The organism is Pseudoalteromonas luteoviolacea, from assembly GCF_021654285.1.
Classification (GTDB): domain Bacteria; phylum Pseudomonadota; class Gammaproteobacteria; order Enterobacterales; family Alteromonadaceae; genus Pseudoalteromonas; species Pseudoalteromonas luteoviolacea_J.
This window is the reverse complement of the sequence record NZ_JAKFZS010000008.1, coordinates 173015-265126: the sequence shown is the minus strand read 5'-3', so window position 1 is coordinate 265126 and position 92112 is coordinate 173015. Positions and strand designations below refer to the sequence as shown.

The window sequence follows — 92112 nt, the reverse complement described above, 5'->3', positions numbered from 1 at the left end:
CCTATATTATTTCTATAAAGCTTTCTATGAAAGCTCTAAAGAATTTTTCATCAAATACTTGCTCAATAGGCATCACTCTACCATCTCGCAACACCCGATAATTCAATGAGTGTTGTACTGTTAAACAGTAGTCTTCCGCCAAGTCAAAATCACTAATTTTCCGCCATACCTTTGCAAGGCAACCATCATAAATACCGTACTGAATTTGTGGTACACTCCCTACTTTATGATTAGATATTATTACCCCAATAGAGTATCGTTCATCGATACCATAAAAATATATAAGAGAGCTATCAACCGACGGGCCTTTATTAAACCCATAACTTTCAACAATTTTTTTCAGTTCTGTCTTTTTCATAAAATAAATCTTGATTTTGATAACGGATTCGGAACAGCTCGACATTTTCCCCCTCTATTGATGCTAATTGCTTTGTTTTACCATCAAGAAGAGTTAAATGTATATAGCACTCCACTTGGACCACAAAGCCGATAGATGCGACCACACAGGTCAAATAGGCGCGACCAAAAAATCGGCGAAGCGCGACCAGAAACAGAAAAGCCCCAGCAGTTGCTGGGGCTCTCGGGTAATTGTAAAAATGACCTTCTATAAATAATTTAGGAACAAAAATGTGTATGTCCTATGTAATTACTTTATTTGATTTTTAGTTAGATTCGCTTTAATGCCGCGTACTAACTCTGAGAGATTGCCATAATACATTTTACAATTAGATACCCCTTTTTTCATGGATAAAAGTTTTTCAAATATTACTGGCTTAGAAAAGCAAGCTTTCGTATTAACCTTTTCTACTTTGGTCGAGTCACTTGCTATTTCATAAACACCTATCGAATAGCCAGTTGTTATAAAAAAATTATTAGTGCCAAATTTTCCAATACTACAACTTGAGCCCATGGATTTAGGGGGGTTATCCAAGAATATAAGCTGCTTTTGCCCTGCTTTAGCGTTTATTGAATAAACATTTAGACCTATAGTGACTACTTTGTCTTTTATTAAGGTTCCTTTTAAAGATTCTTCCACTTTGAGCTTGTATACAAAGCTAAAGCAACTACCTTCGCTAGGCTTCTGCAAAACTTCAAGAACCGTACCTATTACAATATTCTCCACTTCAGTTACCGACATTCTGTCTGTCAAACTAAAGTTGTTATAACTGTCTGCAAATGAACAAACGGGGAACAAGGTTAAAATTAATAATATAATTTGCTGCTTCATTTACTAGTCTCCACACATACTAAAAGATTTACAACGTTTAATGCCTTCTAGATTAGCATTTACGTGGGCCCTAAGGTTATTCCCAGTGTCAATACCATGGCGATGAGCAATTTCATGACCCAACAATACATGGCCATTTTCTAGAGGGGTAAAATTTCGCGTAAAGCTTTCCCCATTCGGCAAGTATCGTGAACCAGAGAAACCCATAACAGCTGTACGGTATAATATAATTTTATCTGTAATAAAGTAATTTATATGTTCCGCATTTAGATACCCCCTTTTGGATCCAGCTGGTGAACTCCTGAGCCATGTCTTGAACTTTGTCGCATTCTCAAATTCAGTCAATACAATTTTACCTTTTTCAGTAACCTCCCTTCCAACATAAATATCCTTGAACACAACGCGTTTCTCATCTCCTTTTATTTCTTTAAACCTTTGCAGCCTCTCTTCTTCGGTGCCCTCAGTCTCAAAATCTAGATTACCTTTACCTGAAGCATGGCTATGCTCACCCCAATCAGCCCTCAACACCGTAGCAAAAGCAGCTGTCATAGCGCCATTCGCAAACTTGCCACCTGTAATCGTAGACACTGTACCGCCAACAATAGCAGATCCAATAATTCGATTCAGAGGGCCTTTCCCAAACATGCCACCAGTGGCCGAGCCTATACCTGCACTGATAAAACCATGACCAAATTTACCATCCTGCATCACAGACATCATTCCTCCAGCGAGACCACTAATTGCAAAGCCTTCAAAACCACCAAGGCCAGCGCCACCAATTGCGCCAAATATGGCTCCACTAGCCGCCCCTGTCAGCGCGCCTTTAAGTGTTCCCGTTGAGATAGCACCATTAACAGCACCAGCAGCAGCTCCACCTAGCACCAATTCTGTCGCAGCCAGTTTAGCCATCTCCCCAAATGTCCAAGCTCCAGTCGTCAGTCCAAATGTCACATATGCGCCGCCTATCGCCGCTATCGTCCGCCAGTTTTTCTTCAAGAACTTCCCAAGCTTCTTAAACAAATACCCACTCGGATCTGTATAACTCAGTGGATTATTCAGCACATAACTATACGCGTTATAGTTCTGCAAATTACTCGGCGCCTGAACAAACGGATCCGCCTGCATAAATCGGCCAGTATCTGCATCAAAGATCCGACCATTCATATGAGCGAATGTGATCTTGGGATACAAATTAAATTAGTTGTATGGGGAGCAACATACATTGAAGCTCCCTTTACCCCCATTAAAAAATGTGGAGATCAGTTGCCAGATATAAAATCTTGGCCATATTGGTGGAAGAGAAAAATAGGGAATGCGCTGAGAACAAAAACAATATTCCTCTGTTCAAGTGCTTGGCATTGAGAAACGGCAATATCTAATTGCTCTGGAAGGGCTAACTGCTCTAGATCATTTTCAAGTAGATCACTCACTACTCTGCAAGCTTTTTTAACATTAAGCTCGACCAATGTGAACCACATATTCTTAGAAACTTTACGGGGATCGCTTAATTCTTTGACTCCTCGAGCTGAGAGTTTTTTGTAATTCACACATTCTTGAAGAGTCACTACCTTGTCCATAAACTCGTCAATACTCTCTAGGTCTCTTATAGCTTCAATCATAGGGTAACTAATGAATAGCTTCCCCATATCTGTTTCATCTGAGAAGTAGTCAACCATATCTGTAAGTTTTTGCTCAGAGTATTGCCCGTCATGACAGTCCATATCGAAAAACAAATAGATTTGGTTAATGTCATCTACTTCGTAACCGGCAAGCAGCTCTCTATTTTTTGGAACATCTTTTGACTCCTTAATAACTTCTAATGTATCTACAGCATACTCCTCTTTTACTAACGCTTTATAAAGTTCGTAAATGTCATTGCCAAAGCTACATTTAACAATATTACTCCCATCAAGAAAGTGTTTTTGTAAATTGTTAAAATATTGATGTTCTCGCTTTTCACCTTCAAAAACGCATAGAATGACACTTTGCATTTTAAGACAGCCCTTTATAAATCTTTTCTAGGTTGTGCGCTTTACGTAGCTCTTTATCAACCAGTGAGTAGAAAGGTTTCTGCACATCATCAAGTAAAAAATAACAGTCTGGTCGCAATAGTTCATTAGACATCAGGCTAATATTATGCGTAGTTAACACTGTTTGACACTGAAGCTCTGACAACTTCCGAACAATGTTTTTTGATAGTGAAAAATGATAGTAAGCGTCAAACTCGTCTATGAAAGCAAAGCTAATTTCATTGCTTAATAACTTAAGATACCAATAGTAGAAAACCCCCAAAGACATAGTTCCTGTTGAAGCAACAAGTGAGAATTCAATATTTTTACTACCGAAAACAAACTCAATAACTTCATCATACTTTGGGCCATTAATTTGGAGCTTACATTCAACTCCAGACGCATTTAAAAACTCTTCAAAGTCTTTTACTTTGCCTTTTTCAATAATTGCTTGTGACAACCTTTTTGAGTCAATCACCTGCCCATGAAATTCTTTGTTTCTATTAAGTGTTCTGAAAAATACCATTCCAGCAACAAACTCAATAAATTTAAAGAATGTACTGTTAACTGTATTGTCGGCCAACAGTGCAGAAGAGCTTATAAATTTTACAGCAGAAATTGCACGTGAGGAAAAGTCATTTCGGAGTGATTCAGCTCCAATAAATCCAAACTTTGCAATATCACTATCTCGCCTATCTAGCTGAAGAACAAGCTCAGAATCAATTGTTAGCTTTTCATAAACCGTAGTTTTGAAATCGGATTTCCCATACTCATAAACAACCTCTATACCATCGAAATCGAACTGATATTTGAATTCAGCTAATTCACTTTCTGAATCAGCATTTAAATAATTAGAACTCAATGAAGGTAGGACGTTTACATCATTAAGGTGACAAGTAATATCTAGGATCGCTAGCCCTAGATTAGACTTACCCTTACCATTTTTACCGTAAACCATCGAGTGCTTGATTAGGTCACCACGCAAAACATTGCTGTTAAACTCATATGCTTTACGAGATCTAAAATCAAACTCAAACCAATTGTTAAAGTTTCTAAAACCTTTAACTGCTACTTTTACCAACATAGTAGGTCTTCCGAACAAAACGTTTTAGTAACTCTAACATAAGAACGATATTTGCCGTAAAAAAATTACGGCAAATATCGTCAAGAATGCATCGTTTCTTGCTTTAACCTAAATTAGAACTTTAAAATACTCCTTCAGCTTGCATCAATGTGATTAAAAAAGTCGACTGCATTGCTGCAGTCGGCTATGTATTTGCCTAAAGTTAGCGCAATCAATTCAAATAACCTTTTACTGCAAGCCCTTTAGGTGCCTCACTCAGTGCTGCGGGGTGACACCTACTTAACGTCTTCCTTAATTGCAGTTGCGTCACTGTCAAATATACTTGCGTTGTAGAGATATCTGAGTGTCCTAGGTATTCCTGTATGTCTCTTACATTTGCGCCATGTTCCATCAGGTGTGTTGCCGCAGAGTGGCGCAGTGCATTGCATGCTGCACCAACATCCAAGCCAGCCATTAACAGGTACTTACGTACAAGCCTGCTTAATTGTGCGCCGTTAAACTTTTTTCCTCTGCTGTCTAAAAACACATGTAAACTCGAGCAAAGTGATGCTAACTTGGGTCGAACATGCTTTAAGTACTGACTCAACCAAAATGCAGTCCTAGGATAAAGTGGAATATATCGACCTTTTCCACCTTTACCTTTTTCAACAAGCACAAAACACTTTTCACCTTCAAGTTGTATATCTTTCAAAGTGAGCTCTGCCAGCTCCATTCTTCGCGCCGCCACACCATAGTAGCACTCTAAAATAGCTCTATCCCTAAGCCCATACATGCCAAAATCCACTGTTTGGCTCATCAACCACTCAACCTGCTCTTGAGTGAGTAAAGCCCTTACAACCGGCTTGGGGGCCTTCGGGCTTTTGGCATTCTGTAAAGGGTTACTCTTTAAAATGCCCATAAACATGAGCTCTTTATAAAATGTTCGAACATCCGTGGCCCGTTTACGGCAAGTCGTAGGGTTAAGCTTTGCATGAGTTTTAGGGCTTACATAGCGGCAAAGATAAACCTTATATTGGTCGAAGTGCTTTTGGTTTACACCTGTTAGGCACTGTTGTGTTTGCGTATGCAACCAGATCAAAAAAAACTGTAAATTATTACTTTGCTTTTCAACAGTATTAACTGAGTAGCCATCTGCAAGGCGGCGCTCTCCGTAGCTCTCTAGTATAGATTGCTCAAACACAGTAATAGACTTATGCATGATTAGCCTCCTCATACTTAGATTGAAGGGTGATAGCCATCAGATAGGCTGTTTTTAAGTCCGAAGGTGGCTTATATATCTCTAATTCACTTTGAAATACAAGCCACTGCTGCCTGCTACAGTGACCAGAGCATCGACCTATGCGCTCACCGTAAATAGCGTGAAGTGCTGAGCCGCAATGCAATAAAACGAGCGCTGAGCCACTAAGCCTTTCATGACCACTTGGCTTCAATATTCCTAAACGCTTAAGCGCACCGCGTAAGAGCTGCCCTTCTTTACTGCGCGGTGACAAAAGCTGGTTTCCCAACGTCCTATTTGCATATCCAAGTAAAGGCAGACAGAGCTTTTTGGTCTCCAGCCGCTCGTTGAACCACTGAATAGTTTCACTCGACGATAAAAGTGACTGACGATAATAATGGCTGATCTGTGGTAATGTCTGCTCAAAAACGTTCTGGTCAAACTGTGCCACATTCGAGGGTTTTGACTTATTCATTGTCTTCTCCCTCGCGTGCAATACACCTAGCTGAGTCGCCTTCCAATTTTATGACATGTGCATAAGATACAATTCTATCAAGAACTGAATCAGCTAAAGTATGATCTTGAAACGCACCATACCAATCTTTAGTATCATACTGTGATGTGATGATCAGTGATGCTTTACACTCTCGTGACTCTATGAACTCAAACAGTAAATGACGCTCTCTATCACACAAGGGGGCAAGGCCCCAATCATCCAATATCACTATATTCGTACGATTCAATTTGTTTCTAAAGCGCTTTAGATTCATTTCATTTTCCGCAGCGACTAACTCCAACAAAAGATTGTAAAAACGTTTAAATAGTACTGTGATACCCTTATTCATCGCCGCATTGGCAATTGCACAAGCTAGATGAGTTTTACCGACCCCCGTTTTACCTGTGATCACAATGTTTTCGTTTCTGCCTACCCAATCGAATTCCATTAAAATGTCCGCGAGAAGTCGTCGATGCTCGATATGGCGTTTAAAACAGTCTTCAATGGTCGCATCTGGCCACCTGAGGTGCGCTTGTTGCCCCATTCTAGCTCTGCGCTTTACATTGTCAGCATCATATTGAACTTGAAGTAACTCACGTAAACGGTCCTCAAAAACCATGTTTTTGTATGCACTTTCTCGATACTGTTCTTCAAATGCAATTGACAGCTCACTTAAACGTAAATTGGCACACAACTGCTTAATTGTTAGTTTATCCATGAGAAGAGCCTCCATAGTATTCAGGTCCACGAATGTTATCGTGTTTGAACCCAGGTTTTGTTTCGGCTAAAAACTCCCATGGTCTCGCCCTTGCGACCATATCGACGTAAGTAGGATGATATTGTTGCTTTTTCAGTGCGTAAGCGCAGGCCATTTCAAAAACAGCTGCACCAACTTTGTTACAGCATTTCTGAAGCGCTATGCACCGCTTACCAATATGTCGAGAGCGCGTGTTTCTGGTAAAGTCATATTGCTTTAGCGTCATCTGTTGAGCAGCAACACCTATCTCATGCCCCCAAGCGACAAAAAACTCTTTTGTTTTTTCAGCATCCTTTTGATGGGCAATAGGCATATGTTCTCGAACAATCGTCGCGCCACTTGTGCGCTTGCTAACATGATGTTGAGTAACGAGTTCATGTCGGTTGAGTATATCCATTACACCATTTTCATACACGCGTATTTCCACCCGCTTTCCAATATATTTATGGGGTACAGAATAAAGATGCCCTTCATATGAAATCAGGTATGTTTTTGGAACCGTTAATAACTTCTGATAAATGATGTGCTGATATTCATGTTTAGGTAAATCGGCCAGTGTGCCTTTTTCACTTTTGTAAAATAAGTCATCCCGACTGAATGATTCAGATTGAAACTTAGCAGCATTTATCTTGTTCACTTCACGAAGAATATATGCATTCGCATCATCCACACTGGTAAACATCATGTCTTGCATATAATTGAGAATGCGATACGTCACTATACTGACACCATTTTCGGCCAAAGCATTATCCTGCGATTTTGCTACACGCGATGTATCTGCTAAACAGTTATAAAATCTAAAAAAATGTTTTGCTTCATCCGTATATAAAGGGAGTAACCCCGACTTTTTAACCAACGCTACTGTATTATCACTATGGACCACTTCAGTAACGCCGGCAAAAAAATTAAATGCCTTTTTAAGCGCTAAAAGCCAATCCCTGGTGGTCATACCCCGAGTAGCAAAAGCAAACAACCTTTTTGAAAACCCCAACACAGCGACAAATACAAATAAGCGAGTTACTCGGCCATTTTCTTTCACTGAAACAGTTAGCCCTGCATAGTCGATAAATAGGCACTCTCCAGGCTCATAAAACTGTTTCATTGACGCTTGATATTCTAATATCATTTGTCTGGCTAGAAATTTAAACTGTGTTAGCCGATAAGCCGTTTTTTCATCTACTGATTCGTATTCTAAGAACAGTTTTGCCCAAGTAAGCCTTCTTTTCCCCTTCCTTTTTACTCTGGTTTCGATGATCCGTTCTTTGCTGGGCAAGCGTTTACCTTTGCGTACTCGCTTAATTAAATTAGGATAAAAAATCTTAGCGATAGCGTCATCGCTAATAGAGTCAACATACGCAAAAGACAGCTGCGATTTTTGGACGATTTTCTTCATTTTCCCAAATACTTGATGGGAACAATTAGTAAGTTTTCCTCCCTCTCGGTTACTACAATCAGGCCTAAGTTCACAGACCCGTGTGATTTCTCTGAGTTTATCGAAAGTTAGCATAAATACCTCCAAAAAAGGCACACACCCACTGACCAGTCACATTGTATGAGTTGACAGGTTATCGATTTCAAGCTTTACTCAAATAGTCGGACGCAAGAAATTCGACTATTTTAGAGAGAGCCAAAGCTACAACTTTGGCTTTTTCGCTTTATGTGCCGTAACAATATTTAGGTTCATGTGTTTTTTGTCACTTTTTCCTCCCATATGCGATTCATCCAATTAGCCACGTCTATAGAAAACGCAAACCTGCCTTTTCTATTATTAATCTGGAATACTGGAATACTGGAATAGGTAACTCTTTCTTTTGAATTGCTTTCCTGTATGCATTGTGACTTGGGTAGCCCAACACTCGCCATACTTCTGCCGGAGGGATCAATACACCGTATTTGGCTACCAAGACCTTTTCAAAGTCAGGCTTACCTGAATCTGAGTGTGTGGACCCACTTGGCAAATTGCCTGAAACCGCTGACATAGACCCTCCCATTCACCTCATTGACACAATCAATATTGCAAAAATAGCACTAAACTTAAAAAGTGCTACCGTCACTTTTTTTAAAAAAGTGACAGAAATAAACTCAGAATTCGTGAGGTAACTCAATGATAGATATAGACCCACTCACGACTCCTTGGCCACAACATGTAATTTTTGCGTTTAAATTAAGCCCAAATACAGCATATTTACGTGGACAATGTTGGCGTGACCTAGTCGCATATAAGAGAGGCGCAATCCCCAGTGCACAATATTTTGATCAACTGCTAAAAAAGAAATGGATAAATAAGCAGTCAGATAAACCGTCGAGTACAGCAAACAGGATCCAATCCGGGAAATATGGTGTTAGCTTGCGTACTAGAAAAACCGTGTGTAAAGAGTCTTCTTTTTATCTGTGTGAAGAATTTTACCAAAGCCCTTTATGGCGCCTTTTAGATCCTTTGAAATTTAGCCGCGAAAACATCAAAAAATTATTAACCGGGCTTCCTATACACATACCTTACAAACTCCTACTTCCATACTCATCAACTGATATGCCGTATTTTAAGCCTATAAAGAAACGTCTTTTACAGCCCGGCCGTGACTTATTTCTGATACACCGCTTAATATATCTACTTATATTGTTCAGATTTCACAAAATCAGTTCAAAAATAAAAGTACACATGGCACTCATGGAAAAAATAAAATTACAATTAGCTGTGTTAGCATTTGAACCCTATGTTTTCCCACATATTGAAAAGATTTTATATGCAACTTCTCAACTTAAAAATGACGTGTTATTTTTCAATTCAGATGGTGAAGATTATTTTAGAGGAATAGAACTTTATCACTTCATTACAAAGCTAAAATTTTTATATCACCTTTATTACAAGGCATTTAGCTTAGGGCGAGATAGGAGCTTTTTCAAATTTATAGAATTGTATATAGAAGCTGATGAGGACCAAATCATCGGCGAGCTAGAAAATGTTCACGCTAATATTGAATACAGCATACCAACAACAGGAAGAGGATTATATTGGCTAACAAAGAATCTGAACCAGATCAGACATAAATCATACAGAGAACCACTTCCTTTAAGTCATAGATTTAAAACTGACTTGGCAGAATACTTACAACTTTTTCCAAACCGTCAGTTGTACCCTAAATTATCACTTCCTCACAACTGACCAACCCGTTTTGGTTAAATTTGATTGACCAAAGTGGTCACGGACAATCGACCATGTGGCAACAGTAAAGTGACACCGCTGGTCACATACACCGCTATATACAATTGTATATAGCACTCCACTTGGACCAGAAAGTCGATAGATGCGACCACACAGGTCAGATAGGCGTGACCAAAAAATCGGCGAAACGCGACCAAACATGAAAAAGCCCCAGCTAATTCTGGGGCCTTAGATTGCGTATCTTGTATAATTAATTTGAAGTTCAGTAATTATCCAAAGGCAACTCAATTACATTCGATCTAAAATAATTTCCATAGCTAGAACCTATTATTTCAGCGCATAAAGTATCTTGCACCTTAATTTGTTTTTTTAAAACAGCGTAGTTTATATAAAGTTGATATTTAAAGTCAGCTTTGCCTTCGACGCTAGGTTCATGGTCATTAATCAAATAGTATTCTATTGTTTTCCCATCTAAAAAAACCGAATTGAAAGCTAACTCCGGCATGTCCTTTCCATCTTCACACAAACCAATACTCGCTCTCAAAGTTGTTGACTTGTTTAAACTTAATGCAAAAAGTTCAACATCAGATGAAATCGTTAGCTCTATTAGCTCTCTGACTTCTGACTTTTTCTTGTAATCTGGAAAAAGTTTAACCATTTTTCGCTTTACTTTTTCATATTTTTGAAACTCAATTTTTGGGCTGCTACCAACTCCATGCGTAGTGCATGAAGCCAGTAACGATAGGTAAATTATCATCAAGTATCTTTTCATAATCTTACTCTTAATATTTACAGAAAACCTGGCATATTTGGACATGATCTAGTTGTTTGTACCTTTGGTGAGATGTTGCATAATTTGCTGGTGCCGAATTCCAAGCTCCACCTACAGTTGCAACAACATTGTTAAAGCTCTTCAAAGAATCTCCAGCGTCGTAGTTTTGCCACACTCCTGAATTTGCTGCAACCTTAGAAAAGTTAGGCTTCGACCAACCTACGGGATCTACCGTAACCAATCTAGCTACAGAGTGACCATCAGCAATAACTTGAGCGGCCATATCTGCACCATAACTATGAGCAATAACAGTTCCATTACCATTCCTTTGGTCTATCCATAACGCCAGTTCTTTATGTTGAGTATTCTCAAAATACACTGCTGAATCTTTTCCATATTTGTCGATGTGTTCATCGTATGCACTTCTCACAACTTTGTTAAATGGATTTGTGTCGTCTGTAGCACCGCCAACAAATGCCACGTTAGAGTTTTCAGGAATTGGATCCGATTTCCAATCAGCTCTCATAGCAGCAGCAAAGGCCGCAGAAATTGCTCCATTTGAAAATTTACCGCCTGTCAATTTAGATATCGTTCCACCGACTACTGCAGAACCGATTACTTGGGTGTAGGGATTTTTACCAAACCTTCCTCCCATAGCTGCCCCAATGCCAGCGCTGAAAAACCCTGAACTAAACTTTCCACCTTCCAAGTCAGTAATGATGCCGCCAGCCAAACCGCTAGCCACAAATGCTTCAACACCACTCAATGAACCTCCAATGCCTCCCATTATAGCGCCACTTAAAGCCCCTCTAAGTGCTCCTTTAAGCGAGCCTGATGTAATTGCTCCGCCAACTAAACCCGCAGCGGCGCCACCAGCAGTATATCCAATAGCAGCCGCCGCTGTTGCACTAAACCCTCCAGTCCCAGCTGCCCATGCAGAAGCCCATCCAGACGCAGCGCCAAACGTGTAATACGAAGCTACAGCCGCCACAGCTACTTTCCAATACTTCTTAATTCCTTTCAACAACTTCTTAAACAAATACCCACTCGGATCCGTATAAGACAGCGGATTATTAAGCACGTATGTGTAAGCATTATAATTCTGCAAATTATTCGGCGCTTGCACAAACGGATCCGCTTGCATAAACCGCCCTGTATCTGCATCGTAGATCCGACCATTCATATGAATGATGCGGTTCTCTCCGCCCAGCGACACAGGCTCATGCCCTGTATATGCTTTAAAGTTACTCGAAACACTATCAAATATCGGTAACTTGGCTTCCAATGCAAAGTGAGCTTGCACGTCCGACTCATCTAGCTTAACCTCAATTTGCTTGCCAAAGATGTCATAAGCAAAGCGCTTCAGTAACTTATATTCACTGTTTGTTATGGCAATGGTAGAGCCTTGATGGTCGGTAAACATCCATTTGGTCCTACTTTGGCCCGTTCCATAGTAAGTTTGTTGTGCATCATTACCAATATAACGATTAATGAATGACTCTTGCTCTGCACTACGCGGGATAGTCAGCTGTAATGCACCCACATAATATATCGTCTGGTTGGCTTCACTCCGCTTAAAGCGTCGGTTATTCACATCATAGCTAAACGTAACAAGCTCACCTTTGCTTTGAATTTCAACGGCTTTGTTACGTGCACTATATTTGATGCTCCGAATTGACACCGAGCCCTCTTTCACACTCGTTTCATTGCCGTTCGCATCGTATGAAAAGGTTTCACTATTTACAGTGCTCATTGCAGCGCTGCTCTGTGCACATGCGTTACCCACTTCTTTTGTTCGGCTAGTAATCGCATGCAGTGGCTTTGCGTCTTCGCCGTAGTTTTGCGTCCACTTTGCAATGATTTCAACGTTCGAGCCATCACACTTTGGCGTATCATGTACCCGATACTCTGCTTTAGTTTCCAAGTTACCAGATGCGGAGTACGCAAATAAGTCAACGCCATTCACGCCAAGAACACGGTTTAAATCATCATAATGATAATCCCTTTTTTCCATACCCAACTGTGCGCGTGACACCAAATTGCCTATGCTATCAAACTGGTAGCTATCTGATTGAATGGCAGCGTGACTCGTACTGACAATAGAGCTCAACATGCCCTTGGCATCATAGCCCACAGACATAGTTACGTTACCTTTTTGGTAGCTGATCACCTGTCCACGTTCGTTGGTATCTAGGATGCGGTAATAATTTTGACCTTGGCTACCCTCACGCGCTTCTGTTTTTGCACGCACTTGATTGTATGCATATTCAAACGCCACACCACGCGCCTCAATATACTCCTGACTCCCCCTGTGTAAGCGGCGGTAATCATCAAACTGCAGTGCAACACGACTGTATTCGTCATAGGCCGTTTGTTGGATCACACATTTACTGGTTAACGGATCTTTAAGCGCCGGATCAAGAATCTGTAAGTCATTACTGGCTGTATTAAAGGCCACTTTTGATGCGCAATGGCTTACCCCATCAAGGCTTGTTAATACTGCCGCAGTTCGACCAAAGGTGTCGTAATAATAATTTTGCTGCCAATCATCGCTTTGATTTGCAGACAACAACAGGTGCACATCTTCCGTGCTTGTACCATAGTGCCATTCACTGCTGCCTTCATTGATTACTTCTCCCTCTGGCGTCGTTTGTGTTTGCTTAATCTTACGACCAAAGCCATCGTAACTCATTGTTAGCACCACACCTCGGGGATCTGTCTGAGTCACTAGCTCTCCAAAGGCATTATAGGTGTACGACCAATCTCCACGATCTGCATCTGTTTGAGTCAGTTTACGACCCAGCGCATCATAAGACAGCGACATCAGCAACTGCTTGCCAACGGCTTCAGCATCAGAACGCGTGTCTTTCTTACTGCCGTCATCATAATAAGTGAAGTTAACCGCAGCCCCCCTGTTTTGACTTGAAGACACCACCTGACCCAGTATATTGGTGGTTGACGTCTTCACTTGATCAACCATGTCCGAGCCTGAAATTGTCGTACTCGAGACAAGGCCTGTCACTGTGTGGGTCGTGAGCGTATTCGTATTCGGGTCATCGACTGACGTCACTCTGTCTAACACGTCATATTTCGATGACACCGCATCAGAGCCTGCCGATTTAACCGTGATATTTCGACCATACTCATCAAACTTGGCGGTACTGATCAGCCACTGCCCTGTGGCATCGACTTTACTCGAATGATAGGGTCGGCCCATTTTATCGATGAACTCAACAGCAACCAATTCGCCGTTCACCTCTGTATTCAATTGCGCACCGCAATCTGCACCATCAGAACAATAAGTCATATATTTATATGACTGAGCACCTGTGCTGGTATATTGCCCGACTTTGCCTCCAAATTGGTCATACTGCGTGTCTGTTTCCACGTCATGCACATCTTGGACTTTAACCGCAGAGCCAAATGCATTACGGCTTAACACTTTAGGGCTGGTCATGACGAGCCCTGTATTGTCACTACTCCATTGCTCGGTGTAATTTATATAACGGCCCTCATTATCAAATATATACTTGGTGAAGCGCGTTTCTTGCTCACCTTCAGGGCAGCCCGAGTTGCTGGTTGCCGTTTGCGTTTTATTGCCAAGGTGGTCGTAACTATATTCTGTTGTCAGCTCCATGTTACAACCTAGGCCTAACCCAACAATTTCCTTTTGCAGCATATAGCTGTGTGCATGCCCGCCTGGGTAATAAGTGAAGTCACTGCTTCTGACAATGTTGCTACCGGTGTCACTCGCTGGCACAGACGTCGTCACCTTCGTGTTAGTCAACCTGCCGTATTTTTTCTCAACGGGGCTTGACCCATAGGTATTTTCTGTGAGTACTGTCTTCGCTAACGCCGCCAAGTTGCCATTTTCCCCAGCTGCGCCACCATCAATAAAGGCAGACACTCCGCCAACATCCACCTGGTATGTGGCTGTATCTAATTCAGTTACATTGGCATAACTGTCTTGCACTGTGCGCGTGTCCGTACAGGTATGTAAACCAATCGTAAAATCAGAATCAACAACAGCACTACATTCGCGAGATCGTGAGTTATACACTTGATAAGAAAGCGCGCCACCTTGTTGTGTCGTCGACACCTTTTCATACCCGTTTTTGGCAATGCTTAATAAGGTACCTTCTCCCATACGCTTTTCTGTTGAATAAGGCATACCAGTTAACGGAAAGGCTTGATGATAGCGTGTCGTGGTCGTAAATACTGTACCTTGCGCATCACCTGTGCCTTTCTTTAATACTTTGGTTGTCAAGGCTTTAAAGCCCAGCATACCGCGGCCACCAAATTGCACCCTTGCGCCTTGGTAATGGTACTCAACTTTGCTGCGTGTGATCGCACTATCAGTACTTGGGCTATCTGTTAGAACGCGACGAACCAGCGTGCTTGGCCCAATGACTTTTCTTACCTTTAGGCCATCTTGAGCAAACTGTGCCGTATCGGTTGCTAACTCTTCATCCAGATCACTATATACTTCTGGGTCAGTCATTAGCCCATAATGTACGGTGGTGTTAATACCAAACCCCTGTGTAATACCAGTGAGCAGCCCTTCGGTTGGTGATTGGGCGATATTATATTTAACTGTAATTCCCCACTCATCCTTAATGAGCATATCCGACACACCATCATTATTGTAATCAGCAAAAAACGCATAGTGGCCATTTTCATGGTTTATTGGAGCGTTAAAGGCCGAGTGAGTGACTTCTTCAAAGGTCTGTTGCTCTGGTGACCACTCATATTGCGTCCATGCGCTACCCGATCCGTTTTTGAAGTACAGCTCCACTTTGCCATCTTTATCCAGATCACTCAGCATCGGGGGGATATGTTCGGACACAGTGCCTGAGCGGTGCGTATCTGAATATGCAGTTAAATACATGGCCTGCCTAAATGCTGTTTCACTACTCGATTTATTCAGCAGCACTTTCCAGCGTTTAATATCATTATTTATAAAGTCAGACCCTAGATAGATAATATCAACAAGCCCATCGCCATTGACATCCGCAGGCGTGAGCTGCTCAATTTTGCCTTCGTATGCGATATTTAACCCACTAAAACGATTAAAGGTACCGTCTTTATCTCCCCCTTGGTTATAATGAACCGAAATACGTTTAGCCTCATAATCATCACATTTTTGGTGGTTATCACAACGTAAAGAGACAATATCCGCTAATCCATCAAAGTTGAGATCCATCACCTGCCAATCTGTGCCTTTTTGGGTAAAGCTGCCACGCGAATCAAACCCAACTTCTGAGTTCGTTGTTGTCAATCTGATTGAATCAGCGTAGCTGTTATCACTAGGCTGCCAAATTTTGACATAGAGGTTTGCATCATCTTTCTTTTGCTTGAAGAATAGATCAGCATAGCCATCGCCGTTCATATCAGCTGGCTTTATTTCTCTCATGTATTGCTTTGGATCCCAGCCTTTCGGTAAAGCATGGCTTCGTAAGGCACCCGACCCATCTAAACTGTACATCTCCCAGTATTGATCGTGGGCATTATCAGAGTGCTCCGCACGCAAATTAACAACCAAGGCGTGCTTGCCATCTTGATCTGGGTCCATCGCAAACAACACGACACTCTCATGGTCATCACCGCGTCCGATCAATTTGCAAGATAGTTCTTCTGGACGTTGATAAGTGTTCCCTTGATACACACATAGTCGATAAAACTTGCGGCCTTGATCGACGCGTACCAAGGTCACCAGCTCTGGTTTGCCATCACCTTGTAAGTCCGCCAGCGTGACAGCAGCCATTTTCTGCGGTTCATGATCCCAATCGACGGAACTCGCTATCATGACTTGGCTTTCAGCCTCAAAATTGAGTGCTGTCGCAAACGCGTCATAGTCAAATTTGATGGGCTTGCGGCAAACGCTATTGCGACACTGCTGCACTTGCTCTAACAGACGGACACCGTTATTTGCTGTCTTAAAGCTTAATGCGTACGTGCTGAGCTCGTCACCTAAGTGGTTTTTAACCACAATTTCTGATAAGCGCGCGCGCTGCTGCACCTCAGCTTGATCGACATAGCTGGTGCTACGAATTTCCCCCACGGAGTAATTAAATTCGACGCGATGACCGCTGTATTCGATGTAGCTCAGTACTCTTTCTGAGGCCCCGAGTGCACTAGAGCCCACAGCATCGGTATAGTGATATTTAATGGTTGTGGCATCTTGTCGTTTATTGTCTTGAACCTCACTTATCAGCCATGAAAGCGTCGACTCATTACCCTCACTATTGGTGATACTCACGCGACTGAGCGCCGTTTCACCATACTGTGAAGTCGACCCATCTTTGCCTTTTACCACAAACCAGGTGTTACCACCGCGCGACACACGCAATACAGACACTTGGCTGTCAATCTCTGTGACGTACTCCTGTTCAATCGTTGCACCATCAACAGAGCTCCCCGCAGAGCCCTCCGTGCTGATCAATCGCTGACCATTCAAACAGTAGCGGTCTTCGTCTGTGAGCGTCAGGCCTTTAAACTGACCGTCTTGTGCTTTTGTTTGACGACAGCGACTAATGCTTGACCCTGCAGCGAGGCTCCACCCCAACGCGACGGTGCTATCAGGGCTTTGAGAGTGATAATTGAGGCTGACCTCGGGTTGCACCCCCGTTATCCCCGCTGGCAGTGCAATGGGAATGCTATATGCCGCGGCACCTGACTCAGTGACTCTAAAATGACCAGTCGTTGGCTGTAACTCTGCGTGGTTACTCAACGCACTGTGGCTCAAGGTATGCTGACTGGCTTGGGTATTCGGTAAGACAACACTGATCGGAGACTCAATCGCACTGCTTTCAATTTTAAGCTGTACTTGATTAGAATAATCATTACTACACTGTAACCGCGTGCCATTATATTCAGTAGACACCTCAATACAGGCTTTGGCTTTAAAGTGATAAAGACCATTACCAAATTGCTTATACAAGGTTGTTAAGTTATCTTGGGCCCCCTTATCCGCGGAAAACTGTTGACCTAATTTATACGCTTCAGGGTCATGCTCCTCAAATAACTGGTATTCACTGACATGGCCGGTCGTTGAGACTTCAATACGTACATTGCCATTGCCGTTATGAGTCACTTTCAGCGTAGGTGCCACCAGTCCATCTCCAGGGTCGACAGGGTTAGAGCCCAGCTCATCTTCCGCGCGGTCGCTTAGCCCGTCACCATCAGTATCAAAGTCATAGTCGCAGTACAGCGTTTCCAAGCAATGACTGTATAAGTAGTAAAGTAGGCTCTTTACAGCACTTTCATATTGCGTGCGTGCATGCCCTAACAGTGCCATTGTCACATCTGCGCGGGTGACCCCCTGATTCAAGTACAGATACCCAATATGCTTGATTGCCCGACCCTAACTCGCCACCACTGAGCACAACTGTCGATGAGGCTTCGCCCAGTAAATAGTAAAATAGACGCTCAATAAATTGTGCATTACTTGCATTGGCCAAGTCAGGATTAGCGTTTATCAGCACGCTAATGATTTCGTTATAAGGGTGTTCATTGGCCAGCAAATAGGCCAAAAAACTTAATTCATTTTTTGTTGGTGCGCGCTGTAGCAACACATACATGGCTTTGGCAAGACCGATTACATCCGTATGGGATTGGTCCGGTTGCCACTGTGCGAGTTCCCAGGCTTTTAATTCCTGTGCATAGGCACTGGCCAAGCTACTCACATCTTGCCATTTAATTGCATTGGCACCAATCATACGATTATCAATCACATGTAACTCACCGTCTTGGGTTGTTACATAGATATGCCCTGACCCCGAAACGGTGGGTTGTAAAACTATCCCGCCACTTTTAGGGAACGCATAATGCCACTGAACATGGCCAGTTTCAGTACTGACTGAATAAAGTGCTTCATCCATGGAGCCCACATACAGGTTTTGCTGTGTATCTATGCCAGCCTGTGCTCTGATAGGGCCTTGGGTTTGTAAAACCCAGTTTAAAACCTTCCGCTTATTTAGCTCAGCTTGTAACGGATCATGGGTTAGTTTATAAAAGCGATGATTTAAACTGCCCACATAAATTTCATCGACCGCGTTGTTACTCATCACTAAAGGTTTGGCGACAATGGCATTAGATAAAGCGGCTTCAAATTGATGCTTCCAAACATCAACCAAACCGGTCGATGTATTTAATTTATATGCTCGCAAACCGTCAGTTTCACCAACATACAAATAATGATTTTCACTGACTGTGAACGCTTCACTCGACAGTTCTGGCCGTACTTCAGACCCCGTATTGTCAATGACTAAGGTGTCTTTTAATCCTTTTGACGCATTCTTTACGCCATTAAATAAGGTTAACGCCAACCCGCCATTTAAATAACCACGACAAGCACGCTCATTGACTTCTGCTGATATCGTATTGCCCAGCACTGTCGCGGGAAAACTGAATGTTTCGCCCGTTTTTCTCACTCGAACATACAACGTCTTATTCGGCGTAAAGCCAACGCCTTGTGCAGTTAACTGAAACGAGGTTTGGCCACTATCTAGCGCGTCTATTGTACAGGGTTGTATTTCACCCGCACTAAAAAAGGGCGCGATATGCTCTATCGTCACCTGCTGCCCGATTGTGCACTTATTTTGGCTGTTACAGGCTGTAATTTGATATGTATAACGACCTAAACTCGGGGCATTAACCTGAAATGATGTGGACAACAGAGCGGGTAATGCATGCTGTGTAAGCTCAGAATTAGGCTTGTCACTCGGTAATCCCGGCCATGAATGCAGCTTGTATTGCGTGGTAACACCGTCTGTATTTGCCTGCCACTGCACAGCATATGCCCCGCCAACTTGACTTGGCAAATCATCAAATACGGGCGAATGCGGTGCCATTTCAAAGTTTTCGATGTTGACGCTATTAGAATATTTTGTCTGGCTAGAGACAACATCATTGGGATTAGAGTTATTGTAATTCTCAGCAAAGGCTTCAACAAATAACGCTTTACCATGGTGTGGTACTTGGGTATGAATTGAGAAAGAATAGCTTGTCTGAGTCACATTAACATTGGTCTGATTTGTCACTACTTGGCCGTCAATAAACACCTTATAATGAATGCGCCTAGTATTACTCAACCCTGAAATAGTCGCGAGGTATTGACCATTGTCTGCCGACTCTTTTGTTACTGAGATCTGCGCAATACTCGGGGTATTTGGCACCGGGCTCTCAATACTCACTCCGGTCAACGATGTACGCGCTTTATTATTTTTGTTATCTGTGGCAACCAATGTATAGGTTTTGTTATAGCCCACATCAGCTGAAGTGGTCGTCCACTGCACAATGATGTTTTTTGCCTTAGACTCCCCTTTTTCAAGGGCAATGGGTAACGCAGGGCTAACGCTGACACCACTGAGCTTTCTGCCTGTCGCGTCACTGCCTTCAAATAACTCTAGCTTTGTGATGTGCGTGGACTGAGCACCCAGTGAAGATGCTTTGGCACGAAACACGACTTTATCACCAACATCATAATTTTTCTGTCGTGGATTGGTAAACACAACGCCATAATGGTTTTGAAAGTTAACCGTAACAGCATGCCCCTTGGGGTCACCGAGTATTTTTTTCGCATACACAGTGTAGATACGAGTACCCGCACTTGTACTACTCACGCTTTTAGTGCAGGGCTTATCTGAATGCGCACATTGTGCAAGGGCCGATGAACACCCGTTATCAGCATTTATACCGGTTACATTAAACGCACACAGGTGATAATCAGCTAAATCTGCCGCGCTATCAACTGTTGCGGTGAGTGTGATTACATCCCCTACAAATGGCGCAGTATTACTCGCGCTAATATGCGGCACAGGCGGTACCACACCATTGACTTTCACCGCTTTAATTGTAGATACAGCATCAGCTTTATCCCGCGCACGCGCTTGTATTGTCGTATCTGAGTATATGGTCAACGGGATTGTGCAATTAGCAGAATTTCCTCCGATTTGGCACGCATTGTTGTATGCATGTGTATTATTGCCAAAGAAGGTTTTTGCGCTCTCCCAGCCATTGCCGGCATTCAGCTCAAGGTCGGATAACTGATTGCCTGAAGCATCATTGATATCTGATGCGGTTATCACCGCCGCCACCTGGTCACCATACTTTACATTCACAGTGGGTGCTGAGCTGACCGATAACGCTCCTTTCGTATTGTTTACGCTCAAGGTAACGGTTGGGGGGGTATTCGCCTCCTGCATAGTGACTTTAAAGGACCCGGACACTTCATCACCCAGATTATCAATCGCTTTTACTGAAAACGTATACTGCTTGGCGGTCATGTCACTTTTTGACAGCGTATATGAGCAGGTATTGACCTTTGAGCTATTTGAAATAGCACAGGTTTTAGCACTTGTGCCGTTATATATTTTAAAAGACGTTAAATCTTTACCTGAGTCCGTAATTTCAAAGGTCGTTGTAAAGTCATGGTCCATCGAATGGGTATTGGAGTTACCCGAGTGAGTGCGAGAGCTAATGCTCGGTTTAGTGCGATTAACTACATTGATTGTTCTACGGCAATAAACCTGTGACACACAAAAATGAGGTTCAGAGTAGCAATATTCATGCTCATAAGTTGCTAGGTATGTACCTGCCTCACTAAATTTATAGTCAAATGGAGCTTCATGACCGTCATGTACTGTTTTATTTATTAAATATAAATTACCTTTTATTAACCTTACCTGACCGTCCTTCCAGCCGCTCCAAGGGTAAATATATGGTAAAACGTCACTCCCCTTGAGAAACTTTATATGGTTGTCTTTGCCAACTACTGTATTAATATCCGAACGCTCACAATGATCTTCAATGAAAATATTTGCGTAAATGTTTGCACTAAAACATACGGAAGTTACAAATAATAGCTTGATGAATGACTTCATATCCCTTCCCTCCAAACAACTTTAAGCTCCTCTGGAGTTGACTGTGTTTGCTGCCCAGCCATTTCACTCCTCACGACTGGCTCTGAACTTGAACTAAACCACTGGCTAAAGGACTCCATCACTGATGGCTGAGGGGCTTCTATAACCGCTGGTACATTGACCCCCATTAATTCGTTTGCTTGCTGGATAATGAACTGAGGCTGATATACATCAACATCTTGGTCCATCACCAATGCTGGCGTATTCACTATGCCTTTTGCTTGACTGATGCTCTCACGTAAGGACAACTTACGTATAAGCGTCAAATTATTATCTGGGTCTAGCACATCAATGGTGCCGTCTCGATGAAAGATATAAAGCCCTGTTTGCACCTGGGCTGGCTGTGGGTTACTTTGAGAAAATGACATGGCAAAGCGCTTCGCACTTGCAAAAAAGCCTAAATTTTCTTCTGGCGCCTGTCGAACTAAAACTGGGCTAGCCAGTAAATTGCTCTGTGTTGTATTTGTGCACACTTTGGCTGAACCATCTAACCAGCGCACATGGCACACTCGACCGGTATTATCAAAATGACTTTCGGTAAAGTATAAAAAGTCATTCTCTACTATCGGTGCGTTGTTAACCACACCGTCTAACTGTATATTCCAACCGTGACGCCATTGCACTTCCCCGTCACTGCTTCTAAGCCCTTGGTAAAAAAATAACAAACCGTCATGGGTTGCAAAAAAGAGGTTATCATCGTGCTCTACGATGCTGTTCTCAACAATATCAAGAGATGACTCATACAGCGGCTGCCTGTAGTGACCTTTATGTCCTTGCAGCTGAATTGGGAATTTGGGTTTAGAGGTTGCTAAAAGACTTTTACGTATTACCTCTCCATCAAAGCCGTAAACATTCAATGTAAACTCCGTCAGGCCATGAATCGGGGTTGTGGTCATGCCTTGAACCGGATGAAGCCCTGATTTACTTGACACCACTGAGCCGGCCACTTTTTGAGTGAGCGTGACACTTGACGCGCCTTTTACGGACCACCCTATGGATAATTGACCGCTTTCATTTGAGCGCGCACTGTTACTGAAAAATGCTTGAATATTAAGCGGCTCTTGAACACTTCTAATTTGAGACTGCCAATCTCCACAATCATATTGATGGCATGCCCTGACTCTAAATTGACCGGATGAAGCCCCAGCTAAATAATGCGTTTTAGTATAATTTTCACTGATAAACACCCACTGACCATTTATGGAGTGTTGAATTTGGTAATACTGTGCATCATCTACTTTCGACCAAGCTAAACTAACATCATTAGAACGATGATTAACTGACAGATAAGCAACCTTATCGGGCACTAATTCTATTGGTACAAATATAGTTATATTGCCAACACGAATAGGCGTATATGCTTGTTCAAATGAAGCGTTAACTGATATTGACAGTAACGCTAAAAAGGCTCCCAAAATACTTTTCACTTTTTCTCCTTAAAAGCGCAAAATAAACAAAATAACAAAAAAGATAATTATAATAAAATAACAAAACAAAAATCAAACATATATAACAATAAATAAACAATAAATAAACAATAAATTGGAGGGTGGAATTCGAAATATTAAGAGGGATATCAAGTCCAAGCTAAAGATGAGGCGTTTAGATTAATAAAAAAGACAAAGTGTGGGCTTTCATTGGTTAAATGTATTCGTCTCAATGTGTAATTTGAGGAGTAAATCCGCCACGCTCATTTATAAATAAATTACTATTTTAATATTAAGTTATGAATTTAACCTTTTACCTTATTAAAAAATTGCAATATCTAGTTTTTTTGATTAAACCCACACTTCTCAGAAATACATAAACAAGGATCCCCAGAAAGTACCCATGTTTTCTTGAAATTGATGACGCTGAAAAATTGGAAAGGTACACAGTTATCTACTGTACTATTATTTGGGGCATGTCATTTTATTTATTTTTAATCTCATCGTTGTACTCAATACAGCAAACAATAAAGACGAACAAAATACAAGCAATGGATATATCACTTTTTGAGTGACAGTTTAAGAAGGGATAAAAGCTGCCCTAGCAGCCTTTGAGGAATAACTTTAAATCGAACGCAGATGCTTCAGTCAAATTGCAAAAAAGATTTACTATACAAAAGTGACTTAGACATCCGCTTCTATTACCTATCAATTATTTATTATACCGTTCAAACCATTCTAGTATATGTTCAATTCGCGCTACTAAATTTGTAGGCTTTCCTGAACGAGATAAAGAATGTGTTTCGCCCTTGAACACAACCATTTCAACTGGTACTTCGTTCACTTTAAGCGCGTAAAACCACTCTTGTGCTTGGCCTATGGGTGTGATCATGTCTGCATCACTATGGATAATAAGCGTGGGCGTAGAGACTTTATCAGCATACTTTAATGGCGACCTATCCCAGTATGCATCAAAATTATTCCACAAGTGACCACCAAACTCTTTCGTCATTTGGCTAGGCGTATACTCTTGCGTACCCGCTTCTGATATCCAAGAGCTCACGCTGCGCTGAGTGACTGCGGCTTTGAACCTATCTGTTTTTGTCGTTATCCAATTCGTTAAAAAACCACCATGACTTCCACCGGTAATGAATAGCTTGTCTTTATCCATCCAAGTATTTTTAGCTAATACATTATCTAAAAACTGAATATTATCTTGATAGTCAGCACCGCCATAGTCTTTACGTACTGCTTGACTGTGTTTAATGCCATAGCCGCTACTACCGCGATAGTTCACATACACTACTGCATACCCTTGTGCCACATACATTTGATTTTCAAAGAACCATTGATGACCCCACATACCACCAGGACCGCCTTTGATATTTAAAATCACTGGATATGACTTATTTTTATCAAAATTAAGTGGTTTATGAACAAAACCCTGAACCTTCATGCCTTTATCATTTATAAACCACACTGCTTGTGCAGCAGACAGAGCTTTCTCAGAGCGCAACTTATCATTAAATGTAGTTAGCTGGTTTAACTTGTTATTATTTAAGTCTAAGCGGTATAACTCGGGTAATTCAGTTGAGCTCTCCGCGGTAAATACCAAATATCGACCGTCTTGTGACACAGCTAAATTATCAATTTTTTGGTTTTTATCTAGCAACTTGGTGACTTTACCGCTGTTAACTGACACAGAAAACAGTCGCTTTGCGCCATGATCATTTGCTGTAAAATAAAGTTGCGTGTTATCTGGCGACCAAATTGCAGATGTGGCGTTTCTGTCAAAGTTTTTAGTCAGATTGAATGGCTTTTTACCTTTACCGGCCAACAACAAGAGATCAGTTTGCTCGTAGGTGTCTTCAGAATGTAAATAAACTAGTGCCTCACTATTTGGCGCCAACGCCGCACTATATTGCGAATGAGGATGGTGAGTTATTTGCGTAGTGTTTTTAGACGCCAGCTCTAAACGATAAACATCACTGTTTTCATTGCCTTCATAAGCTTGCCCGGTTTTATTTGCATGATAGTAAATGTGCGCACCATCATTGGAGATCACTGGGCCTTGTGCATTCCAGCTAATGCCAGATGTTAGCTGACTAAGCGCTTGAGTTTTTATGTCATATTCGAATAAATGCGTTCGTTTATCACTTAAATAGCCCGAACCGTTCGAAATATACTTGGCATTTTTAATGATAACAGTGTCTGGCTCAGCACGCTTTTTAGCTGACTTGTCTTCAGCCTCTTTATCTTCATCTGCATCTTGTGAGTCCTCAACGCGCAGTGATAAGAGTAGCTTGTCACCAGATGGAAACCATTCAAAAGATGAAAGGCTTTGCGTCAATGAAGTAACTTGTTTAGCTTCACCACCATTAGCTGGCATAACAAATACTTGTGACTTACCATCCACTGAGCGTATAAAAGCAACTTGGCTGCCATCTTTTGACCATTTAGGAGACCAATCGTCCTTGCCTTGGGTAAACTCTGAGACTACACCCTGCTTATTTATTTTATAAATTTGATTATCTCTGCCACTGGCATCATCGTTAACCGTTTGCTTTACAAACAAAATGACATCGTTATTTGGCGATATTTGCGGACTGTTCATGTACACAAAATCAAAGTAATCTTCTGGTACTAATCCTGTTTTGAGTTCTTCTTGTGCTGCGCTATGCCATGAGCCAAGCGCAGTTGAAAGTAATAGTAAGCTAGGTAAGCTAACAGACTTTAATTTTCGTATCATAATATTGTTCCGAATTACGTATTTCATTATGTTACTAAATATAATGTTTCCTTAACATTTATTAGAGATAGGACGCAATTTTGTGCTTTGAATTGACTAGTAACGGCCTAAAGTTGCTTAGCCTGATAAACATGTATGGTTAGAAAGCGCAATCATTGGGACAATGATGTACTGATGGGGTCATAAAGTTAGAGTGTATGCAAAAGATAAGCTCAAACCTAACTGGGAATTCGATAAGGCATGATAGCTTGTTATACGCTCACAACTCTTATTTAAGATACTGGCCAGGTGTGATGCCAATAATCTCTTTAAAGTCACGGATCAAATGAGCTTGGTCAGTATAACCGAGTAATTCAACAACACCTAAAATGTCTATACTGCCTATTTCTAGCTGCTTTAATACTTGGTGCAAACGATATTTGCGAATAAGCCACTTCGGTTTTAATCCAACATGCTTATTAAATACTCGCTGGATAGCCCTTTTTGAAAGGTTGGTTTTTAAAGAGAGAGCCTCAACGGAAAAAATATTAGTATCATTCTTTATCAGTGTACAAAGCGCCAAGGCTTGGCGCTGGGTTACACAAGAGTCCGCTGTGTAATTTAATAAAAATGCACTGAGTGTATTAAATATATCTTTGTCTGATTCAACATCGAGCAAAGGTAACAGTCTGCTTTCAACTTGGTCGGAAAATATTTCTCTCGCAAAAAACTCCTTATCCACATATTGACTGAGCGGTTTGTCTAATAAATGTGATAACGCTCCGATATTAAACTTAACGCCAAGTATTCTACCTTTGTCCTTCATAGTATAAGTATATAATTTACTCACTGGACCTATCAGTTTAACTTGATGTGCTTCTACCACTAAGTGAAAGTTCGGATCAGGTAAATTGTTTTGAATATGGGGTTTATCTCCACTCAATTGCCAGTCTACAAACCAAAATTGCTCAATTAAACCCTCAAGTTGAACTTGTGGAAAATATCTACGTAAATCATAATTTTTGTTGCCTGCTTTATGATGCAAGACACCCGCCACACTCGTATTATTCTCTTGCAAAACTTCCAATCCATTTGTTTGTCGCGTTTTTACAATACCAGATGTCAATTCAAATGCTAAGCTGCAAAAAAACACTCACACGAGAGAAACTAACAATGAAACTTACAGGTATATTTCAAGTAAACGATTGGCAAGAATCAGATGTCGCTTTGCTCGCCGATGGCAAAAAAATAAGCAATGCCACTGTACAACAGGCATATGAAGGCGACCTCATTGGCACTAGTACGGTGCATTATCAGCTGTACTATGACCGTAAAGGCAACGCTGTATTTAATGGCTTTGAAGTATTTAAATACGCTAACAACGAAGAAAACATGCTGGTTATTCGTCATAAAGGACAATTTATCAATGGTATAGCATCAAGCGCTTTTACCATCATAGACTGTAAATATGATCAGGGTATGATAGGAAAAACAGGTAACTTCAAGTCAATAGGAGACCAAAAATCCGTCTACTCATTTGAGTAGTGCAGTATCCAGTATGTACTGAATACGTCCATCTAAAATCATATTTTATGAGCTGTGTATCTAATCGCATAAATATACAGCCCACTAACAAATAACACACATTTTATATGAGTATAATTATTTATATAAAACAAACAATTAAGTTGTTATTTCCTATTCAAAAAAACGCCTTTATTCGATACTATTCGCACTACAATAATAGAAAATATCTCAAGACAAACAATAAGGATGACTATGTTTAAACTTCTTGGTATTTGCTCTTTGGCTTTTGCCGCCGCCGCTAGTGCTCAACCATTTACCCTCATCGAAGACGTCAAAATATCAGACCAAAAAATCACTATACCGATCAATGGATTTAACGATCCGGTTGTATTTGCTTCCATACCCACTTTTAATGATCCGCAAGCGGGTGTTGTGTCAATTTCAAACGTGACCGATTCAAGTTTTGATGTTCAATTTAAAGAATGGCCGTATTTAGATGGCCAACATGGCGAAGAGCGTGTTGCCTTTTTAGTTGCAGAAAAAGGACGCCACCAGCTTCAAGATGGGAGTTTTTGGGAAATTGGTGAATTCACCATGAATGGTGGTTCCACGCATCAATTTTTTAACGAAAGCTTTGCCCATACACCGCATATTTTACTCAGTGGTCAAACACAAAATGACCCCGATGCCTATTCATTGCGTGTATCAAGCGCATCAGCACTAACCTTCGGTGTTGCACTCGATGAGCAAGAGGCGGGAAATAATCATGCTGAAGAGTCGATTGGTTACCTTGCCGTTTATAGTCCTACCAATGCAGGGATCACACACAATAATGAAGCTTATGAGTTGACGCACCAAGCCATTAACCAAGAAGGGTTTCAAACCGTCAATGGAAAGCTGCTCGTACAAGAGGAGCAATCACGTGACACCGAAACCGACCATTTACTTGAAATCATAAATATCCTAACCGTTAAGAATAAGCTGTTTGCTCAGGATATTACTCACTATGGCAAAGATACGATGGCCCTTCGTCTAGATACTGGTAGTCAATTTGCCATTGACCCTGGTGAAGCAACTGGACAATATGGCAACATTGCACTGCTAGGCAGCAATGGGCTAACTGAGGCCTCTTACACCGCTAGTAACACTTATTCAAAAGATAGCCCTTCAGGCGCATTTGATGGCTTTAACAACGGTCTACGAGTAAACATTGACTCTCCAAAGCGCATCAGGCGTGGGATATGGGTCTCTCTACTCGAGCAAGAACACTGGCTACAAGTCGCGTTTGAGCGCAATGCGCACATCACTTCTTTTAGAGTCATGCTTTATAAAGAAGCTGAAGCCATGGGGCCAAAAGAAGTTACCCTGCAAGTTTCGCAAGATAATGTGCACTTTAGAGACCACGAGACTTTCACAGTGCCAATGGGCCTTAACCAGCTTGTTACTTTAACAGAGCCTGCTATCGGGAAGTACATCAGGCTAAAAATTCACTCTACACATAATAGTGCTAGCTCCATGCGTGTAATAGGCGAATTAGAGTATTATGGCGGCTTCGTCACACATGATACCGTCATAGAACCTGAAGACCCAACACCGATTGAAGGCACCACATGCGCTTCAATAAAACAGCAAACACCAAATGCAACCACCGGGATTTATCAGATAGACCCAGATGGAAATGGCGGTGAGCCTGCATTCTATGCGCATTGTGAAATGACTCTTAATGGAGGTGGCTGGACACTGGTAGCAAACCACTCGGATGGGCTAAATGAATTGGTTGTTACTTCACCGGTCACGGAGGTGACTAACGGCGTATTACCAGCAGCACAATGGCAGAATATTCAAAAGCAGATGACTTCAGGTATGATGTTTGTAGATGAGTACAATCAGGTTTCACAAATCAGTAAAGCTAAATTAACCAACGCTAACTGTGTTTCCGTGCAACAAAATGCCGATTTAAGCCAGCCCAAAGTCCCGTATGATACAGCTGTCCTATGGCAACACGAAGGAACTGGATGTAGCCTATCCGGTCTTGATTACTCATTTATCAGTTTAAGTACAAAGCCAACAAGCCGTGGTGATGGTTACACGCGCAATGGCGCTTCGCTATATCAGCATAATGTTAAGTTTGACCTCTGGCCATATAACAACGGCGTATACAGTGGTGCGGAACAAAACACTTTACTGTACTACGTTAAATAAATATTGCGCCGACTCGCTAATGGAGTCGGCCTTCTATTTCTGTATCAATAGGCGATGGGTAAGATTGTGCAATCTTGTATATAAGTGCAGGCCTCGGCTCGCTATTCAAATACATATTATGTAAAAAGCAAGATTGGGTATAAAACACTGGAAGACAAACCTGATTATCATGCACATTAGCTAGCTGAAACTGGCGTTTATCGTTTCAAATAACCTACGAAAAGATAATTAGTTAAAAAGTCATGATAAAAACTAAAGGAATTAATACGATAAACAAACTAAGTATGCTTGTATATCAGTAAAAACAAACTCATTATTTTTTATTAGTTCCCAAATAAACCTTTGCTTCGACTTTACCCGCCTCTTTAACAACAAGTTTTAGGTTTGTATCTTTTCTAAGTCCCTCATCTTTCGGGTAGAGGTTGTAATCATTCCAATGCAGCGCGGTATTTACTCTCGAAGCATCGAAAGCATCTCTTTTTTGCAATCTCAATAGTGTTTTTTCTAGCGCTTCAAGCTTTTTCTGCCCACTCCCAACCATTAATTCAAAGCCAATGTAAGTTTCAACCTGCTCATTGATCTCAATCTGGATCCCTATTAAAGGCCATTCATCTCCAGCAAGTGTGAAGAGAGTTTCTACATCTGACATAGCGCCGCTCCAACCGACTTTTCGAAGCCATGGAATAATCTTTGGTGGGGGTAAATATAATGTCAACCTAATACCACTCTCCCCTCTTGGAGCAAGAGGTGCTATATGGCTAATGTTGTACCCAAATGGAAGAGCATCAGCACACCGTTTAAAACTAGACTCTAGATTTGCCGTAATTGGCATATCACTAATAAGATCCATTGTTTTCACAAAGTCTTGCCAAGCCTGTTGAGTACTGACATTCTTTTTTAAAAAGTTATTCCTTAGATTGGGATCTATTGACGCTGTAACCAAAGTAGTTTGCGTCACATCATCAATCATGTCACATTCAAACCAAATAACAGCATCTTCAATGCAGTCTTTCTTGGTATATAACCGCTCAGAGATCTTTTTAATATCTTTTATAGTCGTATTATCAGAGTTTTTATACTTTAAACATTGCGCATAAAACTTTTCTATATCACTACTATGTATCTCTACCAAAAAATCTGTTCTTGTATCGTTTTCTGCCAAACGAACTTCAAAAATAGTCGATAACCATACCGCTTCAAAAAGTGATGTAATCTCAGTTGTCATCTCATATATACGAGATGACAACTGTACTGTAGATTCTTGTTCAACTATATCTGCAACGGCTTCTTGTAAGCTATAGTCCACGCGAATAGCCTGCTTAGTTCACTACATAAATGGCAGTATCTGCAACCTGACCATCTTCTGACATTATCTGAAGAGAAGCTTGTTTTACCCCCTCGGTAAGATTTGCATCTGTAGGAATACACATAGTTACTACGACATTACACTCATCATTATTCAGAATAGCTTTACTCTCTTTCTTCTGCACTTTAATGGGTGAAGGCGCGAGATTGTGAATATAAATAGTACTTTCTTCTATTTCCAACGCATTGATATTATCCACTTCTTTTTGCTCAATGGGACTACCACTCACTTTTTCAAGCGGCAATGTAAGCGTCACTTCCTCTCCCAGGATCACTGGATTATTTTCACTCCCACCTAAACCCGTTGGATTTTGCAGTACTATTTGGTCAAAGTGCCAGCCCATAAAGATTCTCCTTTGTTATTAATTTAGATAAATATCGCGTCTTTCATTTTAGCTTGATAAAAGCAATTTGCTTATCTATAGACTACAGATAAAACTATATTTATCAGATGAATAGACGACTTTTTTGAAGCTTTTTAATTTTATACACAGCATTAGTGCCAATCAATAAAAAACGAAAGATAAGCAATTTAATCAATGATTTATCATTACTCACTTGACATACTCAAGTCATTAAAACCTAGTTCTTTTGCAACCAAATACTTAATTACACAAGCCACAGTTTAGCGAGTCCATGTCAACCATTATGAATAATGACTAAAAGACAGGATTATATTATTCATATCATTATTTCTACTCTCTATTAGTTGTGTAAATAGTACTTAGTTGTAATTCGTAGCATTTAGGTTGCTGTTAAATACGCATTGCCATACTATTTTAGGCCCTTACTAACAATAAATACTCGATCTTTTAGGTAAGCTAATTCAATGCAGACCTTTAAGGTCTATATAAGCAAATAAACGGTAGGACCATTATGCACAAGTTTTTTGGACTATTTGGGGCCGTACTAGGCCTGAGCACATCATTGTCTGCACAAGAATTTACACAAGGGCGCGAAGTAACAGAGCTGCCCGATATCCTCAGTTTTAAAGAGCGTGTAGAGCCGATAAATCAAATGGTCACAGATAGGCTCGACAATCTATTACCAAAGCTCATGGATGAAGCCGATTTAGACATGTGGCTCGTCATTAATCGTGAATATGGTGAAGATAAATTGTTTTATACACTTGTGCCACAGCCCACTTTTGCAGCAAGACGCACAACCTTATTAGTGTTCTCTAAAAAGCCGGATGGCAGCGTAGAGCGATTCAGTGTTAGCCGCTATCCAATTGGGGATCTATACCCTACTGTCTGGAAAGGCGGCAGCAATGAAGAGCAATGGCAGCGTTTAGCTGAAGTGATTGCTGAGAAAGACCCAAAACGCATTGGTATAAACATCAGTGAAGATTGGGCATTAGCTGATGGCTTAAGTGTTGGCCTGCATAATCAACTGAAAAAGTATTTACCTAGAAAATATGAAAAACGCTTGGTCAGTGCAGAAAACTTGGTAATTAGATGGCTAGAAACAAGAAGTGAAAAAGAGCTTAACGTCTATCCACAAGCTGTTACTATTGCAAGACGCGTGATAGCGGAAGCATTCTCAAACAAAGTGATCACTCCGGGCGTCACCACAACAACAGATGTTGAGTGGTATCTTCGTGAACGTTTTGAAGAGTTGCAGTTACGACCTTGGTTCCAACCTTATGTGAATATTCAGCGCCGTGGTGATAATCCGCCAAAAGATGAAGTGTTTATGGGCAAATACAATCGCGTTATTTTACCTGGAGACATTATTCATACTGATGTTGGCATATGCTACTTAAACCAATGTACTGATACACAAGAGATGGGTTACGTTTTAAAGCTCAATGAAACAGATGTGCCAAAAGGACTGAAAAATGCGATGTCAGTAGGCAATCGCTGGCAAGATATTCTCACAGAGAACTTTAAAACTGGACTAACGGGCAATCAAATTTTAGCCGAGACCATCAAAGATAGCCAAGCTGCTAATATTATCAGTAGTACCTACACGCACCCTCTCGGTTTTGTAGGCCATGCTCCGGGCCCAACGATAGGCATGTGGGATAACCAAGGCCCGACACCTATCCAAGGTGACTGGAAACTATATCCAAATACAGTTTACGCAATTGAAGGCAACATTAAGGTGCAATTGCCAGAATGGGATAACCAATGGATCCAAGTCAAACTAGAACAAGACGCAGTGTTTGATGGTAAACAAGTTTGGTATTTGGCTGGTAGACAAACCAAGTGGCATTTAATTAGATAAAGGCTTAACTCAGTCTTTTTAACGAAAAACATAGAGCCACTTTGAGTGGCTTTATGTTTTATTCATAAACCTCAACGAGATAAACTTTCTAACCGCGCTAATAATTGATGCTGTTGAGACAAGGCACGTTCGTGCGGCGCAAATTGACTTCCCACTTTTTTTAAACAGCTTACTGCTCGCGACAAAAGCGCTTGCTCTGTGACAGATAAAGATGTTTTATCCAGTAAAGTACGGATGGTTGTCACCGCCAGTTCTTTACTTAAAATATCAAACGGTGAGCCCCTTTTCGTACACACACCATAGGTGCCTGCTAAAAAGTGCGGCCACTGCTGCGCAATAAATTCATCAAATGCAGTCATTATTTTAGTATCATCCAACCAAAACACATTTTCTGATAGTCTGTCTTTTGCTTGATAGAATAACCGAGCAAATTCAGTCAATGCTTCTTGCGGTGTATCATATCTAACGCACTTTTTTAGCCAGCCTGCGTATGCTTTGGGGTAAAAATACACCAGCTGTTGGCTAGCATGGCTACCAAAATAAGAATGACACGTGAGTGACATATCAAGCTTGTAAGACGCTTTTGGCATGATAGAACGCATTTGTAGTTGAATGAACTCAGACTCTGACACATTACTGCGATTCAATAATTCTGAGCCTGTATAAAAATACTCCGTTAAATACTTAATCAGTGCCAAATTGCAGGCTGTGCTCTGCATTTTAGACCTCATTTGGAGCCTGCGTCTTACTCATATCATAATCTCTGATGATATTGGCAACACGTAATCTAAAATCCAAAAACAGCTCAGATTTGCCGATATATTGAGCTCGTCTGTGCTCAAATTGGTCTCGCCAGCCCAAAACCGACGCTTTGTCATCCCAAAACGATAGAGATAAATAGCGGTCTGAATCAGAAACATTGACAAAACGCTCAATTAAAATAAAACCAGGTTGCTTAACAAGCACGTTTTTAAGCTCAGCCGCAATATCAAAATAGGCCTCTTTTCCTTCTGGTTTGAGATTGACTTCAAATATAACTGCAATCATCTTACATGGCTCCAATTTGCTTTAATGTGCTCTCTACGCCTCTGAGAAAGTAGCGCCTTTCGTGCAAAATAAAACTTTCTCGTAGCGCAAATTCAAAGTTTGCTTGAGCGTGTTCATCAGCGCTTAATCTGAGGCGGTATGCCTCGTATTCTGCAAGGCTGGAAAATGCAATCAGACCATAAGCTCGCTTATGGTCCCCTTCGTAAGGCATAAAGTAGCCAATCAACTCGCCCCCCAATCTAGGAATAATTTCACCCCAATTTTTCGAGTATTGGTTAAACTGCGCTAATTTACTTGGGTCAATTTCGTATTCTATAAAACAGGTCATATACATTGGATTTGCTTCCTTTATTGTTTTGAGGCAGTCTAACGCTTTGAAAATGTTATGCTTCGATGCACATCGAACTATTAAGAAGTTATGGAACCAAATATATCTCTCGTCGCTGGGTTAATTGCAGATCCTGCTCGTTCAAAAATGTTAATGGCCCTAATGGGTGGGAAAGCCTTAACTGCAACCGAGCTATCAATTGAAGCAGAGATCACTGCGCAAACAGCCAGTAGTCACCTCGGGAAATTAGTCGACGGCGAGCTATTGCAAGTTCGAAAGCAAGGTCGTCACAAGTATTTTCAATTAAAAGGGCAACACATTGCTGTGATGCTAGAGCAGCTATTGGTTATTACCTCCCTATCCAAGCCACAAACAGCCACAGGTCCAAGTGATCCAAGGCTGCAATTTGCAAGAGTATGTTACGACCACTTAGCTGGTGAGTTAGGCGTTAAGCTTTATGACGCATTAGTATCTGAGGATATGCTTCAAGATATGGGAGAGCAGTCTGTACTCACTGAAAAAGGTAAAAAGCATTTTACTAGCTTAGGCGTTGATGTCGCAGCCCTTGAAAAAGCGAAACGACCTATGTGTAAATCCTGCCTAGATTGGAGTGAAAGAAGAAACCACTTAGCTGGCAGTTTAGGAAAGTGGATATTGGATTTCACATTTGAAAAGAAATGGGCAGAAAGAGACTTAGATAGTCGTGCTATTGCATTTTCGGCCAAAGGGCTGAAATCTTTCCGTGAAACATTTTTAATAAATCCTGATGTCCAGAATTAACCCGTGTTTACTCAGCAACGTGTAAATAGATAGATACATATACAAACTGCCTACGCTTTGCCCTGAGCCACATGAAAAAATACTTAATCGCCATAAAAAGTTTAAATTAACTAATTTTTTATTCGTTTTGTGATGCAAACTTAACGTTACCCGCGTATATTCCTCGGTTCTATTTCATTTGTTGATAAAACATTATGCGCAATTATTTATTCTTGGCCTTGTTCGCCCCCTTTTTTACTTACTCAAACACGATTGAACTTTCCTATTTAGATGAGTTCATTGTACCTGCTGACTTAAAGGTCGATGGAGACTCTGTAGGTGGCTTATCAAGTATCGAATACGCCAATGGCAAATATCTGATGATAGCGGATGATGCTGACAAACCAAGGTACTTCACTGCAAGTATTCAAATCAAAGACAACAAATTTAAAAGTGTAAAGGTTGAAAAGTCTGTCCAACTCATTGATAAAAATAATCCATCCGTTGTTGCAGATCCCGAAAGCCTGAGAGCACTGCCAAATAAAGGCGGTATCGCTTGGAGTAGTGAGGGCAGTATAAAATACAACAAAGCACCGGCTGTGTTTTTGCAAACAAGCACTGGTTTGACTCAGTTTGAGCTACCAAGCATGTTTGATATCAATAAATCATCGGGCCCTAGACATAACGCCGTATTCGAAGGGCTAACAATTGCACCTTCAGGAAAAGGGATGTGGGTATCAATGGAAGGCCCGCTTAAACAAGATGGTAAAAAAGCAACAATCAAGCATGGCAGTATGATCCGTATTTCTTATTTTGATTTTGCTTCAAAGCAAATGCAAAAACAATTTGCTTACTTCCTAGAGCCTATGGTTAATCGACCTGAAGCAAAACCTGATGCATTTCGCACAACTGGCCTTGTCGAAATTTTACAAATCAATGAGTATCAATTCCTGACTATGGAGCGCTCTTACACCGCAGGTATTCCAGATGGCGGAAATAGCGTCAGTATTTTCCTCATTGATATCAAAGGCGTAACCGATACATCGCAGCTAGCATCATTAAAAACAGGTCAATATCAAGCTGCTAAAAAAACCTTGGTATTGGATATGGAGTCAATCAAACATCAACTGGGCTCAAAACATATCGATAATATAGAAGGCATGACATTTGGCCCTCAGCTTTCAAATGGAAATCCAAGCTTATTAATGGTGTCTGACAATAATTTCAATATCCACGGTAAGCAGCTTAGTCAGATTTTATTGTTTGATGTGAATATTAAATAAACCGAATGAACAAATGATTTGTCAGGCAAGAATGAGCAACATAACTTTTCTGGCAAATCATAAGCTCTCTGACAAAACGATTATGTCTTTAGGCTATGCTATTACCTTACTCTTTATCGCTGCTATTAAGTAACCTCTTTTGACTTAAAAAGTCATAGAGTATGCTCAACCCGAGCAACACAAAGCCAGCTATAAAGCACACTCCGCCAAAATCTAAATATCTAAAGTTGCCATGCATTTCATACTGTTGATTAAAGTCAGCACCTTTAAGTGTCGGAATTAGAATATCAATTATCCACAGCCCAAAGAACAGACTTGCACCAGCAAATGCCAAGAGCCATGCGTATTTACATATAAATCTAAAAGTAGTGTTTTCGACTCGATTTGAGGCCTGAAGTGCGACCGGTGAAACCCCAAAAACAGACGCCAGTGCTTTTGTGGTTTCTAACGATGAAGCACCCGTTTTTTCCACTCGCTGAATCGTCCTTACACTCAACCCGCTCGCAGCAGCGAGTTCATCTTGACTCCAACATTTGGCCATACGCAACTTATAGATTTTTTCTTTACTCAGCTTCACATCCTGACTCATTTTTGACCATCCTTTTAACATGATAATAAAAGGTTATGATACTAACTGTAAGCAAAATTTGTTCTGACAGAAGCCTGTCGCCATCATGACATTGCCCTGACACAAAAGCGACAACCCAGTGGAATAGAATGTTTTAAATGACAATACCAATTAGTGGCTCTTAAGAAGAACCACTAGAGATTTTCAATCATTTTTGGAGCAGTAAAAGCTGAGCATTTAAGCTTACAAAGTACTGTTCGCTTCAGTGGACTCCCCGTCAATAAACTTCAAATTGACCGTTTGTTCGGATGTAAAAAATGGCATCTTCGTTACCACGGTTCTTGATAACATGCTTAAACTCAGTAGTAGACCCAACGTAACTCCCTTTGCTAAGCGTAACTTTCATTTGTTCGTCAGACTGATATACAACTCTGCCAGCAATCAATACAGCCCTAAACTCATTGGCTTTACTCGCTATCACGCCACTAAATTTTGCAGGTAGCTTAATCATTACCCCTCTCGTGGCTGAATAACTGCCCCACAGGAAAGTCTGCTCCACCCCTGTCGCTTTAATGTGCTTTAACGTTTGTTTTTCCGACCAAACAATATTGTTTTTATGCAGGTTCAGAGGCAGTTCACCACTATTAAACGCTTGTTTAGACGGTTTTACCAAGTAAGGACCTGAATCAATTTCAAGATAAATCATATTGGTTTGACCGTTTGCAGCGGTTATGTGTGACTCGCCTGCTGGCTGAGTCCAAAACGACCCTTTGGGCATCCACATTTTTTCAGCACTCGGATCATCATTGTGCAATAACCCATCAATGACCACGCCACGATACAGGATATTGTGAATATGCGGCGGGGACTGAAACCCTTTGTTAAAACGCACCAACATACCTGTCGCAGTATCTTGTGTTCTATCCCCCCATAAATTCACTGCACCAGGACTCAACTTACCCCGAAGCGGATTAAGATACCCCCACTCTAAGTTGTATGTAGTAACAACCTCTGACACGTGCGCACTCGCTGAAAGTCCAAGAGGCAGCAATATAAATGAAAAACTGAATAAAACTGAAAAAACTGATCGCATAAAAGTATCTGACATTGACTTTAGTGCCGCTATCTTATGGTAAACCCCAGTCTAGGATAAGCGCATAAACACTATAAACACTTTCAAAAAAAGTTAGATAATAACCACACGCATAGCAAATCAATGCTGAGCGCCATGCTAGCGAATATTTAACTAGCTCTATTTTGTGTTTTTAATTTTGATTGAAGCCAAACTGAAGGAATTAATAAGTTAAGCTGCACAAGAGCTGATGAACAAGATAACTGTCTAATGCCTGTATGAAACAGATATTAGACAGTACTAATCAGCTGTTTATAGCTTGAAAGGAAGTGAAGAGTGGTGAAGGTTAATCTTTACATTACCCTCTTTATCTTTGATATAACCAAATGAATATTCTACTTTGATTTCTTCACCATTTTTCTTTGTAAAGTAATAATTACCCATCGACATAGCGGAATCACCATCTGTGATGATCCCTTCATTTTCCCAACGAACTTTAACATAAGGGGCCAATGCAAAGCCTTTATCTTCCGCCAAATCTTGACCTACAAAGTAAGACAATGCCTCTTTTTGAGTGCCTCTAAATTGATCAACTGACGCCAAAGTTGGCTTAAATAATACCTGACCGTCATTAAATGCATAAAACTGCTCTAAATGCTTAACTGCCGCTTTTTTCGGGTTTTTCGCTTGGCCAATTTTTACGATCCCTTCACCCCAGCCTTTTTGCGCAGCTTCTACTTCTACGGTTGTAATTGGCGCGGCTTGCGCACCCACAGACACCAATGACGCAATTGCTAGAGATAATGCAGCTAACTTAATCATGAAACTCTCCTTTTGAATGTTCTTTATTTTTTATCGCTAGTTAAACCTGATCACAATATGTGCAATCAATTTTAAGGGCTCGTTAAACCTATTACCCTAATGCGAGTACCAGTTCCTCGCTCAAAAGGACTACAGTAAAAGGCCCACCCATTGTCGTTAAAAATAAGTTATATAACAATTAACTTTGTGTAATATTACAAAGTTTCACGATTAGTGGATTCGAATAAAGAAATGGAGAAAAAACTCTACAAAATTATATAAAAAAGATTCATCTTGGTTGATCCGTTATGGCAGGTAGCGGCAAGTAAGCTCATTACAGATTAACACCTTAGGCTATTAAGCTATGAGGTTAACCACCTATCATAAAAACAATGGAGCAAGAGTTGGACAACTAATAATACGCTTACTTGCTTTAGCTCCATCTATTGGAAATCATAAAGCCCAAATTCATTCAATGCGGTAGCTGGTTAAGTATCTTTACGAAAGAATTGTGCGACTTTACAATCTTGTGGGACTCGCTCAACTCGCTGCGCAATATTATTAGACACAGTCACTAACTCAGCGCGTACAGGTAACTGCTTAGGTAATTTGATGTTTTTTACGACGCCAAGGTTATGCAAAGCGTTTAGCACCCACCAACCGGGATCCGGCTCATCCTTGTAAAGTCCTAACATGGCAGATCCTGGGTAAGCATGGTGATTGTTATGCCACGCTTCCCCCATCGACAAAAGCCCTGCCATTCTGATGTTATGCCCTTGCACTGCGGCTCCCTTAACTTCCCAAGTTTTGTCACCTTGGTTGTGCGCAAAATACCCAATCAACCAATGGCCTCCAACAGATATGACAATCCTTACTGATACACCCCATACCAGCCAAGCTAATCCACCATAAATATATAAAGGCACAGCTAAAATTAACTGCTGAAACATCCAAGTTTTTTCGAGCAATTGATAAAACCGACTTTGAGATACGCGCTCTTCTATTTCAAATGTAGGCGGGTTATTTAAGACAAGGTCACAATTAAGTTGCCACCAAGCGTCTTTTATTAACGTTGCACCATGCAATAAGTAATCATGGCATGCCTTTTGTCTTTGCGCCCAATCTCTAAGATCATGTTGGATCATCATACCTATGGGACCTGCCATACCGACTAACACCCCCAAATAGACAAATAGATACTCCATCCATTTAGGGCATTCGTATGCACGATGAATAAGCAATCGATGCATGCCTAGAGAATGTCCAAAGCATAAAGTGATCGCTGTAAGAATTATAAAGATAAGTACTGAAGAAAATGAGATAACAAAAGGAGCAATAAACAGGGTTAATACTAAGTGCGTTAAAAACCAAATAGACTTTGCAGGCTTCCACTTTACAGAGCCAGCATATGCACTTGTGACATTTTGGGAGCTAACCCTTTGCGTATTCAACATAACACCCTGTAATTTCATCATTGTAATACTGCCCTAGCTTTATTTATAACAGCATCTTAAATTTAAGCTCAATGCAAAATTAAACAGTTCGCTACTCCTCTACAGGCTCGCCTTTATCTTTTGCTGTATTGTCGGTGTCGACTGAGTCACCTTTGGTCATATACAAATAAATGGCTTCTTCCACTGGCATGGCTTTGAAGTATAAAAATCCCTGCACACACTCAATATGAGACTGCTTTACAACCTTTTCTTCATCAGTAGTTTCGACCCCTTCGGCCACCAGCTTAAAGCCTAACTTAGAGATCATCTCAGACAAGTTGGTATATAGCGAAATCGATTTACTGTTTAATTGTTCAGGTAACAAGCTACGATCTAGTTTGATGGTTTCAATATTTAACTTAGACAAAACGGACAGACAAGAATATCCGGTGCCGAAATCATCCATCGCACAATCAATTTTATTCTTTTTCAAAGCATCAACTATGGTCACAGTTTTATTAAAGTCTTCAATATAGCTGGACTCGAGCAACTCCACTTCAACCTGACCTGGAAACTTAGCAAACGCCTTAATAATGCGACGATATCCTCCAGTTAATAGGTTTTGTGGTGAGATATTAAAACTGATTTTTGGTTTTAGTCCATGCTTTGCAAACTGCTCTAAGTCTATTTCTAATTGGTCAATGACGTAGTTATCAATGATGTGTAGTAGGTTATGCTGATCTAGAGTTTCTAAAAACCATGGGCCTGATACAGTTCCATCTTTATTGGTTAGTCTTAAAAGCGCCTCAAAGCCAACAACTTGCTTGTTATAAGGGTTAATTTTAGGTTGATAAAATAACGTTAAAGCGCCTTGATTTAGTGCCTCGGTCACTTCTTTTAGACTATGTGCGTTAATTTGCTCTTTTCTTTGTGTTGCGCTGAATGAGCCTTCCGCGCCTTCTTCAATCAAGCGCCCCGCCGTGTAACGCTTCATCAAAACATCAAGCGCTTTACCCGATAAGTTATTATCTCTATTGGCTTTTAAAAATGGAAAATAGATCAATGCATTAATTAACACTAAGCCCACTTGCAACACAATACCTTTCACGCTTTCAGTGAGCAGCCAACCATTGACAAAGATAGGTGTAAACCATGGGATTTCATCAGCATATTCCACCGTTACAAAACCACTGTAAAATGCAAAGTATGCAATAGAAGCATTCACCAATGGGCATAGTAAGAAGGGTAATAAAATATAGGGGTTAAATACAATCGGCAATGCGTAGATCATGACCTCACTGATGTTAAATAACGCGAGTGGGGAAGAAATAGCAGCAATGCGCTTTTCATGTTGGCCATTTTTTAAAAACATGGCAGCAACAATCAATCCCCAAAGACACCCAGTACCACCTAAAATCACAAAGCCGGTAAAAAAGTTATAACTGATCAAGTCCGGTAAGACGAAGTAGCCCGTAAGCTCACTCGATACAAGTAGCTGGTACGTGTTATCACCATGAACACCAATAAACCACAACAAATGAGAAATAATAAGTTGCATCGACAGCTTTTCAAATACATTCCAATGCGGGTTAAGGGTTTTCAGTACTTCTACAATGGCTTCGGCGGCTAAATCAATGTAAGGAAAAAGCAGTAACACCACGCTTGTGACAATTAGATAAGGTAAGATTAAATTTAAATGCTTACGTAAAAATAAACTGATTGAACTCACACCAACTAGGCGAAAAACCCGTAAGCTTTCCAAATAGGACAGAAAATAACAACAAACAACAGGCATCAGTAAGGAATATAAAGCCCCCATGCGGTGGTTGATGGCCAAATCTCCATCAGAAATGGTGATGTAACCCGTTGTCGCTGTGAAACAAGTAAAAACTAATATTGGACTAGCGATTGAGTGGACTTTTAAGTTTTTAGATAAGTAGTAGCTAAAGGACATCAAGGTCAATACAGGGAATATCCCCCATACCAATACATTAAAATCTTCTAAAAACTGATGCTCAACCCCCTTCATGGAAATGTTAAGCCATTGATTGATGAGTGTTATAAGTGAAGCAACGATGAAAAATGGAATTAACGCAATATAGCCTTCACGCAGTGAAAGTATCACTGTGTTTGAAGAGATTTTAAATGCATATTGGTTAAATTTATTAAGCAACGTTCTTGTCACAACTATGTTTTTCTTTTTACATTACCCCAATAAATTTAGATTACAATCGGTTCTTGCATTTTTTTACTGAAAATAATTCAACCTGATCAAGCGTATATATCAACACCAATGAGAGATTGAATTTCGGACCGTCTATTTTCGTTTTGTACGGAGGAATAAGCTTGAACAGCTTTGTTTGAATTGAAGGTAGGTTGGTCATAGATGACCGAGCGCTTATCTTGTTGAAACTGCTCGGCCAACTTGATGCCTTGAGGGCTGAATTTTATATCGCTAACTGGACTAGCAATATCATTAGAGCGCGCATTCTCCTGAGTTTTAACTACTTTGGAGTTAAATTGATAAGTGTCCTGATTTTGAACAACTTGATTAATCCGCATTACACGCGCCTATATTTGTGCCTAATATAAGGATAGTGCTTTATTCTCTACCTGGCAACTTCTTCCAAGTAACGGTATCCCTCACATAGTGCGGCTGTGCATCCTGCGCCGCAACTGTATCACCATTGGTGAACCCAATATCACCAATTGCAAGCATAAATTGCGCATTAGGCAGCGAAACTGAATCAATGACAGAGACATTTAAGCGCTTTGCATCGTCAGCATAAGTCTGCCATCCAGTACCAACACCTTTTACCCCATTAAAATCATCATTGATGATTTCAGGCTTAATCACAATTTCGTCTTGTTTAGCAACCGCATTACCATGCTCGTCAGCCCCAAAGTGACCAAGGTAAATCTCCCCCATACGCGCATCTATGGCACTGACGACTTCTTTACAATCTTGTGTTTGCAGGGCTTCTTGCGCCATAGCTTGTAAAGTAGACACACCATGTAATTTCAACCCTGCAGAATACGCAAGGCCTTGTGCTACTGCCACACCTATTCGAACACCAGTAAAACTACCCGGACCTCGGCCATAAACAATGCCGTCTAAGTCTTTTAATGAGCAATTTGCTTCAGATAATAACGCATCTACAAGTGGCAGAATTTTCTGACTGTGTTGCTGTGGACACACTTCAAAGTGAGTAAAAGTTTTACCTTTAAAGTGAAGGGCGAGGCTCAAAGCTTCAGTAGAAGCATCTATTGCTAGCAAATTATGTTTCATGTTTATCGATGTTCTCTAAAAAATTCAATGCCTTCTCCAAATCTCGCGTACGCGTCATAGGAGGAAGACTTTTAATAAACGTTTCGCCGTATTTTCTCGTAACTAAACGATTATCGCAAATAATAAGCACCCCTTTATCAGATCTATCTCGGATCAAGCGACCTACACCTTGCTTGAGTGCAATGACGGCCTGAGGTAATTGAATGTCCTCAAAAGGCTCTTTACCACTCAGCTCAGCGTCTTTCATTTTAGCTTGTAATAGTGGATCATCAGGAGAAGTGAAAGGCAGCTTATCGATGACAACACAACTTAATGCATCTCCACGTACATCCACCCCTTCCCAAAACGAGGCGGTACCAAGCAAAACCGCGTTACCATGACGAATAAACTGCTCAAGTATAATGCGCTTTGACGACTGGCCTTGCATAAAGACGGGGTACTCAGTCGCAGTACTGATCCCCTCGTATACCAGATGCATAACACGATAACTAGTAAAGAGTAAAAATGTACGCCCCTCAGCTGCATTAATAACCGACTTTGCTATTTTAACCAAGGAGTGCGGCATGAGTTCATCTTTGGTCTCAGGTAAATACCTAGGTAAACACAATAATGCTTGCTTTTGATAATCAAACGGACTGTCTACAATTTTGTGAAAATCCGGTTTTAAACCAAGACTTGCATTAAAATGGTCAAGCTTATTGTCAACCGACAGCGTCGCTGAGGTAAAGACAAAACCAGCCTCTGTTTTTTTAACTAATTCCTGAAAACGGTTTGATACATCCAGTGGGGTAATGTGAATGGTTACAAATCGACGCGTGGTTTCAAACCAGTAACTGTACCCAGTTTGAGCAACATCAAACGCCCGTTCCATTTGGCCTTTAAACGCCAATACGCGCTCAAATGGGTGCTCAATTTTGTCACTGCGGTCAAGGCACAGTTTGAGCACTTTATACAAAAAATCTAAATTACCAATGACTCGGTGCAGCGCTTCACAAATTACTTTATCTTTAAGCGCCTCCCGCCAATCTCCACGGGCGCCATCACCGCCAAATACCAGTCTTAAATCAGCAATACTGGTGGTTAACTTATTGAGCGTTTTACCCAATTGCAGCATATCTGGCATATCACTCAGATAAATAACACGAATATCATTGACTAAATCATTGAGCTGCTTAGTACTGATTGACTCACCGAAATAATCGCTCGCAATCTCATTGACCTGATGCGCTTCATCAAAAACATAGGTATCGGCAGTTGGCATCAACTCGGCAAAGCCAGAATCCTTAACCGCCATATCAGCAAAGAATAAATGATGATTTATCACCACTAAGTCGGCTTCCATGGCTTTTAGGCGAGCTTTACGTATATAGCACTCAGCAAAATCTGGGCACTCTTTCCCTAGACAGTTATCTGCGGTGGAACTGACATAAGGTAAGACTTTGGCATCTTCCTCTATACCAACGCAATCAGCCAGATCACCACTTTGCGTTTCTGTTGCAAACTTGGCAACCATTGCAAGTTGATGCATGACGTCAGGATCGTCTGTTGGGACATGAGCAACATGCTGATTTAAACGGTATGTACACAAATAGTTTGCACGACCTTTAAGCAGTGCCGTTTTTCGCCCTTTGCCCAGCGCCTTTAAGAGATTTGGTAAATCTCTGTGATAGAGCTGCTCTTGAAGGGCCTTAGATCCAGTTGAAATGACAATTTTTTTGGTATTTATTAGTGCAGGAACAAGGTACGCGAATGTTTTACCAGTACCGGTACCAGCTTCTACCACGCATTGACCACCGTTTTTGACTATATCGTCAATCGCAATAGCCATTTCGATTTGAGGTTGTCTTGGTTGGTACCCACTAAAATGATTAGCAAGTGGACCGGTCTTTGAGAAGTACTGTTCTATGGACAAAGAGAAATATTACCTGACTAAATAACTCAGGCAATTCTAATTTTAAATCAAAGCGAGAGCAAGGCGCCCTTTCAACTCAGCCCTTGTTTTTATGCTAGATTAATAGATTAACGCACGCTTTTTTTGCTTAAACTAGGCCCAAGTATCCAGATGTTTTTCATCATCTGAGCTGTTAGTATTTTCATCATCGTCATCAGGAGGCAACTCCCGCTGGTGTTTTAATTCACTGTCTACACTATTAGCTTGAGATTTCCCTTTGATCTTTTCAGCTTTGTTATCAAGCACACCGACTATTTTAAACGGCCCATTATGTGCAACTTTTAATCGAACAATAGGTGCCATGTAAGGCTTAAAAACATCCATAAGCTTATCCTCCAACGAAATAAACTATTGACCTACATACTTATTATCGGCAGATATAACGTATTCTTTATTTATTTTTAAAAAGTACTTGCATGCTTTGGTAATTTCATGATTATCTATAAAAAGTTAATCGAATTACAGAAATTTTTACAAACAGGTAAGAACATGCTTTTAAATCTGACAGCAGTACATCATCACCATCATACATCGGGATAGCCTGTCAGGTATTTCGCTGGTGGGTTATTCCTAAAAGGAACCTCCGGCGAATCATTCAACGTATTTAAAATTTATTTCGCCCTGAGGTTCCCTCGGGGTTTTTCGTTTTTGAATATTAGGAAATAAATTATGAATACATCTAATCGCTTACGTATCGCAATCCAAAAGTCAGGCAGATTATCCAAAGACTGCCAATCCTTGTTAAAACAACTCGGCGTTAAGTTGAACTTACGTGAACAACGCTTAATCGCACACTCGACCAATATGCCAATCGATGTACTTCGTGTTCGTGATGACGACATTCCTGGCTTGGTCATGGACGGCGTTTGTGACTTAGGCATTGTTGGTGAAAACGTACTGGTAGAAACGCAAGCAGAGCGAGCGCGCGCAGGCCAATCTAACGCGGTTAAAAAACTATCGAAACTTGATTTTGGTTATTGCAGACTGGCACTTGCTTGGCCACAAGAGCTAGGTGCGCAGTCAAGAGATTGGTTTAACGGCAAACGCATTGCCACCACCTACCCTGAAATTCTTAAGCAATATCTTGTTAAAGAAAATATCGATGCCAGCGTGGTCATGCTGACGGGTTCAGTTGAAGTTGCGCCTCGTGCAGGCCTTGCAGATGCAATTTGCGACCTCGTCTCAACAGGTGCAACGCTCGAAGCAAACGGCTTAATGCAAGGTGATACCATTTTAGAATCAAACGCATGCTTAATCCAAAATGCAAACCTGAATGACGACAGTAAGCTTTCCCTAATCAACAAGTTACTACCGCGTTTAAAAGGCGTGCGCCAAGCCAAGGAAAGCAAATACATCATGCTACACGCACCAAAAGCAAAGCTTGAAGAAGTGTGCGAATTGCTACCAGGCACAGGTCAACCAACGCTGTTATCACTTGCGGGCAGTGACGACTATGTTGCCCTACACATGGTAAGTAGTGAAACATTATTTTGGGAAACCATGGAAGAGCTAAAAGCACTTGGTGCGAACTCTATCCTCGTCATGCCAATCGAAAAAATGATGGAGTAACTTATGCTAGTTTGGGATCAACTTGACCAACAAGCACAGCAAGCAATACTCACTCGCCCTGCCGTTAGTGCAGGAGCGGGAGTGCAAGCAGCAGTCGAAGACATCATTGACTGCGTGCGTCAAAAAGGCGATCAGGCATTATTGGAAATGGCCAAACAGTTTGATAACCGCCAATCAGATAGACTAAGAGTACCTGAAGATGAAATCACACAAAGTGAATTTCAACTCAGCAATGAGCTAAAAAGCGCCATCGATCAAGCTTACAACAATGTACGCGCATTTCACGAGCTGCAGCTACCAGAGCCTAAACAGCTTGAAACGCAGCCCGGCGTGGTATGCGAGCTAAAATATCAGGCCATTGAAGCTGTCGGGATTTACGTACCGGGCGGGAGCGCACCTTTGCCCTCTTCCGTATTAATGCAAGGTGTCTGCGCACAACTAAGCGGTGCAAAAACTGTGGTGCTCGCGACCCCAGTAAAAGGTGAAGAGCCGATCCACCCTGCTATTTTATATGCAGCAAAAAAATGCGGTATAAACATCATCATAGAAAGCGGTGGTGCAGGTGTGATAGCAGCCATGGCGCTGGGTACTGAGACGGTACCAAAAGTAGATAAGGTGTTTGGCCCAGGCAATGCATATGTCACCATGGCAAAGCAACTGTTATCCCAGTCTGTCCCTGGCTTTGCTATCGACATGCCTGCAGGTCCATCAGAAGTACTGGTCATCGCAGATGAACACGCTAACCCTGCTTTTGCGGCAGCTGATTTACTATCACAAGCTGAGCACGGCGCTGACTCTCAAGTATTACTACTCAGTGATAGTGAAGCCTTTATCACTGAAGTAGAAGCTGAAATCACAAGGCAACTGACTGAGCTATCTAGAGCTGAAATCGCAAAACAAGCCATGAACAACAGTGCGCTGGTCTTAGTTGAATCAATAGATAAGGCCTTTGAATTGTCAGCTGAATATGGTCCAGAGCACTTAATACTGCAATTAAGAGATGCGCAGTCTCGTGTTGATTTGGTGAAAAACGCAGGCTCTGTTTTTGTCGGCGACTACACACCAGAGTCAGCTGGCGACTATGCATCAGGAACCAATCATGTACTACCAACGTATGGTTACTCTAAAACTTATTCCAGTTTAAATTTAATGGACTTTTTTAGAACCTATACCGTTCAGTCAATTACTAAACAGGGCTTGTCTAATTTAAGTAAGGCTATCTTGCCATTAGCAGAAGCCGAAGGACTTGATGCACACGCCAATGCCGTTGCAATTAGATTAAATGGTGGAACACAATAATGGCTACTTCATTGCTACCAAAAAATATCGAGAGCTTGAAAGCATATAGCTCAGCAAAGAGTGAAAAGATCACAGGAAATACATGGCTAAATGCCAACGAAAGTCCATTTAGTAAAAGCATTGAGGTTTCTATTGATGATTTAAATCGCTACCCGGAGCCTCAACCAGAATCCGTAATTAATGCATATAGTGAGTATGCACAATTGTCGGCAAATCAGGTATTGATGACCCGAGGTGCCGATGAAGGCATTGAGCTATTAATGCGCACATTTTGTGAACCAGCCAGAGACAGTATCGCCATTTTCACACCGACTTACGGTATGTACAAAGTCTCAGCTGATACGCAAAACATTGCCATTAACGCCCTTTCACAAGATCAATTGAAAGAAGAACAAATCAGCGAACTAAGCGCACTTATCGGCGACGCTAAACTGGTGTTTATTTGTAATCCAAATAACCCAACTGGCAGCCTGACACCAATTGACAAGATTGCAGCGCTCGCCAAAGCACTTGAGAACTCTGCACTTGTCGTCGTAGACGAAGCATATATTGAGTTTGCCCCAGAGCAAAGTGCGGTATCTTTGCTGCAAGATTTCAATAATGTCGTGGTGCTGAGAACCCTTTCTAAAGCTTTTGCGTTAGCAGGGCTTAGAACAGGCTTCTTGTTGGCCAATGATGCGGTATTAAACCCTATACGCAAAGTCATCGCGCCCTACCCGGTATCTACCGCGGTAGCAAAAATAGCAGAGCAGGCGCTGTCTGTAGATGCAATCACGCAAATGCGCAGACAAGTTAACATTTTAAATAGTAATAAAGCCAAACTAAAAATATGGCTGAGTAACTCACCTAAAGTCACTCAGGTTCTTTGCGGTGAGGGCAATTTCGTGACGCTGCAATTAAGCGACAAAGCACTTATAGAACAAGCAATGAAAGCCGGCACCATTATGCGCCCGTTTACACTATTTGGTGAAGACAACTGGCTAAGAATATCTATTGGTAGCGAGCAAGAACTAGAACAAGTCAAACTTTGGCTAGAGCAAAGTAAGTAAGGAAGTAAAATGAGTACGCCATATCTATTCATCGACCGTGATGGCACATTAATCGAAGAACCTGTAACAGACAAGCAGGTAGATAGCCTAGAAAAATTAGCGCTTCTACCTAATGTAATTCCAGCCATGCTGGCTTTGCAAAGCGCAGGATACCGTCTTGTCATGGTGTCTAACCAAGACGGGTTGGGCACTGACAGTTTTCCTGAAGAAGACTTTGCCGCACCACACAACAAAATGATGGAAATCTTCTCATCACAAGGCATTAAATTTGACGAAGTGCTGATTTGTCCGCACTTTGACGAAGACAACTGTGATTGCCGCAAACCAAAAACCGGTCTACTCACTTCTATTATGCGCTCAGGTAAAGTCGACCTCGCTCGCTCTTATGTGATTGGAGATCGCCAAACAGATATCCAACTTGCTCAAAACCTATGTATTCAAGGTATTTTGTACGACGGGGATTGGAACAAAATTGTTACCGAACTGACTACGCAAAACCGTCAAGCCAGTGTGATCAGAAATACTAAAGAGACGCAGATCTCCGTTGCAGCAAACCTAGACCAAACCGCCAATGGCGAAATAAATACAGGCCTTGGCTTTTTCGACCACATGCTTGATCAGATCCGTACCCACGCCAATATTGGTCTTGAAATAAAGGCAAAGGGCGATCTACACATAGATGAGCACCACTTAGTCGAAGATGTCGGTATCGCGCTTGGTCAGGTATTACGAGAAGCACTTGGTACTAAATCACAAATCGCACGATACGGTTTTGCCTTGCCGATGGATGAATGTAAAGCCGAGTGCCAATTAGATTTATCAGGCCGCGCATCATTTGTACTTAATGCCAACTTTAGTCGTGAAAATGTTGGTGACTTAGATGTGCAAATGGTGGAGCACTTTTTTAAATCGCTATCGGATAATGCCCAAGTAAGCCTGATATTAAGTGTTTCAGACGGTAACTGCCACCACCAAGTTGAAGGCTTATTCAAGGCATTTTCCCGCGCTTTAAGAATGGCCATAGCCAAAGATGTGTCTCAACTTACTGCTAGCTCAAAGGGGTGTTTATGATAGCCATAATTAATACCGGGTGCGCCAATATCAACTCTGTACGCTTTGCTTTCGAGCGTTTGGGCGTGATACCTGAAGTGTTATCTGATCCAAACCAGTTAGCTAAGTTTGACCGCGCTGTCCTCCCAGGTGTTGGCCATGCCAATGTGGCCATCAAACGCTTGAACGAACAAGGTTGGAAAGAAGCCATTAACGCTTACCAAAAGCCCCTCATGGGCATTTGTTTAGGTATGCAAATGCTTTGTGATTACAGCGAAGAAGGTGATGTCACGGGGCTTGGGATCATTGATGGCAGCATTAAGGCTCTGCAAACCGGTGATTTAACGAGTCCACACATGGGTTGGAACAATATCAACGTCACTAAGCCACACCCTTTAACACAAGGGATCAGTAATGATGACCAGGTTTATTTTGTGCACAGTTTTGCCCATGAGCTCAATGACACAACCCTAGCAAGCTGCGAGTACGGGCAAGCATTTTCTGCCATCATCGCCAAAGATAACTACGCAGGCATGCAATTTCACCCGGAAAAAAGCGCCAAAGTGGGCGCACAGCTTTTAACTAATTTTATGCAATGGCAAGTTTAATAAGGAACGAACATGATAATTCCAGCACTCGATGTTTTAGATAGCCAAATTGTTCGCCTCTATCAGGGCAAATACGATACAGCGCAATTTTACCCGTTTGACTTGCAAACTCGCCTACATGAATACCAAGATGCAGGGGCAATCAAATTACACCTTGTTGATTTAGAGGGCGCGCGTGACCCGAGTAAAAAGCAGTGGCAACAAATTCAAGCTGCTACGAGCAAACTTGATACACCATACCAAGTAGGTGGTGGGATCCGCGCTTATGAAGATATAAAACAATGGCTTAAAGCAGGTGCAAACCAAGTGGTTATTGGGTCATTAGCCGTCGACCAAAAAGAGCAGCTGGCTCAGTGGATCCAAGAGTTTGGCGCTGAACGTTTTGTCATTGCATTAGATGTAAATAAAACCACAGATGGCTGGTCTGTGGCTACGCACGGCTGGCAAAGCGACTCTAGCGTGTCATTATTTGAGTTAATCGACTTTTATTTGGCATTAGGCGTGTACGACTTCTTGTGTACGGATATAAGTAAAGACGGCACAATGACAGGTCCTTCATTTGAACTATATCAGCAAATTGTGCAATACAGTCCTGCAGCAAAAGTACAAGCATCTGGTGGTGTAAGCTCATTAGACGACATCAAACAGCTAATTGAAATTGGCGTCACAGGCATCATCTTAGGTAAATCCTTATTAGATGGCGCATTTACTGTTGAGGAGGCAATTGCATGTTATCGAAACGCATAATCCCCTGCCTTGATGTGAAGAATGGCCAAGTCGTTAAAGGGGTCAAATTTAAACAGCACGAAGTAGTTGGCGATATCATTGAACTTGCCAAACTATACAGTGAGCAAGGTGCTGACGAGCTGGTTTTTTATGAGATCAGTGCCAGTGTAGAAAAGCGTTTGCTTGATTTAAATTGGGTCAGAGACATCGCCAAAAATATCGACATTCCTTTTTGTGTTGCCGGTGGTATTAAATCCGTGGCAGATGCCGCAAAAGTGTTAGAGCAAGGGGCTGACAAAATTTCAATCAATAGCCCTGCTATTGCCAGGCCTGAACTTATCAAAGAGCTACATGACGAGTTCGGCAAACAATGCGTGGTTGTGGGCGTTGATAGTTTTTACGATGATAAAAGTGGCGAGTATTTAGTGTATCAGCTGACTGGTGATCCAAACGCAGCCAGTCAAACACGCTATAAAACCCAAGAATGGATCCAGCGAGTGCAGGATTTAGGCGCTGGTGAAATTGTACTAAATTGTATGAACCAAGATGGTGTACGCAAAGGCTATGATTTATCTCAACTAAGCGAGATGAGAGCACTTTGTGACATTCCTCTTATTGCATCAGGTGGTGCAGGTAAAGAACAAGATTTTGTGGACGTATTTAAACAAGCCAATGTGGATGGTGCATTGGCAGCCAGTGTTTTCCACAAACAAGTTATTGAAATACCAAAGTTAAAACAATATTTAAAAGAGAATAAGGTAGCAACAAGATTATGAGATTATCGCCGGACAACATCAGCAAAGTTGACTTTGGTAAATCAGAGTTAATTCCTGCCATCGTACAAGATTACGCAACTGGCGTTATCTTGATGCAGGGCTTCATGAACTTGGAAGCGCTACAAGTGACTTTTGAGAAAAAGCTTGTCACTTTTTACTCACGATCTAAATCTCGATTGTGGACTAAAGGTGAGTCATCAAATAATGTGCTTAAACTTGTTGAAGCGCACACTGACTGCGACAAAGACAGCATTTTAATTCTTGCAAATCCAGCCGGGCCAACTTGCCATTTAGGTACTGAAAGCTGCTTTGAAGATGCCAAACCAGATCTTGCCTTTTTAGGTACTTTAGAAAAAGTCATCAAAGAGCGCAAAAACGCCGACCCTGAATCGAGCTACACAGCATCACTCTTCGCAAAAGACTTAAGTCGTAGCTGTCAAAAAGTTGGGGAAGAAGGTGTAGAAGTGGCCCTCGCTGCCATGAAGCAAGATAAAGAAGAATTGCTTAACGAATCTGCAGATTTAATTTACCACTTGTTAGTACTTTTACAACGAACTGATCTCAACTTTTCTCAAGTTGTCGAGACATTAGCCAAAAGGCACCAATAACCTACCTCATCCTAAATGACCATGGTATGCTTAGGGAAAATTTGAAAAGGAAGCTGCCATGGTTTTTCGCAACCTATTTTACTCTATTGGTTTTATCACGTTAGTTGGCTGTAATACATTGCCAAATGACGTAGAAAAAAAAGTTGAAAACATGACTGACTGTGAAAAAGTCAATGCACTTATCACAGGTGCTGGTGATGGCTTTTCTATATTGAAAGGCAGCGAAATAAACGGCAAATTAATGAAGAGCTGGCGACCTAAAGCGCACTTAATTGAAGATAGTTGCCAAATTAACTTGTATACAAGCGGCAATACTGCCTATGAATGTAATAAAGCGTTTGTGGGTAAAACGCAAGCGTTAGTTAGATTTGAACAAGTGAACGAAAAGCTTAAAACCTGCTTAAGTCCAGACTGGGAAGAGAAGCAGCACTTTGGTAAAGAAAGTAGCCGCTCGACATTTACCAGTGAGCTATCAGAGACAAAAGTCGCTGTCAATTTTGGTACTACTTTAGACAAGCAAAAGCCTTGGGCTGTTAGCTTAGAAATTGTCAAATAATCTGTTGGGTAATCATCTTTATGGTTGATAACATTTACCATTGAACGCTCAAACAGCCAAACACATTTCAACCAGTTAGCTGGCGTATTCAAAACGCCCGCTAACTCAAGCATATTAAATTTGGTAAAGAAGTAGACGCATATTTAAAGTCAAAAACCTATACCGCTTTCATAGGCATAGTTCCAACATCCTACCGCTTTTCACTATTGATTGCTTTCACACTAAACCGACTGATTTCAAAGCGCTCAACATGTCAACGCAAAGTATAAAAACCATTCAACATTTTTCTGCTTATACGAATTAAATCATAAAGATAGGAATACAGTTCGCTTATTGATCGATAGCGACCTTTCGAACTAATAATTTACAACTAATAACGTTTAATGACGCTCGATTATGGTATCATCCGATTTTGCTATCTTCGAAATAAATAAAGCGAGGCTAATTCGAATGAAAGACACTCAATACGACTATCTTATAGTCGGTGCTGGTTTGTTTGGTGCAGTGTTTGCCCGAGAAGCTACGGATCAAGGAAAAAAAGTATTGGTGATTGACAAGCGCAATCATACTGGTGGCAATATTTATTGCGAGAATATAGAAGGCGTCAACGTACATAAGTACGGCGCGCATATTTTTCACACTAGTAATCAAGAGGTTTGGGATTACGTAAACCGCTTTGTTTCATTCAACCACTATGTAAACTCTCCTGTCGCACGTTATGAAGATAAGCTATATAACTTGCCTTTTAACATGAATACTTTCTATCAATTGTGGGGAGTAACAACACCGCAAGAAGCAAAAGATAAAATTGCCGAAGAGCGCGCGCCTTATGCAGACTTAGATCCTCAAAACCTTGAGGAACAAGCTTTATTCTTAGGCGGTAAAGACTTATATGAAAAACTAATTAAAGGCTATACAGAAAAGCAATGGGGACGCCCTGCCACTCAGATCCCTTCGTTCATCATTAAGCGTTTGCCTTTTAGGTTTACTTTCGACAATAACTACTTTAATGACTTATACCAGGGCATTCCTATCGGGGGCTACAATGCACTCACTGACGCACTACTTGAAGGTGTCGAAGTGAGAACTGGCGTAAACTATTTTGAAAACGCTGAACAATACAATGAATTAGCTGACAAAGTACTCTACACAGGTAAGATCGATGAGTTTTTTGATTGTCAATTCGGTCAGCTAGAATATCGAAGTCTACACTTTGAAACTGAAGTGTTAGATCAAGAAAATTATCAAGGTAATGCCGTGATTAACTACACCGAGCGTGATGTACCTTATACTCGTATTCTTGAACATAAGCATTTTGAATTTGGCACACAAGAAAAAACGGTAGTGACTAAAGAATACCCGCATGAATTTAGTAAAGACAACGAGCCTTACTACCCAATCAATGACGAAACAAATAATGCACTTTTAGCACGCTATCAAGAGCTAGCTAAGACCGAACCGTACGTCAATAAGTTTATCTTTGGTGGAAGACTAGCAAATTACAAATACTATGACATGGATGACACAATTGAAGCAGCATTAGCACTTACTGCTCAGGAGCTTGTGTAAATTATGACTAAGAAGGTATACATAGCTCGAAACTACCGCTCTAAGTTTGATGCAGCAGGCAAAGCCAAAATGGACTGTGAAACCATCTTGGAGAATAACGGCTGGCAGAATATTGGATTTAAGCAAACTTGGATAGCTAACTCTATTTTAGGCACATTAATTAGTGCTTTGGGTGTGACTTGGGCTATCTTAAGGCTCAAGTCTGGCAGTACCGTCTGTTTACAGTATCCATTCAATAAGTTTTACGGATATTGCTTATGGGGCGCAAAACTTAAAAAGAGTAAAGTCATTACCTTAGTCCACGACCTTAAAAGTTTAAAAGGTAAATACGGACACTCAGACAAAGAAGTTAATTTACTAAAGCAATCAGATCAGCTGATTGTTCATAATGACAAAATGGCTGCTTGGTTTGCAGAGCAAAACTTTAATGCTGAAATAGCGAATATCGAAGCATTTGATTATTTGCACACTGACAATCCAAACGCAAAAAGAACTGAGACTGACTACAATGCAATACGCATTGTGTTTGCTGGTAATATGGGGCCGTTTATATACGAACTCGATGGCTTAGATCGCGGTAATTTCAAATTCGATTTATACGGTGTTGGTTATGATGAGAAAAAAATTAAAAACATCAACGATACCGTACTGGACTACAAAGGTTGCTTCCCTTCAAATGAAGTTATCGACCATATTGATGGCGATTTTGGCCTTGTTTGGTATGGCAACACGCTAGATTCATGCGATGGTGTTACAGGTAAATATTTAATGTACAACAATCCGCATAAGCTCTCATTATATTTATTATGTGATATGCCAATCATCATTTGGGACAAAGCTGCAATGGCTGACTTTGTTGAAAAAGAAGGTATTGGTTTTAGCATAAGCTCGTTACGTGATATCAAGCAACGCCTTGCAGAGCTCACTCCTGAACAAATTGAACAGATGAAACAAAATGTTCAGCGCGTAAAAGCCGATGTTCAATCAGGTCAGTACCTTTCTCGAGCATTAAACAAACTGTCGTAAATTTTTACATAAAAGCTCTTAATGACTCTTTCTAAGCTGAAAGAGTCATTAATAATAAATGACAAACATACTCTACAGCTCCCTTTATATTAAAGCCACTCAGCTGTAACTTTCCGTATCACAAAAATAACACCATGAGATAGCCCCGCAATATTGCTGATCAAATATATGTTTATTTTATTCCTAAGCATATACCCAACTAGAATAAACAAAATATTGATTAACCAAACAATCATGTTAACTTTAAATTTACACTGATGTAGTAGTTGTTTCACTGTGAGGCTTGTTTGTATTCGCTGTAGCTCACGCTAACTTCGTTGCAGGTGTGCAGATAACTCTATCAATACTGTACTGCAAGCCTATACGTGCATACTTTTAAGTGTATTTTTTATTTATTAAATTAGGAAAGGAAATAATCATGTTAAAACTAAATAAAAGAAAACTAAAAAATTTGTCGGATGATAAGCAATTAGTAGATAAAAAAATGACACCATTCATTGCCGGTGGTGTTACGACTAGTCGTTCTTGGTGTTGGACAACAGGGCTATGTACTGACACTAAATTGTGCTAAACCGAAGCTCCTAATATATAGATAATTATATCTAAATAATTCCCCAATGCTGAGGAGGCAAAGCCTCCTCATTTAAAAAGGTTTCCCTTGATTTATGTCACGCCACGACAAGCTACCACCTGCAGTCCAATACATCACACTGGCTTGCACCGCATGTGTTAAACATGAATCCGACGACCAAGTTAATTTGGCAGTACCCCAATGCGTCTGACCACCCCTTGAAATAGTAATTTGACCTGTGTTGCCAGCTGGCAATATAGCGGCACCATCAACTGGGCTGCTTCGAAATTGCGAGGCAACTAATATTTGCTGCCCAGGCTCTCTCGATTCAGTATACTGCCTACCCACAGAATCAAATAAATGTATTAGGATACTAATATCCGAAGTCGATACATTACTGACATAAAACCGATAACTTTCATTATCACTCTTAGTCCATTGTGGCAATTGAAAAGTTTTCTGCGTCGAGCTCTCTACTGCCTGCACATTAGTCGAGGCAGCAAAACCAATGAGTAAAAATAACGTGTGAATGTTCATTTTTCTATCCTTAATTCAATAATTAACATTTATTTCTTCCCCTAGATACATGGTTCAATTCACCGGAGAAACTATGCTAATACACCAAGACCGGACTATTAAATTTTACATTTCACTCAATCCAGGATTAAAAAACACGACTTTTTCTCCCAAATTGGTTTTTATTTACTAAGATATTTATATAGTTGCACACTACTCAACCATCTTTTGACTTTTTTTCAATTATTGTTAATTTGAGCTTAAATTAGTGATGATTTAATGGCATAGTGTCGTTACTAAAGTAGGTAATTACATACCTTGTAATACCTGACGGATATAAAAATAATTTTAAAGTGCGTAAGGGAGAAATAATGTCCATCCAAGTAAATTTTGAACTCACAGATATCGATTTAGAACATTTTCGTTCAATGATGCAATCAGCAATCGAGCGCAGTACTCACCTCAGTGAAGAAGAAATTATCACCAAAGCACGCGAACTTGTTGAACAAATGGAAGGCACTAACGTACCTGAGTTCGTTAGAACAAGAATGATGTCTTTATCAGCTCTTATAGACGCAGTTCAAGATGAAGAATGGCAGATGCCTGAAGATGAGAAGAAAGAAATCATGCTATCTTTAGCGTACTTTGGCGAACCAGAAGATATCGTACCAGATAATGTGCCTGTGCTAGGTTACATCGATGACGCAATTATGATTGAGCTTGTTCTTCAAGATTTATCTTTAGACCTTAAAGCCTACCGTGAATTCTGTGGCTTTAGAGCAACGGAAGAAGCAAGACGAGGCGACCACGCAAAAGTGAACCGTGAAAGCTGGTTGGCGAGCACTCGTGCACAAATACGCTCTTCAATGAGAAGAAACCGCTCAGGTTCAAAAGGCTCACGCTTTTTCTCTCGTATCATGTAAAACATAGAGCTAACAGCATAAAGGGGAACAAATTTGTTCCCCTATTTTTTATCTAGCATTGGGATGGGTCACGCCTAACCAAGCTTTGTAAAGTTTAGCCTGTCTCGGTGTTGGAGAATATAAGGCCCTCACAACTTTACTCCTACTCCCCTGTTCACCTAGCTTGAGCTTTGTAGTCATTAACTTATCTCGACGAATAAAGTCAACTTCAACTGTTTGGTTAGGTTCAAACAGTGCGAGTGTATGCGGTAAGTCTTTTCGAACATGATGTTTATTCACTGCAACAATCTTATCACCAGATGTTAAGCCGGCCTGCCACGCACTTCCGCCACGCGCTACATGTGTCAACTCTAACAGTTGCCCAGTATTTTTTGCTGTACCATCAAAACTTGCAACAATCACTGTATCAGCTGGATAAACATGCTCTAGTCCCACTTTTGAAAACAACGCATCAAAATCAATAAGTGCAGGACTATCTATATGTACACTCCACCACTGGCTGTAGTCATGTCCACTAATCTCTTTTAAGATCCGCTTAACATCGCCACTATTATACGAGTTAGGCAGCTTGTGTTGCTTATATAGCTCACTATGTACATCTCTATAGCTCACTTTACCATCGGTTTTATCAATTAAATCAATATCCAGCGCCATAGAGACTAAAGCACCCTCAAGATAAATATTGGTGCTAAAGTTCTTGCCATGGTCGCCAGATTGATTAATCCATTTATCATAACTGGTGTGTGCTACCGACTGCACCTCTCTACCAGGTGTTTTAAGGTGCCGATTAAGCGTGCTCGTAAGTGATTTATAAAACTCTTGGTTGGTTGTGATGCCCGCACTAAGCAGTAAGTAGTTCTCTAAATAACTGGTTGAGCCTTCGACTAACCATAATAAATCACTGTAATTAATATCTACATAGTCGTACGGTACTAGTCCATCTGGTCGATAATTTTTAACATTCCAAATATGGATAAACTCATGCGCAGCCGTAGAGATGAAGCCAATATAATCATCTCTAGACGCAAATTTATCTCTGTGCCGCTGAATAATCGTCGAGTTTAAATGTTCTGTTGCCCCCCTTGCACCGCTAGTTGCGTGAACCATAAATACATATCGCTCATAAGGGTAATCATGCCAAATTAAGCTTCCTGTTTTAACGAGCTTTTTTAAGTCCCTGATCATTAGTTCTACGTCGTAATTCCCTTCCCCCCAAATGACCAATTCATAATCACGACCATCAACCGTATACTTATAAAGTTGATTTATCCCTGTTTCAATTGGCGAGTCGAGTAATACATCATAATTACTCGCTTTGAAACTATGTTTAGAGTCCGCAAAATCCATTCCGGATACTGAGCGCCATTCGCTAGGAACTTCTAGGTTTACTTTTATAGGCTCTTGCCTAAATGAATCACTGAACATAAAAAATCCCGATGCATCAATGAATGCATGCGTGTCATCTATGTGCCGAGACCTGAGCCCTAATTCATTCGCATATACCTGATAAGACACAACCACCTCCGTTGGCTTGTTGAGGTGTATACGCCAAGTGTTTTTGTCAATTTTATGCCAGTTTAATACTTGACCGGATAGATTATTTGCTGAAAAAAAGCGAATTCCATTGGCCATATTCAATATTTCGTACCGTCCAGTTCGCCAATCGGGTAATTGAACGTCGATATAAGACTGTGCCGTTTTGGGAAAACTTACTTCTACCTGCCCAAGGTGGTGTTCAGGCTCAGTAATCGATAATGTGTATTCCACATTTGCATGTGATAGGTGGCTGGCTAAAGCCAAAGTTATCAGGGATAGGTTTCTTATCATATTAGAAAAAAATAAATAGTTTTCTTAAAATTAGCAAAAATCTTTATACTTGAGTTAATAAATTCGTTGAAGTGACAAGATAAAAAACCAAGTTGCGCCTCAAATTCTCCCACATTTTTCAGTAATTTGATGTAAACTTGCAATTGATATAGTAAATAAAGACGTTGGATTTTTGTGACTGATAAAACTGTACTATTGGAAAAAAAACTTTCTCAGGCTATCTCTGCAAGAAAAGCGCTTGAAGAAGCGAAAAAGACGCAGGTTTCGATGTTATCGGACTTTGCGACGCGTTTATCTTTCAGTTGTAGAGGCCAAGATGTCGCACTAGATAATCAACTCGCCAAGTTCAGAAGTGCGTTGAACAAGGGCATGGAAATTGAGCAGATCACCCCACTCATTGAAACAGCCATAGTACAACTAAAACAACAAGAAGCTGTTTACGAAACCAATGAGCGCGCGCTCACAACACACATTCAGTCCGCAGGTAAACAATTACAAAAACTCAAAGGTCTACCTGATGACACCCGCCGCAAACTTCGTCATGTTCTCGACCATGAGCTTGCTGATGTTAAATCTGTTGCGGAATTTGTACCATTACTTGAAAAGATTTTGCAATTTTATATGCAAACCCTTCAAGCAAAAGCAGCCCCAGAATTTAATGCTTCACAAAGCAATCCCGAACTAGCGATTGAACTTCTCTCTTTGACCAATGAGTTGGTATTCGAAGAAGATGTCTCTGAGCAAATCAAACAAATAAAGCAAAGCCTCTCATCCGATGATACGGTGGACTCTTTGTTAGAGAACGCCGTCAGTATTATTCGCATATTTGCCAAGTCAATTGCTCGTGAGCGGCAATCTGCACAAGGCTTTTTAGTTTCTTTAAACCAAACTCTCGAAGAGCTCCACAAGTCTATTGTTGAGACAACGAGTCAATCAAAGTCAGTAAACCAAGAAGTCTCTGCATTAAATAAACGTATCGAAGAGAAAATCGCTACGTTAAATACTCAAACTCAGCAAGCAACATCAATCACAGAGCTAAAACAACTTGTTGATAACGAGCTTAAGGAACTAAGTAAAGACTTAATTGAGCGAGAGAGTATCGAGCGCCGTGACAAAGAAGTACTACTGCAAAGCTTTGATAAGATTAATGACCGCATAAACTTGCTTGAAACCAAGGTCACTAATTATAAAAAGCGTCTCAACGAGCAGAAGTTTAAAAGTTTACTCGATGGGCTTACTAAGTTACCTAATCGCACCGCATTTGATGATAGATATAATCAAGAATTTCATTTGTTCGAAGTTCACAGTAGTGACGTGACGCTCGTCGTCATAGATGTAGATCATTTCAAGTCAATTAATGACAAATATGGTCATAGCGCCGGTGATAAAACCTTGCAAGTAATTGCAAGGGCACTTAAAAAGTCTATTAGAAAAGCTGACTTTATTGCCCGCTACGGTGGCGAAGAGTTTGTTCTATTGATGCCGGGTATGCCGTTGAGCTCGGCACAAAGTCCACTGGAGAAAATACGTAACACAGTGAAAGCTATTCCCTTTAAATTTAAAGAAAAGGAAGTACAGATCACAATTTCACTAGGTGCAACACAGCTTAAAAAAGGTGATACAACGCTATCGGCATTTGACCGTGCAGACAACGCCTTGTATGACGCTAAAAACTCAGGTAGAGATAAACTTTGCATTAGAGAATAACATGGAGAATGCCTATGCATGTACAGCTAAACCCCACTGGAGTTCTTAATTTACTATCACAACTAGAAGTCGACTTATTACAACAGTCATCCACTTTTGAAAGGTATCAATTATTTAGAAACTGCGTTTTAGCTGTTCTCAACGTAGGAAGCCACACAGACTCAAGCTATGAAATATATCGCAAGTTTGAGGATTTTAATGTCAAATTGGTTGCGCGCGAGCGCGGCATAAAAATAGAGTTAACAAACCCGCCTGAATCTGCTTTTGTTGATGGCAAAATTATCAACGGGATCCACGAACACATATTCTCTGTAATTCGCGACATCTTATTCATTTGTCAACGACACCAAGATAGCCTGATTGACCCCAAAGAAATTACCCACATGGTATTTGACATGTTGCGAAATGCAGATGCCTTAGAGGTCAATACAGATCCTAATATGGTGGTATGCTGGGGTGGTCACTCAATAAACGAACAAGAATATAAATACACCAAAGAAGTTGGCTACCAACTAGGTCTGAGAGGATTAAATATCTGCACAGGTTGCGGGCCAGGCGCAATGAAAGGGCCGATGAAAGGCGCTACAATTGGGCATGCAAAACAACGTATCACCAACAACCGATATTTGGGTCTGACAGAACCCAGTATCATCGCAGCTGAACCACCAAACCCAATCGTCAATGAGTTGGTCATATTGCCAGATATTGAAAAACGACTTGAAGCGTTTGTTAGAACTGCACATGCCATTATTATTTTCCCTGGTGGCGCGGGTACATCAGAAGAGCTGCTGTATTTACTTGGGATCTTGCTCCACCCAGAAAATAAAAAGCAAGTGTTGCCAGTGATCTTAACAGGCCCCTCCTCTAGCGCGGCTTATTTTGACGAAATTGCAAAATTTGTTGAAAAAACTCTGGGTAAAGAAGCACTCGATAAATTTGAAATCATCATTGATAACCCTGAACGTGTAGCAAAATACATCAAATCAGAAATGCCCAATGTGAGAGAGTACAGAAAGTCGGAAGGTGATGCTTACTATTTTAACTGGACACTTAAAATTGAAGAGCCTTTTCAAATGCCTTTCGAACCAACGCATGAGAACATGGCTTCACTCAACTTACACCTAAAACAGCCCAAGGAAATACTTGCAGCAAATCTAAGACGCGCTTTTTCAGGGATCGTTGCGGGGAATGTTAAGGACAACGGTGTAAAAGCCATTAAACAACATGGTCCTTATATTCTGTCTGGTGATAAATCACTTATGACAGATATGGATAGGCTGCTACAAGCTTTTGTTAGTCAAGGCCGAATGAAATTGCCTGGTAGCAAATACGAACCCTGTTATAAAATTCAGGCTTAGTTACAACACACCTGTCAACTCAGTAAACAAAACCAATATGGGGCGATGAACTCTCATTTCCCCTCTGTTATAATCCCCACACCAGCAACTTATTGTTAATTAAATTATAATTATGGCTCACTTACTTCTGATTGACGCACTGAACCTAATTCGTCGTATTTATGCTGTTGATTGCGAACAATCTGGGCTGACAGATGAGCAAATCATTAAAAGTTCTACCCAACGGGTAAAAAATGCGACCCGAAAATTACTAAAAGCATCTCAAGCAAGCCACGCCATTGCCGTGTTTGATGGTGACAGAAGCTGGCGATATCATCTTTACCCACAGTACAAAGCAACTAGAAAGCCCATGCCTAGCGAACTAAAAACAAGTTTAGAAACGGTTGCAACAGGGTTTACCGAACACAATGTCAAAGCTTACTTTCCTTTGCAGGATGAAGCAGATGATATTCTTGCTACTTTGGCATTTAAAGCGGCAAGCCATGGCGTTAGCTCTACCATAGTGTCGACTGATAAAGGATTTTTACCTTTAATCAGTGAACATATCAGTGTTTACGACTATTTTAAGCAGCAAACCATCAATGCAGACGATGTACAGAAAAAGTTTTCTATAGATAAAAATAAACTTCATGATTTTTGGGGCCTAATGGGTGATAAGACCAATGATATTCCTGGCGTCAAAGGGGTTGGAAAAAAGACAGCTATCGATGTATTGAGTGAATTTGGTTCCGTTGAAAACGCGCTTGAAAGCCAAAACCTTAATGCCACTGCGAGAAAGAAAATTGAGTCTGATATCGATAACTTTATATTAAGCAAATCACTTGTGGCACTTAGAACGGATATTGAGGTTGGCTTTACTTTAAAAGAACTTAGACTGTAGTTGTTGCGTTAAACTCAAATTACTTGTTATAGATACATGCTTCAGATAACCTTAGCGTGCTGTATTCAGGTGACGTAAATGATAAAAAAAGTTCTACAATATATATTTCTCGGCCTCGCCGTGTACGCGGGTATTGTCTATCTTGTTATCAACTTTTATAAAGATGACCCAAGAGCCATGCTTTGGAAAGATAGAGAAGCATTCAATAAAAGGTTTATCAGTAAACTTAGGCCTGACACAAAAATGAATTTAGAGGCCGTGTTAGATAATTTAGGAAGCCCAGATCTTACCTATGTAAAGTCTGATGACGATACCGTATTTCAAATTGTGTATTACAGAACACAACTAATGAAGCCTGATGGCATTACCACTCAAGATGAGTGCACCGGTTTGCTGTTTAAAAATGGTCAACTTATTTTATGGGGTGCAGGTGCCATAGTAGCTTACGAGAAAGCGCTCACCAATGACGAATAATAAAGACGTATCTAAACAACTGTTTGAACTGGTAAATAAAACTGAGCAAATACTGAGGCTATACTATAACAAGCAAAAATGGCCAAGTATTTTCCCAACCCTTGCAGAGTTAGCACAGCTATATACCGAAACATATCAGCACAGCCCAAATGCACTTCATAGCTACCTATCGTTACACTTTAAGCAATTATCTCCAACTACTAATCTTGTCGTTAAGAAATGCATACTAGTTTGTATGATTGCGCAAGGGCATGGCTACTCCCATAAAATCCGCCAAGAGCTTCTTGTTGCCTGCTTGGCCAGTTTCTTATGTGTCAAGAATGAGAGTGATAAGCTACTTAGTGGTCAATCATTAACAGAACAGGGAAAGAAGATATGGAAAGTCAGGTATCAACTTGCTGTAAAAGTGCTGGAGCATGGCGGTTCCATCAATAAGCAAGCGGCAAGAATAATGTCTAGGTTACATCCGTACTGTGAAACATTAAAGAGCAAACTCAATACACCTTTGTATGACAACATCACCTTAATTGTGGCCATAGCGCAAATTATTGCAACGTCACTAATAAAAAAATCCACGCCCAACGTATTGGCTCAAGCGGTTAAAAAGCTGTATTTGGCAAGCCAAGATGAGTTCACTCGCGATACATTAAACAAATTAGCCACTCAGTTTAGTTACTTCCCAGTCGGCTGCTCAACTCAGTATCGTGGGCAAACAGCGCTTTTATTGCAAGTTAATGGCAAGAATCAAATAATTTGCACCTTTAAAGATAAAAAAATAGATCGACTAGTTAAAACACAGCACCCTCTAAGACTAGAGTTCAGACCGTTTAGCACCGCAGATAAACACCTGCTATTTAAAGTGTGGGGTCACGTGGAGCCACAGATACTAGAAGCTGATAATGATGCATTTGAACCTACATATTCAGTAATCGATAAGCTCGGTAAAAACAGTTTTAGTAGCTTTAGAGCGATAGAAAAAACCATTGCGCCCTTTCCATATATTGAACAAGCACTGCAGCAAGCAGCCAAACAATATAATCGCGAATCACAAAAAGGCGCAAACACACGACATTGCTTAACGATGGTTGGGCTAGATACTGCCAGCTTACTATGCCAACGCGTGCTTATAGAACAGGTTATTTCTCAATTGAAGCACCCTTTTGCTTTGGATATTTGGCATAAATACCAACAACTCGCTCTGATCCTCGCGACATTGACAAAGCAAGCCTATGGACAAGGCTATGAAAGTGTTCTTTCTCCAATCAGTGCTGTTATTGCATTTATGCTCAAACACCATGATATAGACATTAAACGCTTTACCTGTGTTAGTGAACAAAGTGACGATAACACGCCATATTCTCTAGCAAGATTATTTGGCTTCTTAGAATTCAACTCCGCCAAATTAGGCGAATATTTTGCTCACCATTTTGATAACAGTGCCCCCCATAACGCATTTATGCAATCAGAAAAAGAAAAGCATAATGCATTAAGTGAAGAAGCTAAGACATTTGTCGCTATAAAGGTACTGGCTATGCAATGGAGCAGCGCATTTTTTGAGCCTACTAGCTGGCAACGCCTTGTTTTAGAAAATCAAATAAGTATGTTTGGTTGGCGTGATGAGGCAGAGTTGAACGACGCGATACTCGAGCTATCTTTATACAGTGTGATTGAATAATATTTATTCTATAAATATAGAATATAACAGACATAACTAGAATTTATGCCTTTTTATCATTCCTTGCTGGAATATCTATGAATAAATTGCTATAAAACGCGCTTAATTTTTCAAGCGAACACACACTTTTTATTTGATTGACTACAATAAACAAGTCCTTCTTTTATGTGTGTACAATTTATTTTGATAAAGGAAAACTAAATGGCTAAGCAAACAGTTACCGTTATTCGTGGTGATGGTATCGGTCCAAGCATCATCGACTCAGCAATTGAAATTTTAAACGCAGCAGGCTGTAACTTCGAATACGAATATGTTGACGCGGGTCTTGCAGCGCTAGAAAAAACAGGTGAACTTCTTCCACCTGAAACACTAGAAGCAATTGAGCGCAACAAGCTTACATTAAAAGGTCCTTTAACAACGCCTGTAGGTGAAGGTTTTACATCTATCAATGTAACTTTACGTAAGCAGTTTGGTCTATATGCAAACGTACGCCCAGTAAAGTCTTTCGAAGGTACACAAGCGCGTTATGACAACATTGACATCATTACAGTACGTGAAAACACGCAAGGTATGTATTCTGGCCTAGGCCAAGTAACATCTGAAGATGGTACTGAAGCTGAAGCAATGTCTAAAATTACACGCGAAGGTGCTGAAAAGATTGTTACTTTCGCATACGAGCTTGCACAGCGCGAGGGTCGTAAAAAGGTAACTGCTGTTCATAAAGCAAACATCTTAAAATCAACGTCAGGCCTATTCCTAAAAGTTGCACGTGAAGTGGGTGAGCGTTTCCCTGACATCGAGTCTGCAGAAATGATCGTTGATGCAACTTGTATGAAACTAGTTATGAATCCAGATGAGTTTGACGTTGTAGTGACAACTAACCTATTTGGTGACATTATCTCTGACCTATGTGCAGGTCTAGTTGGTGGTTTAGGTATGGCTCCGGGCGCAAACATTGGTGAAAATGCTGCGATCTTCGAAGCGGTACACGGTAGTGCACCTGACATCGCGGGTAAAAACCTTGCTAATCCAACGTCAGTTATCCTAGCGTCTATTCAGATGCTAGAGTACTTGGATATGGGTGAAACAGCTGAGCGTATTCGTAGCGCTGTTGCAGATGTGATCAAATCAGGCGATCGCACCACTCGTGACCTTGGTGGTAACCACGGCACAACAGACTTTACACAAGCTGTAATTGAGCGTCTATAATAACGTACCTCAATAAGATAGCGCACTTTGCGCTATCTTTTAAACATCTACCCGCTTTTGCTTCTTCCTATCCCCTTATTCCAATTAATACGATTAACACATATTCCTAACTCGTTGTGAGATAATCTATTTTCCTATAAATACATGTTGCACTGTTGCGTTTTCAGAACTAGAAAACACAATAAATTATGCGCATTTATTGGCTTTTACAAACTGAAATACTACCTTTCAAATTTATCAACACGAAAAAGGGCTATATTATGCAAACAGAAGCCTCATCCCCTTGACAGAAACATCGATTGCCCTTTAAATAAACAGAGTTTAAATAATTTAGTAGATTTGAAATGAATTTAGTTAAGCTTGTACAAATGGTTCTCGTGGTGGTCTTAGTGTTAAGTCCATAGGGGCCTGTGTGAGTATATGCTTTCATCGACCCCGCAAAATGCGGGGTTTTTTTATGCCAAGATTTAGCTTGGCTGAGGAATGAGGTAATGAATGAGCAATTTAATGGCTCCGAGTTAGTTGTAAAGGCGCTAAAAGATTTAGAGGTAGAATTCATATTTGGCTATCCAGGCGGATCTGTACTGGACTTATATGATGCATTATTCGAGCAAAGCGATGTTGAACATATTTTGGTACGCCACGAACAAGCTGCCACACATATGGCTGACGGATACTCACGTGCTACCGGAAAAACAGGCGTAGTTTTAGCAACCTCAGGGCCAGGTGCGACAAACTGCATAACAGGTATTGCAACAGCTTACATGGACTCCATCCCTATGGTTGTTTTATCAGGCCAAGTTCCCTCTAGTTTAATCGGTGATGATGCATTTCAAGAAACAGACATTGTTGGCTGCTCAAGACCAATCGTAAAGCACAGTTTTAACTGTCGAAACGCAGAAGAAATTCCCGCGATCTTATCTAAAGCATTTTACTTAGCCAGTACTGGTCGACCTGGACCTGTCGTCGTTGAGCTGCCAAAAGATGTACTAAATCCTCAAATAAAATTCAACTATGTAATGCCTCAACAGCTAGATATGAGGACTTATAATCCGAGTAAAAAAGGCCATACGAAACAAATTAAGAAGGCCGTTGAAGCAATTTTACAGGCCAAAAAGCTAGTCATTTATTCTGGTGGAGGGATCATCTTATCAGATACGTCCGATAAGCTGACTGAGCTTGTTGAAAAGCTTAACGCGCCTATTACAAATACGCTAATGGGTTTGGGCGGAATAAGCGGAAATCATCCAAACTTTATCGGTATGTTAGGCATGCATGGCTCTTTAGAAGCTAACAAAGCAATGGCCAATGCAGACACGATTTTAGCTTTAGGAGCCAGATTTGATGACCGAGTAACAAATAATGTTGAAAAGTTTTGTCCCAATGCCAAAATTGTGCACGTGGACGTAGATCCAACATCTATCTCAAAAACTATTCAGGCACATATTCCAGTTGTGGGTTGTTTGGACACGGTTTTGACTCAGCTGCTAGAAGGCATAGATCAAAGTAGCATGACCATAGACCGAAGCGCTCAAGAAGCATGGTGGCAAGATATTACATCATGGCGTGAAATGAAGTGCTTAGACTTTGAAACCGAGAAAGATAAAATTAAGCCACAAACCGTTATCCAAAAACTACATACGATCACAAATGGCGATGCATACATCACTTCAGATGTTGGGCAACACCAAATGTTCGCAGCGCAATACTACCCGTTTAAAAATCCTCGTCAGTGGATCAATTCTGGTGGTCTCGGCACCATGGGCTTTGGGCTACCTGCTGCAATGGGCGTCAAAGTAGCTTTCCCTCAAGATGAAGTGGTATGCGTCACGGGTGACGGCTCTATCCAAATGAACATCCAAGAGCTATCAACTTGCTTGCAATATGGTTTAAACGTAAAAGTTGTCTCGCTCAATAATCGCTCTTTAGGCATGGTAAGACAGTGGCAAGATATGCTTTACGATGGCCGCCATTCTAGTTCTTATATGGAGTCCTTACCGGACTTTGTGACTTTAGCTCAAAGCTATGGCCATATTGGGATCCGCGTTGATCATCCGGATGAGCTCGATGGTGCATTAGAAAAAGCATTCTCGATTAAAGATCGCTTGGTATTTTTAGACATTCGTGTGGATGAAAGTGAACATGTATATCCAATGCAAATTAAGCATGGTGCAGTTGATGAAATGTGGTTGAAAAAAGGGGTGAAAGCATAATGCGTCGTATATTAGCAATCTTACTAGAAAACGAGCCAGGCGCCCTATCGAGAATAGTTGGCCTTTTCTCTCAAAGAGCATACAACATAGATAGCTTGACCGTTGGCACAACTGATGACAAAACGCTCTCTCGAATCACTATCACAACACATGGAGATGATAGAGTGGTCGAACAAATCACAAAACAAGTTAATAAACTGGTGGATGTTCTGAAAGTGTTCGACTTAACAGAAATCAATCACATCGAACGTGAACTTTTAATGGTTAAGGTATTCACTAGGAACGAAGCAATGAGAGCCGCTGTAACACGCGTTAGTGACGTTTTCGGTGCAACTATTGTAGATATGGGAAAGCAAAGCTATACGCTCCAGTTAGCCAGCAGTACGGATAAAATAGAGAGCTTTTTAGATATGTTACGCCACGAAAGCGACTTAATTGAGCTTGTCAGATCTGGTGCCGTTGGTATTGGCAGAGGCGACAAAGCGCTTAAGAGCTAAAGAAATACAGCTGCGTTTTAGCACGGGCCTCAGCGCCCGTCACAACGGCGCAAATTTTGGTTGGAATTTATACTAGCTTTACACGCCAAATATACGTGGTATTTAAACTAAAAAAAGAGCCCTTGGGCTCTTTTTTAATGATGGCTTCAAGTAAGACCCAAAGCCGAATGATTCAGTGGTTTACTAAAGGTTAACCTGATCTTTTAAGCCTTTACCCGCTTTAAAGCTTGGGATATTTGCTGCTGGGATTTGGATCTCAGCGCCAGTTTGTGGGTTACGACCAGTACGTGCAGCACGCTCTTTTACAGAGAAAGTACCAAAACCAACTAGTGCTACTGAGTCGCCTTCTTTTAGAGCTTCAGTTACAGCACTAGTTAAAGCATCTAATGCACGGCCAGCTGCCGTCTTAGAGATATCAGCGTCGTTCGCGATCTTTTCAACTAGTTGAGCTTTGTTCATTTTAAAAATTCCTATATTTTTTTATTTTCTGCCGGAGCAAATTCTATGTTTATTCATTTTAACCATGAGTGCAAGCCAAAATTCAACTATATTCGAAATTAATCAAACAAATTGTGCTTGTACCATATATATTTAGCTAAAAAGGGAACTATTTAGCTCAATACCTCACCATTGCGTCTGATATAGGATTGAGCGTCTAGCCAGCGTAGACATTCGAAACCGACAAACCATATTGCCCCATACACAATCCAGAAAACCCACAGAGGCTCTAAAGTAGACAAAATACCGGCCTTAGAGCCCGCGTAATAACTGCCAGGCGTGCATAACCAAACTATGGGTACCCTATATTTTAATGGCAAATGAAAAAGCCTATTTAGAGATTCTCTAAATGAAAACAATAACGCCAGCCATAACAAAAAAAGCCACAATGGAATTAAAGCGGGGCCATAATCGATCACTCCGAGAGTGACCGCAACCACCTCAATGGCCATCCCGAAGGACAACCCTACTAACACAAACTTTACATCTCTAGCCTTAGCAGGACTGAGTGCAAACATTAATGCTATTGTCATGAGCACGACAGGTATAGACTCTTCTTTTAAGAAAAAAACGCCAAACCAAGCCAGCTGAAATAAAACAAAATTAGTAACGACAGAATACTTTTTCATCATTACTCACAAACCTTGGTTTTCTTGCTACTAAATGCACGGCACTCGTTGCTCTTTGCTTAAAACCGCCCTCGCAATAACACAAGTAAAACTCCCAAAGTCTGTAAAAACGCTGGTCAAACTTTTGATTGTCTAAAGACGGCCACGCCTTATCAAAACGCTCCCGCCAATCAAACAACGTTTTTGCGTAATGTAAGCCGATATCTTTTATAGAATGAACGACCAAATCAGTACTATTGCACATTTGTTTGCTCATTTCAGTGATCGAAGGTAAACACCCGCCTGGGAAAATATATTGCTGAATAAAATCAGAGTTCTTCAAATAATGATGATAACGCTGACACGCAATCGTGATAGCCTGTATCAACATAATGCCATCTGGTTTAAGTAAACTACTGCATTTTTCAAAAAAGCCTGATAAGTATTCATGGCCTACAGCTTCAATCATTTCGATTGATACAAGTTTGTCAAATTTGCCATTTAGCTCTCTGTAGTCATCTTTTAATAGCGTAATTTGCCCCTCTAACCCTAACACAGCAATTTTCTCACTGACATAGGCATGCTGTTCTTCAGAAATTGTCGTCGTCGTCACCTTACAACCATAATGTTGCGCAGCATAAATCGCAAAAGCGCCCCACCCAGTTCCAATTTCAATTACATGATCACTTTTTTGTAAGTCGACTTGCTCGCATATTTCTTTAAGTTTGTGCTGCTGAGCCTGCTCTAACGACGCATCATGAGTGGGATATACAGCGCTTGAATACAGCATTTCTTCACTCAAAAATGAGCTATATAAATCATTACCCAAATCATAATGAGCAACTATATTTTTCTTTGAACCTGATTTTGTATTACGATTTTTAAAGTGTGTGACTTTATTAAACAAGCCAGAGATTAGTGCGAATTTTTTTTCAAATGCATCTAGCACGTCCTGATTGACTACAAAAATCTCTATTAGCTTAGTTAAATCAGAACAGCTCCAATGACCGAGTATATAAGATTCGCCAGCACCAACGCTGCCACCCAGTGCAAACTTATTATACATTTGGTTTGACTGTACATGTATAACTGTACTGTCGTCGCTACTTTGGTCGCCAAAAGAGAATTCTTGTCCACCATCGATTAATTTTATGTGTCCCCAAGTGATTTGATCAAACGCTTTTAAAACCAACGTTCTACACATCTTTGTTAAAAAGCTGTCACTGCTCTCACTACTCTCACTACTCTCACTACTCTCACTACTCTCACTACTCTCACTACTATAGGATTGTGTCGTTTTTTCCATCTTACAAACTTCCAGGATGACTGATAAAAGGAACTCGCTTCAAAAAAAGCTTTAACGCTTGCCAATAAATGCCCTTAAGTATTGAAAAGGTCATCGCCGGGAACTGCTTTAATAAATTACTAATAGAGTGCTTTTCTAACGGCACTCTACGCAGTCTTAAAGTCGCGTCAAATAAGAGTTCACGCTCTTTTTTATTCTCGATATGGACAAAGGCATGTTGCGCTGGTGCTTTGATATGCCAATGATATTCCATATCTAAATTCATGAAAGGTGATACGTGAAAGGTCTTTTCAAAGTTCACTTTTTTTCCAAGAGGCACGAGGTAATAATGTCTCTCATTCCATGGAGTGTTACTGACTTCGGCCAACATGTGAGTATATTCGCCATCTTCCTTGGAAAAAAAATAAAAGTTCACTGGGCTAAAATAATACCCAAAACATCGGCACTGCCCCATTAAATAAACTTTACTATCAGATGCATCCACACCTAACGCCAAACTTTTATCTAATGCACGTTGCTTTAAACTACCAGCAGACCCATCTAAATAATCAGCCTGTTCAAAACGTAGTAGCTTTTTCCCCTTGGTGCCAAATAATGGATGAATATCATCGAGTTGATTTAATTCATCCAAATCGATACACATCATATACATAGGATATCTGAAGTTATGTTCAGAAACGGCAAAGCGACGATGCCTAACATCTCCTAAATAGATGGCGCTATTCAAAATGCCACTCCCAGCTTTTTGGCAACGTCAACTGCGCTACGAACACCATCTTCATGGAAGCCATTAAACCAATAAGCACCGCAAAAATAAGTGCGATTGACACCATCTACTTCAGACTTTCTTTTTTGCGCACGAATACTCTGTGTATTAAATACAGGGTGATAATAAGTAAACTTTTGAATTACTTTCTCTTGATCAATCTGACTGTCATTGTTCAGCGTTACGCAGTACTGCTGTGAGGATGATAGCCCTTGGAGAATATTCATATGATAAGTCACACTAGCAGGGCGAGTTTGGCTTTCGTCTAACGCATAATTCCAGCTCGCCCAAGCTGCTCTTCGTTTAGGTAGAAGTGACACGTCAGTGTGCAAAACGACGCTATTTGGCGTATACGGGATTGCACCGAGCACATCACGTTCAATCTCACTGGCATCTCCAAGTAGCTTCAACGCTTGATCTGAGTGGCACGCAAATACGACTTCGTCGAATTGCTCTGTATGGCCATCTTGAAAAGTGATTTCAACATAGTCATCATGCCGAACAACTGACTTTATGTCCGTATTTAACTTTATTTTATCTTTGTAAGATTGCGTTAACGGACCAATATATTGCTTCGACCCGCCCGGAATAACATACCATTGAGGGCGACCTGCAACATCTAAAAGCCCGTGGTTATAAAAAAACTGGATAAAGAACTGTATTTCAAAATCCAACATACCTTTTAAGCTGGTAGACCAAATTGCAGCGCCCATGGGCAAGATATAATGCTTTTTGAAAAAATCATCGAACCCGTGTGCGTTTAAAAAGTCGCCCAGATTTGTGTAGTTAGAGTAATCACCGCTGTGATATAAGTCTTTTGATAGCCGATTAAACTTAACAATGCTATACAAAAACCGCCAAAATTTGAGTGACAAAATATTGCGTTTTTGCGCGAATAACGAAAAAAAAGTGTGACCGTTATATTCAAAATCTTTATCTGCCGTTTTCACACTAAAACTCATTTGTGTTGGTTTGCGCCCAACACCTATTTGATCAAGCAGCTTTTCAAATAAAGGATAAGTACGGTCATTAAATACGATAAAGCCGGTATCAATGCCTTTTGTGCCTTCGGGGGTGTCAACATCAATAGTCGCGGTGTGACCGCCTAACCTATCTTCTTTTTCAAATACGGTAATATTGTGTTTTTTATTTAGTAAGTAGGCTGCACTAAGTCCAGAGATCCCAGTTCCTATTATTGCAATATTTTTCAACGTTTTATCCTTTTTGCTAACGGCAGCCACCAGTTAAATGGTAGTAATGAAAATAACTTTAAAAACAAGGTAAAGCGCCTTGGAAAATGCACTTCCTTTTTACGTTTTAATACACCTTGATATATTCTCTCAGATGCCTGCTCTACGGTGACTAAACAAGGCATAGGGAAATCGTTTTTGTTGGTTAATGGTGTTTCTACAAAACCAGGATGCACCAAAGTCACATCAATACCTTGGAGCTCAACCTGCATAACACGCGTTAAATAGCTTAATGCCGCTTTTGACGCACCGTAAGCTTGCGCACGGGGCAGCGGCAAAAAGCTCGCGCTAGAACTGACTATAACGAGTTGTCCACCTGACTTGATTTTCGGAATGAAAGCTTCTAAGCAATATCCTGTCGCTATCAAGTTGGCGTGAATAACTCGTTCAAACAATGCAGAATCAAATTTATTCGCATCATCTATATATTCGCAAACCCCTGCATTTAAAATGATTATATCTTGCGCTTCTATTTTGCTGGCAGCATCGAAAACTTGTTCTTTATCTGTCATGTCAAACCTTGAAGTGCAGACGCCACTTGATTCAAATTTCGACAGTTTCTCTTGGTTTCTTCCGCACGCGATTACTTGGGCAGACTGCGCGTAACGATTAACTAAAGCCTCTCCAATTCCAGACGTAGCGCCGGTTATTAGTACACTTTTTGCTTCCATACCTAAGACACCGCCCTTTTTTCTAGCGTTTTGATCACGCTACCTAGTACAGGTATGTTTCGGTAAAGCAAAGCGCCAACATCAAAGTAATCTCTATGATTTATTACTTTAGAGCCTTTAAAAGTAAGATGGCTATGGCCGGCGACTGTGATATTTTTCTTATTATTAAGTTTGCTGTGGGAGAAGTGCATCTCCCAATATAAAAAACCTTTGTTATCTACAACATAGTGTTCTTTTATGTCAAAAGAAATTGAACTTACATTTGCATACAAGTTTTCAAAATATTTTGTCAGTGCTTCAATTCCTTCGACTTTGTGTAACGGATCTGAAAATACCACACTGTCATCGTAAATGTTTTTTAATAAGTTTAGGTTTTTGTCTGAAAGCTGATTATATATATCTACGAAATTGTTAAGGTGCTGTTCCATTTCTATACCTTAAATGCATCAAGCGCCCTGGCTCTTGCTTCTTTATGTTCAACAATTGGTGCCGTATAACACTGTCTACCAACAGCGTTAATATAATCATGTGGAAAGTGAATATACTTCGCTGGCACCCATTCTAATTCATGGACATATTTACGAATAAAAGTGCCGTCAGGATCAAACTTTTCGCTTTGGGTTATTGGATTAAATATTCTGAAATATGGTTGGGCATCACAACCTGTACTTGCAGCCCACTGCCAGCCGCCATTATTTGCTGCCAAATCACCATCTATCAACTTGCTCATGAAATATGCTTCACCCCTGCGCCAATCAATAAGCAAGTGTTTAGTTAAGAAACTAGCTACAATCATTCGAAGTCGATTATGCATCCAACCGGTTTGGTTGAGCTGGCGCATAGCTGCATCTACAATTGGATAACCAGTATTGCCCTCACACCAAGCCGCAAACGCATTTTCATCATCTAACCATTGTACGGCATTATATTTTTCATTGAAGTTTTTACTTTTACAAAGTTTAGGGAATATAAACATCAAGTGTCTATAAAACTCTCTCCAAAGTAATTCGTTGATATAAGTAAAAGCTGATATTTTTGTTCTATATAAGACATCGGGTATTCTTTGCTGAATCCTGGCAATTAAGTCAGTAGCAGATATAATCCCTAAAGCCAAATAAGGGCTTAATCCAGATGTACCTTTAATGCTAGGTATATCTCTATATTCACTATATTCACTTATTTTATCTTCTAAAAACTGTTCAATAACCTGCGAAAGTACTGCATCATCTACAGGCCATTTATCAGATAGTCCATTTGAAGTTAATAAAGTAGGCGTTTGCCAAGGAATAGACTCGCCAACTGGGCGAATAAATTCGCTTATTTTAAATATATATTGCGAGTACTGAGCCAACCATGCTTTTTTAAATGGTGTAAAAACCTTAAACATTTCGCCGCCTTTGGTCACAATACTACCTGGGGAGCAAAGTACATCCCCATCATATAAGTGCAACTGTGCACCCAATGATGCGCATCTTGTGTCACGGTTTAGCTCATTAATTTCATACTCTCTATTGGCAAAAATTTGAGTAAAGCTATGCTCATTTATAAACGCTTCAAGCTTACTCGGTAAAACGTCAAAAGACTCTCCATTAATAACATGAAGCTTAATACCCAGCTTTGCTAACTCGTTACCAAGGTAATCTACTCGCCTTTTTACCAAATCAATTTGTATCTCACTGGTATTGTGTAATTGCCATTGTTTTTCACAAACAAAAAACAGCGCCTCAGTGGCGCCGTTGTTAATTGCGTCTTCAAGCGCTTGGTTACCTGATAACCGTAAATCGCGCCTGAACCAAAAAAGTGCCTTACTCAAATTGCGAACCTTAATTTTAAATCATGTGGATACGGGTCGAAGTATACCTGCTGTTCCAAATACGACTTTGGGTGCACTCGTAAATGGTGTTTAAGTAACGTCAAAGGTACATTTAGTGGCACTAGCCCCATTCTGTACTCCTCAATTGCTTCCACCATCTCAGATTTTTCAATACCTGATAACTCGTTTTTAAAGTACCCTTGCAAGTGTGCAAGTGTATTTGCTTGCGCTTTTCGACTAGCAGGCTTTTTAAGTGCTGCCATCAGACCAGCTATATATTCATCAGCTACAAGCATCGGTTCTTTTGGATCGCCTTGCGCAAGCAAACGCCCCAGTGTTCTATATGCTGCATAATTGTGGCTCATCAAAAGGTATTTGTGCTTAGCGTGAAACTCAGTCAGCCTATGTTTATTAACGTCACCTTCCATCAGTTCTTGCCATGATTTATAAACAAACACACGCATTACAAAATTTTCGCGTAAATGAATGTCGTTTAGCCTACCGTTTTCTTCGCATGGTAATAATGGATTGTGGCGCATAATTTCGGCAGCAAACGCACCTATGCCTTCTGCAGTGGCACCTGTTCCAGTGTCATTGTAGACTTTGACTCTTTCCATGCCACAACTTGGACTTTTGGCACAAAAAACAAAGCCTGACAGTTCTTTTGCTTTTGTTTGAGCAATTTTTTTACCATACTCAGTTAGCTTTGAACCAACATCATTAGACCCGTCAGGGCGACACACCTTAATCGTGTCGCCAAATCGTACTTGTCTTATGGTTTCGCGGGGAATAGGCATACCTATCGCAACTTCAGGACAAAATTTTACAAATTCCACATGGTTACTGAACTCGTCCATACAAAAATTAGAACGCTTATGACCTTTGTCGAAACGTACCCTATCTCCACCAAGACAGGCACTTAATCCAATCTGTATAGGTGTCTTAAATTTCATATTCTTCACACTCCCTAATAAATCAGCTTACCAATAGGATTTAGGAGTTTGCTTAAGCCTTTATTAAAGTGCAACGCGTTGTCAACCAAAGTAAAACACAGGCATCCACCTTTTGTTTTAGGCGTATGATTGTGGCGACCATCGAGCATGATAAAATCACCCGGTACGTACTTACCACTTTCATCTTCAAACGTCCCATCTAACAATAATGTTAGCTCAAAACCAGTATGTGTGTGTTCTGGTATTTCCCCACCTGGCTTAATATGTAATAAGCTACTGCGCATGGGGCCTTCATCAAGTTCAAAGCGGGCTCGAGAGACTTTTCCGGCGTTCATAAAGCTGCCCAGTTTTAGCGCGGCTATTGCTCTTGGCAATTGAACAGACCTATCCTGATAGTCGAACATGGTTACTTCATGAGGCACTACCTCAGTTTCGACTTCAAGTGATGTAATATCACTGAGCATTGCATCAAATAACAGATCATCTTCTACCAATGACACATCTTTTGTATCACTGTCGACATCCATCTCACTGGTGAAAAACATATCGGCTTGCTTTGCTTCAATTGCTTCAACTTCAGCTCTACATTTATCACAAAGCTCAACGTGTGCGGCTATAGCAACACTTAACCCGACTGGCAGCTCACCAGCTACGTGCTTATGCATTAACTGTTTAGAGGGATGATACCTAATCATGCTGCTCTCCCAACTCTACTTTTAACTTCTTCAACGCTAAGCGCAACCTAGATTTCACCGTACCAACAGGAATACCCAAATGCTGAGCTAACTGCTCTTGAGTCATATCATCAAAATAGACACCAACAACCACATCTCTTTGTGCCGCTGGTAGGTTTTTAATTTTTTCTTTAAGCTGATTGGTTTGTAAGTGGTCTTTAAAACTTTTTTCACACACTTGTTCATCATGGAACAGCGGCCAAATCTCTTCGCTTAAGTTATCTTCTCTGTTGCTTTTAACTTTTCTAAGCGCATCGAATGAGGCGTTTCTCATTATCGTATACACCCAGGTCGTTGCTGCGCCTTTGTCTTGGTGATAAAGCTTCGCTTTTCTCCAAACGGACGTCATGGTGTCTTGCACCAATTCCATCGCCATAGCTTCTGAACCGAATTGTTTTATTCCAAAGCGCTTTATTTTTGGGGCAAAATAAGAAAACAAATAAGCGTAAGCTTTCTTGTCCGCGTTATTAGCGACATTGACTAATGCTTGAGTTAACTGTTCTGAAGGGGTTTCTTGCATCCCTTGGTTTATACCTTTTTTTGTGCGGCAATCACGCGATTGCTCTAAACTAACCATAATTTAACGCTCTCAGCCAGTAACATAGTAGACTATACGTTAGGCTTTAACATCCAGATCACTCTTGATCGTCAAAAACTTCAAACAAAACGCCAGCCACCGCTTGATAAGTTTGGCAGCTTTGTATTTTTTGCTTTTGAGTCAGTGTTAAGGGCAACAACTCTAACCATCTGGCCGCAACCCAAATCGGATCTGCATAATTCTTTTTCTTATATAAATCATTAAGCTCTGCATTAACAACAAACAGATCTCTGAGCAAATCAGCTAAGCGTTCGTGATAGGCAAAGTTTTCACTATCTAGTTCCCATAAAGGCTCATCAATTGTATGACACCACCCATGCTTTAAGTTCATCTCATCTATCGTTACATCTGTTATCACTACTCTGTGTTTGGCATAAACATCAATCAACAGTTGTCCGCCATTGTCTTGAGAGAAATCAACAATTTCCACAAATACACCTTCTCTGGACACTGCTGTGTCTGAGGCTTTATCACCGTGGCATAACACAAAGCCGCTTTGCTCTTTCATAGCCACTTTGACCATGTGCAAATAGCGAGGCTCAAAAATACGTAACCGTGTGTATCCCTGCGGTAAAATGTAAACTGGTAAAGGAAAAAGTGCTCGTTTCATATTGACTTAGTAATGATAATCTCTAAGTCTATTTACGCCAATGTAAAACAAACCGATCAACCCTAATTCTGAATTTATCTTCTATAATTGCCAGTTCGTTTGAATCTTAATACCAAAGATACTTTTTAAGAGAAATCCTGCCGTTGAGTGACTCCACCCCCTCAGCCTTTAATTTCAACGCTTGAGAATTAAACTTGTCGCTCTCTACAGGAAATGAAATTTTCCCCTGACTATTGATGACTCTATGCCAAGGCAATGAACTGTCATTCGGGAGATGTTTTAATAAATAGCCCACCGCACGTGCATGTCTAGGCGCTCCTGCTAGCTTAGCTATTTGGCCATATGTAGCAACATTCCCTTCAGGGATCGCACCTATTAGCGTGTATACTTTTTGCTTGAATTCATCATTCACGATATTGCTTACCTAATTCTTTAAATCCTTCCCACAAATATTGCGCGACAGAACCATGATGCGGTAACTGCCTCCTAAATGCATGAATATCTACTGTAAACTGATCTTGTCTATCAGATACCCTAATTTGCTCAAGTAACCCTTGCTCAAGTTCTTGCTCACAATGATTTAAAGTCACAATCGCAAAACCCATGCCTTGCAGTAAAAACATTTTTATTGTCGCGATATCATCTAGCTTCATCACACTGCGACTTTTTGAATACTCTAAACGGTCACTATCAAATTCAAAACCACTTTCGGTCATTGCCAGACAAGGATATTGGTTGAGCTCTTCAAATGTAAGCCTATTCGGTATCAACCCTTTTTTAGCAACTAACCCTAGCTTTACTTCACCGATGGCCACAGATTCCAAATCACCAGTCGCGTGAAACAAATTAAACCAAGGCCCGACACCAATATCCGACAAGCCTTGATTTACTCTGTCTAGTGCTACAAAGCGTTTACCGCTGGTTATTTCAAATGCTGTAGAGGGAAATTGCCTGAATGTACGTTTGATAAGTTCATTACAGCCATAGTCGTAACTCATCGCTTCATAGCAAATATTGAATTTAGGCTCATTTCCTTGCGCAAAATCCGCAGCCATAGACTTTAGGTTCTCGTGATGTTCTATCAGCTTTACTGCTTCTTTGTAAAATCGTTGCCCTTGCTCGGTGAGCTTAATTCTATACTCCTCCCTTGTTACCAAAGGAAAACCCAACTCTGTACTGAGCCTTTTGAGCGCTTGGGTCACTGCGGGCTGAGTTTTAAATAAGCGCTTGGCAGCATCATTGAGACTTTGGGAATGTGCCACAACATGAAGGACTTCTAAATCCGATAACTTCATAAATTTTATTTATTAAAACCCTAATTATTTATAATTTTTATTTTAGTACTATTTTATATATCCTGCACTACATTATCTTAGGAGTCATATATTTCGGAGTAACTTAAGTGTTTAAACGCGTACTCGTATTATCTTCCGCACTTTTACTTGGCGCATGCCAAGATGAAGTTATCCAATCACCAAAACAGGACTTGGTCAGACCCGTAAAACTACATACGGTCAGTGATCCTGCTGCTGCCACAATTAGGCACTTTCCCGCTGAAGTCGTCGCAAACCAAGGCTCATATCTTGCCTTTAGAGTTAATGGCGAGCTTATCAATTTTCCTATTTTGGCGGGCCAAGAAGTAAAGAAAGGTCAATTACTCGCAAAATTAGACCCTGAAGACTTTGAGCTGCAATTCCAACAACGCAAAGCGCAGTATGAGCTAGCCGCCTTGCAACTTAACCGCATTGAGTCACTTTTTAATAAGTCGACTGCAAGTAAAGCTGAATACGATCAAGCGCTCGCTAATAAGCAAGTTACAGAGTCTGCTTATCGTATCGCACAAACTAATTTACAAAATAGCGAGTTGCGAGCGCCTTTTGATGGCACGGTCGCTAAGGTCTTCGTCAAAAACTTTGAAAATATTGTTGCGAAACAAAATATCCTTCGATTAGAAACACGCGACAGAATGGACGTTGTCATTCAGGTACCTGAAAAACTCGTTGCACGAGTCAACAAAGATTTAGACTACCATCCAACGGTTGTTTTTGATGGCTTTCCCGATAAGTCATATTCTTTAACGATTAAAGAGTGGGACACTCAGGCAGATCCTGTCACTTTGACGTATAAAGTGGTTTTCTCACTACCGATCCCTGAAGACTTCAATTTGTTTGCGGGTATGACTGGCCACGTATACATTGACCCAAGCAAGGTCATGAATTTAAAAAAGGAAACCTTATTAATCCCGAACGAAGCGGTATTCTCAGCTCAAGATGAAAAAATAGATAACAACCACTATGTGTGGGTTTATAACGCGCAAACGAATACGGTTAATAAACGTCATATCACTTTAGGTGAGATGAGAGAATCTAGCATTGAAGTACTTGAAGGGCTTAAGGCAGGTGAAATCGTTGTCGCCGCAGGCGTACACCATCTAAAAGAAAACTTAAGAGTTAGACCTTGGACAAAAGAGCGAGGCTTATAATTATGAGCTTAGCAAGTTGGTCCATTGAAAATAAAGTCATTAGTGCGATGTTTGCCGTACTGCTATTTGCAGCAGGTGGCGTATCCTACTTTGGCCTTGGGCAGTTAGAAGATCCAGAATTTACTCTAAAAAAAGCCATGGTGATAACCGCTTACCCTGGCGCCTCTCCTCAACAGGTTGAAGAGGAAGTGACCTACCCTATTGAAAACGCTATTCAAAGCCTGCCATACGTTGATTATGTCACTTCTATTTCTTCGCCAGGCAAATCTCAAATTTCAGTTGAGATGAAAAGCACCTATCGTAAAGAAGATTTAAAACAAATATGGGATGAGTTAAGGCGTAAAATTAATGATCTTACTCCACAATTACCATCGGGCGTGCAACCGCCAACCATTATGGATGATTTTGCTGACGTATACGGGATGTTATATGGCGTTACTGGTGCAGGGTACACTTATGATGAGCTCAAAGATTATGTCGACTTTTTGCGCCGCGAACTGGTGTTAGTGGACGGCGTGAGCAAAGTGAGCGTTGCAGGTGAGCAACAAGCGCAAGTCATTGTTGAAATCTCGACACAAAAAATGTCTCAATTGGGTATCTCTCCAAATCATATTTTCTCTTTGCTACAAACTCAAAACACCGTGTCAAATGCTGGCAAAATTCGCGTGGGTAGAGAGTCTATTCGCTTGCACCCTACTGGTGAGTTTTCTGACGTGTCTGAGCTTGAAAATTTACTGATCTCCCAACCGGGGGCCAGAGAGCTTATCTATCTTGGCGATGTGGCAACCGTATCGAGAGAATATCAAGAAGTACCTAACCATATTACCCGCTTTAATAATAACAGAGCATTGCTAGTTGGCATTTCGTTCACATCGGGTGTTAATGTCGTTGATGTGGGCGTGGCTATTAAGAAGCGCTTAGCAGAATTAGAATATCAAAAACCTTATGGTATTGAAGTAAACACCGTATACAACCAGCCTGCTGAAGTTAAAAAATCCGTAGATGGCTTCATTGTTAGTCTATTGGAAGCAGTCGCTATCGTTATCATCGTTCTGCTCATTTTTATGGGCGTAAAAAGCGGTATTTTAATCGGCGGTATACTGCTTTTGACCGTGCTAGGCACTTTCATTTTCATGAAATTGTTTGCCATCGATTTACAAAGAATTTCACTAGGTGCTTTGATCATCGCATTAGGTATGTTGGTTGATAACGCCATCGTCATTACAGAAGGTATTTTGATCAACTTAAAGCGCGGTCAAACAAAAGTGAAAGCGGCAGTGAATATTGTCGAGCAAACTAAATGGCCACTATTGGGTGCAACCATTATTGGTATCACAGCATTTGCACCTATTGGCTTAAGCTCTGATGCCAGCGGCGAATTCGCAGGTTCATTATTCTGGGTATTATTTATTTCACTCCTACTAAGCTGGGTGACTGCAATTACACTGACGCCTTTCTTTGCGAACATGCTGTTTAAAGAAGAAATTAAAGCCGGTGAGAATGAGCAAGAAAGTGACCCATATCAAGGTATCATCTTTACAGCGTACAAAGCATTACTCAGCTTTAGCTTGCGCAATAGGTGGAGCACTGTGGTCTTTATGGTCGTGTTACTTGGCAGTGCTGTTGTCGGCTTTAAATCGGTGAAGCAATCATTTTTCCCAGCATCTAACACACCAATGTTCTATGTAGATTATTGGAACTATCAAGGTTCAGATATCCGCACAACCTCAGAGAATGTAAAAAAATTAGAGGCTTTCCTTAAACAACATGATGCGGTAACGGACGTGACAGCAACGATTGGTCAAGGCGCACCAAGGTTCATGTTGACGTATAGCCCTGAAAAGCAATATGACGCATATGGACAGCTCATTATTCGAGTAAAAACACGTGAAGATGTGACAGATATGATTGCAAAAGTTCGTGCCTTCGCCGCAGAAAATGAGCTTGATGGACAGCTGAAAATTAAGCGAATGGAAATTGGCCCATCAACGGATGCAAAAATTGAAGCAAGGTTCTCTGGTCCCGATCCAGTAGTTTTGCGCCAGCTTGCCGCAGAAGCTAAAGCCATTTTGGCAAATGACCCAGGAGCACACAGTATTAAAGATGACTGGCGTCAACGCAGCAAGGTACTGCAACCTGTATTCAATGAGCAAAAAGCACGTCGCCTAGGAATAAGTAAGAGCGATCTTGACCAGCTTCTGCTGACGAGTGTATCGGGTAAGCAGGTCGGCCTATACCGTGATGGCACTCAGATGCTGCCTATCGTCGCTCGCTCTCCGGAGACAGAGAGATACAGTGTTGAAAACTTACAAGACTTACAAGTGTTTAGCCCAGTATTAAATGTCTACGTACCAGTTAGCCAAATCGTAGATAAGTTTGAAGTGGTCTGGGAAGACAGTTTGATCATGCGTCGTGATAGAAAGCGCACTATTACTGTCATGGCCGATCATGATGTCATTGGCAACGAAACCCCTGCTAAGTTATTTGGTCGTATAAAAGCAGATATCGAGGCCATTAAGCTACCGGTTGGTTATAAGATGGAATGGGGCGGTGAATATGAGTCCTCCTCTAAAGCGAAAACAGCCATCTTTGGCTCGCTACCTCTTGGCTATTTAAGCATGTTCATGATCACGGTATTACTGTTCAACTCGATTAAGAAGCCTCTAGTCATTTGGAGTACTGTGCCACTGGCAATTATTGGTGTAACGGCCGGATTGGTTGCCTTCCAAGCCCCCTTTAGCTTTATGGCTTTACTTGGATTGCTGAGCCTCTCTGGCATGCTCATTAAAAACGGTATTGTACTGATGGACCAAATAAATCTTGAAGTCGACAGTGGTAAGTCACCTTACCAAGCAGTATTTGACTCTGGCGTGAGTCGTGTAAGACCCGTTTCGATGGCAGCAATCACAACCATACTTGGGATGATCCCTCTGCTATTTGACGTGTTTTTTAAATCGATGGCTGTAACAATTATGTTTGGGCTGGGCTTTGCAACCATCCTCACATTAATCGTGATACCTGTTGTGTACTGCTTAGTATTTAAGATCAAAGCACCCAACGCACAATAACTGCAAAAAAATGGCCGCAATTGCGGCCATTTTTTATCTCTTGAGTGATAACGTCCCTTTCACACGTTCAGGCTTTTTACCTGATTTTCTGTTTGGTTTATCTGGGCGAGCATGATTGCTCTTATTTTTACTGCGAGGTTTATCAGATACGCTTCGATTTTGATTAAACGATTCTTTTGGTTTCGCTCTTTTTTTATTATCGACCGATGCTTCCTCCGTTTTTGATGACCCCTCAATCGACGCGTTGATTTCAGCCATTTCCTTTTCACTTAGATGGCGCCACTCTCCGGCTCTAAGCCCGTTAAGATTCACATTCATGATCCTAACACGCTTTAACGTTTGCACTTCATATCCGAAGTGTTCACACATCCTTCTGATTTGTCTATTGAGGCCCTGAGTTAGAGTAATCGTAAACTTCTTTGGCCCAGTTTTTTTCACAAAACATTTTTTGGTGACAGTGCCGAGGATGGGCACGCCTGAGCGCATGCCATGAATAAACTTATCATCGATAACTTTATCAACTGTGACGATATATTCTTTTTCGTGATTGTTGCCCGCACGCAAAATTTTATTGACGATATCGCCTTCATTGGTCAAGAAAATAAGACCTTCAGAAGGTCTATCTAGGCGCCCTATAGGGAAAATTCGCTCCGGGTAATTGATTGCATTGACAATATTGCTTCTAATTTTTCGCTCAGTAGTACAGGTCACACCAACGGGCTTGTTGTAAGCAATATAAACGCGCTTTGGCTTGGATTTTAAAGGCTTGTTATCTACCAAAATAGCGTCTGCATCAGTGACCTTTAAGCCCATCTCTGCAATTTGGCCATTAACGGAAACTCTTCCGTCACTGATCATCGTATCTGCTTCTCTACGGCTGCAGAATCCAGTCTCACTGATATACTTATTTAGTCTCTTTGGTGTATCCACGCCATTCTCAATGTTCTAAAAAACGCTAATTGTATAATGATTCCAACATAAAATGAATTGGATAGCACAAGTTCAAGCTAGTTTCCGTACTGATAATTAAGGTTTTCAAAGAGTCGGGTCTAGTTTTTCTTTTGTCGCAACTGGTCAGGCGAAAAAGCATACGACTTTAATGTAGTGTCTAAGATACTTAGGCTTTTGTAATTTACCTTTGACCAATCCGGTGAAGAAGAAATCCAAAGGTACTCATCGACATTCTCAAGTGTAATAGCGGATAAGTTAAAGGTAATTGCGCTGTTTTCTTGCCAGTATTTTACGCCGTTGTGAAAGTCAAAGATAGAAACCAACGCCCATCCACCCATCATAAAATGCCCGCCAACTGACGCTGATAATGCGCCTTTATCAATTAAAGCTAAACTATCAGGTAACCAATCAAACCCGCCAATAGCAACCTTGCCCGCATCGTTCTTTACTAATTGTCGGACTGCAGTTTGTGCCCCCATCGCCATCAAATCTGACGCACTCCATATAATGTGTGTTTGCGGATATCGTTTAAATAAACGCTTAGTTTTTGAGTAAGCTTGTTCTTTAGACCAACTGGCATGCACTGTCTGTTGTAAATTTATATTATGTTGTTTGAAATAATCTGCCGCCCCTTGATTTCGCTTATCGGACTCGCTACCGTAGTGCCCATTAATGGCTAACCCATTTACCTGCCCTTTGTGACCACCAGCAAGTACGCTTTGATGCAATGATTTTGCTAAATCATAACCCGCTTGGTAATTATCAAAAAAAACCTCTCCTAGCCAATGCTCAAAGCGCTCTTTTGGAATGCCTATTTCTTCTTTTTCGAGCCCAGTAATTGTCTGCTCTAACGTAATAAACTTAATACCATAGTTGTTTAACATGGTCAGCGTTTGCTCTGCGCCGCCGGGATAAAGCATCAAAATCACATAGTCTGGGCTTGCGCGATAATCTAGATATTTTTTCAGCTCAGCAAGCTGAATATGGCGATTGCCATCACCGTAAATCACATCAATATTGATATCGAGTTGTGCAGCTGCCTCTTGCGTTATTTTTTGTACTTTTCCCCAAAAGGGCTCCCCCTCTAAAGATGGATTTACAAACAGCACAGAAAAATTGTTTTTAGCATAAGACGTAAACGAAACCGTCAGCGCAAACAGTAGCAACAACACTTTTAACGAAGACATTTAATACTCTCTTCTATTCAAATAGTTCTGACAGTGAGCAAACACAACTTCCACGGGCCCTCTTAAAGATTTGCATTTAAACCACCACACTACTGCCAATTGTAGAATAGTAAAGCCAATAAATAGTAAAAAATAGTCTGTTTGCGTGAAATAAATTTTCCACGTTGGGAAAGCAAATTGAAAAAGCACTACACCCACCAAAGATTGCAACAGGTACAGTGATAATGAGTTACGGCCAACATAAGACAAAAGTGACATGCTGGTATCAAAAGGTGGTTTGTATTTAAGTACTAAACAAATTAAAGCAATGCTAAAGGGTATAGCACATAGCCAATTCAGTAGTTCATAAACAAGGCGATACTGCTCTGCAAAGCTCAATCGCGCTATAAGCGAGCCAAAAATTGAGAGAGGGATCAGAATGAATATACAAACAAATTTTGATAGATGGACTTTACTCATCCAATACACACGATAAATCAGAACGCCAATAAGCATCAAGCCAAATATGTACCAAAGCGTGATGGTGGGGAGTAAAGCCACCATAGCAAAAAAGTTTTCAATATTAAATTGCAGTAACCCAAGGGCAGTAAACCCGATTTCGTTTAAGTTGATAAGCCCCTGCTCTGTACTTGTATCGCCACTTTGCAATATCAGTAAGATAAGGGTGAAAATAGGAATGAATATCGCGCAAATAGCCAACTTAATAAGTGTTGAAGACTTTAACTTAATAACAGCAAGAACCAGCAAACCTGATACAGCGTAGTTTAACAAAATATCACCAGGCCATACTAAAAAGCCATGTATACAACCCAAAAATCCAAGTACTAATAGTCTATTTTTTATAATTTTAGTGCTCTTTGCTCCGTACTTCTCGTACAGCAGACAAATCGACACGCCAAATAGGATACTAAAAATAGTCCTAAACTTTCCATGTGCAAATACATCAACAAGATAAGTTAGTAGATTATCAGACCATGTGCTGCTTGGAGCCATAGCGCCCGACGTGAAATTGGCCATGTACATCAGATTAGTAAGGGGCAAGCCGAGCAAGGCGATGCCCCTTAAAAAATCAATAGAGTTTACTCTTTGCATTAATAAACATGATCACGATACATATCAGCCCAGTTTACAGCCTGGGCATGAAAATCAGGAAGGTTTTCGTCCGAAATATTCAGCATAGTGCATGCCTCCTGCATAGCCCACCAGCTGCCACTTTCGTAAGCTTTTACTGTATTTAATATATAATACAGAGTGTTAGGCTCTCCAATCAAGGCATCCCTAAGCACTTCAGGAAAGGGTAAACGCTCCACAACGACATCCATCGGCTTATCCAAAATAGCGTCTAAAAGAGAAAATAGCCCTGTTAGAAAGCTCATGCCTGCTAAAGAAGGAGCAACTTGTCGACTTAGTAATTCACAAAAGCGCGAACGTACAATGCTTAATCGTGTTAACTCCGTTGGCTTTGTTTCAGCAACATGCGCAGTCATAATAAGGTTAACAAACTTAATAATTCGCTCATGTCCCAAATAAACTAAGGCCTGCTTTAATGACTCTATGCGATTTTTGATAGGGAATACACCTGAATTGATCAACCTAAGTAATTTATAAGCCAGCGCAGTATCCTGAGCAAACAGCTCTGCGATCCGTGGAATATTCATATTTGGCTTCAATGCTTCCGCATAAATAAGCATCACAATGGCGTAATTAATTTCGATATCATTTTGCGCGATCATTGTCGGCTTTGCGAAAAAATAGCCCTGGAAGAAGCTAAACCCCATTTTTTTAGCGTTTAAGAATTCTTCTTCAGTTTCTACTTTTTCAGCTAAAAGCTTCAAGTTTTTACGCGTTTTAAGTTGGTTTACTAATGGCTCGATTTCTTCAAGCGGGGTTTCAACTAGGTCGAACTTAATTAACCTTACCAATTTTAAAAACGGTTCCCACTCTTTTGAGTAAGTAAAGTCATCAAGCGCCAAACGATAATTACTGTGAAAAAGCTGTCGTACCTTTTCATAATTTTTAGTAGTCGGTGGAATAGTTTCCAATAGCTCTAAAATCACATCATCAGCGGGCAAAAACTGTGCAAGCTCTTGATTTAATGAATCTTCTCCTATGTTTATTAGTGCTTTTTTCCCTGAAGTTAAATAACGAGTGCCCAGATTAAGCTGGTTATCCATAATTAACTTTGCTGTAGCAGCATTTTCAGCGACATTAGGAAAGCTGTTTTTTGTGCCATCACGAAACAATAGCTCATAAGCTACCACGTGCTTTTTGCGATTAAAAATGGCCTGCCGAGCCACAAACACTTTCAAATCATCGCTCCTAGCTATACTGTTCCAATAACAATACTTTAGTTTTATTCTTTTTTATTATTTTAACCCGAATTTCTGATAAATAAAATCCAACAAAAACATTAAAGTACTAGTTTTGTGACTCTAGGATGAGTAGTTTTACCTACTCATATAAATGTTCCTTGTACTGCTGTGCGCTTTTTCCCCATGTGAACCGGCTTTGAGAAGCCCTCAAAGCAATATCATTATACTCTTCTTTGCAACTATTAAATACCTTTACACATGCCTTAAACTGCCCAATTAAATTGGTCCCTTGTTCTTGTACGTTGTCCCCATTAAATGTAAAGCCATTTGCATTGTGTTGTACCGTATCTGCCAGTCCCCCAACAGCATTGACTAAACATGGCTGCCCCGCCCTCATAGCAAGCATTTGACTAATTCCACAAGGTTCAAATGAGCTTGGCATGAGAAACAGATCCCCAAGGACGTACATCAAGTCACCAACATCTTGTCCATACCCGTTTAAGTAAAGCACATTTTCATGGCGAGCCATAACTTGTGCAAACAAATATTCTAGCTCGTGATCACCACTACCGAGAATAATCAGTCTTCCGTGCTGCTCACGCAAATAAAGAGCAAGTTGATCAATGACCATATTGGTATCGACTCTTTGCGTCAACAAGAATACTTTCTGGTTTGTTAAACGACCAACACTCGTTACCAGTGGCCCTGTGATTGATGACTTTTGCCATGCTAGCAATCTTTGATGAGCAATATAGTGCACACTCTTTAGCTCAGAAGATTTTGACATCCAGTTAAAAATATTCGCTTCAGCACAACGATAAAAATCGTCCATACTCTTCTCTGGCATCGCTTTTGCGTATTCACATCCATTTAAAATTCCAACGAGCTTACCTTTAACCGCCGCTATTTGCATATCATGCTCTAGCCCCTCACCACCGAAAAATCCAGCCTGATGATCACTACTTCTTTGCACCTCGTGGCAGTATGTAGGGGACACTAAATGTACCTTATCAGATAGACCTATCGCAGCCCTCATAGGATTAAAGCAATGAGGGTAAATATGGTCGCAAATTTTTTGACCATCATAACTCAAGGTGGGAAACCAAGCTTCTAGACTAGATTCATCACCATTAAATGGCCTGATGCCTTGTAGAGCCAAATTATGCACAGTAAAAACAGTTTTAACCTGTTTAAGCGCTGTAAACCTTGGGCTAAACTCTCGTAAAACAGAGACACAAGCGGCATGCCAATCATGTAAGTGAAGCACGTCAACATTGCCAATCAAACCGTGCTCGATAACTTCGCATACAGCAGCGCTAAAAAATGCAAACTTATTTGCATCGGTGTAAAATGGCCGTCCATCATCATTGCAATATACCGCACCGCCATGTTGAGAAAATAATGAATGAGAAATCACATATTGTGACACACCATCTTCCGATTCTACTAACCACAATACGGCCGTTTCCAAATGTTGCTTAAACGGTACCGCTATATCAGCCACAAACTCTCTATTTATACGAGCTTCACCATAGTCAGGTACAATCACCGATGTATTGATATCCAAACGAGACAAGGCATAAGGGATGTCACGGATAACATCCGCAACACCACCAACCTTGCAATTTGGCAGCCTATCATTCTCTGCTGCCACCATTACTACATGCATACTTTACCCTTAGGCGCTTTCTAATTTCGACACGGTCGGTTTCTGACTTGCTTGCAAAGCTGTAAGCATATCTCGGGTTACTAGAACAATGCCCTTATTTGAAACTCTAAACCCGTTACTGCGGTCTTCCTCTGGATCGAAGCCTATTCGCATTCCGGTTGGGATCTCACAACTTCTATCAATAATTGCATTTCGAATCTTACAATGTCGATTGATTTTAACACCAGGCAGTACGACTGCACCTTCTATTTCGCAATAAGAATGTACATGAACATTTGAAAATAATAGAGATTT

At 40.8% G+C, this 92112-nt stretch carries 81 protein-coding genes (1 of these 81 running past the window's edge); 29 read left to right on the top strand and 52 right to left on the bottom strand.

What is annotated here, in order from left to right; all coding sequences use genetic code 11:
• Position 1: 1 nt before the first annotated feature.
• The 10 genes from L1077_RS09865 to L1077_RS09820 form a co-directional block, all read right to left on the bottom strand.
• Complete coding sequence (locus L1077_RS09865; RefSeq protein ID WP_237136676.1) at positions 2–358, bottom strand: hypothetical protein; 357 nt, start codon at positions 356–358, stop codon at positions 2–4.
• Positions 359–646: 288 nt separating this feature from the next.
• On the bottom strand, positions 647–1228 hold the full coding sequence (locus L1077_RS09860; RefSeq protein WP_211037531.1) for a hypothetical protein: 582 nt from the start codon (positions 1226–1228) through the stop codon (positions 647–649).
• 3 nt (positions 1229–1231) lie between these two features.
• A complete protein-coding gene (locus L1077_RS09855; RefSeq protein ID WP_237136675.1) occupies positions 1232–2392 on the bottom strand; it encodes an RHS repeat-associated core domain-containing protein in 1161 nt (386 codons plus the stop codon).
• Positions 2393–2487: 95 nt separating this feature from the next.
• The gene (locus L1077_RS09850) at positions 2488–3219 is read right to left on the bottom strand and encodes a hypothetical protein (protein ID WP_237136674.1); all 732 of its coding nucleotides are present in this window, start codon (positions 3217–3219) and stop codon (positions 2488–2490) included.
• Position 3220: 1 nt separating this feature from the next.
• Positions 3221–4321, bottom strand: a complete 1101-nt coding sequence (locus L1077_RS09845) for an ATP-binding protein (RefSeq protein ID WP_237136673.1) — start codon at positions 4319–4321, stop codon at positions 3221–3223.
• Positions 4322–4532: 211 nt separating this feature from the next.
• A complete protein-coding gene (locus L1077_RS09840) occupies positions 4533–5519 on the bottom strand; it encodes a tyrosine-type recombinase/integrase (protein WP_237136672.1) in 987 nt (328 codons plus the stop codon).
• On the bottom strand, positions 5512–6012 hold the full coding sequence (locus tag L1077_RS09835; protein WP_237136671.1) for a hypothetical protein: 501 nt from the start codon (positions 6010–6012) through the stop codon (positions 5512–5514). Before L1077_RS09835 ends, L1077_RS09840 begins: the two co-directional genes overlap by 8 nt.
• A complete protein-coding gene (locus tag L1077_RS09830) occupies positions 6005–6751 on the bottom strand; it encodes an ATP-binding protein (RefSeq protein WP_237136670.1) in 747 nt (248 codons plus the stop codon). The genes L1077_RS09835 and L1077_RS09830 overlap by 8 nt, the downstream gene beginning before the upstream one ends.
• Positions 6744–8183: a Mu transposase domain-containing protein gene (locus L1077_RS09825; RefSeq protein WP_237136669.1), complete on the bottom strand. Its 1440-nt coding sequence runs from the start codon at positions 8181–8183 to the stop codon at positions 6744–6746. Before L1077_RS09825 ends, L1077_RS09830 begins: the two co-directional genes overlap by 8 nt.
• 343 nt (positions 8184–8526) lie before the next feature.
• On the bottom strand, positions 8527–8769 hold the full coding sequence (locus L1077_RS09820; RefSeq protein ID WP_237136668.1) for a hypothetical protein: 243 nt from the start codon (positions 8767–8769) through the stop codon (positions 8527–8529).
• 125 nt (positions 8770–8894) lie between these two features.
• Here L1077_RS09820 and L1077_RS09815 point away from each other — a divergent pair, with 125 nt between their 5' ends.
• The gene (locus L1077_RS09815) at positions 8895–9953 is read left to right on the top strand and encodes a hypothetical protein (RefSeq protein ID WP_237136667.1); all 1059 of its coding nucleotides are present in this window, start codon (positions 8895–8897) and stop codon (positions 9951–9953) included.
• A 262-nt stretch (positions 9954–10215) separates the two neighbouring features.
• On the opposite strand, the gene L1077_RS09810 is transcribed toward L1077_RS09815, so the two are convergent.
• The 6 genes from L1077_RS09810 to L1077_RS09785 form a co-directional block, all read right to left on the bottom strand.
• Positions 10216–10725 (bottom strand): hypothetical protein, encoded by a 510-nt coding sequence (locus L1077_RS09810; protein WP_237136666.1) that lies wholly within the window; start codon positions 10723–10725, stop codon positions 10216–10218.
• 10 nt (positions 10726–10735) lie between these two features.
• Complete coding sequence (locus tag L1077_RS09805; RefSeq protein ID WP_237136665.1) at positions 10736–18055, bottom strand: FG-GAP-like repeat-containing protein; 7320 nt, start codon at positions 18053–18055, stop codon at positions 10736–10738.
• Complete coding sequence (locus L1077_RS09800) at positions 17988–21608, bottom strand: outer membrane protein assembly factor BamB family protein (RefSeq protein WP_237136664.1); 3621 nt, start codon at positions 21606–21608, stop codon at positions 17988–17990. Before L1077_RS09800 ends, L1077_RS09805 begins: the two co-directional genes overlap by 68 nt.
• The gene (locus tag L1077_RS09795; RefSeq protein ID WP_237136663.1) at positions 21605–23074 is read right to left on the bottom strand and encodes a hypothetical protein; all 1470 of its coding nucleotides are present in this window, start codon (positions 23072–23074) and stop codon (positions 21605–21607) included. The genes L1077_RS09800 and L1077_RS09795 overlap by 4 nt, the downstream gene beginning before the upstream one ends.
• 712 nt (positions 23075–23786) lie before the next feature.
• The gene (locus tag L1077_RS09790; protein ID WP_237136662.1) at positions 23787–25823 is read right to left on the bottom strand and encodes an alpha/beta hydrolase family protein; all 2037 of its coding nucleotides are present in this window, start codon (positions 25821–25823) and stop codon (positions 23787–23789) included.
• 268 nt (positions 25824–26091) lie between these two features.
• Positions 26092–26880, bottom strand: a complete 789-nt coding sequence (locus L1077_RS09785) for a helix-turn-helix domain-containing protein (RefSeq protein ID WP_237136661.1) — start codon at positions 26878–26880, stop codon at positions 26092–26094.
• 95 nt (positions 26881–26975) lie between these two features.
• Here L1077_RS09785 and L1077_RS09780 point away from each other — a divergent pair, with 95 nt between their 5' ends.
• Both L1077_RS09780 and L1077_RS09775 read left to right on the top strand, forming a co-directional pair.
• Entirely contained in the window at positions 26976–27347 is a 372-nt protein-coding gene (locus L1077_RS09780; protein WP_237136660.1) for a DUF3224 domain-containing protein, read from the top strand.
• A gap of 234 nt (positions 27348–27581) precedes the next feature.
• Positions 27582–29531 carry a fibrinogen-like YCDxxxxGGGW domain-containing protein gene (locus L1077_RS09775; RefSeq protein ID WP_237136659.1) on the top strand — a complete coding sequence of 650 codons (1950 nt, stop codon included), beginning with the start codon at positions 27582–27584 and terminating at the stop codon, positions 29529–29531.
• Between the two features lie 313 nt (positions 29532–29844).
• On the opposite strand, the gene L1077_RS09770 is transcribed toward L1077_RS09775, so the two are convergent.
• Both L1077_RS09770 and L1077_RS09765 read right to left on the bottom strand, forming a co-directional pair.
• Positions 29845–30837, bottom strand: a complete 993-nt coding sequence (locus L1077_RS09770) for a hypothetical protein (protein ID WP_237136658.1) — start codon at positions 30835–30837, stop codon at positions 29845–29847.
• Between the two features lie 13 nt (positions 30838–30850).
• Positions 30851–31240, bottom strand: coding sequence for a hypothetical protein (locus L1077_RS09765; protein WP_237136657.1), 390 nt, complete (start codon positions 31238–31240; stop codon positions 30851–30853).
• Positions 31241–31772: 532 nt separating this feature from the next.
• Between L1077_RS09765 and L1077_RS09760 the strand changes: the two genes are divergently transcribed.
• Entirely contained in the window at positions 31773–33125 is a 1353-nt protein-coding gene (locus L1077_RS09760; protein WP_237136656.1) for a M24 family metallopeptidase, read from the top strand.
• Between the two features lie 71 nt (positions 33126–33196).
• On the opposite strand, the gene L1077_RS09755 is transcribed toward L1077_RS09760, so the two are convergent.
• The 3 genes from L1077_RS09755 to L1077_RS09745 are packed head-to-tail and all read right to left on the bottom strand — an operon-like array spanning position 33197 to position 34506.
• A complete protein-coding gene (locus L1077_RS09755; RefSeq protein WP_237136655.1) occupies positions 33197–33844 on the bottom strand; it encodes a DUF6058 family natural product biosynthesis protein in 648 nt (215 codons plus the stop codon).
• 1 nt (position 33845) lies between these two features.
• A complete protein-coding gene (locus L1077_RS09750; RefSeq protein WP_237136654.1) occupies positions 33846–34172 on the bottom strand; it encodes an antibiotic biosynthesis monooxygenase family protein in 327 nt (108 codons plus the stop codon).
• A 1-nt stretch (position 34173) separates the two neighbouring features.
• Positions 34174–34506: an NIPSNAP family protein gene (locus tag L1077_RS09745; RefSeq protein WP_237136653.1), complete on the bottom strand. Its 333-nt coding sequence runs from the start codon at positions 34504–34506 to the stop codon at positions 34174–34176.
• A gap of 84 nt (positions 34507–34590) precedes the next feature.
• On the opposite strand from L1077_RS09745, the gene L1077_RS09740 reads away from it, so the two are divergent.
• Together L1077_RS09740 and L1077_RS09735 are read left to right on the top strand one after the other, a co-directional pair.
• Positions 34591–35280 carry an ArsR/SmtB family transcription factor gene (locus L1077_RS09740; protein ID WP_237136652.1) on the top strand — a complete coding sequence of 230 codons (690 nt, stop codon included), beginning with the start codon at positions 34591–34593 and terminating at the stop codon, positions 35278–35280.
• Positions 35281–35474: 194 nt separating this feature from the next.
• The gene (locus L1077_RS09735) at positions 35475–36542 is read left to right on the top strand and encodes an esterase-like activity of phytase family protein (RefSeq protein ID WP_237136651.1); all 1068 of its coding nucleotides are present in this window, start codon (positions 35475–35477) and stop codon (positions 36540–36542) included.
• Between the two features lie 106 nt (positions 36543–36648).
• Here the strand turns inward: L1077_RS09735 and L1077_RS09730 are convergent, their stop codons facing one another.
• From L1077_RS09730 to L1077_RS09690, 9 genes are all read right to left on the bottom strand, one after another.
• On the bottom strand, positions 36649–37131 hold the full coding sequence (locus L1077_RS09730; protein ID WP_237136650.1) for a helix-turn-helix domain-containing protein: 483 nt from the start codon (positions 37129–37131) through the stop codon (positions 36649–36651).
• A gap of 256 nt (positions 37132–37387) precedes the next feature.
• Positions 37388–38203, bottom strand: a complete 816-nt coding sequence (locus tag L1077_RS09725) for a DUF4437 domain-containing protein (RefSeq protein WP_237136649.1) — start codon at positions 38201–38203, stop codon at positions 37388–37390.
• A 291-nt stretch (positions 38204–38494) separates the two neighbouring features.
• Positions 38495–39004 carry a phosphoribosyl-AMP cyclohydrolase gene (locus tag L1077_RS09720; protein WP_196760633.1) on the bottom strand — a complete coding sequence of 170 codons (510 nt, stop codon included), beginning with the start codon at positions 39002–39004 and terminating at the stop codon, positions 38495–38497.
• A gap of 467 nt (positions 39005–39471) precedes the next feature.
• Positions 39472–40458, bottom strand: a complete 987-nt coding sequence (locus tag L1077_RS09715; RefSeq protein ID WP_237136648.1) for an acyl-CoA desaturase — start codon at positions 40456–40458, stop codon at positions 39472–39474.
• Between the two features lie 70 nt (positions 40459–40528).
• Complete coding sequence (locus L1077_RS09710) at positions 40529–42601, bottom strand: EAL domain-containing protein (protein ID WP_231098157.1); 2073 nt, start codon at positions 42599–42601, stop codon at positions 40529–40531.
• Between the two features lie 86 nt (positions 42602–42687).
• A complete protein-coding gene (locus L1077_RS09705; protein ID WP_063363742.1) occupies positions 42688–42978 on the bottom strand; it encodes a hypothetical protein in 291 nt (96 codons plus the stop codon).
• Positions 42979–43018: 40 nt separating this feature from the next.
• Positions 43019–43705, bottom strand: a complete 687-nt coding sequence (gene tsaB, locus L1077_RS09700) for a tRNA (adenosine(37)-N6)-threonylcarbamoyltransferase complex dimerization subunit type 1 TsaB (RefSeq protein WP_237136647.1) — start codon at positions 43703–43705, stop codon at positions 43019–43021.
• Positions 43695–45533, bottom strand: a complete 1839-nt coding sequence (locus L1077_RS09695) for an ATP-dependent DNA helicase (protein WP_237136685.1) — start codon at positions 45531–45533, stop codon at positions 43695–43697. The genes tsaB and L1077_RS09695 overlap by 11 nt, the downstream gene beginning before the upstream one ends.
• A gap of 216 nt (positions 45534–45749) precedes the next feature.
• Positions 45750–45980, bottom strand: a complete 231-nt coding sequence (locus L1077_RS09690) for a hypothetical protein (RefSeq protein WP_237136646.1) — start codon at positions 45978–45980, stop codon at positions 45750–45752.
• Positions 45981–46325: 345 nt separating this feature from the next.
• Here L1077_RS09690 and hisG point away from each other — a divergent pair, with 345 nt between their 5' ends.
• From hisG to L1077_RS09630, 12 genes are all read left to right on the top strand, one after another.
• A complete protein-coding gene (hisG, locus tag L1077_RS09685) occupies positions 46326–47225 on the top strand; it encodes an ATP phosphoribosyltransferase (protein WP_237136645.1) in 900 nt (299 codons plus the stop codon).
• A gap of 3 nt (positions 47226–47228) precedes the next feature.
• Positions 47229–48524 (top strand): histidinol dehydrogenase, encoded by a 1296-nt coding sequence (gene hisD, locus L1077_RS09680; protein ID WP_237136644.1) that lies wholly within the window; start codon positions 47229–47231, stop codon positions 48522–48524.
• Complete coding sequence (gene hisC / locus L1077_RS09675; RefSeq protein WP_237136643.1) at positions 48524–49573, top strand: histidinol-phosphate transaminase; 1050 nt, start codon at positions 48524–48526, stop codon at positions 49571–49573. The genes hisD and hisC overlap by 1 nt, the downstream gene beginning before the upstream one ends.
• A gap of 9 nt (positions 49574–49582) precedes the next feature.
• Positions 49583–50644: a bifunctional histidinol-phosphatase/imidazoleglycerol-phosphate dehydratase HisB gene (gene hisB / locus L1077_RS09670; protein ID WP_237136642.1), complete on the top strand. Its 1062-nt coding sequence runs from the start codon at positions 49583–49585 to the stop codon at positions 50642–50644.
• Positions 50641–51231: an imidazole glycerol phosphate synthase subunit HisH gene (gene hisH, locus L1077_RS09665; protein ID WP_237136641.1), complete on the top strand. Its 591-nt coding sequence runs from the start codon at positions 50641–50643 to the stop codon at positions 51229–51231. Before hisB ends, hisH begins: the two co-directional genes overlap by 4 nt.
• A gap of 12 nt (positions 51232–51243) precedes the next feature.
• Positions 51244–51978: a 1-(5-phosphoribosyl)-5-[(5-phosphoribosylamino)methylideneamino] imidazole-4-carboxamide isomerase gene (locus L1077_RS09660; protein WP_063363733.1), complete on the top strand. Its 735-nt coding sequence runs from the start codon at positions 51244–51246 to the stop codon at positions 51976–51978.
• A complete protein-coding gene (gene hisF / locus L1077_RS09655) occupies positions 51960–52733 on the top strand; it encodes an imidazole glycerol phosphate synthase subunit HisF (protein WP_237136640.1) in 774 nt (257 codons plus the stop codon). The genes L1077_RS09660 and hisF overlap by 19 nt, the downstream gene beginning before the upstream one ends.
• Positions 52730–53341, top strand: coding sequence for a bifunctional phosphoribosyl-AMP cyclohydrolase/phosphoribosyl-ATP diphosphatase HisIE (gene hisIE, locus L1077_RS09650; RefSeq protein WP_237136639.1), 612 nt, complete (start codon positions 52730–52732; stop codon positions 53339–53341). Before hisF ends, hisIE begins: the two co-directional genes overlap by 4 nt.
• 58 nt (positions 53342–53399) lie before the next feature.
• Positions 53400–53897 carry a hypothetical protein gene (locus tag L1077_RS09645; protein WP_237136638.1) on the top strand — a complete coding sequence of 166 codons (498 nt, stop codon included), beginning with the start codon at positions 53400–53402 and terminating at the stop codon, positions 53895–53897.
• Between the two features lie 450 nt (positions 53898–54347).
• Positions 54348–55466, top strand: coding sequence for a UDP-galactopyranose mutase (gene glf, locus L1077_RS09640; RefSeq protein ID WP_237136637.1), 1119 nt, complete (start codon positions 54348–54350; stop codon positions 55464–55466).
• A 3-nt stretch (positions 55467–55469) separates the two neighbouring features.
• Complete coding sequence (locus tag L1077_RS09635; RefSeq protein WP_237136636.1) at positions 55470–56492, top strand: hypothetical protein; 1023 nt, start codon at positions 55470–55472, stop codon at positions 56490–56492.
• A gap of 418 nt (positions 56493–56910) precedes the next feature.
• Positions 56911–57063: a hypothetical protein gene (locus L1077_RS09630; protein WP_155731913.1), complete on the top strand. Its 153-nt coding sequence runs from the start codon at positions 56911–56913 to the stop codon at positions 57061–57063.
• 72 nt (positions 57064–57135) lie between these two features.
• On the opposite strand, the gene L1077_RS09625 is transcribed toward L1077_RS09630, so the two are convergent.
• Positions 57136–57600: a hypothetical protein gene (locus L1077_RS09625; RefSeq protein ID WP_237136635.1), complete on the bottom strand. Its 465-nt coding sequence runs from the start codon at positions 57598–57600 to the stop codon at positions 57136–57138.
• A 350-nt stretch (positions 57601–57950) separates the two neighbouring features.
• On the opposite strand from L1077_RS09625, the gene L1077_RS09620 reads away from it, so the two are divergent.
• Positions 57951–58502 (top strand): YkvA family protein, encoded by a 552-nt coding sequence (locus tag L1077_RS09620; protein ID WP_237136634.1) that lies wholly within the window; start codon positions 57951–57953, stop codon positions 58500–58502.
• Positions 58503–58550: 48 nt separating this feature from the next.
• On the opposite strand, the gene L1077_RS09615 is transcribed toward L1077_RS09620, so the two are convergent.
• Positions 58551–60329, bottom strand: a complete 1779-nt coding sequence (locus L1077_RS09615; RefSeq protein WP_237136633.1) for a M61 family metallopeptidase — start codon at positions 60327–60329, stop codon at positions 58551–58553.
• Positions 60330–60503: 174 nt separating this feature from the next.
• Here L1077_RS09615 and L1077_RS09610 point away from each other — a divergent pair, with 174 nt between their 5' ends.
• The 8 genes from L1077_RS09610 to ilvN all read left to right on the top strand — a co-directional run bounded on the left by L1077_RS09610 (position 60504) and on the right by ilvN (position 70342).
• Complete coding sequence (locus L1077_RS09610) at positions 60504–62036, top strand: diguanylate cyclase (RefSeq protein WP_237136632.1); 1533 nt, start codon at positions 60504–60506, stop codon at positions 62034–62036.
• 14 nt (positions 62037–62050) lie between these two features.
• The gene (gene ppnN, locus L1077_RS09605) at positions 62051–63394 is read left to right on the top strand and encodes a nucleotide 5'-monophosphate nucleosidase PpnN (protein ID WP_237136631.1); all 1344 of its coding nucleotides are present in this window, start codon (positions 62051–62053) and stop codon (positions 63392–63394) included.
• A 109-nt stretch (positions 63395–63503) separates the two neighbouring features.
• On the top strand, positions 63504–64274 hold the full coding sequence (xni, locus tag L1077_RS09600) for a flap endonuclease Xni (RefSeq protein WP_237136684.1): 771 nt from the start codon (positions 63504–63506) through the stop codon (positions 64272–64274).
• A 78-nt stretch (positions 64275–64352) separates the two neighbouring features.
• A complete protein-coding gene (locus L1077_RS09595; RefSeq protein ID WP_237136630.1) occupies positions 64353–64748 on the top strand; it encodes a DUF3192 domain-containing protein in 396 nt (131 codons plus the stop codon).
• Positions 64738–66423 (top strand): hypothetical protein, encoded by a 1686-nt coding sequence (locus tag L1077_RS09590; RefSeq protein ID WP_237136629.1) that lies wholly within the window; start codon positions 64738–64740, stop codon positions 66421–66423. Before L1077_RS09595 ends, L1077_RS09590 begins: the two co-directional genes overlap by 11 nt.
• A 201-nt stretch (positions 66424–66624) precedes the next feature.
• Complete coding sequence (locus tag L1077_RS09585) at positions 66625–67632, top strand: isocitrate dehydrogenase (RefSeq protein ID WP_237136628.1); 1008 nt, start codon at positions 66625–66627, stop codon at positions 67630–67632.
• Between the two features lie 491 nt (positions 67633–68123).
• Positions 68124–69845, top strand: a complete 1722-nt coding sequence (locus tag L1077_RS09580; protein WP_237136627.1) for an acetolactate synthase 3 large subunit — start codon at positions 68124–68126, stop codon at positions 69843–69845.
• Entirely contained in the window at positions 69845–70342 is a 498-nt protein-coding gene (gene ilvN, locus L1077_RS09575) for an acetolactate synthase small subunit (protein WP_063363718.1), read from the top strand. Before L1077_RS09580 ends, ilvN begins: the two co-directional genes overlap by 1 nt.
• 183 nt (positions 70343–70525) lie before the next feature.
• On the opposite strand, the gene hupB is transcribed toward ilvN, so the two are convergent.
• The 14 genes from hupB to L1077_RS09505 form a co-directional block, all read right to left on the bottom strand.
• Entirely contained in the window at positions 70526–70801 is a 276-nt protein-coding gene (gene hupB / locus L1077_RS09570; RefSeq protein WP_023397797.1) for a nucleoid-associated protein HU-beta, read from the bottom strand.
• A gap of 152 nt (positions 70802–70953) precedes the next feature.
• Complete coding sequence (locus L1077_RS09565) at positions 70954–71472, bottom strand: DUF2878 domain-containing protein (RefSeq protein WP_237136626.1); 519 nt, start codon at positions 71470–71472, stop codon at positions 70954–70956.
• Positions 71444–72754 (bottom strand): class I SAM-dependent methyltransferase, encoded by a 1311-nt coding sequence (locus tag L1077_RS09560; RefSeq protein ID WP_440589541.1) that lies wholly within the window; start codon positions 72752–72754, stop codon positions 71444–71446. The genes L1077_RS09565 and L1077_RS09560 overlap by 29 nt, the downstream gene beginning before the upstream one ends.
• Position 72755: 1 nt before the next feature.
• Complete coding sequence (locus L1077_RS09555) at positions 72756–73481, bottom strand: DUF1365 domain-containing protein (protein ID WP_063363715.1); 726 nt, start codon at positions 73479–73481, stop codon at positions 72756–72758.
• Entirely contained in the window at positions 73478–74731 is a 1254-nt protein-coding gene (locus L1077_RS09550) for an NAD(P)/FAD-dependent oxidoreductase (protein ID WP_237136625.1), read from the bottom strand. Before L1077_RS09550 ends, L1077_RS09555 begins: the two co-directional genes overlap by 4 nt.
• On the bottom strand, positions 74728–75441 hold the full coding sequence (locus tag L1077_RS09545) for an SDR family NAD(P)-dependent oxidoreductase (RefSeq protein ID WP_237136624.1): 714 nt from the start codon (positions 75439–75441) through the stop codon (positions 74728–74730). The genes L1077_RS09550 and L1077_RS09545 overlap by 4 nt, the downstream gene beginning before the upstream one ends.
• Before the next feature lie 2 nt (positions 75442–75443).
• Positions 75444–75869, bottom strand: a complete 426-nt coding sequence (locus L1077_RS09540) for a nuclear transport factor 2 family protein (RefSeq protein WP_239032940.1) — start codon at positions 75867–75869, stop codon at positions 75444–75446.
• A 2-nt stretch (positions 75870–75871) separates the two neighbouring features.
• The gene (gene phrB, locus L1077_RS09535; RefSeq protein WP_237136623.1) at positions 75872–77254 is read right to left on the bottom strand and encodes a deoxyribodipyrimidine photo-lyase; all 1383 of its coding nucleotides are present in this window, start codon (positions 77252–77254) and stop codon (positions 75872–75874) included.
• Positions 77251–78207 (bottom strand): YbgA family protein, encoded by a 957-nt coding sequence (locus L1077_RS09530; protein ID WP_237136622.1) that lies wholly within the window; start codon positions 78205–78207, stop codon positions 77251–77253. Before L1077_RS09530 ends, phrB begins: the two co-directional genes overlap by 4 nt.
• 14 nt (positions 78208–78221) lie before the next feature.
• Positions 78222–78902: a ChrR family anti-sigma-E factor gene (locus tag L1077_RS09525; RefSeq protein WP_237136621.1), complete on the bottom strand. Its 681-nt coding sequence runs from the start codon at positions 78900–78902 to the stop codon at positions 78222–78224.
• Positions 78895–79518, bottom strand: a complete 624-nt coding sequence (locus L1077_RS09520; protein WP_237136620.1) for a sigma-70 family RNA polymerase sigma factor — start codon at positions 79516–79518, stop codon at positions 78895–78897. Before L1077_RS09520 ends, L1077_RS09525 begins: the two co-directional genes overlap by 8 nt.
• A gap of 58 nt (positions 79519–79576) precedes the next feature.
• The gene (locus tag L1077_RS09515) at positions 79577–80149 is read right to left on the bottom strand and encodes an LON peptidase substrate-binding domain-containing protein (protein ID WP_237136619.1); all 573 of its coding nucleotides are present in this window, start codon (positions 80147–80149) and stop codon (positions 79577–79579) included.
• A 106-nt stretch (positions 80150–80255) separates the two neighbouring features.
• Positions 80256–80561 (bottom strand): MGMT family protein, encoded by a 306-nt coding sequence (locus L1077_RS09510; protein WP_237136618.1) that lies wholly within the window; start codon positions 80559–80561, stop codon positions 80256–80258.
• A complete protein-coding gene (locus L1077_RS09505; protein WP_237136617.1) occupies positions 80554–81444 on the bottom strand; it encodes a LysR family transcriptional regulator in 891 nt (296 codons plus the stop codon). Before L1077_RS09505 ends, L1077_RS09510 begins: the two co-directional genes overlap by 8 nt.
• Before the next feature lie 107 nt (positions 81445–81551).
• Here L1077_RS09505 and L1077_RS09500 point away from each other — a divergent pair, with 107 nt between their 5' ends.
• The gene (locus L1077_RS09500) at positions 81552–82631 is read left to right on the top strand and encodes an efflux RND transporter periplasmic adaptor subunit (protein WP_237136616.1); all 1080 of its coding nucleotides are present in this window, start codon (positions 81552–81554) and stop codon (positions 82629–82631) included.
• 2 nt (positions 82632–82633) lie between these two features.
• Entirely contained in the window at positions 82634–85699 is a 3066-nt protein-coding gene (locus tag L1077_RS09495) for an efflux RND transporter permease subunit (protein WP_237136615.1), read from the top strand.
• A gap of 33 nt (positions 85700–85732) precedes the next feature.
• Here the strand turns inward: L1077_RS09495 and rluF are convergent, their stop codons facing one another.
• The 6 genes from rluF to glgC all read right to left on the bottom strand — a co-directional run.
• Positions 85733–86629, bottom strand: coding sequence for a 23S rRNA pseudouridine(2604) synthase RluF (rluF, locus tag L1077_RS09490; RefSeq protein ID WP_237136614.1), 897 nt, complete (start codon positions 86627–86629; stop codon positions 85733–85735).
• A 119-nt stretch (positions 86630–86748) separates the two neighbouring features.
• Positions 86749–87837, bottom strand: coding sequence for an ABC transporter substrate-binding protein (locus tag L1077_RS09485; protein ID WP_237136613.1), 1089 nt, complete (start codon positions 87835–87837; stop codon positions 86749–86751).
• On the bottom strand, positions 87838–88929 hold the full coding sequence (locus L1077_RS09480; protein WP_237136612.1) for a DUF418 domain-containing protein: 1092 nt from the start codon (positions 88927–88929) through the stop codon (positions 87838–87840).
• Positions 88929–90146, bottom strand: a complete 1218-nt coding sequence (locus L1077_RS09475; RefSeq protein ID WP_237136611.1) for an EAL and HDOD domain-containing protein — start codon at positions 90144–90146, stop codon at positions 88929–88931. The genes L1077_RS09480 and L1077_RS09475 overlap by 1 nt, the downstream gene beginning before the upstream one ends.
• 142 nt (positions 90147–90288) lie before the next feature.
• Positions 90289–91818 (bottom strand): glycogen synthase, encoded by a 1530-nt coding sequence (locus tag L1077_RS09470; RefSeq protein WP_237136610.1) that lies wholly within the window; start codon positions 91816–91818, stop codon positions 90289–90291.
• A gap of 9 nt (positions 91819–91827) precedes the next feature.
• A protein-coding gene (gene glgC, locus L1077_RS09465) for a glucose-1-phosphate adenylyltransferase (protein WP_237136609.1) crosses the window boundary here: on the bottom strand, positions 91828–92112 show its 3' end. The gene runs 1014 nt beyond the window's last position; only the last 285 of its 1299 coding nucleotides appear in the window; the start codon falls outside the window, past its right edge; its stop codon occupies positions 91828–91830.

Coding starts and splice junctions, on each gene's coding strand:
- hisG (WP_237136645.1), top strand. CDS start 46,326: ATGAATACATCTAATCGCTTACGTATCGCAATCCAAAAGTCAGGCAGA.
- L1077_RS09865 (WP_237136676.1), bottom strand. CDS start 358: ATGAAAAAGACAGAACTGAAAAAAATTGTTGAAAGTTATGGGTTTAAT.
- L1077_RS09595 (WP_237136630.1), top strand. CDS start 64,353: ATGATAAAAAAAGTTCTACAATATATATTTCTCGGCCTCGCCGTGTAC.
- L1077_RS09735 (WP_237136651.1), top strand. CDS start 35,475: ATGCGCAATTATTTATTCTTGGCCTTGTTCGCCCCCTTTTTTACTTAC.
- L1077_RS09620 (WP_237136634.1), top strand. CDS start 57,951: ATGTCCATCCAAGTAAATTTTGAACTCACAGATATCGATTTAGAACAT.
- L1077_RS09695 (WP_237136685.1), bottom strand. CDS start 45,533: ATGGCTATTGCGATTGACGATATAGTCAAAAACGGTGGTCAATGCGTG.
- L1077_RS09740 (WP_237136652.1), top strand. CDS start 34,591: ATGGAACCAAATATATCTCTCGTCGCTGGGTTAATTGCAGATCCTGCT.
- hisC (WP_237136643.1), top strand. CDS start 48,524: ATGGCTACTTCATTGCTACCAAAAAATATCGAGAGCTTGAAAGCATAT.
- L1077_RS09630 (WP_155731913.1), top strand. CDS start 56,911: ATGTTAAAACTAAATAAAAGAAAACTAAAAAATTTGTCGGATGATAAG.
- L1077_RS09565 (WP_237136626.1), bottom strand. CDS start 71,472: ATGATGAAAAAGTATTCTGTCGTTACTAATTTTGTTTTATTTCAGCTG.
- L1077_RS09520 (WP_237136620.1), bottom strand. CDS start 79,518: ATGGTTAGTTTAGAGCAATCGCGTGATTGCCGCACAAAAAAAGGTATA.
- L1077_RS09690 (WP_237136646.1), bottom strand. CDS start 45,980: ATGGATGTTTTTAAGCCTTACATGGCACCTATTGTTCGATTAAAAGTT.
- L1077_RS09815 (WP_237136667.1), top strand. CDS start 8,895: ATGATAGATATAGACCCACTCACGACTCCTTGGCCACAACATGTAATT.
- hisF (WP_237136640.1), top strand. CDS start 51,960: ATGTTATCGAAACGCATAATCCCCTGCCTTGATGTGAAGAATGGCCAA.
- hisD (WP_237136644.1), top strand. CDS start 47,229: ATGCTAGTTTGGGATCAACTTGACCAACAAGCACAGCAAGCAATACTC.
- L1077_RS09515 (WP_237136619.1), bottom strand. CDS start 80,149: ATGAAACGAGCACTTTTTCCTTTACCAGTTTACATTTTACCGCAGGGA.
- L1077_RS09835 (WP_237136671.1), bottom strand. CDS start 6,012: ATGAATAAGTCAAAACCCTCGAATGTGGCACAGTTTGACCAGAACGTT.
- L1077_RS09660 (WP_063363733.1), top strand. CDS start 51,244: ATGATAATTCCAGCACTCGATGTTTTAGATAGCCAAATTGTTCGCCTC.
- L1077_RS09585 (WP_237136628.1), top strand. CDS start 66,625: ATGGCTAAGCAAACAGTTACCGTTATTCGTGGTGATGGTATCGGTCCA.
- L1077_RS09530 (WP_237136622.1), bottom strand. CDS start 78,207: ATGAAATTTAAGACACCTATACAGATTGGATTAAGTGCCTGTCTTGGT.
- L1077_RS09580 (WP_237136627.1), top strand. CDS start 68,124: ATGAATGAGCAATTTAATGGCTCCGAGTTAGTTGTAAAGGCGCTAAAA.
- hupB (WP_023397797.1), bottom strand. CDS start 70,801: ATGAACAAAGCTCAACTAGTTGAAAAGATCGCGAACGACGCTGATATC.
- L1077_RS09505 (WP_237136617.1), bottom strand. CDS start 81,444: ATGAAGTTATCGGATTTAGAAGTCCTTCATGTTGTGGCACATTCCCAA.
- L1077_RS09825 (WP_237136669.1), bottom strand. CDS start 8,183: ATGAAGAAAATCGTCCAAAAATCGCAGCTGTCTTTTGCGTATGTTGAC.
- L1077_RS09745 (WP_237136653.1), bottom strand. CDS start 34,506: ATGTATATGACCTGTTTTATAGAATACGAAATTGACCCAAGTAAATTA.
- L1077_RS09480 (WP_237136612.1), bottom strand. CDS start 88,929: ATGCAAAGAGTAAACTCTATTGATTTTTTAAGGGGCATCGCCTTGCTC.
- L1077_RS09850 (WP_237136674.1), bottom strand. CDS start 3,219: ATGCAAAGTGTCATTCTATGCGTTTTTGAAGGTGAAAAGCGAGAACAT.
- hisB (WP_237136642.1), top strand. CDS start 49,583: ATGAGTACGCCATATCTATTCATCGACCGTGATGGCACATTAATCGAA.
- tsaB (WP_237136647.1), bottom strand. CDS start 43,705: ATGAAACATAATTTGCTAGCAATAGATGCTTCTACTGAAGCTTTGAGC.
- L1077_RS09810 (WP_237136666.1), bottom strand. CDS start 10,725: ATGAAAAGATACTTGATGATAATTTACCTATCGTTACTGGCTTCATGC.
- L1077_RS09645 (WP_237136638.1), top strand. CDS start 53,400: ATGGTTTTTCGCAACCTATTTTACTCTATTGGTTTTATCACGTTAGTT.
- L1077_RS09615 (WP_237136633.1), bottom strand. CDS start 60,329: ATGATAAGAAACCTATCCCTGATAACTTTGGCTTTAGCCAGCCACCTA.
- L1077_RS09760 (WP_237136656.1), top strand. CDS start 31,773: ATGCACAAGTTTTTTGGACTATTTGGGGCCGTACTAGGCCTGAGCACA.
- L1077_RS09755 (WP_237136655.1), bottom strand. CDS start 33,844: ATGCAGAGCACAGCCTGCAATTTGGCACTGATTAAGTATTTAACGGAG.
- ppnN (WP_237136631.1), top strand. CDS start 62,051: ATGCATGTACAGCTAAACCCCACTGGAGTTCTTAATTTACTATCACAA.
- L1077_RS09560 (WP_440589541.1), bottom strand. CDS start 72,754: ATGGAAAAAACGACACAATCCTATAGTAGTGAGAGTAGTGAGAGTAGT.
- L1077_RS09625 (WP_237136635.1), bottom strand. CDS start 57,600: ATGAACATTCACACGTTATTTTTACTCATTGGTTTTGCTGCCTCGACT.
- ilvN (WP_063363718.1), top strand. CDS start 69,845: ATGCGTCGTATATTAGCAATCTTACTAGAAAACGAGCCAGGCGCCCTA.
- L1077_RS09765 (WP_237136657.1), bottom strand. CDS start 31,240: ATGGGCTGGCACTTTGACCAAATAGTACTGCAAAATCCAACGGGTTTA.
- L1077_RS09715 (WP_237136648.1), bottom strand. CDS start 40,458: ATGATGAAATTACAGGGTGTTATGTTGAATACGCAAAGGGTTAGCTCC.
- L1077_RS09470 (WP_237136610.1), bottom strand. CDS start 91,818: ATGCATGTAGTAATGGTGGCAGCAGAGAATGATAGGCTGCCAAATTGC.
- L1077_RS09725 (WP_237136649.1), bottom strand. CDS start 38,203: ATGCGATCAGTTTTTTCAGTTTTATTCAGTTTTTCATTTATATTGCTG.
- L1077_RS09775 (WP_237136659.1), top strand. CDS start 27,582: ATGTTTAAACTTCTTGGTATTTGCTCTTTGGCTTTTGCCGCCGCCGCT.
- L1077_RS09855 (WP_237136675.1), bottom strand. CDS start 2,392: ATGAATGGTCGGATCTTTGATGCAGATACTGGCCGATTTATGCAGGCG.
- L1077_RS09545 (WP_237136624.1), bottom strand. CDS start 75,441: ATGGAAGCAAAAAGTGTACTAATAACCGGCGCTACGTCTGGAATTGGA.
- L1077_RS09495 (WP_237136615.1), top strand. CDS start 82,634: ATGAGCTTAGCAAGTTGGTCCATTGAAAATAAAGTCATTAGTGCGATG.
- L1077_RS09720 (WP_196760633.1), bottom strand. CDS start 39,004: ATGATTAAGTTAGCTGCATTATCTCTAGCAATTGCGTCATTGGTGTCT.
- L1077_RS09780 (WP_237136660.1), top strand. CDS start 26,976: ATGAAACTTACAGGTATATTTCAAGTAAACGATTGGCAAGAATCAGAT.
- L1077_RS09820 (WP_237136668.1), bottom strand. CDS start 8,769: ATGTCAGCGGTTTCAGGCAATTTGCCAAGTGGGTCCACACACTCAGAT.
- L1077_RS09540 (WP_239032940.1), bottom strand. CDS start 75,869: ATGGAACAGCACCTTAACAATTTCGTAGATATATATAATCAGCTTTCA.
- L1077_RS09840 (WP_237136672.1), bottom strand. CDS start 5,519: ATGCATAAGTCTATTACTGTGTTTGAGCAATCTATACTAGAGAGCTAC.
- L1077_RS09635 (WP_237136636.1), top strand. CDS start 55,470: ATGACTAAGAAGGTATACATAGCTCGAAACTACCGCTCTAAGTTTGAT.
- glf (WP_237136637.1), top strand. CDS start 54,348: ATGAAAGACACTCAATACGACTATCTTATAGTCGGTGCTGGTTTGTTT.
- L1077_RS09860 (WP_211037531.1), bottom strand. CDS start 1,228: ATGAAGCAGCAAATTATATTATTAATTTTAACCTTGTTCCCCGTTTGT.
- hisH (WP_237136641.1), top strand. CDS start 50,641: ATGATAGCCATAATTAATACCGGGTGCGCCAATATCAACTCTGTACGC.
- L1077_RS09730 (WP_237136650.1), bottom strand. CDS start 37,131: ATGAGTCAGGATGTGAAGCTGAGTAAAGAAAAAATCTATAAGTTGCGT.
- L1077_RS09845 (WP_237136673.1), bottom strand. CDS start 4,321: ATGTTGGTAAAAGTAGCAGTTAAAGGTTTTAGAAACTTTAACAATTGG.
- L1077_RS09800 (WP_237136664.1), bottom strand. CDS start 21,608: ATGAAGTCATTCATCAAGCTATTATTTGTAACTTCCGTATGTTTTAGT.
- L1077_RS09750 (WP_237136654.1), bottom strand. CDS start 34,172: ATGATTGCAGTTATATTTGAAGTCAATCTCAAACCAGAAGGAAAAGAG.
- L1077_RS09790 (WP_237136662.1), bottom strand. CDS start 25,823: ATGATACGAAAATTAAAGTCTGTTAGCTTACCTAGCTTACTATTACTT.
- hisIE (WP_237136639.1), top strand. CDS start 52,730: ATGAGATTATCGCCGGACAACATCAGCAAAGTTGACTTTGGTAAATCA.
- L1077_RS09525 (WP_237136621.1), bottom strand. CDS start 78,902: ATGATTAGGTATCATCCCTCTAAACAGTTAATGCATAAGCACGTAGCT.
- L1077_RS09485 (WP_237136613.1), bottom strand. CDS start 87,837: ATGTCTTCGTTAAAAGTGTTGTTGCTACTGTTTGCGCTGACGGTTTCG.
- L1077_RS09590 (WP_237136629.1), top strand. CDS start 64,738: ATGACGAATAATAAAGACGTATCTAAACAACTGTTTGAACTGGTAAAT.
- L1077_RS09705 (WP_063363742.1), bottom strand. CDS start 42,978: ATGCGGATTAATCAAGTTGTTCAAAATCAGGACACTTATCAATTTAAC.
- L1077_RS09830 (WP_237136670.1), bottom strand. CDS start 6,751: ATGGATAAACTAACAATTAAGCAGTTGTGTGCCAATTTACGTTTAAGT.